This is a genomic window from Pseudomonas sp. AN3A02, from assembly GCF_011765255.1.
Classification (GTDB): Bacteria; Pseudomonadota; Gammaproteobacteria; order Pseudomonadales; family Pseudomonadaceae; genus Aquipseudomonas.
In genome coordinates this window covers 1-112370 of sequence record NZ_JAARNI010000002.1, presented here as the reverse complement: position 1 = coordinate 112370, position 112370 = coordinate 1, and the positions used below count along the sequence as shown (strand labels likewise).

Sequence of the window (112370 nt, the reverse complement as noted above, 5' to 3'; positions counted from 1 at the left end):
CTTCTGAAACATTTCCTGATGTTTCCTCATGGCCCGGCCTGATGCCGTTGGATTCACGCGACGAACGTTGCTGGCGCTGCTGCCGGCGGCGGGCCATAGTTTTCGTCCGAAGCGCTCAGCCCACAATAAAGAGACTGGCCATGACCAAGACTCTCCACCACCGTGCCTGCCATCTGTGCGAAGCCATCTGCGGCCTGACACTGGAAACCACCCAGGGTGAAGACGGGAGCCTGGCGATCACCTCAATCAAGGGTGACCCCCTGGACACGTTCAGCCGTGGCCATATCTGCCCCAAGGCCGTGGCCCTGCAGGACATCCAGAACGACCCGGACCGTCTGCACCAGCCCATGTTGCGGGTGGGCAGCGAATGGCAGCCTATCCCGTGGGACGACGCCTTTGCGCTTGTAGCCGAGCGCCTCGCGGGCATCCAGGCGCGTCACGGGCAGAATGCGGTGGCGGTGTATCAGGGCAACCCGAGCGTGCACAATTATGGCCTGATGACCCACAGCAATTACTTCCTGGGCCAGCTCAAGACCCGCAACCGCTTTTCCGCCACGTCGGTGGATCAGTTGCCCCACCACCTCACCAGTCACCTGATGTACGGCCACGGTCTGCTGCTGCCGATCCCGGACATCGACCATACCGATTTCATGCTGATCCTCGGCGGCAACCCGCTGGCATCCAACGGCAGCATCATGACCGTGCCGGATGTGGAAAAGCGCCTGAAGGCCATCCAGGCCCGGGGCGGCAAAGTCGTGGTGGTTGACCCGCGGCGCAGCGAGACGGCAGCCATAGCCGATCAGCACTTGTTTGTACGCCCGGGCGGCGATGCCGCGTTGTTGTTCGGTTTGCTTAATACGCTGTTCGCCGAGAACCTGACCCGTGACAGTCACCTTCCGGTCGACGGCCTGGATGAAGTGCGCCACGCCGTGGCCGGATTCACCGCCGAGGCCATGAGCCGTCAATGCGCGGTACCCGCCGAGCAGATCCGCCAGTTGGCGCGGGACTTCGCAGCGGCTGATACCGCTGTGTGTTATGGCCGCATGGGCGTGTCGACCCAAGCGTTCGGCACGCTGTGTCATTGGCTGGTGCAGCTGATCAACCTGGTCACTGGCAATCTGGATCGAGTGGGGGGTGCCTTGTGCACCACACCGGCAGTCGACCTGGTGGCTTCCACCTCCGGCGGGCACTTCAATCGCTGGCAGAGCCGGGTTTCCGGGCGACCGGAGTACGGTGGCGAGCTGCCGGTGTCGGCACTGGCTGAAGAAATGCTCACCGAGGGCGAAGGACAAATCCGCGCGCTGGTGACGGTGGCGGGCAATCCGGTGCTGTCCACGCCTAACGGCCGGCAGTTGGAGCAGGCGCTGGATGGCCTGGAGTTCATGGTCAGCGTGGACCTGTATATCAACGAAACCACGCGTTATGCCGACTTGATCCTGCCGTCCACCTCGGCGCTGGAAAACGATCACTACGACACCACGTTCAACATGTTCGCGGTGCGCAATGTCACCCGCTTCAATCGCGCCATCCTGCCAAAGCCCGAAGGCGCATTGCATGACTGGGAAATCTTCGTCGGCCTGGCCCAGGCGTTTGCCGCGAAGACGGGGAATACACTCAAACCGACCATGCCGCCGGCGCAGATGATCGACTTCGGGCTGCGGGCCGGGCCTTATGGCGATACCTTGTCCATTGCCGCGCTGGCTGATCACCCCCACGGCCTGGACCTCGGGCCACTGAAGCCTAACCTGGCGGGCCGTATGAAAACCGCCAATGGTCATTTGCAGGCCGCACCGCCCGTGATCCTCGCCGACCTGGTGCGCTTTGCCGCGCAGCCAGTGCCTGAGGTGAATGAGTTGCTGCTGATCGGCCGCCGCCATGTGCGCAGCAACAACTCCTGGATGCATAACTACCACCGGCTGGTGAAGGGCAAACCCCGTCACCAGTTGTTGATGCACCCGGACGACCTGGCCTATCGCCAGTTGAGTGACGGGCAACGGGTGCGGGTCAGTTCGCGGATCGGCATGATCGAAGTAGAAGTGATGGCCAGCCTCGACATGATGCCCGGCGTGGTCAGCCTGCCCCACGGTTGGGGCCACGGCCGCCCCGGCGTGCAGATGACCATCGCCAGCGGGCAGCCGGGGGCGAGCGCGAACGACCTGACGGATGAGCGGCAATTGGATGAGCTGTCGGGCAACGCGGCGTTGAACGGCGTGCCGGTGCAGGTGGCGGCGGCGTAAGGATTGTCTGTCGGGGAGTCCGAGCGTCACGCTAGGCTTTGCGTTACAATGCGCCACCGTGCCGACCCATGAGTCGGAAAGTTCCAGCCGAGGTGTTCCATGGATATCATCGAAACGATCAAAGAGCAGATTGCCAACAACACTATTCTGCTTTACATGAAGGGCGCACCTAACGCGCCTCAGTGTGGCTTCTCCGCAAAGGCTTCCCAGGCAATCATGCAATGTGGCGAGAAGTTCGCCTACGTGGATATCCTGCAGAACCCGGAAATCCGCGCCAACCTGCCGAAGTACGCCAACTGGCCAACTTTCCCGCAGCTGTGGGTTGCCGGTGAGCTGGTCGGCGGTAGCGACATCATCACCGAAATGGCGGCTGATGGTTCGTTGCAGGCACTGATCAAAGACGCAGCAGAAAAAGCCGCTGCGAAGACCGAAGCCTGATTTGTTTTAGGCTGCGGCAATAAGAAGCCCCGCTTCTCGAAAGAGAGCGGGGCTTTTTAGTGGCCGGGAATTAAGGGTTATTCACCCATCTGCGATTGCAGATAATTCTCGATAGTCACTTTGTCGATCAGGCCGATCTGGGTTTCCAGCCAGTCGATGTGCTCTTCCTGGTCTTCAAGGATATCTTCCAGCAGTTCACGGCTGCCGAAGTCGCCCTTGGTTTCGCAATGAGCGATGGCGGCCTTGAGGTCGGTGTGGCTTTTGCGCTCGAAGTTCAGGTCGCAGTTGATCATTTCCTGGGAATGCTCGCCGATGCTCAGCTTGCCCAGGTCCTGCACGTTCGGCAGGCCTTCCAGGAACAGGATGCGCTTGATCAGCGCGTCGGCGTCCTTCATGGCCTTGATGGATTCTTTGTATTCACGCTTGCCGAGCTTTTCCAGGCCCCAATCGTCATACATGCGTGCATGCAGGAAGTACTGATTGATCGCGACCAGTTCATTGGCAAGGATTTTGTTGAGTTGCTGGATGACTGTGATGTCGCCTTTCATGATTGGGGTCCTGCCCTGTATTCGCTGTATATAAGGCGGAGTTTGAGCTGCACATTTACTACTGTCAAACCTAAGTTATTGAATAATAAATGAAAATTAATCGGAATAAGAATGTTTGTGTTCTGCGTCTTGGCGCTAACTGTTTGAATTTCGGGCATAAAAAAACCGGACACTAAGTCCGGTTCTTTAAAACACATCAATTAAGCGTGTGTAAATTCTGCTGAGTAGGGGATCGCAGCCTGGGCAGTTTGCAGCTGCGTCAGGGTTTCCCGTACCACTTGCTTGGCGAGGCAGGCGCATTTGCCGCATTGGCTGGCAACGCCGGTGGTTTCACGTACTTCCTTGTAGCTGCAGCAACCTTCGTAGATTGCTTCGCGGATTTGTCCGTCGGTGACGCCAGTGCAGAGGCAGACATACATAAGGGAGAACCATCGCGGGTAAGGCTTAAGTGCGATGGATCTTAATGTTAACGAGAATGATTGTCAAAGTAGTTTCATGGGTGTTTGAAACAGATTGGTTACCCACTGACGAACGGTTTTTCCCCGAGCCGTGTATGATGGTCGGTCTTCACGAAGCGTGATCCCGTCACAGGGCTGTCGTTTACCTGCGGCACACTGGAAGGGATCCTTTTACTTCAAGTCACCACCATCAGGAGATACCCTATGAGCGTACTCGTCGGCAAACAAGCCCCGGATTTCGACGTACCAGCCGTCCTCGGCAATGGCGAAATCGTAGACAGCTTCAAACTGTCTGAAGCCATCAAAGGCAAATACGGCCTGGTGTTCTTCTACCCGCTGGACTTCACCTTCGTCTGCCCATCGGAGCTGATCGCTCTGGATCACCGCATGGACGATTTCAAGGCCCGTAACGTTGAAGTGGTAGCCGTTTCCATCGACTCCCATTTCACCCACAACGCCTGGCGCAACACCGCCATCAATGATGGCGGCATCGGCAAAGTCAAATACACCATGGCTGCCGACATGAAGCACGACATCGCCAAGGCCTACGACGTTGAGTCCGAAGGCGGCGTTGCTTTCCGTGGCGCGTTCCTGATCGACGACAAGGGCGTTGTGCGCTCGCAGATCATCAACGACCTGCCGTTGGGTCGTAACATGGAAGAGCTGATCCGCCTGGTCGACGCTCTGCAATTCCACGAAGAGCACGGCGAAGTTTGCCCTGCCAACTGGAAAAAAGGCGACAAAGGCATGAACGCTTCGCCAGAAGGCGTTGCGGCTTACCTGACCGAGAACGCTGGCAAGCTGTAAGCCAGATTCGCGGGACAAAAAAACCGGCCTGAGAAGGCCGGTTTTTTTATGCGCGGGATTTGGCTTCAGTCGCCGAAGTCTTCCCAGCCGCCCATCTGTTTCCAGCGGTTGACGATGCCGCAGAACAGTTCGGCCGTCTTCTCGGTGTCGTAGCGGGCCGAGTGGGCCTCACGACCGTCGAAGTCGATACCGGCCGCCTGGCAGGCTTTCGCCAGTACGGTCTGGCCATAGGCCAAGCCGGCAAGGGTCGCGGTGTCGAAGCTGGAGAACGGGTGAAACGGGTTACGCTTCATGTCCAGGCGCGTCACGGCGGCGTTGAGGAAGCCCAGGTCGAAGCTGCTGTTGTGACCCACCAGGATCGCGCGCTTGCAGCCATTGGCCTTCAAGGCCTTGCGCACGCCACGGAAGATGTCGGTCAGCGCCGCTTCTTCACTGACTGCCATGCGCAGCGGGTGATCGAGCTTGATCCCGGTGAACTCCAGGGCCGCGGCTTCGATGTTGGCGCCTTCGAACGGCTCGACGCGGAAGAAGTGGGTGTGTTCCGGGAACACAAAACCCTGTTCGTCCATGCCGATAGTCGTAGCGGCGATTTCCAGCAATGCGTCAGTGGCGCAATTGAAACCACCGGTTTCTACGTCGATAACGACCGGCAGGTAGCCGCGAAAACGCTCGGCCATCGGGTGACGGGAACCGCCACCACCGCCGCCGTGTTCCTGATCGTCGTCGTAATGGTCTTCACTCACGGGTGTTCCTCCAGCAGGCGCCAGCGCAGTGTTTCACCGGCGCGCAGCGGGATAACGGTCAGCTCGCCAAACGGCAGGCTGGTGGGGGCGGTCCAGTCTTCACGGACCAGGGTAATGCGGTCGGTATTCGCCGGCAGGCCGTAGAAACGCGGGCCGTTGAGGCTGGCGAACCCTTCAAGCTTGTCCAGGGCGTTGCGTTGTTCGAACGCTTCGGCATACAACTCGATCGCCGCGTACGCGGTGTAGCAACCGGCACAACCACACGCGGCTTCCTTGGCGTGTTGGGCGTGGGGCGCAGAGTCGGTACCGAGGAAAAATTTCTCGCTGCCACTGGTGGCGGCATCAAGCAGCGCCACCTGATGCGTGTTGCGCTTGAGAATCGGCAGGCAATAGAAGTGCGGCCGAATCCCGCCCACCAGCATGTGGTTGCGGTTGTACAACAGGTGATGGGCGGTGATGGTCGCGCCGACGTTGGCCGAAGCCTCGGTGACGAACTGCACGGCCTCAGCGGTGGTGATGTGTTCGAACACGACCTTGAGGGTCGGGAACCGCTCGACCACGCGGCGCATGTGCTCGTCGATGAAGATCTTTTCACGATCGAATACATCGACATCGCCACGGGTGACTTCACCGTGGATCAACAGCGGCATGCCCACTTCGGCCATGGCTTCGATGGCCGGCAGGATCTTGTCGATACTGGTGACGCCGGAATCGGAGTTGGTGGTCGCACCGGCCGGGTACAGCTTGGCGGCGTACACGAAACCGCTGGCTTTGGCCTGGCGAATTTCTTCGGGCTGAGTGCGGTCGGTCAGGTACAGCACCATCAGGGGTTCGAAGCGGCTGCCGGCCGGTCGTGCAGCGAGAATGCGCTGGCGATAGGCATCGGCTTCCGCGGCGTTACGCACCGGAGGTACCAGGTTAGGCATGATGATGGCGCGGCCAAACGTGCGCGCTACATCGGCCACGGTTTGGGGCAACGCAGCACCATCGCGAAGATGAATATGCCAGTCGTCGGGACGCAGCAGGGTCAGGCGGTCGGACATTGAGGATTCCAGGCGGGTCAATCTGGTGGGAATGCTACCGGAAAAGACTCTTGCAGGCACTCGCTATCAAGTTTTGCAGGATGCGACCGATATCCCTGGGTATGCCTTAACGATGTATGACGCCTTGATGTGTTGTAGAAACCTGTGGAGCCTCCCGTGCGCCAGCATTATCTAGCCCTGCTCAGTGTGTTCGCCAGCCTGCCCGCGATGGCCCTCACGTTCCAGACACGTCTGGAGAATATTGAGTGGAAGGTGGAGGGCGATAAATTCGAGTGCCGCTTGACCCAGCCGATCACTGATTTCGGCTCGGGGGAGTTCGTGCGCCGGGCCGGCGAGCAGGCGACGTTTCGTCTGAAAGCCTTCAGCGGCTCGTTGGGTGCCGGTTCCGCAACCCTGTTGGCGGCTGCTGCGCCGTGGCAGCCCGGGCGTGGTGATATCAACCTCGGCGCGGTGCGCGTCGGCAGTGGTGATGTGCTGTTTAATAGCTCCCAGGCCCAGGCCGGGCGCTTGTTCACCGGCTTGCTCGAAGGTCGTAGCCCGACTGTGCGGCACTATGGGCGCGATGGCGGGTACTCTGAGATTCGCCTGTTGCCGGTGAAATTCAACAAGGCGTACAACGACTATCAGTTGTGCACCACCAAGCTGCTGCCGATGAATTTCGAGCAGGTCAAACAGACTGAAGTGGGTTTCCCGGGTGGTGGCATCGAACTGGATGCGGCGGCCAAGAAAAAGCTCTCGGTGATCCTCGAGTTCATGAAAGCCGACCCGACGGTCAACCACATCGAGTTGAACGGCCACTCCGACAACAGCGGCAATCGCCTGACCAATCGTGATGTTTCGCGGCGTCGAGCATTGGCGGTGATGGACTACTTCAAGGCCAATGGCATCGATGAATCGCAGATTGCCCTGCGTTTCCATGGTGAAAGCTACCCGTTGGCGCCGAACACCAATCCGGCCAACCGGGCGAAAAACCGTCGGGTGAATATTCAACTCGAACGGGTGGTAGCCCCCGAAAAACCGGCGCCCCAAGCCAAAGCGCCAAGCAACGCCGCCGCCACCTCATAAGGTGCGGCGTTTCGTCGCCCGCTCGACATAATCTGTCGCTTTATCTTCATTTGCTGTCGCGCCCCTGTAATTTCACGGTTTTGGTCGGTAGAATCGACGCCTTTCCGTACAACCCCGTGGAGTGATGGCATGGCCGACGTAAACAAGGTCGTTCTCGCGTATTCCGGCGGCCTGGACACTTCGGTGATCCTCAAGTGGCTGCAGGATACTTATAACTGTGAAGTGGTGACCTTCACCGCTGACCTGGGTCAGGGCGAAGAGGTCGAACCTGCACGTGCCAAGGCGCAAGCCATGGGCGTGAAAGAGATCTACATTGACGACCTGCGCGAAGAGTTCGTCCGCGATTTCGTTTTCCCGATGTTTCGCGCCAACACTGTCTACGAAGGCGAGTACCTGCTGGGTACTTCCATCGCACGTCCGCTGATCGCCAAGCGCTTGATCGAAATCGCCAACGAAACCGGCGCTGACGCCATTTCCCATGGCGCCACCGGCAAGGGCAACGACCAGGTGCGTTTCGAGCTGGGCGCCTATGCCTTGAAGCCAGGCGTAAAAGTCATTGCTCCGTGGCGTGAATGGGACCTCCTGTCCCGTGAAAAGCTGATGGACTACGCTGAAAAGCACGCCATCCCGATCGAGCGTCACGGCAAGAAGAAGTCCCCGTACTCGATGGACGCCAACTTGCTGCACATCTCCTATGAAGGCGGCGTGCTGGAAGACACCTGGACCGAGCACGAAGAAGACATGTGGAAGTGGACCGTCTCCCCGGAGAACGCTCCTGACAAGGCCCAGTACCTGGAACTGACCTACCGCAACGGCGACATCGTCGCGCTGGACGGCGTCGAAATGACCCCGGCCACCGTGTTGGCGACCCTGAACCGTATCGGTGGCGAACACGGTATCGGCCGCCTCGACATCGTCGAGAACCGTTATGTGGGCATGAAGTCCCGTGGCTGCTACGAGACCCCGGGCGGCACCATCATGCTGCGCGCTCACCGCGCCATCGAGTCCATCACCCTGGACCGTGAAGTGGCTCACCTCAAAGACGAGTTGATGCCCAAGTACGCCAGCCTGATCTACACCGGCTACTGGTGGAGCCCGGAGCGTCTGATGTTGCAACAGATGATCGACGCTTCCCAGGCCCACGTGAACGGCGTTGTGCGCCTGAAGCTGTACAAGGGCAACGTGATCGTGACCGGTCGCAAGTCCGACGAGTCGCTGTTCGATGCCAATATCGCCACCTTCGAAGAAGATGGCGGCGCGTACAACCAGGCAGACGCGGCAGGCTTCATCAAACTGAACGCTTTGCGCATGCGTATTGCGGCCAACAAAGGTCGCAAGTTGTTCTGAGTGCTTTAAGTTGCAATGAAAAATGGCCCTTCGAGGGCCATTTTTTTTTGGCTGAAAATCCGGCTTAAGTCTTTGCGCAGGATGCTGCGTTTATAGTTCAGCTCAAGACCACCCTGTGCTCAAGGGCGTAATGTTTATATTTTAAGGGTGCAATGTTTATTATTTTCGTCCGATAAGAGATGCATTGTTGAAAGTGGTTTTTTTCTCGTGTGTAGGAACTATGTACTACAGAAATTTCACTCAGAAATGTACGACGAATATGTCAGCTACTGACATGCCTGTAGGATTTCTGGAGCGTAATCAAGAATGTCGCATGGAACTTTTAAAACGTGGGTTTCAGCCCGGAACCACGGGCTTTCTGACAACGTACAAGGGGCGTTTCCTGAAACTTGTGTGCGTTACGTTTACTCCGCACCCCGTAACCTTGGGAATTTTCACTCAAAATATGTTTGCGCTAGGAAAGGTCTGAAAGCCTCAACAAAACTGGACACCTCCACCTGGGCGTTTTTTTGTAGGTTAAATCCTATGTCGTTGTGGGTTGGGTCTCTGCTTGCTGTTGCTTGGGGGGGAGCACTATGCCAAGCGGGAAACGACTAGGCTATTGTGCTTGCTCTTAATAATTCGAACAGCGAAATTGGACTTGCCCATGAATAAAGTGCTGATCGTGGATGATCATCCCGTCATTCGTCTTGCTGTGCGTATGCTAATGGAACGTCATAGTTATGAGGTCGTTGCCGAGACCGATAACGGTGTCGATGCCTTGCAACTTGCACGGGAGCATATGCCGGACATTGTCATACTGGATATTGGAATACCTAAACTCGATGGCCTGGAAGTTATATGCCGGCTGTCCTCTACCAAACAGGCCCATCCCTTCAAGGTGCTGGTGCTGACTTCCCAGGCGCCAGGACACTTTTCCATGCGCTGCATGCAGGCGGGTGCCGCCGGCTATGTGTGCAAGCAGCAGGATCTCACCGAGCTGTTGAGCGCGGTCAAGGCGGTGCTGTGCGGGTACAGCTATTTCCCCAACCAGGCGCTGAACTCGGTGCGCTCCACAATGGGTAACGCCAGCGAAGCGGACATGGTCGAGCGCCTTTCCGGCCGGGAGATGATGGTGTTGCAGCAACTGGCCCGCGGCAAAACCAACAAGGAGATCGCCGATGGCATGTTCCTGAGCAACAAAACCGTGAGTACCTACAAGACCCGCTTGCTGCTCAAGCTCAATGCACGTTCTCTGGTGGACTTGATCGAACTGGCCCAGCGCAACGGGTTGGTATAGGTCGGCCGCGCACTTACATGCCGTCAGAAAAAAGCCTCCGTAGGGGAGGCTTCTGTTTGTCGTTGGGTCGATTAGAGATCGAAGTCGTAATCGGCCAACTGTTTCTGCAAGCGCCGCTCTTCCAGAAGGTTGTCGATGGTGCGGCGTTTGCTCAAATTGGTCTTGGCCACCTCTACCGGCGCTTCCGCTGCATCATCGTCGGATTCAGCGCCAACAACGTCGTCTTCTACATCCAGTTGTTCTTTGCCAGTGCTCATAAGGTTAACTCCAGGCTAAGACTGCCGTTGGCGCTCCTTATAGCGATAATCTTGAGCCTGGTAAAAAAGATTTTTTCAATCGACTCATCAATAAAAGCAATGATGGCTCAATCGTCGGAAGTCTTTTCCTTGTATTCACACAGGTCTTCGATGCGGCAACTGCCACAGCGCGGCTTGCGGGCCTGGCAGACATAGCGTCCGTGAAGGATCAGCCAGTGATGTGAATCCAGCAGATAGGGCTTGGGCACAAATTTCATCAATTGTTTTTCCACCTCCACCACATTCTTTCCGCGGGCAATCCCGGTGCGGTTGCTGACCCGAAAGATGTGCGTGTCCACCGCCATGGTCAGTTGGCGAAACGCCGTATTCAGCACCACGTTGGCGGTTTTGCGGCCTACGCCTGGAAGTGCTTCCAGGGCTTCACGTGTCTGCGGCACTTCGCTGCCGTGCAACTCCACCAGCAGCCGACAGGTCTCGATGACATTCTTCGCCTTGCTGTTGTACAGGCCAATGGTCTTGATGTACTCGGATAACCCTTCAACCCCAAGCGCGTAGATCGCCTCCGGAGTATTGGCTACGGGATACAACTTGGCCGTGGCCTTGTTGACGCCGACGTCTGTGGACTGGGCCGAAAGAATCACGGCGATCAGCAGCTCGAACGGCGAGGAATAGGCCAGTTCGGTTTTTGGTTCCGGGTTGTCTTCGTGAAGCCGACGGAAAATTTCCAGGCGTTTTGCGGCGTTCATGGGGCGAGCGGTTCCTTGCAGACAGTCAGTGTGGTTACGAAAAACGGGCCCAATAACCCGAGCAGGATAAACGCGGCGGTCATCCGCAGTACACGCTTCATAACGTGCGGCTGATGATCAAGGGCTTCAAGTGCGAGCATCGGCCGCCACCAGTGCCGCAAGCGCCTGCTCTGCTGTTTCGAAGTGTTGTTGCAGGATGATCAACTGCGACTGCTGTTCAAAGGTCGGCGGGTGACCAAAGGCTTTCAACGATTTGTGCAATTGGGCACGGCTCATGGCCAGGTTGATCTTGGCCTTCTTCAAGGCGGCGTCCATCGCGGCGGCTTTTTGTGCACGAACCCGCTCAATGGCGGCCTGGACCGGGTTCGCCGTCGCCGCAGCCACCGGAGCAGCGCGCTTGGTGCGTGCCAGGCGTTCGGCGAGTTTCTGCTCCTCCTCGCGTTGCAGCCGCGCGTTGCGCTGTTCAAACCGCCGCCTTGCCCGATCGCGCTTGAGGCTGCGTGCCTGGCGCTCATGATCATTGGTGGCCAGCCCGCCGACAATCGGCAACACCGTGGTCAACGGGCGCATTTCGATGCAGTCAACCGGGCAGGGCGCCACACACAGGTCACAGCCGGTGCACTCGTCGATAATCACCGTGTGCATCAATTTGGCAGCACCGACGATGGCGTCCACCGGGCAGGCCTGGATGCATTTGGTACAGCCGATGCACTCCGCCTCACGGATAAACGCGATCTGTGCGGGCGCTTCGCCTCGGGATGTGTCCAGCTCCAGCACCGGGAGCTTCAGCAGCTGCGCCAGGCCGGCAATGGTTTCCTGGCCGCCCGGTGGGCACTTGTTGATCGCCTCGCCTCGGGCAATGCCTTCTGCATAGGGCTTGCAGCCAGGATGCCCACATTTACCACATTGGGTTTGCGGCAGCAGGGCGTCGATACGTTGAATCAGGCTCATGGTTTGATCATTGCGTTGGAACCCGGAAAAGCCACGGCCAGCAAAGGGCCAACAGCAAACAGAATCCGATTATCCGGCAAGCGAGGAGGGGGTACTAGCTGAAACCGTCCCATGGCCGAGACCATGGGGCGGTTCGCAGTTTTTACTTGATGCGCTGACCCGGCTTGGCGCCGCTGTCCGGGCTCAACAGGTAGATCTCTTCACCGCCAGGGCCCGCCGCCATCACCATGCCTTCGGAGATGCCGAATTTCATTTTCCGTGGCTTGAGGTTGGCAATCATCATGGTCAGGCGACCATCGAGCTTGGACGGATCCGGATAGGCGCTCTTGATCCCGGAGAACACGTTGCGTTGCTCGTCACCGATGTCCAGGGTGAGGCGCAGCAGCTTGTCGGCGCCTTCCACAGCTTCGGCCTTGATGATCAGCGCGACCCGCAGGTCCACTGCGGCAAATGCGTCGAAGTCGATTTCTGGCGACAGCGGATCTTTCGCCAGTTCGCCATTGCCGGCAGGCGCCGTTTCTCCGGTATCGGTCTTGCTGGCCTCGAGGTCTTCTTTGGACGCGTCGCTCATGGCCTGGACTTTTACCGGGTCGATACGGGTCATCAGCGGCTTGAACTCATTCAACTGATGGTTGCTGAGCAAGGTCGCGTGGTCGTTCCAGGTCAGCGGCGGCACGTTGAGGAACGCCTCGGCGTCGGCCGCCAGCAGTGGCAGTACCGGCTTGAGGAAGATCACCAACTGGCGGAACAGGTTGACGCCCGTGGCGCAGATGGCCTGGACTTCAGCCTGCTTGCCTTCCTGCTTGTTCAGCGACCACGGCGCCTTGTCGGCGATCCAGGCGTTGGCACGGTCGGCGAGGCCCATGATCTCGCGCATGGCGCGGGCAAAGTCGCGGGCTTCATAGGCGTCGGCGATGCTTGGTGCTGCAGCCAGGAACGCGTCGGTCAGTTCTGGCGCGGCGTTTTCAGCCACCAGCACACCGGCGTTGCCCTTGTGGATAAACCCGGCGCAACGGCTGGCGATGTTGACGACTTTGCCCACCAGGTCCGAGTTGACCTTTTGTACGAAGTCTTCCAGGTTCAGGTCCAGGTCGTCGACGCCACGTCCCAGTTTGGATGCGTAGTAGTAGCGCAGGTATTCCGGCGACAGGTGGTCCAGGTAGGTGCGCGCCTTGATAAAGGTGCCACGGGACTTGGACATCTTCTGGCCATTCACCGTCAGATAGCCGTGTACCGCGATGCCGGTCGGCTTGCGGTAGCCCGAACCTTCGAGCATCGCCGGCCAGAACAGCGCGTGGAAGTTGACGATGTCCTTGCCGATGAAGTGATACAGCTCGGCAGTGGAGTCCTTGGCCCAGAACGCGTCGAAGTCCAGCTCCGGCGTACGGTCGCACAGGTTCTTGAAGCTGGCCATGTAGCCAATCGGCGCGTCCAGCCACACATAGAAGTACTTGCCTGGCTCGCCCGGGATCTCAAAACCGAAGTACGGCGCATCGCGGGAGATGTCCCACTGCTGCAGGCCGGCGTCCAGCCATTCGGCGATCTTGTTCGCCACGGCGTCCTGCAGGGTGCCGCTGCGGGTCCAGGTTTGCAGCATTTGCTGGAAATCCGGGAGCTTGAAGAAGAAGTGCTGGGAATCCTTGAGCACCGGGGTGGCGCCAGAGATGGCCGACTTCGGATCCTTCAGGTCGGTAGGCGCGTAAGTGGCGCCGCATTTTTCGCAGTTGTCGCCGTACTGGTCCTCAGTGCCGCATTTAGGGCAAGTGCCCTTGATGAAACGGTCGGCCAGGAACATTTTCTTTTCCGGGTCGAAATACTGGGTGATCGAACGCGTGGCAATGTGCCCGGCGTCCTTCAGACGCAGGTAGATCTGGCTCGACAGCTCGCGGTTTTCTTCGGAGTGGGTCGAGTGGAAGTTGTCGAAATCTACCAGGAACTCGGCAAAGTCGGCGCTGTGTTCAGCCTGGACATTGGCGATCAGTTGTTCCGGGGTGATGCCTTCCTTCTCGGCGCGCAACATGATGGCCGAACCGTGGGCGTCGTCCGCGCAGACATAAATGCATTGATTGCCGCGATGCTTCTGGAAGCGCACCCACATATCGGTCTGGATGTACTCAAGCATATGGCCAAGGTGGATAGAACCATTGGCATAGGGCAGGGCGCTGGTGACGAGGATCTTGCGTGGCTCGGACATGGGGCTCGGCTACTTGATGAAACGGAGGTCGGCCACTATAAAGCGCCGGGAAATTTATTTCACCCCGTGCGGCTGTTTCAGGATTTTCCCGACGGCCGAAAGCGTGCCGCTAAGACGCTGGAACGGTTAGGATAGCCGCCTGTTTTAGTCAGTCTTTTTCGGGAGTAGCCCATGAGCGCCGTCAATCGCGCAGCGGTGGAAGCCGTTCTTCGCCAATACACCGACCCCTACCTGAACCAGGACCCGGTCAGCGCCGGGTGCGTACGCGCCATCGACGTGCAGGGTGACAAGGTTTCGGTCCAGCTTGAGTTGGGTTATGCCGCCGGGCTGTTCAAGAGCGGCTGGGCGCAGATGCTGCAAATGGCCATTGAAGGCCTGGACGGCGTCAGCTCGGCCAAGGTCGACATCCAGTGCGTGATCGCCCCGCACAAGGCCCAGGCGCAGATCCCGGGCCTGGCCAACGTCAAGAACGTGGTGGCCGTGGCCTCCGGCAAGGGCGGCGTGGGCAAGTCCACCACCGCCGCCAACCTGGCCCTGGCCCTGGCACGTGAAGGCGCGCGCGTCGGCATTCTCGACGCCGACATCTATGGCCCGAGCCAAGGCGTGATGTTCGGCATTGCCGAAGGTACCCGGCCTAAGATCAAAGACCAGAAATGGTTTGTGCCGATCGAGTCCCATGGCGTGGAAGTGATGTCCATGGCCTTCCTGACCGATGACAATACGCCGATGGTCTGGCGCGGCCCGATGGTTTCCGGTGCATTGCTGCAACTGGTCACCCAGACCGATTGGGGCAATCTGGACTATCTGGTGATCGATATGCCACCAGGCACCGGCGATATCCAGTTGACCCTGGCGCAGAAAGTCCCGGTGGCCGGCGCGGTGATCGTCACTACGCCGCAGGACCTGGCGCTGCTGGATGCTCGCAAGGGCGTGGAGATGTTCCGCAAGGTCAACATTCCGGTACTGGGCGTTGTGGAAAACATGGCGGTGCACATCTGCTCCAACTGCGGCCATGCCGAGCATCTGTTCGGTGAAGGCGGCGGCGAGAAGCTGGCGACCCAGTACGGGGTTGAACTGCTGGCGTCGTTGCCGCTGTCCATGGGGATTCGTGAGCAGGCTGATGGTGGCAAGCCGACCGTGGCTGCTGAACCGGATGGCCAGATTGCCATGGTCTACCAGGAACTGGCCCGCCACGTAGGGGCGCGGATCGTACTCCAGGAAGCTGAGGGCCAGGCGATGCCGACGATCACTGTCAGCGACGACTGATCCACCTGATGGGAAAGAAGCCTCGACGGTGTCGGGGCTTTTTCTTGCCTGGCGAACTTTCAGGGCCCGCTCGTTACCCTTTTACGTAATTGCTGGTGTAAGCATTCACTTACTTTCTCGTAAGTGTTTGGGTTTTTTCGCCGGTGCGGACGTCTTGAATTGATTGCCTGTATTTATATCTTGTTGAAATATAACAATTATTTATTATTGATCGAACGCGCAAATATATAGTTCCGCGATTTGGATCCCGTTGAACTTCCCCGGGAACTCTCTAAGATCAGCCCTGTGTCCACGGATTGACACAGTCATCACGGAATGATGACTCAGGGAACCTCGCAGGATGCGATTCATCAGGATGATGAAAAGGAACACAGGGACTAGGGAAAAAATGTGGGCGGGTCATACCGCCCCTTTTTTTTGCCTGTAGAAAAGTGAAACCCGCCCCGCAGAAATGCAAAAAGGCCCGCAAGGGGCCTTTTAGAGGGCTTCGACGCTATCAGCGCTCGAGGTCTGCAATCTTGCCTTTCTTGCCATCCCATTCCGCCGCATCCGGCATCGGGTCTTTGCGCTCAGTGATATTCGGCCAGATTTCCGCCAGCTCAACGTTCAACTGAATAAATTCCTGCATTTCTGCCGGGACTTCGTCCTCGGAGAAAATCGCGACGGCCGGGCATTCTGGCTCACACAGGGCGCAGTCAATGCACTCGTCCGGGTGGATGACCAGGAAGTTCGGGCCTTCGTAGAAGCAGTCCACCGGACACACTTCTACGCAGTCGGTGTACTTGCACTTGATGCAGTTGTCGGTGACGACGAAGGTCATTTCTAATTCTCTCCTCAGGCGGCGGCAGCGAAACCCCTTGTGGCAGGGCTCGCGAGGTTCGGGAGCGATAGTCTGCAGGCCAGGCTAAAAGCCCGCAGCATCCCAAACCGCGCGAGAGTCTACCAGCTTGCACGCGTCTGCGTTATATCCGAGTCTTCAGTGCATATAACATTTCGAGCGCTTTTCGCGGGGTCAAGTCGTCCAAGTCAAGCTTAGCCAACTCATCCAGTACCGGATGAGGCAGGCTGGCGAACATGTCGCTCTGGTGTGGCGCACTGGGTTTGTTGCTGGCTTTGGCCGGGCTGGCCACGGGAACTTCGTGGGGCAGGGCGGTTTCTTCCAGGCGGCTCAGGTGTTCGCGGGCGCGAGTGATCACCTCACTTGGCACGCCCGCCAGTTGCGCCACGGCCAGGCCGTAACTCTGGCTCGCCGGCCCTGGCAGCACATGGTGCAGGAACACGATGCGCTCATTGTGCTCGGTGGCATTGAGGTGCACGTTGGCCACCAGCGGCTCGTTTTCCGGCAGCACGGTCAGCTCGAAGTAGTGCGTCGCGAACAGCGTATACGCCCGCAGGTGTGCCAATCGCTCGGCCGCCGCCCAGGCCAGGGACAGGCCGTCAAAGGTGCTGGTGCCGCGGCCCACTTCGTCCATCAGCACCAGGCTGCGTTCGGTAGCGTTGTGCAGGATGTTGGCGGTTTCGCTCATTTCCACCATAAAGGTCGAACGGCCGCCGGCCAGGTCATCGCTGGAGCCGATCCGGGTGAAGATGCGGTCCACCAGGGACAACTCGCAACTGGCCGCCGGCACGAAACTGCCGATATGCGCCAGCAGCACAATCAATGCGGTCTGACGCATGTAGGTGGATTTACCGCCCATGTTCGGACCGGTGATCACCAGCATGCGAGTATCGTCGTCCAGCGACAGATCGTTGGCGACGAACGGTGTGGTCAGAACCTGCTCCACCACCGGGTGGCGGCCTTGCACGATGCGCATGCACGGCTCGCTGACAAATCGCGGGCAGTTCAGGTCAAGGTTCAGGGCACGCTCGGCCAGGTTGCTCAGTACATCCAGCTCGGCCAGGGCGGCGGCGGTGTCCTGCAACGGCGCCAGCTTGTCGATCAAGCTTTCGAGCAAGGCTTCGTAGAGCATCTTCTCCCGAGCCAGGGCGCGGCTTTTGGCCGACAGTGCCTTGTCTTCGAACTCTTTAAGCTCCGGGGTGATAAAGCGCTCGGCACCCTTGAGGGTCTGGCGACGCTGGTAATCGATCGGCGCCTGCTCGGCCTGCTTGCTTGGCAACTCGATAAAGTAGCCATGCACGCGGTTGTAGCCGACTTTCAGGTTGGCCAGGCCCGTACGGGCTTTTTCGCGGGCTTCCAGGTCGATCAGGAACTGCCCGGCGTTCTCGCTCAGGGATTGCAGTTCGTCCAGCTCGGTGTCGTAACCGGTCTTCAACACGCCACCGTCACGGATGATCGCGGGCGGGTTGTCGATGATGGCTTTTTCCAGCAGCGCCGCCAGTTCCGGGTAGGTGCTGGTGGTGACGGCAAGCTGCTGCAGGTGCGGTGCTTCCAGTTCGGTCATCGCTGCCTGCAGTTGCGGCAGGGCGCCGAGGGCGTCCCGCAGGCGCGCCAGGTCGCGGGGCCGTGCATTACGCAGACCGATCCGGGCCAGGATCCGCTCGATATCCCCGATTTCCTTGAGCTGCGGTTGCAGCTTTTCAAACCGGTATTGATCCAGCAGGCACGTAATAGAGGTTTGACGGGCTTGCAGCACGGTCAAATCCCGCAGCGGACGGTTCAGCCAGCGGGTCAGCAAGCGGCTGCCCATGGCGGTCTGGCAACGGTCGACCACCGATTGCAAGGTGTTGTCGCGCCCGCCAGCCAGGTTGGTGTCCAGTTCCAGGTTGCGACGGCTGGCGCCATCCAGCACCACGGTGTCGTCGAGGCGCTCATGACGCAGGCTGCGTAAATGCGGCAGGGCCGTGCGCTGGGTTTCCTTGGCATAGCTGAGCAGGCAACCGGCGGCGCCGATAGCGAGGGTCAGGGTTTCGCAGCCAAAACCCTTGAGGTCTTGCACGGAGAATTGCTGGCATAGGCTTTTCAGCGCCGAATCACGCTCGAAATCCCACGGCGCGCGACGCTTGGTCCCACGACGACGTTCCGCAGGCAGATCCTTTGGCCAGTCATCCGGAATCATCAGCTCCACCGGGTTGACGCGCTCCAGTTCCGCCAGCAGGTTCTCCCAGCCCTTGATCTCCAGCACCGTAAAGTTGCCGCTGGTGATATCCAGCACCGCCAGGCCGAACAGCCGCTCATCCCCCAGCACCGCCGCGATCAGGTTGTCGCGACGCTCATCCAGCAGCGCCTCATCACTCACTGTACCCGGCGTAATAATGCGCACTACCTGACGTTCCACCGGGCCCTTGCTGGTGGCCGGGTCGCCGATCTGCTCACAGATCACCACCGACTCGCCCAGCTTCACCAGCTTGACCAGGTAACCTTCCAACGAATGATAAGGAATCCCGCACATCGGAATCGCCTGCCCGGCCGACTGCCCGCGCGCGGTCAGGGTGATGTCCAGCAACTTGGCGGCCTTCTTCGCGTCTTCATAGAAGATCTCGTAGAAGTCGCCCATGCGGTAGAACATCAACTGATCAGGGTGCTGGTTTTTCAGGCGCCAGTACTGCTGCATCATCGGGGTGTGGGAGGACAGATCGGAAGTGTTTTTACTCATTGGATAGTTAGCAAATTCGTTGAAAGTGATGGGGCAAAGGGGGCGCTTGGCCCAGCATTTTTTGCAATGGGCGCAAGGTTAACACGCGAGGTCGGGGCTTCGCAGTGCACAAACGGTCAGGTAAAAATCTGCAATCAATGCATTAAATATGCAAATTAGCATTTGCCAAGCATCAAAACTGCCTGCACTATCCGCGTTATGCAAAAACGCAACGTTTCTATCGTCTTAAGAGAACTGCTGGACCGCGACCGGATCTCCCCCACGGAGCTTCACCGGCGTACCGGCGTGCCTCAATCCACGCTCTCCCGGATCCTCAGCGGCAAGATCGTTGATCCGTCGGACAAGCACATCTCACGCATTGCCGATTACTTTCAGGTCAGCACCGATCAGCTGCGCGGGCGCGTGGCGCTGGTGTCGGCGCGGTCTGAGGAACGTGACCCGATGCATTCGGAACTCAAGGACATAAGCCTGTGGGACGACGACACGCCCGTTAATGATGACGAGGTGTCGATCCCCTTTCTGCGCGAGGTTGAATTGGCTGCTGGATCAGGAAGATTCGTCATCGAGGAAAGCGAGAAGGCCAGCCTGCGATTCGGCAAGCGCAGCCTGCGGCATAACGGTGTGCAGTTCGACCAGGCCAAGTGCGTCACGGTGCGTGGCAACAGTATGTTGCCGGTGCTGCGTGACGGCGCGACCGTCGGCGTCAACGCCGGCAAGTGCGGGATTGGTGACATCGTCGACGGCGACCTGTATGCCATCAATCACAACGGCCAACTGCGGGTGAAACAGCTCTACCGCCTGCCTTCGGGGATTCGCCTGCGCAGTTTCAACCGCGATGAACACCCGGATGAGGACTACAGCTTCCAGGACATCCAGGAAGAGCAGATCAGCATCCTCGGTCACGTCTTCTGGTGGGGCATGTACGCCCGCTAACCCTTCTGCGTAAGAAAAACCCGCCAATGAGCGGGTTTTTTTTCGCCCGTGCAAAACCACCAAACCCTTTGCCCATAAGGCCGTGAATGCATCTATGCATATGTTGCGCAAAAATAAATGCATTTGTGCATTGACTGTATATGCATACATGCATATTCTTCATCTCAAGCCAGCCAAGAAGGCCTGGTGGAGGCGGCAAGGATGCTGCCAAGGAAGACAAGGATGTTACGCAACACCGGCAAGGACGCCATCGAAGCGATGGCACGGATGCCAGGCAACACCGGCAAGGATGCCGACGCTCTTTAGTTTCAAACCGCTTCAAGAACAGGCAGCGATGAACCGGCCTTAACGGTTCAGAGGGTTGGCAACTGACCCGGGTGTGCAGCGTAAAGCACCAGAAGCAGTTATCCGGCAGACAGGGATCGTGGTCGGAAAAACATTGAGGAAAGAACCGTACCGCGCCAGTAGCGCCGAAAGTTCGAGGACAGCATTACTGAAAAGCCCGGGCAACCGGGCTTTTTGGAATGCCTACCTATAAATGGAATTACCCAACACCCGGCACTGCGCCGGTAATGCTCAGCCAGGAGGCGTGACATGACAAACGAGCAGCAAGCGTTAGCGGAAATGCCTATCTGGCTAGTGATCGCACTGGCCCTGATCGGCGGTGTATCCGGAGAAATGTGGCGTGCCGACAAGGAGGGCGCCCGCGGTTGGTCGCTGGTGCGACGCCTGGCCCTGCGTTCCGGGGCGTGCATGGTGTGCGGGGTGTCAGCCCTGATGCTGTGCTACGCCGCCGGCATGTCGATCTGGACAGCCGGCGCCATTGGTTGCCTGACCGCCATGGCCGGTGCCGACGTGGCCATCGGCCTTTATGAACGCTGGGCGGCCAAGCGCATCGGCGTCAACGAAGGCCCAGGCCGGGACCCGCAGTAACCGTTGCAAGGACGCGACTTAAATGACACTCATCGAAAAACCCTCCCAACTGCCCCAGGCCATCAACGAGGCGCTGCGCGTTGCCTTTCCGGATCTGAAGGTCGGCAATCATCAGGACTTCCAGGGCGCCGCGAATAACACCGGTGTGTTGATCACCGTCGAAGGCAATGGCCCGGGCATTCGCTCCCGCGAAGGGCGCAAAGCCCACTCCCTGGGGATTTCACTCAAGGCCATGGTTGCCCCGGGTGCCTTGCCCTTTGATGCCTGCGACTTGGCCAGCCAACTGATGGACCTGGTGTTGGATAACCGCTGGAACCTGCCGCAGGAGCAGTGCGACCTGCCGACCAACATTGTCGCTGCGCCATCCATACGCACCGCCGCAGAAACGGACTACGACACCTGGACCGTCACCTTCACCCAAACCCTCTATATCGGACCGCCGCTGCTCAACGATCCCACAGGCAAACCGCTGTTCGCCTGCACCTGGGAAGTCTCGAACATCGACGACCCCGACCAATACAAGCCGCTGGCGGAGGCATTGGCCGCAACTGGGGCCTGTGGCGGATCAATTCAGTCGTGGAAACCCAGAGCAATGTGATCGACGACGGCACCGCCATGCTCATGACCTGGACCCTGGAATTAGAGGAGTTCGTCAATGCGTAGAGTGCGAAGTATTGCCGGTGATTCGGTCAACCTGTTGCTCTACCGCGAGTTGGGGCGTTGCGATGACGCGGCGGAAGAAACCCTCTGGCGCCGCAATCCGTTACTGACCGAATACGGCCCGGTACTGCCGGCTGGCGTGTGGGTCATCGTGCCTGAAATGCAAGCGCGGCCCGCTGCCGTGCGACCTGTTCTGGCCTGGGATTAAGGAGGCTGCATGGCACAGGGATTCACACCGATTGTGGAGTTCTATGGCGCCAACGCGGCGCTGCTCAACCAGCGGCCGATGCGCTGGAGTCACACCGACACTGCAGGCATTGAGAATGATCGGCTCGAGTTGACCGTTAATATCGAGGGGCTGCAAGGGTTGCCCACCCTCGACGGCAAGATCGGCTTGCGTGCTGGTTATCTGGAATCGGGATTGGTGGAGAAGGGGAGGGTTTGTCGTCACCCAGCGCACCCCGGTGCTGTTTCCCATGAGTTTGATGATCGTGGCCACGGCTGCGCCGTTCAGCATGGCCGACAAAAGCGGCTATCGCCAACGTCGGTCCGCCAGTTATGGGCCCACGACGTTGGGGGCATTGTTCCGCCAACTGGTCAGTCGTCATGGCTTTTCACCGCGTGTGGCACCGTCGCTGGAAGAGTTGGAAATCGCCCACATCGACCAGTCCAACGAAAGCGACATGGCGTTCATCACACGCCTTGCCAAACGCTATTGCGCGGTCACCAAACCCTTCAATGAACTGTATGTGCTGGCCGAAGCCGGGCGGGTCGCGTCGCTTTCCGGTCAACTGCTGCCGGAGGTGAAGTTGTCGATGACCGAAGACAACCGCGCTGGTGAACAGGCGTTCATCACTGCCAAGCTCGACGAAAAGTCCCGGGCAAAATATGACGGCTGCCGTGTCACCTGGTGGGATGCCGCCGTTGGCAAGCAGCGCGTGGTTCATGTGGGAAATGCCCCGTTCAAAACCTTGCGCCAACGCTACCAGAACGAAGCGGAAGCCCGTGCCATGGCCGAAGGCGAACTGCGTCGTGTGGGGCGTGAAGATTTGAAATTGCTGATCGATTGCCCAGGCAATCCACTGCTGGCGGCCGAGGGCTTGCTGGTGCTGGATGAGACCTGGCCTTCGTATATGCAGGGGCGTTGGTCGATTACTACCGTGACCCATGTCGGCGACATGGCGACGGGCTATTGCAGTTCGATCACAGCCAGCGGGTTGTCGTCTTGATGGCCGCCGTCACGCGCTATTGAAGTTTGAACCCCTCTCACTGCCTACCTGAAGTACGACAGGAACCAAGATGCCTATGAACGACGAAGATTTGGCCGCAATCAACCGTTTGATCGCCGCCCTGCAAACCCAAACAGACGGCCAGGTGGCGCTGAATGCCGCCCTGCGCATGTTGGCCCAGAGCAACCAGGCATTGGTCGACGTGATCAAGAGCCGTGAACCGGACCCGAATGCTCCGCCTTATCTGGATGGCAAACCGGCGCCCTGATTCACCTCGACCAAAGCCCTGCATCCGTTGCACCCCACAGCCCGCCTTTGCGGGTTTTTTAATGTTCATGGAGAACACTCGATGTCGATTCTTACCCAAGGTACCCAGATTTTTGCCCTCGTCCCGCCGGTCTCCGGCACCGGGCCTTACACCGTGCTGGAGATCGAGCACGCCACCTCGTTCGAACCGGGCGGTGCGCCGGCCGAACAGATCGAAGACACCAGCCTGAATGCCGAAGAGCGCAGCTACAAAAAGGGTCTGCGCACCCCAGGCACCGCGAGCCTGGGCCTGAACGCCGACCCTACCAACGCCAGCCACATCCGCCTGCACCAACTGTCCGAAGCCAAGGGTGACACCGGCGTGAAGTGGGCCGTGGGCTGGTCCGACGGCAAGGACGTACTGCCTACCGTCAACACCAAAGGTGATGGCTTTGAACTGCCGGCGACCCGCACCTGGTTCACGTTCGACGGCTACGTCTCGGACTTCCCGTTCAACTTCGCACTGAACGCGGTCGTGACCACCACCGTGACCATCCAACGCACCGGCGGCAGCGCCTGGATCAAGAAAGCCTGAGAGAAGCCATGAACCTCAAACAACTGAAAGCCAAGGGCGGCATCGTTGATGGCCAGCCGGTGAAGAAAGACATCAGCTGGACGCACCTGGACAGCAAAACCGGCAAGGAAGTGACTGACACCTTCACGCTGCACATCCGCCGCCAGTCGTTCGGTGTGATCGAGCGCCTCTTTACCCAGGGCGAATCTGCCCAGAGCCGCAATGCCAGTTACCTCGCCGCTTCGGTGTCGTTGGGTAACGACGGCACTGAAGCGCTGAGTTACGACGATGCCTTCGGCCTTGAGCCGTCATTGGGGTTTGTGATCCTCAATGCAGTCAATGAGGTGAATGGCACCAGCGGTGGCGGCGTAAAGAGCTGACGGTCGCCGATGAGTTCTGGCACGAACTGGTGCTGAACGGAGTGGGCGGCCGCACGATTGCGCAAGCCAAGGAACGCATGACCTACCACGAAGCCCTGGCCTGGGGCCGCTATATCGATCGATATGGCTCCCTGCACGCCGGTAGGCGGCTGGAGGCGGGCAGCGCGTTGGTGGCGCTGCAGACCCACCGGCTGGGCGGTGGCACGGCCGAGTTGATTGATTTCATGCCCCATGAGCTGCGTCGGGGCGTATCACTCGAACGTGCGATGAACGAGTGGCGTTAAGGACGACGCCACTTTCCTTGAAACCCGCCTCAAGCGGGTTTTATCCATGACCCGGAGAAACCTATGGCAACTGCTTCCCAGGGTAATCTGACGCTCAACCTCGGCAGCCTGGAGCAGGCCCTGGCGAAGGCGTCACGGATTACCGAAAACAGCATGCGCGAGATGCAGCAGAAGATCGAGGACGCCGGTAAAAAGGTCAGCGCGTCTGCTGCAGCGGCGCTACAGGTCACGTCCGGCCAGTTCAAGGACTTTCAAAAATCCTATGACCCGGCCACGGATGCGGCGGAAAAATTTATCCAGAAAAATGCGCAGCTGGTGGAGGTGCTCAAGCAGAGCCAGGGTGCGCAGCGTGATTTTGTCGGCGCCTTGGATGGGCCGTCGAGTTATACCGAGCGGGCGGGTTTGACGTTTCCAACGGGTGGGCCGTATGGGGATGCTGCCGACGCCGATCAAGCGGGAGCAGCACTGCTCAGTGAAGACAAAACGCAGCAGGTCAAGACCACCTTCGCCGACATGACCCAGTTAGTCGACGACTGGCGCAAGGGCGCCAACGATGCGTTTGAGGAGTACTCAAACAAGGCGGGCACCGCGGCCGAGCAATCGAAGGCGGTGTTCACCAGTGCGTTCGGGAAGATGGATGACGCAGTACTGGCGTTTGCAACCACGGGCAAGTTCAACTTCTCCGACTTTGCCACCTCGGTACTCAAAGACATGGCGGCAATGGCCGCCAAAACGGCGGCGTCCAGCGCGCTGAAGTCGTTGTTCGGTATGGCCGGCGCGGCGATCACCAGTTGGTTTACCCCTTCTGTTCCAGCAGGTTCGGTACTGGGCTCCAGCGGCTATCAAAATGAACTGAATGTCTCTGGCCTGAAATTCGCCGATGGCGGCGTTTTCACTAACTCGGTCACCACCGGCCCCACCCTCGCCCCCATGGCCCTGTTCGGCGAAGCCGGCCCCGAAGCCATCATGCCGCTGAGCCGCGGTTCCGACGGCTCCCTCGGCGTGCGCGCCTTGGGCGCTGGCCAGTCGGGCAGTACCAGCAGCAACCAGGTCGTCATCCAGCAAACCATCAACGTTGCCGACGGCCAGGGCGCCGGCACCGATGGCAATGCCCAGAACGTCGCCCGTGCTTATGCCGGCTCCGCCCGCCAAGGCGCCGCCGAGCAAATTGCACGCGACCTCAAACCGGGCGGGCAAATCTGGTCGGCCATTAACGGCCGCTGACAACCAACGGCTTGCGCCGGGAGAAAACATGAGCACAGAAACCTTCACCTGGGAGCCCAAAGTGGAGCCGGTCGGCAGCGTCGAGTTTCGCCTGAAAACGGCCAAATTCGGCGACGGCTACCAGCAAACAGCCGCTGACGGCATCAATAGCAAAACCCAATCGTGGCCACTGACGTTCGTCGGTGACGAGGCGCGAATCAAGGCAATTGTCGCGTTCCTCGACCGTCACGCCGGCGCCAAAGCGTTCAGTTGGACCGCGCCGTTGGCCACGCCTGCGCTGTTTCGCTGCAAGGGGTACCAACCGACGCCGATGGGCGCGGGGCTCTACTCCCTCACGGCGACGTTCGAGCAGGCCTTTCATCCCTAGTGCCAACAGCGGCGCCCACACCCCGCCCAGTGCGGGGTTTTCTTTGCGCGGAGAATCACATGTCCATTACCGCAGATATCCAGACCCTGGAACCCGGGGCCTGGGTAGAGCTTTTTGAACTCGACGCCACCGCCCTGGGCGCCGAGATGTACCGTTTTCACGGTTATGCACAGGCGTCGTCGATCGTCTGGCAGGGCCAGGAATATTCACCCTGGCCGATCCAGGCCGAAGGGTTTGAAATGTCGGGGCAGGGCACGCAGCCCACACCGACCCTGGCTGTAGGCAACGTCGGCGGTTTCATCACGGCGCTGGTGCTGTATTTCGAAGATTTGGTAGGCGCGCGGCTGATCCGCCACCGCACCCTGGGCAAGTACCTCGATGGCCAACCCGAGGCGGACCCGGAAGAGGAACTGCCGCCGGACATCTGGTACATCGAACGCAAGGTCGCCGAAAGCAGCGAGACGGTGAAGTTCGAACTGGCCAGCGCACTGGACTTTAACGGCGTGCAACTGCCGCGCCGGCAGATCGTCGCCAACGTGTGCTGGTGGCTCAGCTGCGGCGGTTATCGCGGCCCTTATTGCGGCTACAACGGTGGCCCGGTGGCGGATGCCAACGACGTGATTGTCACGGACGCGGCCAAGGACAAATGCGGCGGGCGGCTGACCAGTTGCAAGCTGCGTTTCGGCGAGAACAACCCACTGCCCTACGGCTCCTTCCCGGCCGCGGGCCTGTTGCGGAGCTGAGCATGAACAAGACCAACCTGGCGGCGATTGCCCGCCACGCCGTGGCCGACTACCCGCACGAATGCTGCGGCCTGCTGATTCGCGAAGGGCGCAAGCGCGTGTACGTGCCGTGTCGCAACACCGCGAGTACGCCCAGCGAGCACTTTCGCCTGGAGCCCGAAGACTATGCAGCCGCCGAAGAGCGCGGCGAAATCCTCGCGGTGGTGCACAGCCATCCCGATTGCCCGGCAACGCCGAGCGAAGCGGATCGCGTGGCGTGTGAAGCCTCCGGGTTGCCTTGGCATATTGTCGACGTGCGCCGTGGCGACGACGGAATTGTCCGCACAGGTGAATGGGCCAGCTGCACACCGACCTGCTACCAGGCGCCCTTGATCGGTCGCGCCTTTGCCCATGGCGTGCATGACTGCTTGAGCATCGTGCTGGACTACTACCGCAGAGAGTTGGGTATCGAGCTGGGTGATTATCAGCGCGAAGACGGTTGGTGGGACAAGGGCGGCAATCTCTACCTGGACAACCTGCCGGCCGCCGGCTTTGTGCAGGTCAGCCAACTGCAACAGGGCGACATCGTGCTGATGCAGATTCGCTCGCCGGTGCCCAACCATGCCGCGATCTACCTGGCCGATGGCGTGCTGCAAAGTGAACCCGAACATTACCCGGCCCCCGGCTCGATCCTGCACCACCTCTATGGTCGCGACAGCAAGCGCGACACCTATGGCGGCTATTGGGGCGAGGTGACGGTGAGTTTTTGGCGACATCGCCTGCGGGTCAAACACTAATCACATAGGCGGTTCATTCGCCTGGAGGATGCCATGCATCACGAAAAAGTCAGGACGGTGCGCCTCTACGGCAGCCTGGGCGCCAGCTTCGGGCGCGTGCATCGGTTGGCGGTCAGGAATGCCTCGGAAGCGATACACGCGTTGTGCATTCTGGTGCCCGGGTTTGAGCGTTTCCTGATGGAGTCCAAGGACCGTGGGGTGAGCTATTCGATTTTCCTGGGCCAGGAGAATATTGGCCACGATCGCCTCAAGGCGCCCGCCGGTGCGTCGGATATCCGTATTGCCCCGGTGCTGATGGGCAGCAAGCGCGCAGGGTCGATGCAAACCATTATTGGTGTGGCGCTGATCGTGGCCGCGTCGTACTTCTCCGGTGGCCTGGCTGCCGGTGGTTCAAGCCTGATCGGCGGCACGTCCACAGCCGGGTGGTCCTTTGCCGCGAGCATGGGGATGTCCATGGCCATGGGCGGTGTCATGCAACTGATATCACCCATGCCCAAGGGGCTGGGCACCATGGACCGCCCGGAAAACCGGTCCAGCTACAGTTTCAACGGGCCAGTGAATACCAGCATCCAAGGCAGCCCGGTGGGCTTGCTGTATGGCGAGCTGACGGTGGGCAGTGCCGTGGTCAGCGCCGGGATCTACGCGCAGGACCAGCTCTAACCATCGTTTTGAAAGGACCAGGAGAGCACTCATGGGATTGGCAGTTGAACACCACACAATGCGAACGGTCCTGCTATCAGGCTCGCTCGCCAGACTTTTCGGTCGAGAGCATCGCGTGACCACCTCGGGTGGTTTCAGGGATGTGATGGGCTATTTCAAACAGTTTCCCGGGTTTGAACGCTACATGCTGCAAAGCGCGGATAAAGGTCTGCGCTTCGCCGTCTTCAACGGCAAACGCAACATAGCCGAAGACGATATCCAAAAGCCTCTCGGCAAAGATGTGATCCGGATTGCGCCGGTATTGACCGGCTCCAAGCGTGCCGGTGGGCTGCAGACGATTATTGGCGCGGTGCTGATCGCCGTGGCGTATTTCAACCCGTTTGGTTACCTCACCGGCCCCGCCGCCAGCATGATGATGATGGCAGGCGCCTCGATGGTGATGGGGGGCGTCATGCAGATGCTGTCGCCGCCGCCCAAGGGGCTTGGCGCGCAGGACAGCCCCAATAACCGCGCCAGCTACAGCTTCAACGGGCCGGTCAATACCAGCGCCCAGGGCAACCCGGTGGGCCTGCTCTACGGCCAGTTGATCGTCGGCAGTTCCGTGATCAGCGCCGGCATCTACGCTCAAGATCAACTCTAACCGTCCTCCTCTTCACTCAGCCCGCCCTGCGCGGGCTTTATTTCGCCTGAAGGAAAGCCATGACTGACCTCACTCTCGCTGGCAGCAAAGGCGGTGGCTCCAAGCCCCGTCCCTCCGTGGAGGCGCCAGACAGCCTGCAAAGTACGGCCTATGCCCGTATCCTCGATCTCGTCAGCGAAGGCGAGATTGTCGGTTTGAAAAACGATAAGCGCTCGGTATTCCTCGACGAGACGCCCCTGGCCAACGCCGATGGCAGCCTCAACTTCAGCGGCGTGACACTCGACACGCGCAACGGCAGCCAGGACCAGACGCACATCCCGGGCTTCCCCGCGGTTGAAAACGAAAGCCCCGTGTCCGTCGAGCTGCGCAGCGATCAGCCGTGGACCAAGTCTTACTCCAACCTGCAACTGTCTGCGGTGCGGGTACGTCTGGCGGTCACGCGACTGTCGCAGACCAACACCAGCAACGGCGACACCAACGGCTACACCGTGCAATACGCGATCGATCTGTCCACCGACGGCGGCGCCTTCGTGCAAGTGCTGGCGGCCGCGTTCAGCGGCAAAACCACCACCAAATACGAGCGCTCGCACCGTGTGGACCTGCCGCCGGCAAAAAGCGGCTGGACCCTGCGCGTGCGCCGGATCACGCCGAACTCCACCAGTGGTGCGATTGCCGATACCACCACCGTAGAATCCTCTACCGAAGTGATTGACGCCAAACTGCGCTACCCAGGTTCGGCGTTGATCGGCCTGCAATTCGATGCGGCGCAATTTCAATCAATCCCGTCGCGCTCCTTCGAACTGCGCGGCCGCATCATCAAGGTGCCGAGCAACTACGACCCGCAAACCCGCGTGTACAGCGGTGTGTGGGATGGCACCTTCAAGTCCGCCTGGACCGACAACCCGGCCTGGATCTACTACGACCTGCTGCTGCACCAGCGCTATGGCCTCGGCCACTTGCTCAACGCCGGCCAAGTGGACAAGTGGGAGCTGTACCGCATCGGCCAGTACTGCGACCAGCCGGTGTCGGATGGCAAGGGCGGCACCGAACCACGCTTCACCTGCAACCTGTACCTGTCGGTGCGTGCCGATGCATTGAAAGTGCTGCAAGACCTGGCGACCACTTTCCGTGGCATGTCCTACTGGGGCGCAGGTTCGGTGATGGCCGTGGCGGACATGCCGGAAGACCCGGTCTACACCTACTCCAACGCCAACGTGATCGGCGGCCAGTTTATCTACGGCGGCTCGGCGAAAAAGACCCGCTACACCGTCGCCCTGGTCAGTTGGAATGACCCGACCGATTTCTACCGCCAGAAGGTGCAATACGTCGACGACGCCGAAGGCATCGCCCGCTACGGCATCCAGCAAACCGAGATCAGCGCCACCGGTTGCACCTCCCAGGCGCAAGCCCAGCGCATCGGCAAATGGGCGTTGCTGACCAACCGCCTGGAAACCGAAAGCGTGACCTTCTCGGTCGGCCTCGACGGCACGTTGGCGCGTCCCGGTCAGATTATCCGCGTGGCCGACAACGACCGCGCCGGTCGCCGCATTGGTGGGCGCCTGCGTGCCGCGACCCTCGACACCCTGACCCTGGATGCCGAAGTCAAAGCCGCTGCCGGCGACACCATCACCCTGGTGATGCCTAACGGCAAAGCGGTGTCGCGCGTGGTGAAATCCGTCAGCGCGGGGAACGCCGACGAGCAGCAGGTTGCGCTGCAGAGCAAACTCGACGAAGTGCCACCGGCGCAGTCGATCTGGGCCATCGACTCGGCCACCTTGGCCTTGCAACAGTTCCGCGTGCTGTCGATTTCCGAAGACTTCGCCGATAACGAAATCAAATACAGCCTCAGCGCGGTGAAGCACGTGCCGAGCAAATTCGCCGCGATCGACAACGGCGCAAAAATCGACAGCCCGCCGATCACCGTGATCCCGCCGAGTGTGCAAGCCGCGCCGACCGGCGTGACGGTCAGCAATGACCATTTTGTCGAGCAGGGCAGCGCGGTCAATGTCATGACCATCGAATGGCAGCGCCCGGCGAATGCAATTGCCTTCGAAGCTTACTGGCGCAAAAACGATGGCGAGTGGGTGTACGCGGGACGCACCGGCGGCACGTCCATGGAGGTTTCCGGGATCTACGCCGGGCGCTACGTGGCCAAGGTGCGCGCGATCAATGCGCTGGATATTGGTTCGCTGTACAGCGAATCCATCGAAACCGTGCTCAACGGTAAAACCACCTTGCCTCCGACGGTGGGGGCGCTGACGACCGAGTCGTTGGTGTTCGCAATCAAGGTCAAATGGCAGATTCCGCAGGGTGTGAGCACCGCGGATTTGCAGCGTACCGAGATCTGGTATGGCAAGACGGCCGAGCTGGCGCTGGCGACCAAGTTGGGGGATTACGCGTATCCGCAAAGCGAGTTGACGTTGATGGGCCTGGCTGCTGGGACATCACTGTTTTTCTGGGCAAGGTTGGTGGACCGTACTGGCAATATCGGGCCTTTCTACCCAGTAACAGGTGCCGTGAATGGCCATGCCAGTTCCGATCAAACGGATTATGAAAAGTACTTCGCCAATACCATTGGCAAGGGCGCGCTATACGAAAGCTTGCGCCAGGAGATTGATCTGATCGGCGGCACCGCGCCCGGTTCGGTCAATGATCGTCTGGCGCAGGCCAAGAAAGAACTACAGGACCTGATCGCTGAGGTCTCCGATACTCTGGAGTACGATCCCGCCAAGGCTTATGCCAAAGGTGACATGGTGCGCCAAGGCCAGCATCTGTTCCAAGCGGTCAACGCAGTTGCTATCAATACACCGCCACCGAACCCCGGCTTCTGGTTCGACATGGGGACAATTGCCGAAACCAACGCTGCCATGGCGTTGGAGATCAGCAAGAACACCACGGCGGTAGCGGAAGTAGATGGCAAAGTGAGAGCCACTGCCGAAAAGCTTGATGGCGTTTATGCGTTGGCAAAGTCGGATTCGGCAGGGGATGAGTCGGGTAGCGCCGGTGACGATACATCGTCGGTAGGCGTTTGGTCGCTGATGTCGGCGATTGCTGAACGGGACTTCGCTCAATCACAACGCTCAGATCAAATAGAGGCCAAGGTCGGGCAGAACGCGGCGAGCATTATTGATGTAGCTAGCGCCTCAGCATCGGCGACGCAAGCGTTGGCGTCGAGAGTCACGACGTTGGACGCCAAGGTTGCCAACAATGCGACCACCTTCAACTCCCAAATCTCCCTGCTTACTGACACCGACAAGGCGCAAGCTGAAAAGATAGAAAGTGTCCGGGCGGCTTCCGGCAAAAATACGGCGGACATACAGGAAACAAGCCGGGTATTGGCTGACACCAGCGGCAAGGTTTCGGCGATGAAGACCCTCAAGGTCGAGACAACGAATGGCGGCAAGAAGGTCATGGCAGGCCTTGCCTTGGGGGCTGATGGCGACACCTCTGAAATAATTGCCTATGCCCAGCGGTTCTCGATTGTCGACGAGGTTGGGGGAACATTGGCTGTGCCGTTTGTCGTGCAAGGCGGGCAGGTGTTTATCAACGAAGCAGTGATTAATACCGCGTTTATCCAAAATATTGTGTTGGGTATGACACTGACGTCTCAGGCCAAGGACGCTAACGGCAAGCCGCTTCTGGAAATCGATGTCAAATCCGGCACTTTCACGCTACGTAGTGCGGGGGCTGGCGGCTCAGCATTACTTAACAACGATGGGTTGGCTGTGTTTGATGCCGGGGGCGTGAAGCGAACGATGGTCGGGAGGTTATCGTAATGGCTGAGTACGGGTTGAATGTATTTGATGAGCACGGCGTCAAGACGCTGGGGATGGAAGATTTCACCATTAAGCGTCTAGCGTCTCAGGTTATTCCGGCCATCACTACGGGTGGGGGTGGGTTCAAATATAACTACGATACTACGATGGATGTGCCGGGCTATGATCCTGCCAACTGTTTTGTGATTATCACCCCCAGAAAATATGCAGGCTACGATCAAACGATCTCGGATAACTGGCCTGTTCTTCCTACTTATGTTGATTTGGGGGGGACCAAGATAGGCCTGCGGACGTGGTTGAACTACGGCGTGTATGACGGGCATCGCTTCAAGTATTACTGGTATGCCAAAACCGTCGAGTGCGTGGTAGAAGTCGTGAGGGTCGCATAAATGTCTTTCGGGCTTTCTGCAATAAATGGAGAGGGTGCTGTTGTTATCAGCAGTGATAGCAAGGTGTTGGTGTTCTCGGAAAGAGGCGAGTTTAGAATCCAATCCAGATACACGGACGCACCTGGCTACGGCGCGTTCGGCTTTTCCCGTCCTATTCTCACTCAGGAACCGCCTCAGGTCTTTTTAAGAATTGTGGCACCCAGCCACCCAAGTTTGAGCCTTTACACTACCTTATTGGGAGGGCCGGGGAATTGGACGGGGTTTAAGGTGACGTCCGGGGCGATGGGAGGGAAATCTCTTCAGAACCACCTGATGGAGTTTGTATCGTGCAAGTATTCCGACCAGAAAAGCAAAAGTGCTTATGGTCTGGAAATATATGAAGTCAACGCTAAGGTGTCTTTTTCCTCAAGTGATCGGGTCGTTCGGTACGGTCGGTTTACCAAAGGCTGGACTTACTCGCAGCCGTCCACATTTTTTAATAATTGGGACAGCGGGCTGGTCATGACCCCGGATGAATTTGTTAGCGTATCCAGCATGGACCGTGGCGTGAGTTGGTTTATCAATCATGCGCAGTATGCGTCGCTGCAGTTGTTGTCGGGTAATGTTCGCAAGATAGCAATTTCGGTTCAACGGTCTACGCTGGGAGATTCCATTAACGTGGATAATCTAGGTGTGACATTTTTCTCAATCCCGATCTGTACGTTTCCTATTGAGCGTTATTACAACTGATGTCCGATGTCATTCGCTCTCAGGAGCAATGGTTTGGCGCAATGCTTAAATTCTGAAGTTCGGCACCGCCACTTTATACCCGCTTATGAGCGGGTTTTTTATTGCCCAGACTATGGAGAGTCCAAATGGCACGACAAGAAATCGATGTAGGAACGCGCCCAACAGGGGTAGGCGGTGATACCCCGCGCAGTGCCATGATCAAAATCAACGCGATGACCGACGAGCTGTACAGAGGTGATGCATTGGCAAAGGCCAGCGGGTGGGGAGCAAGCCTGCCTATCCCGATGAAACCCACCGAAAGCGCCGATGGATTGCCGGTCGTGAATGGGCTGTTCATGTTCGGCGACGGCGGTGTGTCGCTGCCATTCCCTTACGTCTACATCATTCAGATGCTCTCGGGAGCAGGTGGGTATGTCAGGCAGATCGCCTACAGCCTCGTGGACAACATGACATGGGAACGGCAGTTCCGGCAGGGCGCGGCCGCGGGAATGGCATGGACTCAGGTGCTGAAGGCGGGCGATTTTGGCTACGGTGGCGCCGTCAAACTGCTGACCACCAGTGCGGACAATGTGCAAGCCACCGGCGAGTATTACGGCAATAACATCCCCGGCCCGAACGGGCCGAACAGTTATGGTTTTTTGTCGCATAAATACTTGTCAACCCAGTACGCCACCCAGGAGTGGGTCAATCCGGACACTACGAATACGCTGTTCAGAAGGGTCAATGCAAACGGCACGTGGACAGACTGGGCGCGAGTGTATACAGCGGCAAATACGCTGAATGATCCGTCCACCGGCACTGGCCTGATGAATAAAACGGTAGTGAGTGGCTGGACCGTCAGTAAATACGCGAATGGCCAAATCTGTATTCAAGGCGTGGGCCCGGTAACGGCGGTGCTACCACCGAGCCAGGCGACGTTGGTCACGGTTTCAATGCCGGTTGCGATCTTGGCGGGAACCGGCCGGGTGTTTGTTAACGCACAACCGCAAAATACCTACGACCACTACGGTGCGTTGAATTGCTACGTCAATGGCACCGCCGCTGTCGACATCATTATCAGGAATGGACCCGGCAGCCAGGCGTTCCAACCGGCGGTCACTGTGTGGGGGTACTGGAAATGATGAAAATAAAGCTGTTCCCTTTTCTGACAGATGAGCCATTGACGGTTTGCGTCGAAGAGGACGTGATGACCCTCTGTGGTCAAGTTGTCGATCTTTCCCTTATTCCCGAAGGCTATCGCCTGCCGGCGTCGGCGACAGGGTGTGATCACTTCGTCGAAACCATCGAGCGCGTGAATGGGACACTCTTCTTGACGCTGAAATTACCGGTCAGGTGGGACTCCCCGGAGTACCTGCGCAACCCCGCCAAACCGCTGGTTATCGACGTAACAACCAATGGTCCGGTTCAACTGCCGACATCCTCTTTACCCAAAGCACTGCCGGTCGCTCCGGCCGAGAGCCTAACCCATGATTGATATCAGTAAGCTGGAAAAAATTAAAAGCGCGCAGGATCAGGAGAATGATCTGGCCCTCGACCAGGCCCGTAGCTACCTGCGGGAAAGTGATTGGTACGCGCTTGCTCAACTGGAGGAAGGCACACCGGTTCCGGCTGATATCCAGGCCGCTCGCAATGCCGCGCGTGCCACGATTTATCGGCTGGGCGAAAAAACAAAGCCCTGAAGACGGGCCAGCATATTTTGCACCCGCTTATCAGCGGGTTTTTTATTGCCTCGACGATGGAGAGTCCTATGGCTCGACAGGAAATCAACTTGGGCGCGGCGCCCACAGGCACAGGTGGTGATACACCCCGCAGTGCCAATATCAAACTCAATGCGATGACCCAGGAGTTGTACGACACCAAAATCGCCAAGTCTGAACTACAGGCCATGGGCGTGGTGGGTGACTCGCGAAGCGTGGGGGCAGTCAACGCCAACGACCAGCCGACGGGAACCTGCTACGCCTACAACGGCAGTGACTCGCAGGCGGCCACTCTCAACTGGCCGGTTCTGTATCCCGGCAGTGACGGGCCTGTGTGGTGGAACATCGAGACGCGGGGTATCGCAGGGCGCAAGACGCAGATCGCCGTGCAGGCCTATCACCATGCCAGCAATCACGGTGTGATGTTCACTCGAAGTTGGCATGACGCCGGATGGAGCCCGTGGGGCAGGGTATTGAGGCAGGGAACATTCGGCCTCGCCGGCAGAAACTTTTTCGCCGGCAATATCGACCAGATTGGCAACCCCACTGACGGTGGATTCTCGACCTTCCAGCTTACCGGCGAAACAACCGGGACGCGTCCTGCAGGATGGGGGGGGCTGCATGGCGGACTGCTTGAAGCGCATTCATGGGATGCCAACACCGCCATGCAGAACCTGTTCCTCGGCGGCTCAAACTACACCCGTTTTTTTAACGGTGGTGGTTGGTCTGAGTGGTCGTTGATCTACACCAGGGCCATCGCGCTTACCCAGGTAGTGGGTGGCCCGGGCCTGATGGACAGCAACTACATCGGCACCTGGCGGGTTGCCAGGTTCCAGAACGGTTTCACCGTGCTCACCAATTCTGTCAATCCGGACGTTGAGCTTCCGGCTTCTGGGATTCTGCATACCAATATCCAATTGCCCGTCGCCTTTGACGATTACGGCAGGGTCAGTGTCGACGTCCAATGCCAACCCTCGTCGACTTGGGATCATTACGGCGTGATTGCGAAGTACGCCTCAACGCCTTCGGTTATCACCTACGCCATCCGTAATGGGCCGGTTGCTCAACGATTCGGCGCAATCCGCGTGTGTGTAACTGGGTACTGGAAGCCATGAACATTAAACTATTTCCCTTTCTGACCAATGAAACACTGGTTGCCAGTGTGTTCGGTGACTCGCTGTGGCTCAACGACGAGGAAATTGATTTTTCCGCCATTCCGGAGGGGTATCGCCTACCCGTTTCGGCTGTAGACAGCCCTTGGCTTTCGGCCTCTGATCCCATTGAACGGGTGGGAGGTGAAATCAGCTTGACGCTCAAGTTTCCCGTGACATGGGACAGCCCGGACGCTTTGCGCATTCCCCCTGAGCCTATCGTTCTGACACTCACGCGGGGCGACGTCAGGTTTCCCTCTGCTGAACCGCGCAAGCTTGAAAGAACGGTTACACCGCAGGTCTGACCGACTTCGGCAAGCACCCATTAATGCCCTGACTATGGAGAGTCCAAATGGCACGACAGGAAATCAACATTGGTACGGCACCCACCGGCGTGGGCGGCGACACCCCGCGCAGTGCAAGCATCAAAATCAACGCAATGACTCAAGAGCTGTTTGCCCGGCAGGCACAGTTGGGCACCGCAGCTACTCAGAATGTGGTGACGGGCACCGATGATTTCACACCAGGTCGGGTTTCAATGGTGGGCCACGCGGGATGGGGCAGCCAGCCGATTCACAAGGCGCCTACCGAGGACGCCAACGAGTTGCCACTGGTCAGCGGTCTGTTTCAATTTGGCAACGGTGGGCTCAACTTGCCCAACCCGTACGTGCAGATCCTGCAGATCGCTAACTCGGGTGGGTTTGTCTGGCAAACCGCGAAAGCCATGACCGATGAGTCGATCTTCACACGTGGTCGGCGAGCCAATGGTTCGTGGTCTCCGTGGCGCAGCGATATCAACGCGTCATTGTTCGCGATTGGCTACGGGCCAGGGCCTGCGGATGGGGAGGTGATGGGGTTGTCGTCAGCGCAGACCGCGTCACCGAACAAGGCCAATACGGGGCTCTACAGTTATTACGGCCACCCCGACGGCGTACCGGGCTTTGGCGCTATCAGCGTGTTGTCCCAGGCCTGGGGGCATGATCCGCAATGGCGCGCGCAGCTATCCATGGCGGTATCCGGGGACGGTATGCACTTTCGCCAGTTCAGCGTTAATCCGGGGGCCGCAGCGCCGAACTGGCGCAGCGTTCTGCACAACGGCAATGCGATTTCCGGCGTGCTCAATGCCGGCCCATCGGGCGCTTTGCCGATCAACTCCGGTCTCATAGAGCGTGGTGGTGCGCTCGATAATTGGTATTTCCGTTTTGCCGGCGGGCTGCAAATCTGCCAGCAACGGTTCACCGGCTACACCGCCGGCACCACGCGCAACGTCGCCTGGTTGGCGGCTTTCGCCGATACGCCGGTGGCGGTGTTTCACAACGTCTACCCGTCGGTTAACTGGGATATGACGGCCCGGTGCTACGGCAATGTCGGCTCCTATTTCTTTACCTCCGACCAGACGCTGAACAACATCGTGACCGTGACTGCAATCGGGAGGTGGCACGCATGATTATTCACCACGTACCTTTTCGGCCGTTGGGCGCTGCGACGCCGACGACGGCCTTCGTCGAAGGCGAAACGCTGATCCTGAATGAGCAAAGGATCGATCTTTCGCAGATCCCCGAGGGCATGACCTTGCCCATGTCCGCGATCGGGCATGAGTTGTTCGCAGGGCCTGTCAGCCGTCGCAACGGTGAAATTGAGTTGACCTTGAGACTCGCGGTCAACGCGGGCGCTCCGGACTATATGTGGCTGGGCGGAAGGCTTCAGGTATCGGCCGGGCCTGTGCCTTTTCCCGTTGAGCCCGCAGAGGCCTCACCCCATGCAGCCCAGCCTCAGGAGGGCAAGCAGGATGTTTGACTTGTCGAAGCTCGAAAAAACGCCAACGCCGCAAGAACTCCAGGCGCAAGCGGATTCCCGCGAGGCGCTCGCTTATCTGGCATCTACCGACTGGTACAGCTTGCGGTCCATCGAGGAACACACGCCGGTGCCCGAAGCGATACTGGCGGCGCGGGCGGCGGCTCGCAGCAAGGTCATCCCATGACGCTCGAGCAGCTCCAGCAAATCCTTCCGAACGCCCGCTCTCTAGCGGGCGTTTTCATCTGCGCGCTCAATGGGGCCATGCTGAATCGGAAAATCGATACGCCCAAACGTGCTGCCGCCTTCCTCGCGCAGGTCGGCCACGAATCCGCCCAATTGCGTTATGTTCGCGAGTTGGGCAGTGATCAATACCTCAGCAAATACGACACCGGCACCCTGGCCGCACGCCTGGGCAATACGCCCGAGGCCGATGGTGACGGCCAGAAGTACCGGGGCAGGGGGCTGATCCAGATCACCGGGCGGCGTAACTACCTGGCGTGCAGCCAGGCATTGTTCGGCGACGATCGCCTGCTGGGACAGCCGCAGCTGCTGGAACAGCCACCGTGGGCATGTGAGTCCGCTGCGTGGTTTTGGCAGAGCAACGGCTTGAATGAGCTGGCCGACAAAGACCAGTTCACCACCATTACCCGTCGCATCAATGGTGGCCTGAACGGACTGGAGGACCGTTTGCAAGTGTGGGCGCGGGCGAAGGCGGTGTTATGCGTTTCTTAGGCGCATTACGGCTGATCGGCATTTGCCTGCTGATGGTCGTGACGTGGCAAGTGCAGGCGTGGCGATATAGCTCGCAGCTCGAGCGCCAGGCGGATGTACAGGTACAGGCGGTTTTGCTTCAACACCAGGCTGAGCAGAAAAAACGGCTAGCGCTGGAGCAGCAGCTCAGCGCCAGCGACCAGCGACATTTACAGGAGTTGAGCGATGCCCAACATAACCAAGCTGCTCTGCGGGATCGCCTGGCCACTGCTGATGTGCGGTTGTCAGTCCTTCTCGACACCAGCGACCCAACCAACGGCTGCCCAATGCCAGCCACCGCCACCTCCGGCAGCCTGGTTCCTGCAGCCCCGCGAGCCCGACTTGACCCGGCGCATGCTCAACGAATTATCGGCATCACCGACGACGGCGATAACGCGTTGATCGCCTTGCGTGCTTGCCAGGCGTATGTCCAGGCCGTCACGCGTTAGTCTCTTGTAACTTGCATGGCCCATGGGCTCCTGTAGGGTAGGCAAACGCCCGCCCACCTCAGGAGACGACCGTGAAGGAAATTACTCAACTCGCCGCTGAACTTGGCAGACGCTTGCAGGTGCTCAATGCCCACGTCACCACTGCCGAGTCGTGCACCGGCGGCGGTATCGCCGAGGCCATCACGCGGATTCCCGGGAGTTCGGCCTGGTTTGAGGCAGGCTACGTCACGTATTCCAATCGCCAGAAGACTCGGCAACTGCATGTGCCGGAAGAATTGTTCCCCAAGGTGGGTGCCGTCAGTCGCGAAGTGGTGGAGGCGATGGTGCGGGGCGCCCAGGAGAAAAGCCTGTCCCGATTTGCCGTAGCGGTCAGCGGCGTCGCCGGGCCCGATGGCGGTTCTCCGGACAAGCCGGTGGGCACCGTATGGCTGGCCTGGGGGGTGGGCGATGAGATCACCGCCGAGCTCGAACACTTCCCCGGCAACCGCGACGAGGTCCGCCGACAAACGGTAAAGGCCGCGCTAGAGGGCTTGTTGCGACGAGCTGCAGCAGAAATAGAAAATCAGGGGTAGGCGATCACGGATCTTTGTGGAACAATACTGTCTACTTATACAGGTGTTGGCCGCCAGGCCTTATTGATTACGTGAGGACTTTAATGGACGACAACAAGAAGAAAGCCTTGGCTGCGGCCTTGGGTCAGATCGAACGTCAATTCGGCAAGGGTGCCGTAATGCGTATGGGCGATCACGACCGTCAGGCGATCCCGGCTATCTCCACTGGCTCTCTGGGTCTGGATATCGCGCTCGGCATTGGCGGCCTGCCAAAAGGCCGTATCGTTGAAATCTACGGTCCTGAATCTTCCGGTAAAACCACCCTGACCCTGTCGGTGATTGCCCAGGCACAAAAAATGGGCGCCACCTGCGCGTTCGTCGATGCCGAGCACGCCCTGGATCCAGAATACGCCGGCAAGCTGGGCGTCAACGTTGACGACCTGCTGGTTTCGCAACCGGACACCGGTGAGCAAGCGCTGGAAATCACCGACATGCTGGTGCGCTCCAATGCCATCGACGTGATCGTCATCGACTCCGTGGCAGCCTTGGTACCCAAAGCTGAAATCGAAGGCGAAATGGGCGACATGCACGTAGGCCTGCAAGCCCGTCTGATGTCTCAGGCCCTGCGTAAAATCACCGGTAACATCAAGAACGCCAACTGCCTGGTGATCTTCATCAACCAGATCCGTATGAAGATCGGTGTGATGTTCGGCAGCCCGGAAACCACCACCGGTGGTAACGCGCTGAAGTTCTACGCTTCGGTCCGTCTGGACATCCGTCGTACCGGCGCGGTGAAGGAAGGTGACGAGGTTGTTGGTAGCGAAACCCGCGTTAAAGTCGTGAAGAACAAGGTGGCTCCGCCGTTCCGTCAGGCTGAGTTCCAGATTCTCTACGGCAAGGGTATTTACCTGAACGGCGAGATGATCGACCTGGGCGTGCTGCACGGCTTCGTCGAGAAGTCCGGTGCCTGGTATGCCTACAACGGCAGCAAGATCGGTCAGGGCAAGGCCAACTCCGCCAAGTTCCTGCAGGACAACCCTGAGATTGCCACGGCGCTTGAAAAGCAGATCCGCGACAAGCTGCTGACCCCGACTGCCGACGTCAAGTCGACGTCCACCCGGGAAACGGCTGACGACATGGCCGACGCTGACATCTGAGCCAAACGATGAGCGTTGTACTGGATACACCCGTCGCCGTAAGGCGCACTGCAATGGACCTGCTCGCACGACGCGAGCATGGTCGAGTCGAGCTGACGCGTAAACTGCGTCAGCGCGGCGCAGATCCTGAGATGATCGACGCAGCCCTTGACCGCCTGACGGAAGAAGGGCTGTTGTCGGAATCCCGTTACCTCGAAAGTTTTGTCTCCTACCGAGCTCGATCCGGCTACGGCCCTGCGCGAATTCGTGAAGAGCTAAGCCAGCGTGGCCTGCAACGTGCTGACATCGAACTCGCTTTGCGTGAGTCCGGCATCAGTTGGCAGGCGCAATTGGAAGATACTTGGCGTCGCAAGTTTGCCGGTCATCTGCCTATTGATGCGCGGGAGCGGGCGAAGCAAGGTCGCTTTTTGAGCTATCGCGGATTCTCGATGGAGATGATCAGCCGCTTGTTGAGCGGTCGGGATATGGATGACTGAAGGCTGCGCCTGGTAAATGGTTGCTCTTATTATCGCGGGGCTTGGTGTGGCGAGGGAGCTTGCTCCCGCTGGGCTGCGCAGCGGCCCCAACCTGCGCATCGTTCTACCTGACACAACCCAAAAGGCCCGCTATGAAAATAGCGGCCCTTTTTTCGTTTCAATGTCAGGTCACGCCGTCTCTGTCACCCGCTGCAGCGTTTTCCCCTGAGCCTCTGCCCAGTTTTCCGGCAAGTTGATGTAATCCACCAGCTCCCGCAACCGCCCCTGATCACGCCCATTGAAGTTGAATACCAGCCGCGTCAAATGGCTGAAGCTTGGCTCGTCATGCTCCTCGCCGGTGTAGGCGATTTGTTGGAAGTCGCCACTGAGGCGAAGACTGGCAAATGCCTCCTGCAGGTGGGCCAGCGCCCGGTCACTCAACGGATGATGCATGCGAATCACAAACTGGCGCTTCAGCCAGCGAGTGGAGTGGAAGTTCGCATAGAACTGATTGATCTCTTCCACTGCCTCTTCAGCGTTGTATACCAGGCGGACCAGCTTGAGGTCGGTAGGCAGGATATAGCGATTGGCTTCAAGCTGGCCGCGGATAAAGTCCAGGGCGCCTTGCCAGAAGCTGCCGCCCGGTGCATCCAGCAGTACCACTGGCACCAGCGGGCTTTTGCCGGTCTGGATCAGGGTCAGCACTTCCAGCGCTTCATCCAGGGTACCGAAACCGCCCGGGCACAGGATCAAGGCGTCGGCTTCCTTGACGAAGAACAGCTTGCGGGTGAAGAAGAAGTGGAAGGACAGCAGGTTCTCGGTGCCATCGATGGTCGGGTTGGCGTGCTGTTCAAAGGGCAGGGTAATGTTGAACCCCAGGCTGTGCTCCAGGCCAGCCCCTTCGTGAGCCGCCGCCATGATGCCGCCCCCGCCGCCAGTAATCACCATCAGGTCCGAGCGCGCCAGAACTGCGCCAACTTCCCGGGCCAATGCATACAGCGGGCTTTCCACCGGTGTGCGCGCCGAGCCGAACACGGTGACTTTGCGTCGGCCCTTGAATTGTTCAAGCACACGGAAAGCGTGGTCGAGTTCGCGGATGGCCTGCAAGGTGATCTTGGCATTCCAGCGGCTGCGGTCGTCCTGGGCCATGCGCAACACGGTGAAGATCATGTCGCGATAAAGGGGGATATTCGGGCTGTTGGGCGCAATCAGGTGGAGTTGCGCTTCGACCTGCTGCGTGAGGTCGGTGCCGTTTTCTTCAAATTGACGGATCAGGAGTTCATTCGGTTCGTAAGGCATTCAACTTCTCCTTCTTCACAGAACCCTGGGTGCCGGCGAGAAATTCGTCGGGACCACGACACTGCATGTGTCGTTGCCTCTGATTAACGAGGTGGGCGAAACCGGTTCTGTATGTTCCTTATGTTTAAAAACCTTTGCACTGCACGCGCAGGAGGGCAACCCTCTTTTGCCCTGAAAATGTTACAGGACGGTGTGAAAACCCGATGTTCCAGGCTTTCAGGATGAATTGATCATGAGCCTATAAAGTCTTGGCTGGCAACCGCTTATTGATCACTTCTGAGGGAGTTTAGACGTTGCCGCGAACGGGCACTTACGGATAGTTCGGTGGGGCATATTGCGCGCCGCTGATCAGCGGCGCGCGACAGGGGGCATTACTTATTTTTTCTTCTTCGCAGCAGCCGGTGCGGGGCAGTCTGCTTCCTGGAACTTGACCGACGCCACCGGGCGGTTGGTTTTATTCTCGGTAATGTCGTAGCGCATGATCGCACCCTTGGCCATCAGCTCGCGATAACCCTTGTTCAGGCACACGCTTTGACCCAGCTGGAAGTACACAGCCTTGGGGTTAGCGCGCATTTGCTCGGCGCGGTCGGGCAGTACGCTGAGATGGTCAATCAGCTGCAAGCCTTCAACGGTGTAAGCCACTTCCAAGGTCTTTTCGTCGATTTCCCGTGGCAGGTCTTTGTTGGTTTCCTCTGCGACGCTTTGCAGCTTCCTGTTCATTTGGGCCTCCAGCAACGAGGCCGCTTGGGCACCCAAAGGCAAGGCCAACGCCAGGGCGACGGACGGAACAACAGTGCGCAGCATAAGACGCAGCATAAAACTCTCCTGATTCGGTTACTGGTGCATAGACCAGCCACTGCGCTGTGCGTTCAGTGGCGCGGGATTATAGGTGACCGCCTGCCATTACGGCCAGCCTATTGCCGGGAAGTGCAGGTAGGCGAGGGTGCCTCTGGTAAACTCCGGTAACTTTTACCTTCCTGAGTTCTATCCGTGTCGATTTCCACTTTCCTGCAGCGGCGCACCCGATGAGCCATGCCGTCTCCCGTTTGCGCACCCAGCGCCTGGCGCGCGCCCTCAAGCCGTTCGTGGCGCGAGGCTCGCGTGCCGAGCGCTGCCCCGGCTGCCGGGTAATTCCCGAGTATTGCCTGTGCGCGTGGCGGCCCAAGGTCCAGGCCAAATCCGGCATGTGCCTGCTGATGCATGACGTAGAGCCGATGAAACCCAGCAACACCGGCTGGCTGATTGCCGATGTGATCAACGACACGACGGCGTTCCCCTGGTCGCGGACTGAGGTAGAGCCCGAATTGCTGACCTTGCTGGCTGACCCGCAATGGCAGCCTTATATCGTCTTCCCCGGCGAATTCGTGGCCCCGGAGCGGGTGGTCAATCAGGTCAAGCTGGAAGAGGGCAAGCGCCCGCTGTTCATTCTGCTGGACGGTACCTGGAGCGAGGCGCGCAAGATGTTTCGCAAGAGCCCGTACCTGGAGCACTTGCCGGTGCTGAGCCTGGCGCCCGAGCAACTGTCGCGCTACAAGCTGCGCCGCTCCAAGCGTGATGACCACTTCTGTACCGCTGAAGTCGCCGCGCTGTGCCTGGAACTGGCTGAAGACCAGGCGGCCAGCGAAGTGCTGGATGCTTATCTGGATGTATTCAGCACCCACTACCTGGCCGCCAAATTTCAGCTGGCGCTGGACCCGGCCGATGTCGTCCATACTCGCCTTGCACCTTATCTATAGGTGTCATGGCCAGCCGACCTTTGCATGATGGCCGCGCAAATGCGCAGCCCGCTAGAATGGCCACGGGCGTAGCGCTTGACCACCCAGGCTACGCTGGGCATGCTTGGCGCCGATTGGGGCGCTGTCACCGATTGGATACGTCGTCTTTTGACGTTGAGCGCGCCCTTTGGTGACTGCTGGCCTGGCAGCCACCTTGCGTGTTGGCGAGCACTGAACCCATCAGTGTCCCCATAAAAACAGGATCATTTAATAAATGGCCACATACGAAATCCTGATTGCCGATGATCACCCGCTGTTTCGCAGCGCGCTGCACCAGGCGGTCACGCTGGGCCTGGGGCCGGATGTACGCCTCGTCGAAGTCGCCAGCATTGCCGAGCTGGAAACCCGCCTCACCGAAAAATCCGACTGGGACCTGGTTCTGCTGGACCTGAACATGCCCGGTGCCTATGGTTTTTCCGGGTTGGTGCTGTTGCGCGGGCAATACCCGCAGATTCCGGTGGTGATGGTCTCGGCCCAGGAAGAGGCTTCGGTGGTGGTGCGCTCCAAGGAGTTCGGTGCCAGCGGTTTCATTCCCAAGTCCAGTTCCATGGAAGACATCCAGAAAGCCGTGCGCACGGTGTTGGATGGCGATGTCTCCTGGCCGCCGCAGGCCTTTGAAGAGATCAATGTCTCCGACGAAGCCAAGGCCGCCCGTGATGGCCTGGCCAGCCTGACGCCCCAGCAGTTTCGCGTGCTGACCATGGTCTGCGAAGGCCTGCTGAACAAGCAGATTGCTTACGAGTTGAGCGTGTCGGAAGCGACCATCAAGGCCCACGTTACGGCGATTTTCCGCAAGCTGGGCGTGCGTACGCGGACCCAGGCGGCGCTGCTCTTGCAACAACTTGAGTCAATTTCGCAGCATTAAGACACTGTTCATTCACGTTTTTTTGACTTTGCGTGCTCTAGTTTCCCCACACCTTTTTGCTCAGTTGCCTACTCTATGTCGCCTTTCAAAGGTCAAACCGGTATCAAACGTATCTTCAACGCGGGGGGATATTCCCTGGATGGCCTGCGTGCGGCATTCACTGGCGAGGCGGCTTTTCGTCAGTTGGTGTTGCTCAATGTCATCCTGATCCCGCTGAGTTTCTTCCTGAATGTCAGCCGGGTAGAGCGGGCGCTGCTGATTGCGGTGTGCTTGCTGGCGTTGATCGTCGAGTTGCTCAACTCCGCAGTTGAAGCGGCGATCGACCGGATTTCCCTGGACCTGCACCCCTTGTCGAAAAACGCCAAGGACATGGGCAGCGCCGCGCAGTTCGTCGCGCTGACCATGATTACCCTGGTGTGGGCCGTGATCCTGATCTAGGCAATGGTCGGCAGTACAATCTCGTCGCTGCGCTGCACGCCGGCGGTAAAGGAACGGCACAGCTCGAGAAATTCGCGCATGGCCGAGGTCTGGTACTTCTGCTTGTGCCAGATGAAGTAGAACTGCCGGGCCAGGTCCAGGTCCGGGGTTTCCACCGGTACCAGGCTGCCGCGCCGGAAGGCGTCGCGCAGCGCCAGCCGGGAGATGCAGCCAATCCCCAATCCTGATTCCACCGCCCGTTTGATCGCCTCGGTGTGTTCCAGCTCCAGGCGGATATTCAGCGCGCTGCGGTGATGCCGCATGGCCTGGTCAAAGGTCAGGCGCGTACCGGAGCCTTGTTCCCGCAGGATCCACGCCTCATGGGTCAACTCTTCCATGGTTGCCTGGCCGCGCTTGGCCAGATGATGCTGGGGCGCACAGAACACCACCAACTCGTCTTCCACCCAGGTTTGCACCTCGATGTCCGGGTGGCTGCAGTCACCTTCGATTAGACCCAGATCAATTTCGTAGTGCGCCACCTGATGCACGATATGCGCAGTGTTCTGCACATGCAGCTTCACCTGGCTCTCGGGATGCTGCTGCATGAAGCTGCCGATCAGCAGCGTGGCCAGGTAATTGCCGATGGTCAGGGTCGCGCCGACCGCCAGGGAGCCGAAGCCCGACTTGCCGTTGAGCAGGTCCTCGATCTCCTTGGCCTGGTCCAGCAGCGCCACTGCCTGGGGCAATAGCTGATGCCCGAGGGCGTTGAGGCTCAGGCGTTTACCGGCGCGGTCGAATAATTGGCAGCTGGATTGACGCTCCAGCTCGGTAATCGAGGTGCTGGCGGCGGATTGAGATAAGGCCAGAAGGCCAGCAGCGCGCGAGACGCTTTCCTGCTGGGCGACGGCGACGAAGACTTGCAGTTGACGTAGAGTAAATCGCATATCGATATAACCGATAACCCTTATCTTAATAATCCAGTTAACAGATATTGTCGCCGCCATTAGAATGCTGTGCAATTGCGCATCCATCATTTGGCGCAGACCCATTTCCAGGAGTTCCCCGTACATGAGCAACATGAACCACGAGCGTGTCCTCAGTGTTCATCACTGGAACGACACTCTGTTCAGCTTCAAGTGCACCCGCGATCCGGGCCTGCGCTTCGAGAACGGTCAGTTCGTGATGATCGGCCTGCAACAGCCTAATGGCCGCCCGCTCATGCGCGCTTACTCCATTGCCAGCCCGAACTGGGAAGAGCATCTGGAGTTCTTCAGCATCAAGGTGCCCGATGGCCCGCTGACTTCCCAATTGCAGCACTTGAAGGAAGGCGACGAGATCATCATCAGCAAAAAACCGACGGGCACCCTGGTGCTTGACGATTTGAAGCCGGGCAAGCACCTGTACCTGCTCAGCACCGGTACTGGGCTGGCGCCATTCATGAGCGTGATCCAGGACCCGGAAACCTACGAGCGTTTCGAAAAAGTGATCCTGTGCCACGGCGTGCGTTACGTCAACGAAGTCGCCTACCGTGAATTCATCACCGAGCACCTGCCGCAGAACGAGTTCTTCGGCGAGGCCCTGCGTGACAAGTTGATCTACTACCCGACCGTGACCCGCGAGCCGTTCGAAAACGAAGGCCGCCTGACCGACCTGATGCGCAGCGGCAAGCTGTTCAGTGACATCGGCCTGCCGCCGATCAATCCTGAAGACGACCGCGCCATGTTGTGCGGCAGCCCGAGCATGCTGGATGAAACCAGCGAAGTGCTGAACAGCTTCGGTCTGAAGGTCTCCCCGCGTATGCGTGAGCCGGGTGACTACTTGATCGAGCGTGCGTTCGTCGAGAAGTGACCGTGGGTCACTTGTAGGAGCGAGCTTGCTCGCGAAAAACGTTAACGATAATGCGGGTATCCTGGATTAGCGCGGTACTTGCGTTCTTCGCGAGCAAGGTCGCTCCTACAGGTGACTGAGTCGCCAAAGAAAAGCCCGCGCTGCCTGTAAAGGCAGCGCGGGCTTTTTTGTTTTCGGGATTTACTTGGCAGCAATCACTTCCAGCACACAAATCATCCCGGCCTCGGGATAGTGCCACCGCACGTCCACATCCCAGAACTGCGCCCCGTATTCCCGCTCTGGCCCCGGCGTCTGGTACGCCGGCCGTGGATCCTGCGCCAGACACTGCTCGATCAACGCCACCAATGGCTCGTCAAGGCGCTGAGCGTGGCCTTGTGCCTGTTGCAGCGCAGTCTTCAGCCACTGCACGGGAATCAGCTGTGGCGCAGCGCTGGCGATGCTGTTGGTCGCGGTGTCAACGATGTCTGCGTACGGCACGTACGGCTTGATATCGAGAATCGGTGTGCCATCCAGCAGGTCGATGCCGGATATCCACAGGCGGCCGTCCTCCACCTTGTCCAGCTTGACCACCGATTGGCCAATGCCATTCGGCCGGTGGGTCGCGCGAGTAGCGAATACGCCCATGGACTTGTTGCCCCCCAGGCGCGGCGGGCGCACTTTCAGGCGGGGCTTGTCCTCCAGTGCCTGGTGGAACAGGAACAGCAGCCACACATGGCTGACCTGTTCCAAACCCTGCACCGCCTCACCCTGGTCGAACGGCGCCACCAGTTCCAGCACGCCTCGGGCGGCGGGCGCCAGTTGTGGCTGGCGCGGGATGGCGAACTTCTCCTTGAAACAGGAGCGGACAAAGCCGATGGGCGAGACGGTGTAGGTCACGGGCTTACGCGAACGCGCAGGGTCAGGCCCTTGAGGAAGTTGCGCAGCAACTGGTCACCGCAGGTGCGGTAGTTGGTGTGGCCGAACTTGCGGAACAGCGCGCTCAGCTCAGGCTTGGACACCGGAAACTCCGAAGCCTTGAGGATCGCGTGCATGTCGTCTTCCTTCAGTTCGAAGGCCACGCGCAGTTTCTTCAGGATGATGTTGTTGGTCACCGGCAGTTCGATTGGCTGCGGTGGACGGGTTTCGTCCTTGCCGCGCTTGAAGATCACCAGGCCATCGAGGAAATGCGCCATGACTTCGTCAGGGCAGAACACGAAGCCTTCTTCCTCGTCTTTCTTGAGGTAGGTCAGCAGGTCGTCCTTGGTGACTTCCATGCCGCCGAGCTTGATGATCTCGACCATCTTGTTGTCGCTGATGTCGAGCATGTAGCGCACGCTGCGTAGTACGTCGTTGTGAATCATGGTGGGCAATCCTGGTCATTCAACTGTGGACACCGCCCAGGCAGGCGGTATCGAGAGATTCGGCGGCGAAAAAAGTCTTAGAACTTTTCTTTGCCGGACAGATAACGCCATTGGCCTACCGGCACTTTGCCGATGGAGACTCCGCCAATGCGGATGCGTCGAATGGCGACGACTTTCAGGCCAACGGCTTCGCAGAACAAGGCAATCACACCCGGTTGCGGGTTTTTCAACGCAAAGCGCAGGCGGTTCTCGTTCTGCCAGCTGGCTTTCACCGCTGGCAATTCCTTACCTTTGTAGGTCAGGCCGTGGTTGAGGCGGTTCAGGCCGTGGGCGACCATGTCGCCGGACACTTCCACCACGTATTCCTGTTCGATCTTGTTCGCGTCAGCGGTCAGCTTGCGCAGGATCTTCCAGTCCTGGGTGAACACCAACAGGCCGCTGGCCTTGGCTTGCAGGTCGCTGCTGGCGGTCAGGCGCAGGAAGTGGCCTTTGAGCGGGCGCTTGCTGAAGCGGTGTTCTTCCGACAGGGTCTCGGCGTTGATCGACGCCATGGCCGTCTCGGCATCCACACCGGCAGGCGTGTGGAACAGGATGGTCACCGGCTCCGGCGCAGTGGCCTTGGCCTCAGGGTCAAGCTCGACCTTCTGGGTGGTGACCTTGAACTGCGGCTCGTCGATCACTTCGCCGTCCACCGTGACCCAGCCGCCTTCGATGAACAGCTCAGCCTCCCGACGGGAGCAACTGACCAGTTCGATGAGGCGTTTGGAGAGGCGTAGGGGTTCAGTCATGACAAGGGCCGAAACAAAAGGGGGCGGCTATTGTACCTGTGTGGCGCCGGTTAATCCCGGCTCCATTTCATTTAGCCGCGACGCGCCTGTTGCTGGGCCTGGCGCAAACGCATGTGCAGCAACGGATAAGGCTGGCCCATGCCGTCATGGTCCGTGCGTCCGATCACCTCAAAGCCTTGCTTGAAGTAAAAACCCAGGGCCTGCGGGTTCTGTTCGTTGACGTCGAGTTGGTCGGCGTTCATGGACTCGATGGCATAGCGCAGCAATTGCCGGCCCAGGCCCTGGCCACGGTGCTCGGGATCGATAAACAGCATCTCGACCTTGCCCGCTGCCACTCCGGCAAACCCGGTGATGCGCTGGCGCGAGTCCTTGGTGCAGATCAGCATTACCGCGTCGAGGTAGCGGGTCAGCACCAGGTTTTTCAGCAACTCGATGTAACTGTCCGGCAGGAAATCATGGGTGGCTCGCACCGATGCCTCCCAGATACGGGTCAGTTCCTGATAGTCGCTGGATTTGGGTGTATGGATAACCGAATGCTGACGCATGCCCGCTGCCCCTTGCTGATGTTTGGCGCTGATGGGCCAAACGATAGACCTAAAAAAGCCCCGCATCTTGTCCAGAGGCAGGGCTTTTTCAATTCTTTACATCTTATGCGCGCTTTTCAGCCCACAGGTCGTACTCGTCGGCGTCGGTCACGGTGCACCAGACCTTGTCACCCGGCTTCAAGTCGCTGGCATCGTCGATGAACACGTTGCCGTCGATTTCCGGCGCATCGAAGAAGCAACGGCCAACCGCGCCTTGCTCGTCGACTTCGTCGATCAGTACTTCGATCTCACGGCCGATGCGCAGTTGCAGGCGCGCCGAGCTGATGGCCTGCTGGTGCGCCATGAAGCGCTCCCAGCGGTCCTGCTTGACGTCGTCCGGCACGATGGCAGCGTCCAGCAGGTTGGCCGGAGCACCTTCCACCGGGGAGTACTGGAAGCAGCCGACGCGGTCCAGCTGGGCCTCGGTCAGCCAGTCCAGCAGGTACTGGAAGTCTTCTTCGGTTTCGCCGGGGAAGCCGACGATGAAGGTGGAGCGGATGATCAGTTCCGGGCAGATCTCGCGCCAGTTCTTGATGCGCGCCAGGGTCTTGTCTTCGAAAGCCGGGCGTTTCATGGCCTTGAGGATCTTCGGGCTGGCATGCTGGAACGGGATGTCCAGGTACGGCAGGATCTTGCCGGCGGCCATCAGCGGGATCAGCTCGTCAACGTGCGGGTACGGGTAAACGTAGTGCAGGCGCACCCATACACCGAGGCTGCTCAGGGCTTCGCAGAGTTCGGTCATGCGGGTTTTCACCGGCGCGCCGTTCCAGAAACCGGTGCGGTATTTGACGTCGACGCCGTAGGCGCTGGTGTCCTGGGAGATCACCAGCAGCTCTTTCACGCCGGATTTGACCAGGCGCTGGGCCTCGTCCAGCACGTCGCCCACCGGACGGCTGACCAGCTTGCCGCGCATCGACGGGATGATGCAGAAGCTGCAGCTGTGGTTGCAGCCTTCGGAAATCTTCAGGTAGGCATAGTGGCGCGGGGTCAGCTTGATGCCTTGCGGCGGCACCAGGTCGATCAGCGGGTTGTGGTCCTGGCGCGGCGGCACTACCTGGTGCACGGCGTTGACCACTTGCTCGTACTGCTGCGGACCGGTCACGGCCAGCACGCTCGGGTGCACGTTGCGGATGGCGCCTTCTTCCACGCCCATGCAGCCGGTGACGATCACCTTGCCGTTTTCCTTGATGGCTTCGCCAATCACTTCCAGGGACTCTGCCTTGGCCGAGTCGATGAAGCCGCAGGTGTTGACCACCACCACGTCCGCGTCCTGGTAGGTGGACACGACGTCATAACCTTCCATGCGCAGTTGGGTAAGGATGCGTTCGGAGTCGACCAGAGCCTTTGGGCAACCCAGGGATACAAAGCCGACCTTGGGGTTGGCTTTTGCGATGGTGGTGGACATGTCTAACCTCGGTATTGAATGACGCCGCCCGTCGTGCACGAAAGGTGGCGGATGGGCGTTTGGCACGCCTCTGATCAAAAAGTGCGCAATTCTATCGACGGGCAACGCACTTGACCAGCTTTATGCAGGGAAATACGACGAGTGCTGCGCTATGCTTCGCGCCGTTGCACCTGAGTGAATTTCCTCGGTCAATAAATCGTCTGTAACGAGAAGTAAAACAGCGCATGCTGTGGACAGCATAGGCGCCCGCAGCAGGCGCGCTGTTTATAAAAGACCGCAGGTCAAAGGGCAGGAGTGGTTGATGGGTCAGGCAAGTAGTCAGGCAGCAGGTGCCGAGCAGTCCAACGCAAAGCCGATCGGCATGCTGGTGGCGGCAGTGGGGGTGGTTTACGGCGATATCGGCACCAGCCCGCTCTACACCCTTAAAGAGGTGTTTACCGGCGGCTATGGGGTTCAAGTCAACCATGACGGTGTGCTGGGGATCCTGGCGCTGATCTTCTGGTCGCTGATCTGGGTGGTATCGATCAAATACATGCTGTTCGTGCTGCGTGCCGATAACCAGGGCGAAGGCGGCATCATGGCCTTGACCGCGTTGGCGCGACGGGCGGCAGGTGAGCGCAAGCGATTGCGCAGTTTCCTGGTCGTATGTGGCCTGTGCGGCGCGGCGCTGTTCTACGGCGACAGCATGATCACTCCGGCGATTTCCGTGTTATCGGCGGTGGAAGGTCTGGAGCTGGCGTTCGATGGCCTGGAAAAGTGGGTCGTGCCGATCGCCCTGGTGGTGCTGGTGGCCCTTTTCCTGATCCAGAAGCATGGCACCGATCGCATCGGCAAGTTGTTCGGGCCGGTGATGGTGACCTGGTTCCTGGTGCTGGGCGGCCTCGGCGCCTATGGCATCACCCAGCATCCGGAAGTACTCAACGCCATGAACCCGATGTGGGGCGTGCGTTTCTTTGAGGCTCACCCGGGTATTGGCGTGGCCATCCTTGGCGCGGTGGTGCTGGCGTTGACCGGTGCCGAGGCGCTGTACGCCGACATGGGCCACTTCGGCCGTAAGCCCATCGCCCGTGCCTGGTTCATTCTGGTGTTGCCGGCACTGGTGCTCAATTATTTCGGCCAGGGTGCCCTGCTGCTCGGCGATCCTGAAGCCGCGCGCAACCCGTTCTACCTGCTGGCGCCGAGTTGGGCGCTGATCCCGCTGGTGGTGTTGTCCACCCTGGCCACGGTGATCGCGTCCCAGGCGGTGATCTCCGGCGCGTTCTCCCTGACCCGCCAGGCTATCCAGCTGGGTTACATCCCGCGCATGCATATCCAGCACACCTCCAGTGCCGAACAGGGTCAGATCTACATCGGCGCGGTGAACTGGTCGCTGATGGTCGGCGTGATCCTGCTGGTGCTGGGTTTCGAGTCCTCCAACGCATTGGCGTCGGCCTACGGTGTAGCGGTGACCGGCACCATGCTGATGACCACCATCCTGGTGTCGGCAGTCATGCTGCTGCTGTGGAAATGGCCACCGATATTCGCAGTGCCGGTCCTGGTCTGCTGCCTGTTGGTGGACGGGCTGTACTTCGCGGCCAACGTGCCGAAGATCGTCCAGGGCGGCGCCTTCCCGGTACTCGCGGGGATTGTGCTGTTCGTGCTGATGACCACATGGAAGCGCGGCAAGCAGCTGCTGGTAGACCGCCTCGACGAAGGTGGCCTGCCGTTGCCGATCTTTATCAGCAGTATCCGCGTGCAGCCGCCTCACCGCGTGCAGGGCACTGCGGTATTCCTCACCGCGCGGCCCGACGCCGTGCCCCATGCGCTGTTGCACAACCTGCTGCATAACCAGGTATTGCACGAGCAAGTGGTGCTGTTGACGGTGGTCTACGAAGACATTCCGCGTGTGCCCGTCTCGCGCCGTTTTGAGGTGGATTCCTACGGCGAAGGCTTCTTCCGCGTGATCCTGCACTTCGGTTTTACCGACGAGCCGGACGTGCCCGAGGCGCTGAAGCTGTGCCATCTGGATGACCTGGACTTCAGCCCGATGCGCACCACCTACTTCCTCAGCCGCGAAACGGTGATCGCCTCCCGCATCAAGGGCATGGCGCGCTGGCGCGAAGGGTTGTTCGCCTTCATGCTCAAGAACGCCAACGGCAACCTGCGCTTCTTCAAGCTGCCGGTTAACCGGGTGATCGAGCTCGGTACCCAGGTAGAAATGTAAGCCCAACAAAAAGCCCCCGGTGCCTTGCGGCAGCGGGGGCTTTTTTGTGGGCGCTTATTCGGCCGGGGTCTTGCCCTGGCGCTTCTCGATGATATCTACCAAACGCTTGGCCAGCGCCGGGTAGTTCTCGTCGAAGTGATGGCCGCCAGGCAGCTTCATGGCCTCACCGACTGCCGTCTTGTCGGTGCAGCCACTCTCGTCGACTTCTTCGGCACCGTAGATGCACACCACCTTGTCGGCTGGCAGCTTGGCCATTTCCGGGCCGGTAGCGGCTTCTTTGCCGGCGTTGCCCAGCCAGCCTTCCACCTCGATCTCGAAGCTGCCGGTACGGGCGAAGGCCAGCAGGATGATTGCGTCTACACGCTGCTGCTCGTTTTCCGGCAGGCGGTTGTAGATGGCCGGCAACACGTCGGCGCCGAACGAGTAACCGGTCAGCACGAAGCGCTTGGTGCCCCATTTCTGCCGGTAGTGTTGCATCAGCTCGGCGAGGTCCTTGGCGCTTTGTTCCGCAGACTTGTGCTGCCAGTAGTAGCGCAGGGTATCGATGCCGACCACCGGGTAGCCGATCTTGGCCATTTCACCGGCCACGTCGCGGTCCAGGTCCCGCCAGCCGCCGTCACCGGAGAGGAACAGGGTGACGGTGTCCTTGGCCTGGCCAGCTGGCACTTCGACGACCGGGATTGCCAGGCCGCCGTTGTCCGAGCCCACCAGTTGCTTGCGCAGCTCGTTGTTCAGCACTTGCGGGTAGTGAACGTCATAGTCGCTGATGCTGGTGGTGGCGCGCGGTGTATCGCGTACGAAACTGGCGGCATCATCGTCAGGGTTATCGTTCCAGGCCACCAGCCAGTTGCCGTGGGCCGAGGTTTTCGGCAGCGGGTCGTTGCAGCCAGGTTGTGCCAGCGCGAAACCTACGGAAATGGCATTCGCCTTGTCGTCGTTCTGCGCGGCCAGCCAGCGCCAGGCCAGGGCTGCGCCAGGGCCGATGCCGCTGACCAGGGTCGCCGGGCCGGCAAGCTGGCCCAGGGCGGTTTGCAGGGCTTGTTCCTGCAACTTGCAGTCGTCCTTGGGCAGGATCACCTGGACGATCTGCGCTGCGCCGCCCTGGCTGAGGGCGATCAGTTGGCTGTCGGTCAGGGTTTCATCGGCCAGCACGGCCACGGCTACACGTGCCTTGGGCGCGGTGCCCGGGGTTACGCGGGTCAGGACCGTGCCGTCCGCCTGTGGCAGTTGTTCCAGAGTCGGTTGCGGTGCAGGGCGGTTCCAGTACCAGTAGCCGCCACCAACGATCAGTGCCAGTACCACCAAAAATGCCAATACATACCGCCAGGAGCGTCGAATCATCAGCGTTTCACCAATCCAGTCAAGCCGCCCGCAATCAGGGCGGCGGTGTCGGCCAGTGCCACCAGCGGATCAAGTCCTGCGGGCACGGCCATATAACGGGGTTCCCAGTCAGGCTGGAACTTGTCTTTGAAGCGGCGCAAGCCTTGGAAGTTATACAGTTGCTCGCCACGGCGGAACACCATCGAGCCCAGGCGTTGGGTCAGCGGGGCGCCACGTCGTGGTTGCAGGCCCGACAACGGCACCATGCCGAGGCTGAAGCGGGCGTAGCCATGGTTTTTATAATGTTGAATCAAGCCGACCATCATGAATTCCATGGTCAGTTTCGGCGCGTCCGGGTGCGCACGCATCAGGTCGAGACTGGCCAGGTCGTGGCTGTAGGTCTCAAGCAGGTTCGCAAACGCTACCGGGCGCCCTTCGAAGCGAATGATCGCAATACGAAAGTGCTTGAGGTAGTCGTCGCTGAATCGTCCAAGGGAAAAGCCTTTTTCCCGCACGTTCTTGCCGGTCAGCCACGCGTCGGAGATGACTTTCAGCTCCTCCATCGGTGCCTGGCCGGGTTCGTGGATCTCCAGGGACAGGCCATCTCGGGTCCCGCGGTTCCAGGTGTAGCGCAGGTCCTTCATCTCTTTGCCCTTGGCTTCCAGGTCAAAGCGTTTCAGGTCGACCCGGGCTTCTTCACCCAGCTTGATCGCGGTCAGGCCGATGTCCATGTAGTACGGCAGGTTCTCTGCCCGCACCTGGTAGAACACCGGGCGCGCATGGTGAATGTCGCACAAGTCACGGAACTGCCAGATCATCTCGGCCCGTTGCAGGGTCGGGCCGATCGGGTCATACAAAGCCACCAGGCTGCGGCCGCGACGAGCGTACATCAGGAACGCTTCGTCGTTGGGGTGAAACAGCAGGGCCTTGTCGCCGGTCAGCGCCAGGCCGCCGTCGGGTTGCGCCGAGTTCATCAGGATCTTGGTGGCGCGCTCCAGCTCTTCGGGGGTCGGCAGATGGATGATCGGGCGCGCGGTACGCAGCAGCCAGGTCAGCGAGACCACCACCAGCACCACGGCAGCGCCCAGCAGCGAGCGCAAGCCACGCGGGGCGTTGGCGTCGAGGGTGAACTGCCACCACAGTTGATGGCTGTAGGGCACGTCCTGGTAGGCGAACAACAGCAGCCAGATCGACGCACCGAGCACGCACACGCTGGCAACAAGATACAGCGGCGAGAAGGGCAGTTCGGTCAGGCGGCTGGCGCGATAGAACGAACGCCGAAAGATCGCCAGCAGCACCGCCGTCATGGTCATCAGGCTGGCTTCTTCCCAGTCGAAACCCTTGAGCAAGGAGAGCAGGGCGCCCGTCAGCAGCAGCACCATGGTCAGCATCCACGCGGCGGACAACCGGCGACGCAGGCCCTGGGCCAAGAGCAGGCAAAGCACGCCGATCAGGCTGGCACCAAAGTGCGAAGCGTCAATCAGGCGATGAGGAATCAGGAAGCCGATGTTTTCCAGGCGTGAGTCGATTTCCGGGGTTGCGCCGGAAAACAGCAGGACCACGCCTGACAAAAAAACCAGTACGGCCAGGATCGGTGCAGCGAGGCCCGATGCCGCCCGCAGGCTTTGCTGTGTATGGAACAGGCGCTGGGCTTCATTGACCAGCAGGAATACACAGGCGATCAACAGTGGCAGCACCACATAGATCATCCGGTACAGCAGCAATGCGGCGGCCAGTGGCGCGGCGCCGAGCTTGTCGGCAAAGGCGGCCAGCAGGATCGCTTCGAACACCCCGACGCCGCCCGGTACATGGCTGAGCACGCCGGCGGCCAGGGCCAGCAGGTACACCAGCAGGAACGGGCCAAAGGGTGGCGCTTCCGGCAGCAGCATATACAGCACGGTGGCGGCAGCGGCGACGTCGAGGGCGGTGATGATCAGTTGCAGAAAGGTCAGGCGACGGCCCGGCAGGCGCAAGGTGCGGCGTCCGGCCTTGACCAGCAGGTTGTCCGGGTAAGGTTGTTCCGGCAGCCGGCGGCGATAGATGCCGATGCACAGTGCCGCCGTCAACAACAGTACGGCGCCAGCGACACCACCCAGCAGGCTCGCGGGTAAATGCAGCGCGCTGGACGCGGCGGGCAGGTTGCTCAGGGTGGCCAGGGCAGCCAGTGGCGGCAGGGCGCAACCCAGGGCCAAGCTGGCAAACACGGTCATGCGGGCCACTTCGGAGGCGCCGATGCCATACCGTGCATATAAACGGTAGCGTACCGAACCGCCCGAGAGCATCGACAGGCCAATCGCATTGCCAATGGCGAAAGCGGTAAAGCCGCCGTAGGCCAAGGTCTTGGCAGGCAGCTTCACGCCGGCATAGCGGGCGCCGGAAAATTCATAGCCCAACAGAATGATAAAGCCGGCGACAGCGGCACCGAATGCGCCCAGCAGGGCGGGCTTCGGCACTTCCAGGATCGAATCGTGGAGCGCGTACAGGTCCAGCTCAAGCAGCAGGTGGCGACAGGCGATAAGGGCGATTGCGAACAGCAACAAAGTGACGGCCAGTCCGATGGGCTGGCGGTATTTGCTCAACAGATCCAGCCAGCGCAAACGGGTGGGAGTGATCGGTTGTGTCGCTGTGACAGTGTCTTGTGGTTCAGACGAGTTGGCGCGCATCAATCACCTCGTGGATTGTGCGCGACAGGATGGAGGTATCCAGCCAAGTTACCAATCCCTATGGACAAAATAATTACAAATATTAACGCGTATCGCGAAGTGCAGCGACAGCGCCCATTGGTCGTAGAAGGACAGTGCTTGAAGACTTAGCATAGCTTGCAATGAGATGGACTCTACAAACCGTGTACGGTTTCATGAAAGATGCCATGCCATTGTTTCAAAAGGACTTTTTCGTCAGATACAAAAAAGGCCACTCTTTCGAGCAGCCTTTTTTGATGTTTGGTTGCGGGAGCCGGATTTGAACCGACGACCTTCGGGTTATGAGCCCGACGAGCTACCAGACTGCTCCATCCCGCGTCTGTGTGGCGGCATTCTACAGAGCAACGGCAGGGTGTCAACCGTTAATCGAACGATGGGTCAAATAAGTGCAAATTAGCGTCGGATTGTCACGCACGCGCGGTAAGTGCGCGATTGGGAAAGGATTTTTGTCAGACAATCGAAAAGAGGGGCTAAAACAGACAGGCACAAAAAAGGCCACTCTTTCGAGTAGCCTTTTTTGATGTTTGGTTGCGGGAGCCGGATTTGAACCGACGACCTTCGGGTTATGAGCCCGACGAGCTACCAGACTGCTCCATCCCGCGTCTGTGTGTCGGCATTCTACAGAGGAACGCGAGTGTGTCAACCGCTGATTCAAAGAAAAGCGCTTGTGGTTCAATCGGTTAGCTCTCCAAGGTGGCCCCTTGATAGGCCGCGGGGCCAGTCTGGCCGAGGCTTTCAGCTCTATTGGGGGGTGTGTTTCGATTGAGAAAATGAATTCATCTACGAATTTTCCTACCGCTTAGGCGGAAGATTCAAACTACTGGTGCTATATACAGGTGTGAATGAGATACTGCCCGCCTGTTCGTTTTCTGCCCAGAACCACTGCCTTATATATGACGCAGCGCAAAATCATCCACGTCGACTGTGATTGCTTCTACGCCGCCATCGAGATGCGCGACGACCCGACTCTGGCGCAAAAGCCCCTGGCGGTTGGCGGCTCGGCAGACCGTCGCGGTGTGATCGCCACCTGCAACTATGAGGCGCGGGCTTATGGTGTGCGTTCGGCCATGTCGTCCCGGCACGCGTTGAAGCTGTGTCCGGACCTGACCATCGTCAAGCCGCGCATGGACGCCTATAAAGAAGCATCCAAGGAAATCCAGACGATCTTTCGCGACTACACCGACCTGATCGAACCGTTATCCCTGGACGAAGCCTACCTCGACGTCTCCGACAGCCCGCATTTCGGCGGCAGCGCCACGCGCATTGCCCAGGACATTCGCCGGCGGGTCTCCAATCAATTGCACATCACCGTTTCTGCAGGCGTGGCGCCGAACAAGTTTCTCGCCAAGATCGCCAGTGACTGGAAAAAACCCAACGGACTGTTTGTGATCACCCCCGATCAGGTGGAAGACTTTGTCTCGGCGCTGCCGGTGAAAAAGCTCCACGGCGTGGGCAAGGTAACGGCCGACAAGCTGACGCGGCTGGGGATCGAAGACTGCCTGCAACTGCGAGAGTGGAACAAGCTGGCGCTGGTGCGTGAATTTGGCAGCTTCGGCGAGCGGCTTTGGAGCTTGGCCCGTGGGATCGATGACCGTGTGGTGCAGAACGACAGCCGCCGGCAATCCATCAGTGTGGAAAACACCTACGATGTCGACCTGCCGGACTTGCCCAGTTGCCTGGAAAAGCTGCCGGAGCTGATGGACACCCTGGCCGGACGCATGGCGCGCATCGACAGCAGCTATCGGGCGGGCAAGCCGTTCGTCAAAGTGAAGTTTCACGACTTTACCCAAACCACCCTGGAGCAAGCCGGGGCAGGGCGGGATCTGGAGAGTTACCGGCAGTTGCTGACCCAGGCGTTCAATCGTGGCGGCAAGCCGGTGCGATTGTTGGGAATAGGTGTGCGTTTGCTGGACTTGAGCAGCGGCAACGAGCAGCTCCAATTCCCCTGGTAGAAACCGGAAACCAAATGTGGGAGCGGGCTTGCTCGCGAATACGGCGTGTCAGCCAGCATATGCATCAACTGACACACCGTATTCGCGAGCAAGCCCGCTCCCACATTTAATGGCTTCAGCGTGCGCCGGGATCCGCCACCAGCCGACCCGCATCCTTGGTCAATGCCTGCAAGAATTCCTGCTGCAACTCCGGATCATTGCGGGTCAGTTCGATCAGGCTTTGTTCCAGCTCGCTGGCTTCTTCTTCCAGGCCCAACTCCGACAGGCGCTTGACCCGGTGCACCCACTCGTTGACTTCATCGTCTTCGAGGTCGTCGTAGATCAACCCGTGAGCTTCGAGCAATTTGCTGCGCAAGGTGCTGCTGACGGCCAGGGATGAGTCCGAGTGCACGTCATCCTGGGCATCTTCAACGCTGATTTTCAGGATGCTGATGCGATTCAAATCCTGCTCGGCAAACGGGCTGTCCAGCAGGTTCAGGCGCAGCACGCCGTTACGGTCGGTGGTCAGTTCATGGGTTTGCTTGCCGGCCGTCACCTGTACCGGGCGCTCGCTCCAGGGCAGGCTCGAATACTCCACACGCTTGTCGCGCTGGACTTCATCGATGCCCGCCAGGTTCTGTTGCGCCCGACCATGGGATTGCACGTTCATGAACGGGTTGATCCCGTCCACGCCGTAGCTGAGCCAGTCACGGGTCACGCTGGCAGGCAAGTTGCCCAGGGCAAAGATATTCGCCACGTTGGCGCCGACGCCCGCCACGAGCGCGACCGCGCCGAGGGGCATCTCATAGAGTTTGCGCCAAGGCTGGTAGGGCGTGTAGCGGTCGTAACGACGGGTGACTTCGAATTCGGTGACCTCAAAGGTCTTTTGCTCGTGAATGCGCACCCGGCGTTGCGGCAGCTCCAGCACCTTGGGTTCGCCCACGTCGATCTGCAGGCTGTGATCGAGCAATTTGCGCTCGACACGTTCCTCGTGCTCGCTGCGTTGCGACATCTGGTTGGCGCAGCCGCTGACCAGCAGGGCGCCACATAACGTGGCGCCCCCCAGGGCTATGGTGTTTCGCTTGAACATGACGACTCTTGATATGGTTTTCAGCGACGAATACGCGCCTGAAGGAAAGACAGCACGTCAGCCACCGGCAACGGTTGGGCTTCGGCTTCGGTCCGGCTCTTGTATTCCAGATTGCCATCGGCCAGGCCGCGGTCACTGACCACGATCCGGTGCGGGATGCCAATCAGTTCCATGTCGGCGAACTTGATGCCCGGGCTGGTTTTCTTGTCCCGATCATCCAGCAGCACTTCAAAACCGGCCGCCGTCAGTTCGGCGTACAGCTTGTCGGTGGCCTCGCGTACTTGCTCGGTTTCGTAGCGCAGCGGTACCAAGGCTACCTGGAACGGCGCGAGGGCGTCACTCCAGATGATGCCTTTCTCGTCGTTGTTCTGCTCGATGGCAGCCGCAACCACGCGGGAAACACCAATGCCGTAGCAGCCCATTTCCAGGGTGATCGGCTTGCCGTTCTCGCCCAGCACTTCGCACTTCATCGCCTTGCTGTACTTGTTGCCCAGCTGGAAGATGTGCCCGACTTCGATGCCGCGCTTGATTTCCAAGGTGCCCTTGCCGTCCGGGCTCGGGTCGCCGGCAACCACGTTGCGCAGGTCGGCCACGGTCGGAACCGGCAGGTCACGTTCCCAGTTCACGCCGAAGTAGTGCTTGTCATCGATGTTCGCACCGATGCCGAAGTCGCTCATCAGCTCAACCGAACGGTCGATGATGATCGGCAGTGGCAGGTTCAGCGGGCCCAGGGAGCCAGCGCCGGCGCCAATCGCGTCACGCAGTTCTGAGTCGGTGGCCATGACCAGCGGGTTGGCAACGCCTGGCTGCTGGGCGGCCTTGATTTCGTTGAGCTCGTGGTCGCCGCGGATCACCAGGGCGATCAGCTTGCCTTCTTCCTCGGCGCGCACGATCAGGGTCTTGATGGTCTTTTCAATCGGCAGATTGAATTTCTCCACCAGGGCTGCGATGGTCTTGGTCTCAGGCGTGTCCACCAGGCGCAGCTCTTCGCTTGGCGCAGGGCGGGAGGTTTCCCGTGGCACGGCTTCGGCTTTCTCGATGTTCGCCGCGTAGTCGGAACCGTTGCTGAACACGATGTCGTCTTCACCGGACTCTGCCAGCACGTGGAATTCGTGGGAACCGGCACCGCCGATGGAGCCGTTGTCGGCTTCAACCGGGCGGAATTTCAGGCCCAGGCGGGTGAACACGTTGCAGTAAGCGGTGTGCATGCGGTCGTAGGTGACTTGCAGGGACGCCTGGTCCGGGTGGAACGAATAGGCGTCCTTCATGATGAATTCGCGGCCGCGCATCAAACCGAAGCGTGGGCGGATTTCGTCACGGAATTTGGTCTGAATCTGATACAGGTTGAGGGGCAGCTGTTTATAGCTGCTCAACTCGTTGCGCATCAGGTCGGTGATCACTTCTTCGTGGGTCGGGCCGGCGCAGAAGTCGCGGCCATGACGGTCCTTGAAGCGCAGCAATTCAGGGCCGTACTCTTCCCAGCGCCCGGATTCCTGCCACAGCTCAGCCGGTTGGGTGCTCGGCATCAACACTTCCAGAGAGCCGGCAGCGTTCATTTCTTCACGAACGATGGCTTCGACCTTGCGCATCACCTTCAAGCCCATGGGCAGCCAGGTGTACAGGCCCGAGGCCAGTTTGCGGATCATGCCGGCGCGCAGCATCAGCTGGTGGCTGATCACGACCGCGTCGGAAGGCGTTTCTTTCTGTGTGGCGAGCAAATATTGACTGGTGCGCATGGTAGGCCGTTGTCGGTTGCTTGGACTTGAAATGACGTTGGATTGTACGGGCGCTTGCCGCCGACGTACAGGCATCAGGATGCAGAGCTGTCTGTAGGAGCGAGCTTGCTCGCGAAGATCGTCAACGATTACACGGGAAACCGGGATAAACGCGGTGCCTGTGAGTGCTTCGCGAGCAAGCTTGCTCCTACAGCGGGGAGGTGTCCTCGGGAGGATTCAACCGAATCCGCCGGCTTTCCTGGAACCAGTGCAAGGCAATCAGAAGCAGCGTCGGCACACCCAGCAGGCAGGTGATCAAGAAGAAGTTGTGGTAACCGAACTTCTCGACCATCACCCCCGAATACCCGCCGATCAAACGTGGCAGCAGCAACATGATCGAGCTGAGCAACGCGTATTGGGTGGCGGAGAACTTCAGGTTGGTCAGGCTCGACAGGTACGCAACAAACGCCGAGGTTGCCATGCCGGAACTGAAGTTATCCAGGGAGATGGTGAAAATCAGCATCTGCAGGTCCGGGCCCATGTCGGCGAGCATCACGAACAGCAGGTTAGTGCCGGCCGATGCAATGCCACCGATAAACAGGATCGGCAGGATCCCGAAACGCACGATCAGCAGGCCGCCCATGCCGGCACCCAGCAGGGTCATGATCAGGCCGAAGACCTTACTGACGCCGGCGATCTGGTCCTTGGTGAAACCCTGGTCGATATAGAACACGTTGGCCATGACACCCATTACCGTGTCCGACATGCGATAGGTGGCAATCAGCCCCAATAGCAGCAGGGCCTGCCAGCGGTAGCGCAGGATAAAGTCGTTGACCGGTGTGAGCACCGGCGCCAGGCCCCGGCGGCCCATGGTCGACAGGCACAGGGTGGTGAGGATGATATAGAGGATGGCCCGCAGGAACGCGCGGTCTTCCAGCAGCAGATCCAGCAGGCTCACGCCCTGGAACAGCACGCTGGCGAAGTCTGTGTTGTACAGCTGGGTAAACATCGCCGGCACCGAGACCAGCAGCACAATCAACACGAACACCGAGACTAACTGGTGAGCAAAGCTGTAGCGCCCGGCCTGCAGTTGGGTGCGCAGTGGCACATTGGGCTCGCGCATCAGCAGCGTGGTCAGCAGCGCGGGCACCATCAGCACACCAAACAGCACGTAGGTGCCGGTCCATGCCGAGTGCTTGTAATTGAAGCCGGTGGAGCCAAAGCCTTCAGCGAAAAACAGTGCGCCGGCCGTCGCCAGCAGGGCCGCAATTCGATAGCCGGACATATAGCTGGCGGCCAGCGCAGCCTGGCGGCTGTCGTCGGCGATTTCCAGGCGGTAGGCGTCTACGGCGATGTCTTGAGTGGCGGAAGCGAAGGCGACGATTACCGCGATAGCGATCAGCCAGGACAGGTGCTTTTGCGGATCGCAAAAGCCCATGCCGATCAATCCAAGGATAACCAGCGTCTGGGACAAGACTAACCAGGATCGACGACGTCCGAGCTTGCCGAGCAGCGGCAGGCGCCATTGGTCAAGCAAGGGCGACCAGACCCACTTGAAGGCATAGGCCAGGCCGATCAGGCTCGCGTAACCGATGGTTTCGCGGGCCACACCGGCCTCACGCAACCACACCGAGAGCGTCGAGAACACCAACATGTAAGGCATGCCGGCAGCAAAGCCGAGCAACAGCAGCACTAACGTCGAGGGGCTGGCATAGGCGGCGAGCGCGGCGCGCCAGGTTTTACGGGGCATGGGCTGGAGTCTGCCTCAGAATTACGCAAATAAAGCGCGCACTCTAACCGCTGTGCTCTACCGGGCGCCAGCCATGACGCTGAATATCAACACGATTGTTCACGATGCTGACGCCTTCGCCGCGCAAACGCACACGTTGCTCGTCACCTGAGGCACTGCCCACCGGCAGACTTATCCGACCACCGGCACCCAACACCCGGTGCCAGGGCAATTTGGTGTCCTCGGGCAGTTGGCTCAGGGTGCGCCCTACCCAACGTGCGGCGCGACCCAAACCGGCGAGCTGCGCCAGCTCCCCGTAGCTGATTACGCAGCCTTCAGGCACCTGGGCGAGGGTCAGGTACAGCACGGTGCGACGCATTTCAGCGGGGCTTTGCGGAGCGTCGGTCGTTTCGTTCACGGTGGCATATCCGATGAAAATATCCGTCTATTTGTAAGAAATGTCTGCAAAATGGGCGGCTGAGAACGGAACTCGATACAAATACCCGAGTCAGTCCTTGCTAAGAAGTTATCCACCCCGATAATGCCCGTTTTTTCGTCAAACTCGAGCCCCATATCCGCTTATGTTGTCCAGAACCCTGCTGTGCCTCGCTGTATTCAGCGCCTCCACGCCTCTGCTCGCCGATACCGTCTGGTTAAAGAACGGTGACCGTCTGACCGGCAAGATCAAGGTTTTCGACGGCGGCAAGCTGCTGATCCAGACTGATTATGCCGGTGCCATCCCGGTGGACTGGAAGCAGGTCAAAACCCTTGAAAGTGATCAGGAGCTGCTGGTCAAGCAGGATGCCTACACCGGCGAGAAGGCCAAATCACTGCAGGCGGCCGATGACGGCAAAGTCATCCTGGCCAACGGTGAGGCGCCCAAGACCGTCGAACTGGCCAGCATCCAGCAGATCATCAAGCCCAAGCCCGTGATCGAAGACCTGGTGTGGAAGGGCAATGTCGACATGGCGCTGGACTACAAGCGCGCGGAAAAAGACACCAACGACTACGACATCGACTTCAAGACCACAGCTCGTCATGGCCAGTGGCGTCATACCGGCCAGGGCGAATACAACCGCGAATTCCAGGACGACGTGACCACCACCGACAACTGGGCGCTGGAATACGACCTGGACCGGTTTATCACCGAACACTGGTTCTGGCAGGGCCGTTTGACCTACAAGCGCGACAAGGTTGAAGACCTGTCACGCCAGCGCACCGTGGGTACTGGTCCGGGCTACCAATTCTGGGACGACGAACTGGGCGCGTTCTCCCTCGGTTCGCTGGTCAACCGCACCGACTATGAATACCAGGACGGCGGCAAAGACAACTTCTACTCGCTGGCGATGAAGTGGAACTACAACCGCTACTTGGTGGGCAAGACCGTCGAATTCTTCACCAATGGCGAGCTCGGCAAGCCGCTGGCCGGGCCGTCCGACTACTCCCTGGATGCGGAAATGGGCTTGCGCTACAAAGTCACCGAGTGGGCTTCCCTCAACCTCAAGGCCGAGCGCGACGTGATCAGTGGCGACTCGGAAAGCGCGTTGAGCAAGACCCGCTATACCGCAGGGTTCGGCGTCGCCTGGTAAGGAGCCGCCTGGTAAGGAGCTGCCTGGTAATTAAAGGCGTAACCCGCCGTCCATTTCCAGGATTCGCCCGGTGTAGTAGTCGTTTTCGAAGATATACGCCGCTGAATGGGCAATCTCCTCAGGCCGCCCCATGCGCTTGAGGGGAATGCCCGACGTCATCCTCTCCAGTGCCTCGGGCTTCATGCCCAGGGACATCTGCGTCTCGATAAACCCCGGCGCAATGCCCGCGACGCGGATGCCATAGCGCGCCAGCTCCTTGGCCCAGGTCACGGTGGCGGCTGCTACACCGGCCTTGGCGGCCGAGTAGTTGGTCTGGCCGACGTTGCCGGCGCGGGAGATCGACGAGATATTGATGATGGTGCCCTGGTTCTTCAACTCCACCATTTTTGCTGCCACTTCGCGGGTGCACAGGAACACGCCGGTCAGGTTCACGTCGATCACCGCCTGCCACTGGGCCAGGCTCATCTTGGTCATCTCGCCATCCTTGACCTTGAGCAGCAAGCCGTCGCGCAAAATCCCCGCGTTGTTGATCAAACCGTTGATCGCGCCGAAGTCTTCGGCGATCTGTGCCACCGTCTGGCACACCTGCTCTTCATTCGCCACGTTGCATAGATAGGCCCTGGCCGTTACGCCGTGTGCCTGGCAGGCTTCCACCGCCTGGTCGAGTTTTTCCTGATTGAGGTCCACCAGCGCCAGGTGCGCGCCCTTGGCTGCGAAATACTCCGCCATGGAACGGCCCAAACCCTGGCAACCGCCGGTGATAATGATTACTTTGTCGTTGAGATGCATTCGCAAGTCCTGTGGGCAGAATTAATCGGCTATCCAAGTTTGTTTTTTGACGGAATTTATCAAAGGAGTCATAAGTTGAGCGCGCACGTTGCCAAGAATGCCCGAGAACTACTGCTCAAGGAATACCGTGGGGCACTTGCCACCTTGTCCAAGGCCATGCCCGGCTTTCCGTTCGGCTCAGTGGTGCCGTACTGCCTGGATGCCGAGGGCCGGCCGCTGATCCTGATCAGCCGTATCGCCCAGCACACCCATAACCTGCAGAAAGACCCCAAGTGCTCGCTGCTGGTGGGTGAGCGTGAGGCGGACGACGTGCAAGCGGTAGGGCGCCTGACCTATCTGGCCGAGGCCGAAAAGCTCGAAGACAGCGCCGCGATTGAAGCCGCAGCCGAGCGTTATTACCGCTACTTCCCGGATTCGGCCAACTATCACAAGGCCCATGATTTTGACTTCTGGGTACTTAAGCCGGTGCGCCACCGTTATATCGGCGGGTTCGGCGCGATTCACTGGGTCGACCAACTGACCCTGGCCAACCCGTTCGCCGGCAAGGCCGAGCTGAGCATGATCGAGCACATGAACAGCGACCACACCAAGGCCATTGCCCACTACGTCGAACTGGCCGGCTTGCCGACCACCGAGCCTGCACAATTGGCCGGTATCGACAGCGAAGGCATGCACCTGCGCATTGGCCAGGCACTCTACTGGCTGCCCTTTGCCGAGCCTTGCAATACGCCGACACAAGTACGCGAAGCCTTGGTTTTCTTGGCTCACGCTGAGGTCTGGCCGAAAAAAGCAGCCGCCGAAGCTTGAATTCACGAAACGGCGACGTCATCTAAGGTGAAGTAGCAAGGCATTCTTGCGTTGAGGAACCATTTGATGCGCCCTTTTTTGTTGCTCTTTTTGTTGTTCCCCGTGTTGGAGCTGTTCGTATTCGTACAAGTCAGTGGGGCAATCGGGTTTTTCCCGGCGCTGCTGCTGATCATTCTCGGCTCGATGCTCGGCGTTCTGGTGCTGCGCGTCGCCGGCCTGGCCACGGCGCTGCGTGCCCGTGAAAGCCTGAATCGCGGCGAACTGCCGGCCCAGACCATGCTCGAAGGCTTGATGATGGCATTGGCCGGTGGCCTGTTGATCCTGCCGGGCTTCATCAGCGATGTGGTTGGCCTGGTGATGTTGCTGCCATTCACTCGCAAGCTGCTGGCGGGCAAGATGCGCCAGCGTGCCGAAGAGGCTGCGATCCGCCAGCGCGCCTTCGCCGACGACCTGCAACCCCGTGGTGGCCCGGCCCCGCGCCAGCCCCTGGGGCGTGAAGGTGACGTGATCGAAGGTGAGTTCGAACACCGCGACCCCAAGTAATCTCCTCACTGGCACGGCACCCGCGGGTGCCGCGCGGCTTTTGAACACGCCCCCGACACAAAAATTTTCATCTCTGCACCTTGTAATAAGCTTATGCGCCCTTATGTAACGGTCACCGCAAGGTTTCTGGTGGCGACACCAGACAGACTTCCGCGTTTCGCACCGCGAACCGCGACCGGCACCGCCGGAATTTAACTAGCCGGAATTGACACCGGCCGATGAAAAACACAATTAGGAGAGATCGACAATGAGCAAGCTTCGTCCTCTGCATGACCGCGTCGTCATCCGTCGCAGTGAAGAAGAAAAGAAAACCGCTGGCGGTATCGTGCTGCCAGGTTCGGCTGCTGAAAAAGCCAACCACGGTGTGATTCTCGCTGCTGGCCCAGGCAAGACCCTGGAAAACGGTGAAGTACGTGCGCTGGCTGTGAAAGTGGGTGACAAGGTTGTTTTCGGCCCTTACTCCGGCAGCAACACTGTGAAAATCGACGGCGAAGACCTGCTGGTAATGGCTGAGAACGAGATTCTCGCTGTTCTGGAAGGCTGATTTCCCCGTTCATCTTCCCGTTACTACAAAGTATTTAAGGAATATCGATCATGGCTGCTAAAGAAGTTAAATTCGGCGATTCCGCCCGTAAGAAAATGCTCGCCGGTGTGAACGTCCTGGCTGACGCAGTAAAAGCGACCCTGGGCCCTAAAGGCCGTAACGTGATCATCGAGAAGAGCTTCGGTGCTCCGACCATCACCAAGGACGGCGTTTCCGTCGCCAAAGAAATCGAGCTGAAAGATCGCTTCGAAAACATGGGCGCGCAGCTGGTCAAAGACGTTGCCTCCCGTGCCAACGATGACGCAGGCGACGGCACCACCACCGCTACCGTTCTGGCTCAGTCGATCGTCAACGAAGGCCTGAAAGCCGTCGCTGCCGGCATGAACCCGATGGACCTCAAACGCGGCATCGACAAGGCGACCATCGCCATTGTCAAAGAGCTGAAGTCCCTGTCCAAGCCATGCGCTGACACCAAGGCAATCGCTCAGGTCGGCACCATCTCGGCCAACTCCGACAGCTCCATCGGCGACATCATTGCCGAAGCCATGGAAAAAGTCGGTAAAGAAGGCGTGATCACCGTTGAAGAAGGCTCGGGCCTGGAAAACGAACTGTCGGTTGTTGAAGGCATGCAGTTCGACCGTGGCTACCTGTCTCCTTACTTCGTCAACAAGCCAGACACCATGACCGCCGAGCTCGACGGCCCGCTGATCCTGCTGGTTGACAAAAAGATCTCCAACATCCGTGAACTGCTGCCAGTTCTGGAAGCTGTTGCCAAGGCCGGCCGCCCACTGCTGATCGTTTCCGAAGACGTTGAAGGCGAAGCCCTGGCGACTCTGGTTGTGAACAACATGCGCGGTATCGTGAAAGTGGTTGCTGTAAAAGCACCTGGTTTCGGCGATCGTCGCAAGGCCATGCTGCAGGACATCGCTGTTCTGACCGGTGGTACCGTTATCTCCGAAGAGATCGGCCTGAGCCTGGAAAGCGCTACCCTGGAACACCTGGGTAATGCCAAGCGCGTCACCGTGACCAAGGAAAACACCACCGTGATCGACGGTGCTGGTGTTGAAGCTGACATCCAGGCACGTGTTACCCAGATCCGCGCTCAAGTGGCTGATACCACTTCCGACTACGACCGTGAAAAACTGCAAGAGCGTCTGGCCAAGCTGTCCGGCGGCGTTGCAGTGATCAAGGTTGGCGCTGGTTCCGAAGTTGAAATGAAAGAGAAGAAAGCCCGCGTTGAAGACGCACTGCACGCTACCCGTGCAGCCGTTGAAGAAGGCGTGGTACCTGGCGGTGGCGTGGCACTGGTTCGCGCTCTGCAGGCTATCTCGGAGCTGAAAGGCGACAACGCTGATCAAGACGTCGGTATCGCTCTGCTGCGTCGTGCTGTTGAAGCACCTCTGCGCCAGATCGTTGCCAACTCCGGCGACGAGCCAAGCGTAGTTGTCGACAAGGTCAAGCAGGGTTCGGGTAATTTCGGTTACAACGCTGCTACCGGCGAATACGGCGACATGATCGAAATGGGCATCCTGGACCCAGCTAAAGTGACTCGTTCGGCTCTGCAAGCGGCTTCGTCGATTGCCAGCCTGATGATCACCACTGAAGCAATGATCGCCGAGATCAAAGATGACGCTCCAGCTGGCGGCGGTATGCCAGACATGGGCGGTATGGGCGGCATGGGCGGCATGATGTAAGCCAGCCTTACCCCGATACTGAAAAACCCCGCCTGCAGCGATGCAGGCGGGGTTTTTTTTTGATCGTTCCCACGCTCCGCGTGGGAATGCCGCCAGGGCCGCTCCGCGTCTCGCGTTAGCTGACGCCACGACGCCCGAGGAGTTTCTTGAACATGAAGCCGCGAGCCAGCATCAACTGCGAGGCAGGCGGCAAAGATGCCACGGGTCCCGGTGCCGCAGCGCCGGATGACGGATGGACAGGCACGTGCGCGGTTTTGTTGACGGGCGCAGGTCGGGGCCGCTCCCAATGGCCGGACATGACGACCATGCCCAACAGTTTTAGGGTGTTGCCGTAGTAGTCATGATCCCGGATGGACTGGCGTTGCAGGTTGTCCCAAATGTTATTGAGCCACAGCTGATTGTCGGGGCTGATCATTGCGCTGACTCCGAGCGCCGCCACAAAGGCCGGCTCATTCTGCGCTTCCTCGATTGAACTGCCGTCGATCCGGTAACCACTGTTGAAGTTGCCTGACTCATCGCGGGTGGTGGCGCGTGCCCAGCGGTTGAAGGTAGTCAAGGTGTACAGCGCGCGAGGGTCACCGTACATCAGGTAATCCAGGCCGATGCGCCACGGGTAACGGGCGGCATTCCACGAGTAGCCGCCGTCGTATTGACCTTCCACCAATTCGGATCGCGCAGGGGTGATCGAGGTATCCAGGTGGCTGATGAAGTCTGGTACCAGGCCGCTGTTGGCGCTGTAGCGTTGGGTAAAGTCGCTGATGATCGAATAGGTTTTGTCGCGAACCGCCTGCCAGCGTTTATCCCCGGTCATGGCGAAAAAACTGTAGAGGTGCGACTGCATGAAATCCGAGGTGCGGGTGGTGTACTCAAGCTCCGGGTCGCCGTCGGTGCCGGCCCAGTCGCCGAGCATCAGATGCTGAGTCCTGGGGTGCACCTCGTGTTTCATGATCGCCGCCATCACCGTGTTGGCCTCGCTGCGATAGTCAATGGTGCCTTGGCTGCCCCATTTCTGGTCGGCCAACAGCAGGGCGTAGGCGATGTCCAGGTCGCCGTCGGTGGCACTGACGTCGCCACGGAAAGGGTCGGTGGAGTCGCCGCAACCCTCGATCTGGTTCCAGGCCATCAAGCCGGGATCGGACGCCGCCGGGTGATCCTGGAAGTAGCGCACCATGCCGTCGAAGATTTTTTGGGCGTCTTCATCGTAGTCCGCCATCATCACTGTGAGCAGCATGCCGTAGCCATGAGCCTCTGACACCGTGATGGTGTTGGGCGCGGCGCCACCGCCCACCGGTTTGTGGTCGGCGTTGACCTTGACGAAATACCGGCCGCTGCCGCATTCCCCCGACAGGTACACCGCCTTCCAGTCCTTGTAGAACGTGACCAACTGCCGATCCATGACCGCCTGGGGCTGGCGATTGGGCAGGATGGTGCCGGGGTAGTAGGGCGCGTGAGTACTCTGGGCTGCGCTGCTGACTGACCATGAACCGGCGGCCATGCACAGTGATAACAGCAGCGTGGGCAGATGCCGTCTAGGGTGACGCATGAACTGACTCTCCAACCTGATCCAAAGGACAAGGTCGCGAGGTTAGCGGCAGCGCGGATGTTTCACTGTCACAGGCTGTAACAGCCTAACCCGGGCGCAGCGCCAGGGTCAGGGTCAGGCGTGCGCCGCCCAACGGGCTGCGGGTGATCGACAGTTCCCCACGGTGCCAATGGGTGGCGCGCTTGGCCAGCGCCAGGCCCAGGCCAAACCCGCTGGGCTCGTCTCCGCCCATGGCCAGCCGTACGAAGGGTTCGAAGATTTTTTCGCGGTTTTCCGGCAATACGCCGGGGCCGTCATCGTCCACATGCAGCACCAGGTGCTGGTCCTGGCACGCAGCGCTGACGTTCACCCGTTCGCGGGCATAAGTGATGGCGTTGCTCAACAGGTTACGCACGATCAAGTGCAGCAGGGCGCGGTCGCCGATCAGCTCCAGTTCGGCCGGCTGGGTGTCCAGGGTCAGCAAGCGATGGTGCCCGTCGAGCAGGGCAAACTCCTGCTGCAGCCAGTCATGGATGTTGATCGGCTCATGCTGCAGGTCGCTGGGTGCATCGGCCAGCCGGGCAAAGGCGAGGCTGGCGCGAACCAGCGACTCCAGCTCTTCGATGTCGGTTTGCAGGCGCTCTTGCAGGCGGGTGCGGGTGTCGGGGTCGGCGCTTTTACTCAGCAGTGCCAGAGCAAACCGCATCCGGGCCAACGGCGTGCGCAGTTCGTGGGACACCGCCTGGGAAACCTCGCGGTGGCGTTCGCCCATCGAGGTGATGTCCTGGGCATGCTTGCGCAAGGTCTGCAGCAGCGGCGTCCATTCCTGGCTCATCGCCGGCAGCAGCGTGTTGGGCGTGCGGGCGAGGGCAGTGATACTCGCGTTGAGGGTGTTGAGGTCGTGGGTGTATTTGCGCCGGGCACGCAGGGCGATCCAGAGAAGCAGCAATACCGGCAGGCCAGCGACACAGGCGGTCACCCCGTACACCGGGTATTGCAGCAGGTCCTTCACTTCGGCGGTTCCCCACATGGGGCCGAATTGAATCACCGTGTCATCGTCCAGCGGGAAGTAGGTGACGTCCTCATCGCTGTTCTGCGCCGGTTGATGATGGTCGAGCATCACAATGGCTTCGGGTGGCAGCTCGATATCGTCCTTTTTCACCACGCTCACCGGGTACTGAAAGCGTGCTTGCAGCGACTCGACACGCGCCTCCCATTGTTCGGGGGGCAGGGTCTTGAGTTGCTCGGCAACCAGATAACCCGGCCCGGCCATCAGGCGCAGAAAGCTGTAGTCGCCGATAAACACCGCAGCGTTGGTGCACAGCCACAACAGGTAAAGGGTGAGGGCGGCCCAACTGGTGCCGGTCGCGATTGCCATCCAGGGGCGCACTTTAGACAGCATGTTGACTCCCGCTCGGGATTTCGACGAACAGGTATCCCTGCGCCGTGATGGTCTGGATGGTCACGGGGCACTCAAGGCTCATGAGTTTCTTGCGCAAGCGCGACACCCGCATATCAATCGAACGGTTCAGGCCGTCGTACTCCAGGCCGCGCAGGCGCTGGAGCAGTTTTTCCCGGGTGAGTAATACGCCGCAGTGACGGGCGAAGATGGCAAGCAGCTCGAACTCGGCCACCGAAAACTGCAAGGGCGCCTCGCCAAGCCAGGCGAAGTGGTTGTTCAGGTCCAGTCGAAAAGCGCCCCACTGATAGTAGCTGCGAGGTGCCTGAGGATGGCGGCGCAGCAGCGAGCGGATCCTTGCCAGCAACAGTTGCGGGTCGATCGGCTTGACCACATAGTCGTCGGCCCCGGCGGCAAACCCCACTAATTGTTCGGCGTTCTCGTCCAGCGCCGTCATCATCAGGATAAACCCCGTGTAGTGGTCGCGAATCTGTCGGCACAGGGTGAAACCGTCGATGCCCGGCAGCATCACATCGAGGATCAACAGCGCGGGCTGCTCATCGCGGATACGTTGGGCGGCGCGGTCGCCACGGTGTTCCACGGCCACGGTGAACCCTTCGGCACGCAGGAACTCGGCGGTGAGTGCCGCCAGGGGCAGGTCGTCTTCGATCAGCAGCAGGGTATCGGACATGGCTCAGCGGGATCGTTGCCAAAAAAGTGCGCAGAGTGTTGCGCCCTTGGCCCCGGCGAGGCAAGGGCTGTTCATTAAGGCGTTACGGGCTGCTTATGGAGGGCGGGTTGTGGTGCTTTCACCGGTCGATACAGCAAGAAGTAATAGGCCCCCAAACAAATCAACCAGCTGAAAATCGCCGTCCACACGTTATGGGAAAGAAAGTGCGCGCCCTGCATCGTGCGGCTCACCGAAAGCACCGTGCCGAGGCCCAGTGCAAACATAAACGCCGGGCGTGCCATCCGGGGCCGGCGATCCCTCAGGGCAAAAAACAACGCAAACAGGGCAAACCCGGTCGCTGCATGCCCGCCCGGCCAGCAGCGTCCGGGCTTGTCGGTCGGTGGCCTCGGGCTCAGCAACTCGCTGTAAGTCTCCTGCCCACCAAATTCCTTGACGCTCCACGGGCATTGCACCGCGGTCACCGTCTTCAACGGCGAAACAAACGAGGTGGCCAGCGCCAGCGAGAGCACCAGGCAGCCCAGTTCCCGGCGATAGGGTTTAAGCCGCTCAAAAATAAAGGCACCGGCAAACCCGGCGATCGCCAGCACCGAAAACACGATCACCATCTGCTTGGCGCGGTCGTGAAGAATGTCTTCCAGAAAAAAACTGTGCCGGCCCACAAAGCCGCCTTCGGAAGCGTTGTAGAACAGCTTGGCGATGTCCATGTCCAGCGACGTCAGCTCCAGCAGCAGCATGGCCACCGCCAGCACGGCAGGCACACCGAGACACAGCCAGAAGTTGAGGGGTTGGGATACCGGACGAACAGCGATTGCTTGCATGGCGAACTCAGACTCTAAAAAAAGCCCCGGTCAGACCTGGCCGGGGCATTTTGGTTAGCGTGTACTCACCTGGGGAACCTCGTCCTTGGGCACCCTCCAGCTCAGCAACTGTTGTTTGTAGCCATAACTGGCGCCCTGGTAGTAGGTGATGGCCCGCTGGATCAATGGGTCATCGCTACCTACGCGGGTTTCATGGCTGTCCCCCAGTGCCTGGTCATGGCGACGCAGGCCTTGGCGTGGGCTGAGAATCGCCAGGTCATTGCCGTCGAACAACCCCAGGTACTGGTAATTGCCCACCACTACCCGTGGCGGCAGTGGGTTGTCTTGCAGCAGGTTGCGGCCAAAAAACGTCGACTCGTAGCTCAGGTTCAGCAAGCCCAGCAGGGTGGGCGCCAGGTCGATCTGGCTGGCCAGCTTCGCGTTCTCGCCGGCGTCCACCAGCTTGGGGGCGTAGATGAACAACGGAATCTGGTAATTCACCATCGGCAGGTCTTCCTTGCCCGCGCTGCCCGCCGTGTGGTCGGCGACGAAGATAAAGATCGTGTTGTCGAACCATGGCTTCTGGCGCGCTGCCTCCAGGAACTGGCCGATGGCATGGTCGGTGTACTTCACCGCGCCGTCGCGGCCGTCACCGGATTTGATATCAATGCGGCCTGCCGGGTAGGTGTACGGGCGGTGGTTGGAGGTGGTCATCAGTTGCAGCAGGAACGGTTGCTGCTTGGCGTAGTCGGCATCCGCCAGTTTCAGCGTCTGTTTATAGAGGTCTTCGTCCGCCATGCCCCAGGCGTTTTTGAAGCTGATTTCTGCTTCGGGCACGCTGCTTTGGTCGACTACGCGGTAGCCGTTGCCGCTGAAGAACGCGTTCATGTTGTCGAAGTAGCCGCGTCCGCCGTAGACAAACACGCTGTCATAGCCGATGGCATTGAGCTGTTGGCCCAGGCTGCCGAACCCGCTTTCGCGGCCGATGCGCTTAACGATGGAGCGCCCCGGCGTTGGTGGAATGGCCAGGGTGATAGCTTCCAGGCCACGGTCGGTGCGGGTGCCGGTGGCGTAGAAGTTATTGAAGTACAGGCTCTGTTTGCGCAGCGCGTCGAGGTTGGGCGTGAGGTTATTCGAGTCGCCGTTGCTGCCCATGTACTTGGCACTGAAGCTCTCGATGGTCACCAGTACGATATTGGGTTTGCGCAGCGTGCCCGGGTTGGTAATGGCGCGACGGATATCCAGCGGGTCCGTGCCGATAAACCGTGCATTGGGCTCGCTGAGTTCGGCGCGCAACTGCTTGGCGACCACATCGGCCGGCAGGCTCTTGTAGAACTGGTTGTAGTCCAGCTCGTTATTACGGAAGGCGGCGAAGAACTGATACGGGCCGTTGCTCGCCAGTTCGTTGTTGTAGGCATTACCGCCCTGGCTGCGCGGGCTGTCCTGGTTGATCAGTTGCAGGCTCAGGCCGGCCACCACCAACAAACCGAGGGCGTTGAGCAGGCGTTTGCGCATCGCAGGCAACGGCGAGTTCATCGCCGCGTTGAACGGTTTACGCAAGGCCAGGCTCAAGACAATTGCCAGCACCGCCAGCAGGCTCAGCAACTTGCCGATCGGATAAGACTCCAGCAGGTTGTTCAGCACCTCTTTGGAGTACACCAGGTAGTCCACGGCAATAAAGTTGAAGCGCACGCCGAACTCGTCCCAGAACAACCACTCGGCCACGCTGGTGAAGAGCATGGCGAACAGGCTGACGGTCAGTACCGCTTGCAGGAACCAACGATGACCCCGACGCCGCCACAAGCCTGGTGGGCACAGCAGCAAGTACAGGCCCAAGGGCAGGGCGGCATAGGCGAGGAAGCCGAGGTCATACAGCAGGCCCACGCCGAATACCGGCAGCAGGTTACCGCTGACTTCATCCAGGTGAGTCACCAGCAGCAGGACGCGCGTTAGTAGAAAAACAACCAGCCAGGCACCGGTCACCAGCAGCAAATAGCGCATTGGTGCCGTTTTTGGAAAACCCATGTCAATGTTCCTTATTTACGATGGGCGCGATCTTCGCGCTGACACTGTAGTCAGCTTGTGAACCTATAGTGAAAAACTCGTTAAGTTCCCCAATCGGTTGAAAACAGTAATCGGTGCGGCCTTCAGGCCTAGCCGTGAGCCATACTTGGCCTTAAGCTGCGCGAGCCAACACGGCCGTTACCGCGTACGGAGACACTGCCCATGCGAATTTTATTGGTTGAAGACAACCGCGATATTCTGGCCAACCTGGCGGATTACCTGGGGCTGAAGGGCTACACCGTAGACTGTGCGCAGGACGGTTTGTCGGGCCTGCACCTGGCTGCCACCGAACATTACGACCTGATTGTGCTCGACATCATGCTGCCCGGCATTGACGGCTACACCCTGTGCAAACGCCTACGGGAAGACGCGCGCCGCGACACGCCGGTGATCATGCTCACTGCGCGCGACCAACTGGATGACCGGCTGCAGGGCTTCAAGTCCGGCGCCGATGACTACCTGCTCAAGCCATTCGCCCTGTCGGAATTGGCCGCGCGCATCGAAGCGGTGCTGCGTCGTGCCCAGGGCGGCGGTCGCCGTGCGCTGCAAGTCGGTGACCTGAATTACGACCTCGACACCCTGGAAGTCACCCGCGAAGGGCGCCTGCTCAAGCTCAACCCGGTCGGCCTGAAGCTGCTGGCGGTGCTGATGCAAAAAAGCCCCCATGTGCTGCGCCGCGAGATTCTCGAAGAAGCCCTGTGGGGCGATGACTGCCCGGACAGCGACAGCTTGCGCAGCCACGTCCATCAACTGCGTCAGGTGATCGATAAACCCTTCGCCAAACCGTTGCTGCAAACGGTGCACGGTGTGGGTTATCGCCTGGCCGAGGGTCGTGATGGAGTTTAAGCAAAGCCTTGCCCAGCGGATCATCATCGCCTTCGCCTTGATGAGTGCGTTGGTGGCGGGGGCCTTCGCCATGGGCATCGTCGCCACGGTGCACCTGGTGGAAGAAAAACTCATTTCGGCAGGCCTGGGCGGTGACTTGCAACGCCTGCTGCTGATGGACAGCGTCGAGGACTGGAGCCACCGTCCCGAGCCCGACCAATTGTTCTACTTCAGCGGCGGCCCCGGCGATTTCGAGCTGCCCAAGGATCTGCGCCATCTGGAGCCTGGTTTTCACGAGGTGTTTCGGGAGGCGCTGTCCTACCATGCCATGGTCGAGGTGGTCGACGGTCGCCGTTATGTCCTGTTGCAAGACCAGAGCGATTTCGAAGAGCGCGAGCGGGTGCTGTTTGCCGTGGTGCTGGTGGGGTTTGTGCTCAGCCTGGCGTTGGCGGTATTCCTCGGCTGGGTGCTGGCGCGCAAGGTAATGGCACCGGTGGTACGCCTGGCCCGCCAGGTGCGGCACCGCGACCAATTACTCGGCCTGGCGCCACCGCTGGCGCCGGATTACGCCGCGGATGAAGTCGGCGAGCTGGCCGTGGCCTTTGACGCCACCCTGGGCCGTTTACGCCAGGCGTTGTCCCGGGAGCAGCTGTTTACCAGTGACGTCAGCCACGAGTTGCGCACCCCGCTGATGGTTCTCGCCAGTTCCTGCGAGCTGTTGCTGGAGAACCCGGCGATTGACCAGCGCGGCCGCAAGCAGGTCGAGCGCATTGCGCGGGCCTGTGAAGAAATGCGCGAACTGGTACAGACCTTCCTGATGCTGGCCCGTGCCCAGCGCGAGGAGGCAGGCATGTCGCCCCAGGCCAGCCTGGCGCAGGTGGCCGAGGACTTGCTAGGGATCTGGCGTGAGCCGATCGAGCGCAAAGGCCTTGAGCTGATCTATCAACCGGGCAATCCACTGGATACCCGCTACAACGCGACCTTCCTGCACGCGGTCATGGGCAACCTTTTGCGTAATGCCCTGCACTACACCGAGCACGGCTTGATCCGCCTTACCCTGGAACCGAGCGGTTTTGTGGTGGAAGACACTGGCGTGGGCATTCCCGAGGACAAGCGCGAAGCGATGTTCGAACCGTTTGTGCGCGGCAGTGAAAAGCGCGGAGAAGGCCTGGGCCTGGGTTTGTCCCTGGTTCAGCGCATCTGTGAGAACCAGGGTTGGAGCGTCAGCCTCAGCACCATGGAGCCCAATGGCTGCCGCTTTCACGTCGAGTTGAGTCAGGTCAAAGACTGATGGCTGCCCTGCCGCTAAGCTGCCGCAGACTCCCTCATTTTCGCCGAAGATGGCATCATGCCACGACTTGTGTCTGCAAAGTTTTGTAATGTATACGATTCGACAGGACAAGTTTTTCACAACGTGTTGACCTGTTGATCACAGGATTCTCCTTAAGGTTGTAGGCATTAGTAACTGGAGACCCGGTGATGCCTACCCCAATCAAGCTCGAATTTTCCGATAAGTACGACGATCAGCACGCGCAGAATTATTTGCTCAAACATCAGGACAATCTGGCTCGCCGGTTGTCCCACAAACGCGACGAGCAATTGGCGCGTGGTGCGTTGGCCATGGCCGGTGAGCCTGGCCTGGTGCTGGACCTGCCATGTGGTGCCGGGCGTTTCTGGCCGCTGCTGGCAGAAAAGCCCAACCGTGTGATCATCGGCGCCGACAACTCAGCGTCGATGTTGAAGATCGCCACGGTCGCCCAACCGGCGGATGTGGTGAAACGGGTACGCCCCTTGCAGACGTCTGCCTTTGATATCGATTTGCCAGATAACGCGGTCGACAGTATTTTCTGCATGCGCTTGATGCACCACATTGGTGACCCCGAGCACAGGCTGGCAATACTGCGCGAATTTCAGCGTGTTACCCGCGACAGCGTGATTATCTCGTTGTGGGTAGACGGCAATTTCAAGGCCTGGAAACGCAAGCGTGCCGAAGTGCGCCGTCGCAAAAAAGGTGAGCAGGAAGGTTACCAAAATCGGTTCGTGTTACCGGCTGCTACTGTTGAGGCAGAGTTTGAGCAAGCCGGTTTCCGTGTTCAGGAATCCCTGGACTTCATACCGCTCTACGCCATGTGGCGAGTGTATGTATTGCGCAAGAGGTAACAGGATGGCTGTCGAGTGTTTACCAGGTAGTGAAGTAGCTCCCGAGGAGCGATTTGATTATTTCTGGCGCCAGCAGGGCGAGTGGGTCGAAGAGCCCAATCGTCGTCGTGGCGGTGAAAGTGGTGTGCAACGGGTGACGGGCACCAATGGTCGTTTGCTCTATAGCAAGCGCCAGACGGGCCATATCTACCGCAGTTGGCTCCATCCGTTTGGGCGCCCCACGGTGTTGCGTGAGCGTGACGCCCTGAAGGGCCTGCGTTTGCTGGATGTACGCGTGCCGGAGTTGGTGTTCTGCGAGGCCCGTCGCGACCCTGAGCACCAATGGAAGGCGTTGTTGGTGACGGCGTCGCTGGACGGTTTCGACGAGATCGAAAACTGGTACGCCGCGGGTGGTCGTGAGCAGTATGGCGAGTTGGTGCATGAGCGTTTGCTCAAGGAACTCGCGGGTACGTTGGCGCGGATGCACAAAGGTCGTTGGCAGCATGGTTGCCTGTATATCAAGCATATCTTTGTGCGGGTGACGGGTGAGGGTGACGCGGCCAAGGTTGAAGTGGCGCTGCTGGACTTCGAGAAGTGCCGCCAGCGGTTGACGGCTTTGCGGGCGGCCCGGCATGACATGTTGCAGTTACGCCGCCATTCGTCGTGGAACTCTACGGACTGGCAGAAACTCAGCTACTTTTACGAGACGGCGTTTGGCAGCGCTATCAAAGGTTTAACGTAATGAAGCTAGAAATTGCACGAGGTTTGTTTCTGTTGGGGGCTTTGGGCATAGCTGCCCTGGCCCTGGCTGCCTGGGAGCAGCCCCGGACACAAGTTCTCAGTGCGGTGCAGGGTGTCGGGCAGCAATGCCCGATGCCGCGGATCGCCAAGGTCGGTGTCGCGGCCAAGCCTGATCATGAGTTGTTGTTGTTCATGTTTGGGATGTCCCAAGGGATGAGGCCACAGAGTTGAAGAGATTGAAGCCCAAATAAAAGGCCTCGTGTTTACGAGGCCTTTTATTTGGGCTTGATCCTTCCCACGCAGAGCGTGGAAACGCTCCAGGCAGCGGATATGTCCCACTCCAAACCTACTTCTTTTTCTTCGGAATCCGCACCAACCGCGTATCCGAATAAATGTCGTGCCAGCCGCGTTTCTGCTTGTCGAACAACGACCAGATAAACCCAAGCCCCAGGCACAACCACGAAGCAATCGACACCACAAACCGCAACAACGCCTGCCACAGACTGATCCGCGACCCATCAGCGTTCTGCACCCGCACCCCCCAAACCTGCATCCCCAGGGTCTGCCCCGAATGCGTCCAGAACTTGGCAAAAAACCCAAACAACACAAAAAACAAAATCGTCGACAACAACGGGTCACCATCCAGCGCGCCAGACTCGGAAAGCGCCCGCAACTTGGCCTCCCCGACAAACCCCATCCACACCAGCTTGTAGATAAAGGCCGTGACGATCAGCAAGGCAGTGCACAACAAGAAGTCATAGAACATCGCTGCCAGACGACGGCCCAGGCCTACGGCGGGAAACTCGCCTTGGGGGCTCAGCAGGTGTTTCGACATGACATGGCTCTCAGCAGGAAAAAAGCCATTTTACGGAAGAACGCCAATAAAAAAGCCCCTGATGTCATATCAGAGGCTTTTTGTCGCAGAAAGGATCAGCCTTCTGCTTGTACTTCGTCGGCTTGCATGCCTTTTTGGCCTTGCACCGCGATGAAGGTCACTTTCTGGCCTTCCTTCAGGCTTTTGAAGCCGTTGCCCTGAATAGCGCGGAAGTGGACGAACAGATCCGGACCGCTTTCTGGAGTGATAAAACCAAACCCTTTCTCGTCGTTAAACCACTTGACGGTACCGCTCTGACGTTCAGCCATTTTCTTATTTCCTTGACGCTAAAAATTAATGACAGCCCCTTTCACATGAAAGAGTACTGGGCTGAGTTGCAGGAAAGTAAGAGACGTCGAACGGGTTGTAGCAAACTTTGGCTACTGCCCAGGTCCAGGTTCAAAGCGACCCATGCAAACACAGTGGGCAAACTCTACGCCAACTAAGACAGAAAAAACAAGCCCCGGAAAATGCCCAGGTTTTGCTCGGCTTCATTACAGTTCTGTTCACAATGTGGAACGTCTTTATTCGATAGAATTCGTCACTTGTTATAGGTGACGGAACATAACATTGACTATCGACAGTGCACTTTAATGTGGCGGTTGCGTTACAGATTAGTGCACGTTAACGCAACCGCGTTACTTATAGGAACAGTCAATCAGCCACGGTAGTAACGTTGTGGCACGAATGGCATTTTACTTACACGTAGTGGCACCTTTTTCCCGCGCACCAATGCAGATACTTCGGTATCCAGTGCGATGAATGCGCTGTCCAGGTAACCCATGGCCAGCGGGCCACCCAGGCTCGGGCCAAAACCGCCGCTGCAGACGCTGCCGATTACGGTGCCGTGTTCGTCGACGATCTCTGCACCTTCACGCACCGGGGTCCGCTCCTGTGGCAACAGGCCCACGCGTTTGCGGCTTACACCGGTTTGTTGCTGGGTGAAGATTGCGTCGGCACCCGGGAAGCCGCCGGCACGCACGCCATCAGCGCGACGGGCCTTGGAGATCGCCCACAACAGGCTGGCTTCAATCGGTGTGGTCTCGGTGTTCATGTCATGGCCGTAGAGGCACAGGCCGGCTTCCAGGCGCAGGGAGTCGCGGGCGCCGAGGCCGATGGCCTGCACTTCGGTTTCGGCCAGCAGGCTGCGGGCCAGGGCTTCGGCACTGGCGGCCGGCACCGAGATTTCGAAGCCGTCTTCGCCGGTGTAGCCCGAGCGGCTGACGTAGCAGTCCACGCCCAGCAGGCGGGTCGGTGCGAATTGCATGAAGGTCATGTGCTTGACCTCTGGCGCCAGGCGCGCGAGTACGCCGACAGCGGCCGGGCCTTGCAGGGCCAGCAGGGCGCGTTCCTCGAACAGTGGTTCGATGGTGCACTGGTCACCGATGTGCTGGCGCAGGTGGGCCAGGTCCTGGTCCTTGCAGGCAGCGTTCACCACCAGGAACAGTTCGTCGTTACCGAGGTTGGCGACCATCAGGTCATCCAGGATGCCGCCTTGCTCGTTGGTGAACATCGCGTAGCGCTGCATGCCCACCGGCAGGTCGATGATGTCCACCGGTACCAGGGTTTCCAGGGCCTTGGCGGCACCGGCGCCGGTCAGGCGGATCTGGCCCATGTGCGACACGTCGAACAACCCGGCCTGTTCACGGGTGTGCAGGTGTTCTTTCATCACGCCCAGCGGGTATTGCACCGGCATGTCGTAGCCGGCGAAGGGCACCATGCGTGCGCCCAGTTCGAGGTGCAGGGCGTGCAACGGGGTTTTCAACAGGGTTTCGGTGGACATATTCAGCTCCTGAAAAACGTGCGGACGCGCTGGTGGGCGTCAGCACTCGATAATGTTGACCGCCAAACCGCCACGGGCGGTTTCCTTGTATTTGCTTTTCATGTCGGCGCCGGTCTGGCGCATGGTGCGGATGACCTTGTCGAGGGAGACGAAGTGTTGCCCGTCGCCGCGCAGGGCCATGCGCACCGCATTGATGGCCTTGACCGAACCCATGGCGTTGCGCTCGATGCAGGGCACCTGTACCAAGCCGCCGATGGGGTCGCAGGTCAGGCCGAGGTTGTGTTCCATGCCGATCTCGGCGGCGTTTTCTACCTGGGAAACCGTACCGCCCAACACTTCGCACAGGGCGCCGGCGGCCATGGAACAGGCCACGCCGACTTCCCCCTGGCAGCCGACTTCGGCGCCGGAGATCGAGGCGTTTTCCTTGTACAGAATGCCGATGGCCGCGGCGGTGAGCAGGAAACGCACCACGCCGTCCTCACTGGCCCCCGGGATAAAGCGCATGTAGTAGTGCAACACCGCCGGCACAATCCCGGCCGCACCATTGGTGGGCGCAGTCACCACGCGCCCGCCGTTGGCGTTTTCTTCGTTGACCGCCAAGGCGTACAGGTTGACCCAGTCCAGCACCGACAACGGGTCACGCAGTGCCGATTCCGGGTGCTTGCACAGTTGGCGATGCAATGCGGCGGCGCGTCGCTTGACCTTCAGGCCGCCCGGCAAAATCCCTTCGTTGCGACAGCCCGCGTCTACGCAATCCTGCATTACCTGCCAGATTTTCAGCAGGCCGGCGCGGGTTTCCGCTTCCGGTCGCCAGGCGCTTTCATTGGTCAGCATCACCTGGCTGATGGACAGCCCATAGGTGGCGCAATGGCCGAGCAAGTCCTTGGCACTTTTGAACGGGAAGGTCAGGGGCGTGGCGTCTTCGACGATGCGGTCGTGGCCGGCGGCGTCTTCATCCACCACAAACCCGCCGCCCACCGAGTAGTACTCGCGGCTGCGAATCTGCAGGCCGGCTGCGTCGAAAGCGCGGAAGATCATGCCGTTGGGATGATAGGGCAGGGGTTTGCGAATCATCGCCAGGTGTTCTTTCTCGTTGAACGCAATGCTGTGTTCGCCGAGCAGGTTCAAGCGTGCGTTGCCGCGAATTTCCGACAAGCGTGCGGCGACGGTTTCAGTGTTCACGGTGTCCGGGTGTTCGCCTTCCAGGCCCAGCAATACGGCCTTGTCACTGCCGTGGCCTTTGCCAGTGGCGCCGAGGGAGCCGTAGAGTTCCACCTTGACGCAGGTGGTGGTGGCTAACAGGTTATCGCGCTTCAGGCCTTCGACGAATCGAGCGGCAGCGCGCATCGGGCCGACGGTGTGGGAGCTGGAGGGGCCGATGCCAATCTTGAACAGGTCGAACACGCTTAAAGACATGGTTGTTCTCCGGTTTCTTATTATTTATCGGATGTACTCGGTCCAATTGTGGGAGCGGGCTTGCTCGCGAAAGCGGTGGGTCAGTCACCAGATGTATCAACTGACACTCCGCATTCGCGAGCAAGCCCGCTCCCACATTAGGTTACGCGTAGCTCTCGATCGACGGGCACGCACACACCAAATTGCGATCACCAAACACGTTGTCGACCCGGCCAACCGGCGGCCAGTACTTGGCTTCGATCAACGATGCCACCGGGTACACCGCTTGCTCGCGGCTATATGGGTGGCTCCATTCGCCAACCAGTTCCGCGGCAGTGTGCGGCGCGTTCTTCAGCGGGTTGTCATCCTTGTCCAGCGAGCCATTTTCCACCGCGCGGATTTCTTCGCGGATAGCGATCATCGCGTCGCAGAAGCGGTCCAGTTCTTCCCTGGATTCGCTTTCGGTCGGCTCGATCATCAGGGTGCCGGCTACCGGGAACGACATGGTCGGCGCATGGAAACCAAAGTCGATCAGGCGCTTGGCCACGTCATCCACGCTGATGCCGCTGCTGTCTTTCAACGGGCGCAGGTCGAGGATGCATTCGTGGGCCACCAGGCCATTGCTGCCGGTGTACAGCACGGGGTAGTGCTCTTCCAGGCGACGGGAAATGTAGTTGGCATTCAGGATCGCCAACTGCGAAGCGCGCTTGAGGCCCGCGCCGCCCATCATGCTGATGTACATCCAGGTGATCGGCAGGATGCTCGCGCTGCCGAACGGTGCGGCGCAGACCGCGCCTTCCTTGCGTTCCATCGCGGCATGGCCGGGCAGGAACGGCGTCAGGTGGGATTTGACGCCAATCGGGCCAACGCCCGGGCCGCCACCACCGTGGGGAATGCAGAAGGTCTTGTGCAGGTTCAGGTGGGACACGTCGCCGCCGAACTTGCCCGGGGCGCAGAGGCCGACCATCGCGTTCATGTTGGCGCCGTCGATGTACACCTGGCCGCCGTTGTCGTGAATGATCCCGCAGATTTCGCGGATGCCTTCTTCGAACACACCGTGAGTGGACGGGTAGGTGATCATCAGCGCAGCGAGGTGTTCGCGGTGCTCGATAGCCTTGGCGCGCAGGTCTTCGATGTCGACGTTACCGCGTGCATCGCAAGCGGTGACCACTACGCGCATGCCGGCCATGTTGGCGGTGGCAGGGTTGGTGCCGTGGGCCGACGACGGGATCAGGCAGATGTCGCGGCGCTCTTCGCCACGGCTCTGGTGATAGGCACGAATCGCCAGCAGGCCAGCGTACTCGCCCTGGGAACCGGCGTTCGGTTGCAGGGAGATCGCGTCGTAACCGGTGGCCGCGCAGAGCATGGCTTCCAGTTCGGTGGTCAGTTGCTGGTAGCCGGCGCTTTGCGAAGCTGGGGCGAACGGGTGCAGGGCACCGAACTCGGCCCAGGTCACCGGGATCATTTCGCTGGCGGCGTTGAGCTTCATGGTGCACGAGCCCAGCGGGATCATGGTGCGATCCAGGGCCAGGTCCTTGTCGGCCAGCTTGCGCAGGTAGCGCATCAGCTCGGTTTCGGAGTGATAACGGTTGAACACCGGGTGGCTGAGGATCGGCGACTGGCGCAGCAGCGCGGCCGGCAAGGTGCTTTCAACGCTGGCAGCCAATGCGGCGAAGTCTGGCAGGGCTTTGCCGCTGGCGAACACGCTCCACAGGGTTTCGATATCGGCCTGGGAGGTGGTTTCGTCCACCGACAGGCCAAGGCGCTCGCCATCAACCACACGCAGGTTGATGCGCTGGGCGCGGGCCTTGTCGTGCAGGGCGGCGGTTTGCGCGCCGGTCTTGATGGTCAGGGTGTCGAAGAAGTGGGCTTGTTCAACCGCCAGGCCCAATGCGCTCAAGCCTTTGGCGAAGATCGCGGTCAGGTGATGGATGCGGTTGGCAATCTGGGTCAGGCCTTTCGGGCCGTGGTACACGGCATACATGCTGGCGATGTTGGCCAACAGCACTTGGGCGGTGCAGATGTTGCTGGTGGCCTTCTCGCGGCGGATATGTTGCTCGCGGGTCTGCATGGCCAGGCGCAGGGCCGGCTTGCCGAAACGGTCCACGGAGACGCCTACCAGACGGCCCGGCATGTCACGCTTGAACGCATCCTTGGTGGAAAAGTACGCCGCGTGCGGGCCACCGAAGCCCAGCGGCACGCCGAAGCGTTGTGCACTGCCGATGGCCACGTCGGCGCCGAATTCGCCCGGCGGGGTCAGCAGCGTCAGGGCCAGCAGGTCAGCGGCCACGGCCACCAGCGCATTGGCGGCGTGGAAGCGCTCGGTCAGTTCGCGGTAGTCGAACACGTCACCGTTGCTGGCCGGGTATTGCAGCAATGCGCCGAAGAAGGCGCTGACGTCGGTCAGTTCACGCTCGTCGCCCACGACTACGTCGATGCCCAGCGGCTCGGCACGGGTGCGCAGTACGTCGAGGGTTTGCGGGTGGCTGTGCACGGAGGCGAAGAACGCGTTGCTGCCTTTGTTCTTGCTCAGGCGTTTGCAGAAGGTCATGGCTTCGGCAGCGGCGGTGGCTTCATCCAGCAGCGAGGCGTTAGCGATCGGCAGGCCGGTGAGGTCGCTGATCAGCGTCTGGAAGTTCAGCAGCGATTCCAGGCGGCCCTGGGAAATCTCAGGCTGATAAGGCGTGTAGGCGGTGTACCAAGCCGGGTTTTCCAGCAGGTTGCGCAGGATCGGCGACGGTGTGTGGCAATTGTAGTAGCCCTGGCCGATGTAGGTCTTGAACAGCTCGTTCTTGGCGGCAATCGCCTTGATCGAAGCCAGTGCGTCGGCCTCGCTCAGGCCGTCGCTCAGGCCCAGTACGGCGGTGCCCTTGATGCTCTCCGGGATCACGCTGGCGCTCAGGGCTTCCAGGGAATCAAAGCCCAGGGTGGCGAGCATGTGTTGCTCGTCGTCCTGGCGCGGGCCGATGTGACGGGCGATGAATTCGTTGGCGGTGGTCAGATTAGTCATGGCGCGCTCCTCAGGCTTCAGCGTTGGCTTTGATCAGGCGGTCGTACGCATCCTGATCCAACAGCTTAGCTACTGCATCGGCATCAGCCGGTTTAAAGCGGAAGAACCAGCCTTCGCCCATCGGGTCTTCGTTGACCAGTTCGGGGCTGCCGTCCAGTTGGTCGTTCACTTCGAGGACTTCGCCGTCCAGCGGCATGTACACGCCGCTGGCTGCCTTGACCGATTCAACGGTGGAGGCTTCTGCGCCCTTGTCGTAGGACTGCAGTTCAGGCAGTTGCACGAAAACCACATCACCCAGCGCGTTCTGCGCAAAAGCGGTAATGCCCACGGTAACGCTGCCGTCGGCTTCGGCGCGCAGCCATTCGTGATCTTCAGTAAAGCGCAACTCGCTCATGGAAACTCCTCAGGGCCAGATTCGTCTGGTGGACGGGATTGGAATAATGGGGAATTGCGTAGCAAAATCGCGGCCAATGTTTTTTTATCGTTATAAAACAATTGGTTACTGATTATGGCGCGTGATGTTCGAACGTTGACTGTAGCGATATCGCTACAGCTGGGCCGTTGAAAAAAAGCCTATGAGGATCAAAGCCTTGCATGGCGACGGCTGACATGGAGTGTATCGATATCGTTCCGCTGTAGCGCTTTCAGTACAGGCAGGTGTCGCTTTTAGCTGCAACACCCTTGTAGGAGCGAGCTTGCTCGCGAAGGTCGGCTAACGATGACGCGGGAAGCCTGAATGAGCGCGGTGTGCTTGAGTTTTTCGCGAGCAAGCTCGCTCCTACAGCAGTCAGGGCTTGTTGGGAATGCCGTACTTGCGCAAGCGGTGGGCAATGGCGGTGTGGGAAGTTTGCAGGCGGCTGGCCAGTTGGCGAGTGGACGGATAGCTGACATACAGCTTCTCCAGCAACCCGCGCTCGAAGTCTTCCACCGCCTGCTCCAGGCTGTCGACTTCACCGTCGTTCTGGCGCGCGACCGAGGTGCCGGCAATGTCCAGGTCGCCAATGTCCACCAGGCTGCTTTCGCAAATGGCGGCGGCGCGGAAGATCACGTTCTGCAACTGCCGCACATTGCCCGGCCAACGGTTGCCCAGCAGCGCCGGATAGGTGCCCGGCGCCAGGCGGCACACCGGGCGCTGGATCTGCGCGCAGGCCTGCTGCATGAAGTAGCGGGCCAGCAGCAGGATGTCCTGGCCGCGCTCGCGCAGGGGCGGCACTTCGACGTTGAGCACATTGAGGCGGTAGAACAGGTCTTCGCGGAAGGTGCCTTCGCTGACCATTTTTTCCAGGTCGCGGTGGGTGGCGCTGAGGATCCGCACATTGACCTTTACCTCACGGTCGCCACCTACCCGCCGGAAGCTGCCGTCGTTGAGAAACCGCAGCAGCTTGGCTTGCAAGTACGGTGACATTTCACCGATCTCGTCGAGGAACACCGTGCCCTGGTTCGCCAGTTCCATCAGCCCCGGCTTGCCGCCACGCTGGGCGCCGGTGAACGCGCCGGGGGCGTAGCCGAACAGCTCGCTCTCGGCCAGGTTTTCCGGCAGCGCCGCGCAGTTCAGGGCCAGGAACGGCGCACTGTGCCGCGCGCTGATGGCGTGGCAGGCGCGGGCGACCAGTTCCTTGCCGGTACCGGTCTCGCCCTGGATCAACAACGGTGCATCCAGCGCCGCCACCCGTTGCGCCCGCGCCTTGAGGGTGCGGATCGCCGGGGACTCGCCCAACAACGCGTCGAAACCTTCGGCGTGATCATGGTGCAGCGCCGACAGTTGTTCGCCGATGCGGTTGGGTTGGTACAGGGTCAGCAGGGCGCCGGCGTCGGTGATCGGCGTGGCGTCCAGCAGCAGGGTCTGGCCGTTCACGTTGATTTCCCGCAGGGCCAGGCGAAAGCCGTGTTCGAGCAAGGTGGCCAGCAGCTTTGGGTCGTCGAACAGTTCGTTGATGCTTTCGCCGGCGGGCTCGCGACCGTACAAAGCGATCAAGGCCGGGTTGGCCAGGAGGATCTTGCCGGCGCTGTCCAGGGCCAGTACCGGGTCGGTCATGGCGGCGAGCAGGGCGTCGAGTTGCAGGTGCTGGCGCTGGCCTGGGAGGATGTCGACCACGGTCACGGCTTGCACGCCGCGCACGCTGAACAGTGCGTCGCGCAGTTCTTCCAGCACCTCGGCGCTCAGGGTCGGGGCGTCGATGTAGACGTTGGGCGGAACCATTTCCACCGCATCCAGGTTGAGATTGCGCCCACCGAGCAAGGCCAGGACTTCCTGGGTGATGCCGACGCGGTCGATGAAGCTGACGTGGATACGCATGGGGCGGTTAGCGGTTCTGGCGAGCGATAGGCGGCAAGTATGCCTTGGAGGAGGGGTCAGGTGAAATCTGTAGGAGCGAGCTTGCTCGCGAAAAACGCACAAGCACCGCGTTCATTCAGGATGCCAGCGTTATCGTTGGCGACCTTCGCGAGCAAGCTCGCTCCTACAGTGGGTTGTGGCCGCGGTTATTCGAGGTGTTCGGGTTTGACCGGATCCCCCGGCTTCACATCCAATTGATGCCGCACATCTTCAAACATCAAATCGTACTGCTTGTGCATTTGCCCATTGAGCACGGCAATCTTCGGCATGCCGTACTTCTGCGCGATATTCATCGCGTGCCGGGCGAAGTCGAACGACTGGTCCTTGGGCAGGAAAAACTCTTCCTTGAGCTCCTTGTCCTGCACCGAGCCGTGCATTTTGAAGAGCATTCCTTTGCCTTCCTTTGGGTCCTGGCTGACTTCGTAGTCGATGCACAGGTTATAGCTGTAGTCATCCTTGTTCAGCGCGTGGCGTTCGATGTGCAGGTGACCAGGTTCAAAGGTAGCCATAGGCATTTCTCCTCTACTTCACAGGTAGGTGATTCCGGGTTTCGCCGTGCTGATTCGCGTGCCGGCACTGCCCTGGACGATCGCTTCGATGTCCGAGAGTGAACCGATCACTGCAGTTTTGCCAGTCTGGCGGGCGAACTCGCAGGCGGCCTGGACCTTGGGCCCCATGGAGCCGGCGGCGAAGCCGAGCTTTTCGATTTCGTCCGGGTGCGCCTGGCCGATGGCTTTCTGGGTGGGTTTGCCGAAGTCGATAAATGCCGCATTGACGTCGGTGGCGATCACCAGCAAATCGGCGTTCAGTTGCCCGGCCAGCAACGAGGAACACAGGTCTTTGTCGATCACGGCTTCAATGCCCTTGAGCTTGCCGTCTTCGCCGTACATGGTCGGAATCCCGCCGCCACCGGCGCAGATCACGATGCTGCCTTTTTCCAGCAGCCACTGGATCGGGCGGATTTCAAAGATCCGCTTGGGCCGTGGGCTGGCGACCACGCGGCGATATTTGTCGCCATCGGGGGCAATCGCCCAGCCTTTTTCGGCGGCGAGCTTTTCCGCTTCGGCCTTGGAGTAGACCGGGCCGATCGGCTTGGTCGGGTTCTGGAAGGCCGGGTCCTTTGCGTCGACTTCAACCTGGGTCAAGAGCGTGGCGAACGGCACTTCGAAGTCCAGCAGGTTGCCCAGTTCCTGTTCGATGATGTAGCCGATCATGCCTTCGGTTTCGGCGCCCAGCACATCCAGCGGGTATGGCGACACCTGGGTGTAAGCCGCCGCTTGCAGCGACAGCAGGCCCACCTGCGGGCCATTGCCGTGGGCAATCACCAGCTCGTTGCCGCTGTGGATCTTGGCGATCTGTTCGGTGGCGATGCGGATATTGGCCCGTTGATTGTCTGCGGTCATGGGTTCACCACGGCGCAGAAGGGCGTTGCCGCCCAGTGCAACGACGATACGCATAATTCAATCCTTCTAAAATTCGGCCTTGTGAACACAGGACAAAATGTGGGAGCGGGCTTGCTCGCGAAAGCGGTGTATCGGCGAAAGATGCAGCGACTGACACGCCGCCTTCGCGAGCAAGCCCGCTCCCACATTGACTGTGTTTCGGCAGTGGGAGCGGTGTGAGGTTTAGATATCCGCCAACGCCGACACCAGGATCGCCTTGATGGTATGCATGCGGTTTTCCGCCTGCTCAAAGGCGATGTTGGCCGGGGACTCAAACACTTCTTCGGTCACTTCCACACCGTTGGCCAGGTTCGGATAACGCGCGGCGATGTCCTTGCCGACCTTGGTTTCGCTGTTGTGGAACGCCGGCAGGCAGTGCATGAATTTCACGCGTGGATTGCCCGAGGCCTTCATCATCTTGGCGTTGACCTGGTACGGCAGCAGTTGCTCGATGCGCTCGTCCCAGGCTTCCACCGGTTCGCCCATGGACACCCAGATATCGGTGTGGATGAAGTCGACGCCTTTCACCGCTTCCTTCGGGTCTTCGGTGATGGTGATGCGCGCGCCACTTTCCTCGGCGAATTCCTGGCACTGCTTGATGAAGTCAGCATGCGGCCACAGGGCTTTCGGCGCGCCGATGCGCACGTCCATGCCCAGCTTGGCGCCGATCATCAGCAGCGAGTTGCCCATGTTGTAGCGGGCGTCGCCCAGGTAGGCGTAGCTGATGTCATGCAGCGGCTTGTCGCTGTGCTCGCGCATGGTCAGGGTGTCGGCGATCATTTGGGTCGGGTGGAATTCGGCGGTCAGGCCGTTGAACACCGGCACCCCGGCGAACTTGGCCAGTTCTTCGACGATTTCCTGTTCAAAGCCACGGTACTCGATGGCATCGAACATCCGGCCCAGGACGCGGGCGGTGTCTTTCATGCTTTCTTTGTGGCCGATCTGCGACGACACCGGGTCGATGTAGGTGACGTGGGCGCCCTGGTCGTGGGCCGCGACTTCGAACGCGCAACGGGTGCGGGTCGAGGTTTTTTCGAAGATCAGCGCGATGTTTTTGCCCTTCAGGTGCGGACGCTCGGTGCCGGTGTATTTGGCGCGCTTGAGGTCGCGGGACAGGTCCAGCAGGTAGTGCAGTTCGCGGGTGGTGTGATGCATCAGCGACAGCAGGCTGCGGTTGCGCATGTTGAAAGCCATGATGGATCTCCTTAGTAGTCGATTGGGTCGCGAATGATCGGGCAGGTCATGCAGTGGCCGCCGCCACGGCCGCGGCCGAGTTCGCCGGCGCTGATGGTGATGACTTCCACACCGGCCTTGCGCAGCAGGGTGTTGGTGTAGGTGTTGCGGTCATAGCCGATCACCACGCCAGGCTCCACGGCCACCACGTTGTTGCCGTCATCCCACTGCTCGCGCTCGGCGGCGAAGCTGTTGCCGCCGGTTTCCACTACACGCAGGGCCTTGAGGTTCAGGGCGGCGGCGACGGTGTCGAGGAAGTTGGTTTTTTCGCGTTGGATGTCGATGCCGCCGGGCTTGGTCTCGTCCGGGCGCAGGGTGAAAGCGACGATCTGGTTGACCACTTCCGGGAAGATCGTGACCAGGTCGCGGTCGCAGAAGCTGAACACCGTGTCGAGGTGCATCGCCGCGCGGGATTTCGGCAGGCCGGCGACGATTACGCGCTCTACGGCTTTGTGCTTGAACAGGTTCAGGGCGAGTTGGCCGATGGCCTGGCGCGAGGAACGCTCGCCCATGCCGATCAACACCACGCCGTTACCGATCGGCATCACGTCGCCGCCTTCCAGGGTGGCGTTGCCGTGTTCCTGGTCCGGGTCGCCGTACCACACCTGAAAGTCGGCGTTGGTGAACTCGGGGTGGAATTTGTAGATGGCGCTCGCCAGCAGGGTTTCCTGGCGTCGTGCCGGCCAGTACATCGGGTTCAGCGTCACGCCGCCGTAGATCCAGCAGGTGGTGTCGCGGGTGAACTGGGTGTTCGGCAGCGGCGGCAGAATGAAGCTGGAGTGGCCGAGAAAGTCGCGGAACATCTCGATGGTCTTGCCGCCGAAGCTGCTCGGCAGGTCATCGGCCGACACGCCACCGATCAGGAACTCGGCGACCTTGCGCGGCTCCAGGCTGCGCAGCCACGAACTGACTTCATTGACCAGCCCCAGGCCGACCTGGTTGGCGGTGATCTTGCGCGCCAGGATCCAGTCCAGCGCTTCGGGGATGGCGACGATGTCGGTCAGCAGGTTGTGCATTTCCAGCACATCGATGTCGCGTTCGCGCATCTTGGTCACGAAGTCGAAGTGGTCACGCTTGGCCTGGGCCACCCACAACACGTCATCGAACAGCAGTTCATCGCAGTTGTTGGGGGTCAGCCGCTGATGGGCCAAACCTGGGGAGCACACCATGACTTTGCGCAGTTTGCCGGCTTCGGAATGTACGCCGTACTTCACTTTTTCCGTGGTCATTACAGATCCTCCAGTGAACAATAATTACAGGGTCAGGAAACCGTCGTAGAGCCCATAGGCCGCCACCAGGGCGCCAATGACTACTGCGGCGAAAATCAGCTTCTCGACATTGGTGAAAATCGGTTTGCCCAGTTCGTGCTTGGCCTTGGCGAACAGGATCGCGCCAGGTGCATAGAGCAGGGCGGAGAGCAGCAGGTATTTGGTGCCGCCGGCGTAGAGCAGCCACACCGCGTAGATCAGTGCGACCGCGCCGATGAACAGGTCTTTCTTGCGTTCGGCCAGCGCGTTTTCGTAGGTCTCGCCGCGCACCGCCAGCAGCAGCGCATAGGCCGCTGACCACAGGTAAGGCACCAGAATCATCGAGGTGGCGAGATAGATCAGCGACAGGTAAGTACTGGCGGAAAACAGCGTGATCACCAGGAAGATCTGCACCATGGCGTTGGTCAGCCACAGGGCGTTGACCGGCACATGGTTGGCGTTTTCCTTACGCAGGAATTCCGGCATGGTGTGGTCCTTGGCCGCGGCGAACATGATCTCCGCACACAGCAGCACCCACGACAGCAGCGCCCCGAGCAAGGAAATGATCAAGCCGACGCTGATCAGCACCGCGCCCCAGTGACCCACCACATGCTCCAGCACCGCGGCCATTGACGGGTTCTGCAGCTTGGCCAGGTCCGGTTGGGTCATGATGCCCAGGGACAGCACGTTCACCAGCATCAGGAACAGCAGCACGGTGATAAAACCAATCACGGTGGCCTTGCCGACGTCGGAGCGTTTTTCGGCACGGGACGAGAAGATGCTCGCGCCTTCGATGCCGATGAACACCCAGACGGTGACCAGCATCATGTTGCGCACCTGGTTCATCACGCTGCCCAGGTCCGGGTTTTTCACGCCCCAGATGTCAGCGGTGAAGATGTCCAGCTTGAACGCGAACACCGCGATCAATACGAACAGCACCAGCGGCACCACCTTGGCGACGGTGGTCACCAGGTTGATGAACGCGGCTTCCTTGATCCCGCGCAGTACCAGGAAATGCACGGCCCACAGCAGCACCGACGCGCCGATCACCGCCGCCGGGGTGTTGCCTTCGCCGAAGATCGGAAAGAAGTAACCGAGGGTGCTGAACAGCAGCACGAAGTAACCGACGTTGCCCAGCCAGGCACTGATCCAGTAGCCCCAGGCAGACGAGAAACCCATGTAGTCGCCAAACCCGGCCTTGGCGTAGGCGTAGACCCCGCCGTCGAGGTTAGGCTTGCGGTTGGCCAGGGTCTGGAACACGAACGCCAGGGTCAACATGCCCACGGCGGTGATCACCCAACCAATCAGTACCGCGCCGACATCGGCGCTGGCCGCCATGTTTTGCGGCAGTGAGAAGATCCCGCCACCAATCATTGAACCCACGACAAGTGCAACCAGTGCGCCTAATCGAAGTTTTCCGGGAGATTCAGACATCGCATGACTCCAATGCAGGAGAAGAGAGACCACAGAATAAATCCGTGGGCTAATCAAACAGCTGACTCAGATCACTTCATTGGCACATTCCATTGTGAATTAATGACTTATGATGAAAGGTTCGGGCGCTCTAGCGCCACGCAGAGGCTCGTTGTAGAGCGTTTCTACGTTTCAATCAGCAGGTTTTCTCATTAGCATGGACGTTTGAAGCTAGTTCGATTTTTCAGATATGCAAACTTTTTGGAAAGGGATTGCGCATCGCTTCACTGTCTGGAAAGTTCAATCATTATTTAAATTATAAATTTGCCCGAAGGTTGTTTACTGTCATGCCTTTAAGTTATGAGGCGTTAGGGTTTATTAGCTATATCTAATAAACGCTGCTGGCGTTAGATAAATTAGTTGAGTGCACGCTTGTTGCCTCAACAGATATTTCTTTATTCAGGAATACCCATGTCCCAAGCGTCAGAAAAGCTTCGCCTCAACGCCTTGATCGCCTTGGTCGTGGGCTCGATGATCGGCGGCGGGATCTTCTCGTTGCCGCAGAACATGGCGGCGCGGGCTGAAGTGGGCGCGGTGTTGATTGGCTGGGGAATTACCGCGGTGGGTATGCTGACCCTGGCCTTCGTGTTCCAGACCTTGGCCAATCGCAAGCCAGAACTGGATTCCGGGGTGTATGCCTACGCCAAGGCCGGGTTCGGCGACTACATGGGCTTTTCTTCGGCCTGGGGCTACTGGATCAGCGCCTGGATGGGCAACGTCGGTTACTTCGTGTTGCTGTTCAGCACCCTTGGCTACTTCTTCCCGGTGTTCGGCCAGGGCAATACCCCGGTGGCCATCGGCTGTGCGTCAGTATTGCTGTGGGCTGTGCATTTTCTGGTGATGCGCGGGATCAAGGAGGCGGCGTTCATCAACCAGATCACCACCGTGGCCAAGATCGTGCCGTTGGTGATGTTTATCGTGATCGCCGCCGTGGCATTCAAGGCCGACATCTTTACCCGGGATATCTGGGGCCTGAGCAACCCGAAGTTCGGCGGCGTGGTGGACCAGGTGCGTAACATGATGCTGGTCACGGTGTTTGTGTTTATCGGCATCGAGGGCGCCAGTGTCTACTCGGCGCGGGCCGAGAAGCGCTCGGACGTGGGGCGGGCCACGGTGATTGGCTTTCTTGGCGTGTTGGCGCTGCTGGTGTTGGTCAACCTGCTGTCGCTTGGGATCATGAGCCAGCCGGAACTGGCCAACCTGCAAAACCCGTCCCTGGCCGGGGTGCTGGAACATATCGTCGGCCCGTGGGGTGCGCTGTTGATCAGCATCGGGCTGGCGGTTTCGTTGCTGGGTGCGCTGCTGTCGTGGGCGTTGCTCTGCGCCGAAATTCTCTACGCCACCGCCCATGACAAAACCATGCCCGCATTCCTGAAAAAGGAAAACGTCAACCAGGTGCCGGTCAACGCGTTGTGGCTAACCAATGTGATGATCCAGCTGTTCCTGGTGATCACGCTGTTTTCGGAAAGCACCTACACCACCCTGATCTACCTGGCGTCGTCGATGATTTTGGTGCCCTACCTGTGGTCGGCGGCTTATGCGGTGCTGTTGAGCGGGCGCGGTGAAACCTACGAAGGCGCTCATGGCGAACGCATGAAGGACTTGCTGGTGAGCCTGATCGCCCTGGCTTACGCGGTGTGGCTGCTTTACGCCGGAGGTTTGAAATACCTGCTGCTGTCGGCGCTGCTGTATGCGCCGGGGGTGATCCTGTTTGCCCTGGCCAAGCGCGAGCAGGGCCGGCCCTTGTTTACCCACCTGGAAAAAGGCATCTTCGCCTGCGTGTTCGCCGGGGCGAGCCTGGCGGCGTATGGGTTGTACAGCGGGGTGTTGTCGTTGTGAGGATGCAACTGGCGTATCAGGCGCCGTATGACTGGGCGGCGATGTTGGGCTTCTTGTCGGCGCGGGCGATCAGCGGGCTGGAGACGGTGGACGGCGGCGTGTACTCGCGCAGTATCAGTGTCGACGGTCAGCAGGGTTGGCTCAGTGTGTCGCCCGGGGCCGGTGATTGGCTTGAAGTAACGGTGGACTTCCCCGACCCGGCAGCGTTGCCGGAAATTGAGCGACGGTTACGTGACATGTTTGACCTGTCGGCTGACCCGACGCTGATCAACCGGCAACTGGCGAATGATCCCTTGATGGCGAGATTGATTGCGGCGCGTCCTGGCTTGCGGGTGCCTGGAACCTGGGATGGATTGGAGTTGGCGATCCGCGCGGTGTTGGGCCAGCAGATTACCGTGGTGGCGGCGATCAAGCTGGCGGGCAAGCTGGTGGCGCAGTACGGCACGCCGCTGGTGACGCCCCATGCCGGGGTGAGCCATGTATTTCCTTCAGGCGAGGTGCTGGCAGCAGCAGATTTGGCGACCCTCGGCATGCCGAAAAGTCGCGGGCGCACCTTGTCGGGTGTGGCCCAGGCCTTACTGGATGACCCGCAGATTTTCCAGCCGAAGGCGAGCCTGAAGGAAGGCGTGGCGCGGTTGGTCGCATTGCCCGGGATTGGAGACTGGACGGCGCAGTACATCGCCATGCGCCAGACGCGCGAGCAGGATGCGTTTGCCTCGGGGGATATCGGTTTGATCAATGCGCTGGTGGCGCTGGAAGGCGGGCCGGTAAGCCCACGCCAGTTGCTGGCGCGGGCCGAGGCCTGGCGACCGCTTAGAGCTTATGCGGCGCAGCATTTGTGGACATCACTGAGCCGGGTGGATTGATTCTGCATACCTGTGGCGAGGGAGCTTGCTCCCGCGGGGGCGCGAAGCGGCCCCAATAGCAGGGCCTGCTGCGCAGTCCAGCGGGAGCAAGCTCCCTCGCCACAGGATCTTCGCTCACCACTGAGGGCGGTGTGAGCCCAATTCCCCAGCGGGCAAATCCCATTGCAACGGTGTCCCGCTGATGGTCACCGGGGGCAGCAACCGGTGGGCCGGGCCCCAGGCTGTTTGCTCCACCACCAAGCCTTGATCGCCCGGTTCTTCGGCCCGCAGCGGTAGTTGTTCCGGGACTTGCCCTGCGTCCACCAACAGTTTTGCCGTGCGCGCGAGGGACAGCAGCGCCGAACCGCCGCGCCCGGATTTCAATCGTTCACTCAATGCCTGGATTGCACTGGCCGCCATCAAATACCCGGTGGCGTGATCCAGTGCCTGCAATGGCAGCGGCACCGGCTTGTCCGAGTTTTTCCACTGCTGGCCGGCCTCGGCAATCCCGGTACTCATTTGCACCAGGCTGTCGAACCCTCGCCGATTGCGCCACGGGCCGCTCCAGCCGTAAGCGTTCAGGCTGGCGTCGATCAGGCCGGGGGCGAGGGCTTGTAACGCGGCCTCACCGTAGCCCAACTGCTCCAATGCATCGGCGCGGTAGCCGTGCAGCAGAATATCGGCGTCCTTGAGCAGGTTTTCGAAGATTTGCCGGTCGTCGGCATTTTTCAGGTCCAGGCGGGCGCAGCGTTTGCCCAGGGTCATTTCCGGTACCACGCCGGGTTCGTTCCAGTCAGGGGAATCGATGCGCAGTACATCGGCGCCAAGGCCTGCCAGGAAACGACTGGCAGTGGGGCCGGCCAATACACGCGTCAGGTCCAGCACCTTGATGCCCGCCAGCGGCCTTGCCACCGAGCCCAGCCAGGTTTTGTCGCTGAGGGCTGCAAAGGTCTGGCGATGGACCAGCGGTTCCTGATTGACCGCCAAACCTTGTGGATGCACCTGCCAGTCTTGCCACGAGCGCATCTGCGCCGCACAGCCGTTGGCTTCGACGATCGCCTGTTCCAGCTCGGCAGCGTTCCAAGGCGCAACCTTCGCGGCCATCGCGTTACGGTCAGCGACCTGACCGAGTACGCGCTCGGCGGCGGCGCGGTGATGCGGTGCATTGGTGTGCAGGCGAATCCAGCCGTCGGCGCAGGCGTAGTCGCCGGCAATCGGGTCCCACAGCGGCGGTGTGGTCCAGCCATCGGGACGCAGGGACGAGGAGAACCAGAATGAGGCGAGGCGCCGGTCTACGGTCACCGAGGGCAGGCGCCCGGTTTGCTGCAGCAGCAACAGGGCAACTGCCTGGCCCGCCGCACCGATGCTGGCGCTGGCCAGCTCGGTGACGGCAAAGGTCGAGGGCAGCGCGCCGGCCTCGGTAAAGGCCAGCGGGGTGACGGGTAAATCGAGTGCTTCCTGGATGGGGGTGAGCAGATCAGTCATCAAAGGCCCTCCTAATGAGAAGGACCATCATAGAAGATCATCAGGGTTGAATGACAACCCCTGGCTCCAGCGGCAAATCCACGCTGGCGATAAAACCGCCGTCGGGATGATTCGCCAGGATCAGGCTGCCGCCATGCCGTTCTGCGGCGCGCCGCGCGATGGCCAGGCCCAGGCCGTGACCTTGGGCGGTTTGCCCCGGGGCGCGGTAAAACGGCTCGCCCAGTTGGCTCAGGTGTTCGGCGTCCACACCCGGGCCGTGGTCGCGCACGCTGATCACAATGCGTTCGCCCTGGTGTCTGGCGTCCAGTTCAATCGGTTGGCCCGGCGGGTTGAAGCGTTGGGCGTTGCGCAGCAGGTTGTCCACCGCGCGTTCGATCATGGTCGGCCAGCCCTTGAGGTGCAGCCCGGCCTCGGCATTGAGCTGTACGGGTTGGTCCGGCGCGCCGAGCAAGGCATCTTTTTGCAGGGTTTTGAGCAGTGGGTTGAGGTCGATGTCTTCGGCGCTGGCGTTGTCGGCATCCACCCGGGCGAGTACCAGGATCTCGCTGATCAGTGCTTCCAGGCGGTCGCATTCGCGGGTCAGGCGCGGCCAGAGTTTCTCCCGTGCCTCGGGTGTGGCGCGTTCTGCCAGGGCCAGGGCAATCCGCAGGCGGGCCAGGGGCGAGCGCAGTTCGTGGGACACGTCCCGCAGCAATTGGCGCTGGCTGCCGATCAGGCTTTGCAGGCGGGCGCCCATGCGGTTGAAGTCGGTAGCGAGCACGCCGAATTCATCGCGGCGGTTGGCCAGCCGCGCCAGGCTGTTTTGCTGGTAGGTAGTCTGGCCCAGGTCATGCACTGCGCTGCGCAGGCGGCTGAGGGGGCGGGTGATGGACAGCGTCACCAGCAGGCTGAACAGGGTCAGCACCACCAGCGCGATTGCCAGCGCACTCAACGGCCACAGCAGACTGCTGCGGTGCCAGGCGTCCAGCTCCGGGTGGGGAATGCGGTAGATCAGCAGGTAGGTATCGCCGGTTTTTTCGCTGGTGTACTCGGCGGTCAGGCGTCGCCAGGGCAGGTGGCGGTCCTGGCTGTCGTTTTGCCGGGCTTCGAGGGCGGCGGCGCGGCGCGGGAAAGTGCCGCGTACCACGGGCTCGCCACTTTCATTAAGCACTTGCACGTCGATGTGGTACTGACGCTTGCGCTGCTGCAGCAACTCCTGGGCGGCGTCCTCGCCTTGGGCCTCATAGAGCTGCGTCCATTCCTGCGCGAGGTTATTGAGCCCGGGGTGGCGGCTGAGAATCCAGGCGTCCTGGTTGAGCATATGCCCAAGCAGGATCGACAACCCGGCAACCAGGGCGATGGCCAGCCAGAAGCTGGCTAGGACGCGCCAGAACAATGAACGCACAAGAAACCCTCAAACAGGAAAAGCCCAGCGGCGTTGGCCACTGGGCTGGGAGTGAAGCTAGATCATTATTGCGCTTTTTGCGGCTGCTGGGCTTTCCAGGCCTGGAATTCCTTCCACTCGGCGCGGCGCTCGGCTTGTTTCTTGGCGATCTCGTCGAATTTCTTCTGTTGATCGGGTTTCAGCACGGCACGGATGTCGGCCTGGGTTTTCTGTTTGCCGGCAGCCATTTCGTCTTGCATGGCTTTCTGGTCAGCGGCCGGGAGTTTATCCAGGTACTTCTTGACCAGCTCTTTGCGAGCGTGCCACTGCTGGCCCATCAATTTGCCGATCTGCTGGCGCTGTTCAGGGCTCAGGTCCAGCTGGCTGAAAGGGCCACCTTTGCCCCGCATGCCGTGTTCACCGCCGTGGCCTGGGCCGCCCATCATGTGGCCTTCAGGGCCGCCCATCGGGCCTGGGCCTGGGCCTTCTGGCATGGCCGCCATGGCAACGGTGGGAAGGGCAGCAGCGAACATCAAAGCGATAAGGGTCTTGCGCATGGTGATTCTCCTGTCTCTATTCCGGTGAGTCCGGATGTGAGTAGATTACGGAGAACAAGGTCAGCGGCAGTCAGGGGACGGTAAAGCTTGGGTAAAGAGGATTTTGGGCAGGGCTGACAAAACTATTGGCGACCGTAGCAGCTGTGAAGCCTTGGCGAGGCTGCGATGCAGGCACCGCGGTCTATCCGTTGCACCGGGGTGATGCCATCGCAGCCTCGCCAAGGCTCGACAGCTCCCACAGGGGACAGGTGTTGTGCTTAGAGGCTGTAGTAGTAGCCGCGGCTACGCAGCGCCACGATCCGTGGCCGGCCATCCGGGTGCGGGCCGATCTTCTTGCGCAGGTTGCTGACGTGCATGTCCAGGCTGCGGTCATACAGGGTCAGCTTGCGGCCCAGGGCGATTTGCGCCAGGTCCTGCTTGTCCAGCGGCTCGCCCGGCTGGCGCAACAAAGCTTCCAGCAGACGGCTTTCGGAAACGGTCAGGGCAAATTCCTGTTCATCGATAGTGACCACGCCACGCACCGGGCTGAAGCACAGGTCACCCAGCTCCAGCTGTGTAGACACAGCGGCCGGGTGACTGCGGCGCAGCACGGCACGCAGGCGGGCGGTCAGTTCGCGAGGGTCGCAGGGCTTGGCCAGGTAGTCGTCGGCGCCCAGCTCCAGGCCGAGGATCCGGTCCAGCGGTTCGCCGCGAGCCGAGAGCATCAGCACTGGCAGCTCCGGGTGGTCGTTGCGCAATTGCTTGAGCAGCTCCAGGCCGCTGCCGTCGGGCAGCATCACGTCGAGCACTACGGCCGCCGGGGCGGCTTCGGCCAAAGCCTTGCGGGCGCTCAAGCCGTCATGGCAGGCGCGCACCTGGAAACCTTCCTGGCTCAACCAACTGGTCAGCAGCTCACAGAGCTCCTGGTCATCATCTATCAGTAACAGCTCGCTCATGACTCACTCAATTTAGCCATTGTCGACGGCGCCGGTGCCCGCCACTGGCGAAGATCCCGCACAGCAGGGCGATCAGCGCGACTGCTCCACCGGTCACGAACCATTGCTGTTGCTCGGTAAGCCAGCGTGGCAAGGCACTGCCCTGTGCTTCTTTGAGTTGCTGGACCAGGCGTTGGTTCTCCTGGCGCAGTTTACTCAGTTGGGTACTTTCCCGGGTGGCGTCAGCACTTTGCAATTGCTTGCTCAGTTCATCCCGCTGCCGTTCGCTTTCTTTCAAACGTTGCTGCAAATCGGTGATCTGGCTGCCGGCACTCAAGGACAGGGGCGTGGAACTGCCGGTGTTCGAGGTTTCTTCAGCGTGGGCCGTAGCCCCGATCATTAACACTGCCAACAGACACAACTGACGTAAGCGCATCGGAACTCCTGATTCCACACGAATATTCAGAACGTTGTCGGCAGGTTACCGGGAATAATGAGCGTTTAGGAGTGCGCTGAAGCCATTTGGTTCAGCGCGCAACGAATCAAGGCAGGACTTGCTTGAACGGCTTGACCAGAACATGGGCATACACGCCGGCCGCGACATATGGATCAGCGTCGGCCCAGGCCTGCGCCGCCGCCAGGGAGGCGAACTCGGCGACGATCAGGCTACCGGTGAAACCGGCGTCTCCCGGGTCATTGCTGTCGACTGCCGGGTGCGGGCCGGCGAGCACGATACGGCCTTCGGCTTGCAGTTGCTTCAGGCGCTCAACGTGGGCCGGGCGCACGCCCAGGCGTTTTTCCAGGGAGTTGGCGACGTCGGTGGCAATGATGGCGTAGAGCATGTCAGTCCTCGGTTTTCGGCGTGGTAGGGTCGGTGTCATGCAGGTGGCGCGACAGGTAGATACCCTGGCCGACCAGGAACAGCACGGTCATGCCCAGGCTGCCGAACACCTTGAAGTCCACCCAGTAGCTCTGGAAGGTGAAGGCGACGAACAGGTTGGCGGCGCCGCAGAACAGGAAAAACACGATCCAGGCGATGTTCAGGCGCACCCAGATCGGGTCCGGCAAGCTCAGCGCGTGGCCCATGATCCGCTTGATCAGCAAGCGGTCACCGATAAAGTGGCTGCCGATAAAGGCCAGGGCGAACAGCCAGTTGACCACCGGGGCTTTCCATTTAAGGAAGGTTTCGCTGTGGAAGGCCAGTGTCAGGCTGCCGAAGACGAGGCAGGCGATCAGGGTCAGCCATTGGCTTTTTTCCAGCTTGCGCTGGGAGATGAAGAGCGCGCCGTAGACCACCACGGAGCTGATGATCAGCACCGCCGTGGCACTGTAGATGCCACCGACTGTCAGCTCGTGGCCGGCAATATCGATAACGCGAGGGTCGATTTTGTAAACGATGAAAAACAGCAACAGCGGGATGAAGTCGATGAATTGTTTCACAGTAAGAGCCAGAAGCTGGATGTGGCGGCATAATAACAAACATCCTTGGTAGCGAAAGCGCCAGCTGACTTGAGGTTACACACTCCCGTGAATGTTGATTTGCACTGCCATAGCACAGCCTCCGACGGCGCCCTGGCGCCCGCGGTCCTGGTTGCGCGTGCGTTTGAAAAAGGCGTGCGAGTCCTGTCGTTGACCGACCACGACACCCTCGAAGGCCTGGCAGAGGCCCGTGAAGCGGCGGATGCGTTGGGCATGCAACTGGTCAACGGGGTTGAATTGTCCTGCACCTGGGGCGGCGCAACCATCCACGTATTGGGCTACGGTTTCGACGTCAACGCGCCGCCGCTGGTGGAGGCCATCGCCAAATTGCACGATGGCCGCTGGCTGCGGTCCGAAGAAATAAGCCGCAAGCTGGCCCTCAAGGGCATGCCCAACGGTCTGGAAGGCGCCCGCGCGATCCAGCAGGAGCTGGGCGACAGCGGCAACGCCCCGGCCCGTCCGCACTTTGCCGACTGGATGGTGCGTGAAGGTTTTGTAAAGGATCGCGCCGAAGCGTTCCGCAAATGGCTGGGTGCCGGCAAGCTGGGGGACGTCAAGCAACACTGGCCAACCCTGGAAGACACCGTCGGCACATTGCGGGCAGCAGGTGCCTGGGTCAGCCTGGCGCACCCGTGGCATTACGATTTCACCCGCAGCAAGCGCCGCAAGTTGATTGGCGACTATATTGGAGCGGGCGGCCACGCAATTGAAGTGGTCAACGGGCATCAACCCGCCGAACAGGTGGGTAGTTTGGCGATTCTTGCCCGCGAATTTGGTCTGCTGGTCAGCGCCGGCAGTGATTTTCATGGCCCTGGCGGCTGGTCCGAGATTGGCGAGTACCGCGCCGTCCCGGAAGATTTGCCGCCCCTTTGGTGTCGCTTCAAACATGACCCCATTATTGCCACCGTCTGAACAGGTAGAACACGTGAGTCAATTCTTCCAGATTCATCCGGAAAACCCGCAGGCGCGCCTGATCAAACAGGCCGTGGAGATTATCCGTGCCGGTGGCGTGGTGATCTACCCCACGGATTCCTCCTACGCAATCGGTTGCCAGATCGGCGACAAGAATGCGGTCGAGCGCGTAAGACGCTTGCGTGACCTGGACAAGAACCACAACTTCGCACTGATTTGCAGCGACCTGTCCCAACTAGGACTGTTCGCCAAGGTAGACACCGGCACCTTCCGCCTGCTCAAGGCCCACACGCCTGGCCCCTACACCTTCATCCTCAACGCCACCCGCGAAGTGCCGCGCCTGCTGCTGCACCCGAAGAAGCGCACCATCGGCCTGCGGGTGCCGGAACACCCGATCGCCCTGGCGCTGCTGGCCGAACTCGGTGAGCCGCTGATGAGCGTGTCGCTGATCCTGCCGGGTGAAACCGAGCCGTTGTACGACCCTTACGAAATGCGCCGCCTCCTGGAAAAACACGTCGACCTGATCATCGACGGCGGCTACGGCGGCAACAAGGCCTCCACCGTGATCAACCTGGCCGACGGCGAGCCGGAAGTGGTGCGCGTGGGTTGTGGCGACCCGGCACCGTTCATGGTCGAGGCCTGAATGTCGGCCGTGGAATCCGTCGACAGCCAGGCGGGCGCCCAGCAGGAACTGCCATTTGCCATGGTCTACGGTCAAGCCGTCATGGAAATGCCGCTGGACCTGTACATTCCGCCGGACGCCCTGGAAGTCTTCCTCGAAGCCTTCGAAGGCCCGCTGGACTTGCTGCTGTACCTGATCCGCAAACAGAACATCAACATCCTCGACATCCCGGTGGCGGAAATCACCCGCCAATACATGGGCTATGTCGAGTTGATGCAGACCGTGCGCCTGGAACTGGCTGCCGAGTACCTGGTGATGGCCGCGATGCTCGCGGAGATCAAGTCGCGCATGCTGCTGCCGCGCTCGGAAAGCATCGAGGCGGAAGAGGATGACCCGCGCGCCGAACTGATCCGCCGCCTGCAGGAGTACGAACGCTTCAAGGCCGCTGCCGAAGGCATCGACGGCCTGAGCCGGGTTGGTCGCGATGTGGTGGTGCCCAAGCTCGACGCCCCGGAAGCCCGGGCGCGCAAACTGCTGCCAGACGTAAGCCTGGAAGAATTGCTGATGTCCATGGCCGAAGTACTGCGCCGTGGCGATATGTTTGAAAGCCACCAGGTCAGCCGTGAGGCGCTGTCCACCCGCGAGCGCATGAGCGATGTGCTGGACCGCCTCAAGGGCGGCGGGTTTGTGCCTTTCGTCGAACTGTTTACCAAGGAAGAAGGGCGCCTGGGGGTGGTGGTGACCTTTATGGCGGTCCTCGAACTGGTCAAGGAATCCTTGGTCGAGCTGGTCCAGAATGAGCCTTTTGCGGCTATCCACGTGCGGGCGCGAGCCGAATAAAGAGCTGAATCGATGAATCTGACTGAACCCCGCGAACTGGCCCCGCTGCTGGAGGCCTTTCTCCTGGCCTCGGGCAAGCCGCAATCCCTGGAACGCCTGTTCGAACTGTTTGAAGAAGCCGAGCGCCCTGAGCCGCCGGTGTTCAAGAAGGCGTTGGAGATTCTGCGCAAGTCCTGCGACGGCCGTGCTTTTGAGCTGCGGGAAGTGGCTTCCGGGTATCGCCTGCAAATCCGCGAGAAGTTTTCGCCGTGGGTTGGCCGCCTCTGGGAAGAGCGCCCGCAACGTTATTCCCGGGCGATGCTGGAAACCATGGCGCTGATCGCCTATCGCCAGCCGATCACCCGGGGCGAGATCGAAGACGTACGGGGCGTGGCGGTCAACAGCCATATCGTCAAGACGTTGCTGGAGCGTGAGTGGATTCGGATCGTTGGCTATCGGGATGTGCCCGGCAAGCCGGCGATGTTTGCTACCACCAAGGTGTTCCTCGACCACTTCAACCTGAAAAACCTCGACGATTTGCCGCCGTTGGCCGAACTGCGGGAGATGGAACCGGACCCGGTGCTGGACTTCGACGACGCCCCGGTGCCGGCAAGTTTGCAGGAACTGGCGGACGCCAGCGCCGAGCCGGAAGAGCCGAAGGACGAAACCAGCTTCCATACGCTGTTGCTGGAACTGGACGACATGGAGCAAGGCATCAAGACCGACTTCGACGATTTGCTGCGTGATGGCGCGGTGGGTGAGGGTGAGCCGGAGCCTGCGCTGCAACTGAACGTTGAGGTTGAGCCGCCAGTCGAAGTTGAAGATGAGCCCGAGCCTGAACCCGAGGAGGACATCCTCGGCGTCGCCGAAGCCCGTGCCAAACTCCTGGCCGCCGTAGCGGCGCTTGAACAACCGCCGCTAAGCGACGAAGAAGACGAAGCCCGCGCCCTGGCCGAAGCCATCGAAAACGAGCGCCGCCAATTCGAAGACTGACACGCTGCCCTGTAGGAGCGAGCTTGCTCGCGAAGGTCGTGAACGATAACGCGGGGAATCAGATGCCCAACGGCGCCCTCAGGTTTTTCGCGAGCAAGCTCGCTCCTACATATGGGCACCACTGGTCGGCGCAATGCCACGTGAGCCACTACTTATCGACTAGTCTTTGATGCGCAATGCGCGGCTTACGCGTATGATTCGCGACCCTTTGGCGATGCGTTCGCCAAAAGCCCAGCTTTTACTATCTTCAGGCCAAGCCTGAATCGACACACCGGGAGGTGCTTAAGATGAGTGACCAAGACCAGAAAGACAGCCAGGAAATCGGCCCCGCAGGTGAAAAACTGCAGAAAGTCCTCGCCCGTATCGGCGTAGGTTCGCGCCGCGACGTAGAAGCCTGGATCACCCAGAAGCGCATCAAGGTCAACGGCGTTGAAGCCACCCTTGGCCAGCGCGTCGACCTGCATGACGCCATCACCATTGATGGCAAGGTCATCAAGCGTGAAGAGGCCGCCGAATCGGTGCGCCGCGTCATCATGTACAACAAGCCTGATGGCGAAATCTGCACCCGTGACGACCCGGAAGGCCGTCCAACCGTATTCGACAAGATGCCGCGCCCTAAAGAAGGCCGCTGGATCAACATCGGTCGTCTCGACATCAACACCACCGGTTTGCTGATGTTCACCACCGACGGTGAACTGGCCAACCGCCTGATGCACCCTTCCTACGAGATGGACCGTGAATACGCCGTCCGTGTGCGTGGCGAAGTCGATGACGAAATGATCGAGCGCCTGAAAGCCGGCGTCGTGCTGGAAGACGGCCCGGCCAAGTTCACCGACATCAAGCAGGCTCCAGGCGGCGAAGGCTTCAACCATTGGTACCACTGCGTAGTGATGGAAGGCCGTAACCGTGAAGTACGTCGCTTGTGGGAATCCCAGGGCCTGGTGGTCAGCCGCCTGAAGCGCGTGCGTTTCGGCCCGGTGTTCCTCAACTCCGACCTGCCGATGGGCCGCTGGCGCGAAATGAGCCAGTTCGAAGTCGACATCCTGAGTGCCGAAGTTGGCCTGACGCCGGTGGCCATGCCGCAGATGAACGCCAAGAGCAAAGACAAGCTCGAGCGTATGCAGCGTAAATCGTCGCGTCCTGTGGCACGTACCGACCGTGTTGCCCGCACCCTGCGCCCTGCGCTGGATGCACCGGCCACTGGCGGTCGTATCTCCCGCGAGCCGCACATCGAAGGCGAGCGTCGTCCTTCGGCCCCGGCTCGTCAGGATGGCGAACGTGCTCCGCGCGCACCGCGTCCAGCGGGTCGTGGTGGTGATGCCCCAACGGGCGGTCGCGGTAACCGTGGCGAGTCTGGCCGTGGTGCTCCGGCTGCGGGCCGTCCCGACGACAGCGCCAGCACCAAACGCCCAGCCAAGCCATCGCCGAAAAAGCGCCCGGGCTTGAAACTGGTCGATGACGCGCCATCGGGCAAGCGTCGTGGTGCACCGGCCGGTTCCGGCCAGCGTCCAGGTTTTGGTCGCAAGAAGCCGCAGTGATTCGTTAAGCGCTGCATAAAAACGCCAACCCTCGGGTTGGCGTTTTTTTTGGTCTGGATTTGGAACCTGCTCTATAAAGCAAAGCAGGTCCATTGTGGGAGCGGGCTTGCTCGCGAATGCGGTGTGTCAGTTGATACATCTGATGACTGACCCACCGCATTCGCGAGCAAGCCAGCTCCCACATTTGATCTTCATTGTTTTGGCGGACGTGTCAGAACATGAAAGCCCCATCGAACACGGGTTTATCGTCGAGGGCTAGCACGCCACTGGCGAAGATCAGGTCCAGATGATGGCTGCCTTTCTGCCCGCCACCCAAGCCCAGGTGCAGCCCGCAATGGCGCTCTTCAAAGCCGGCATTGCGCGCATACAAATCCTTCACGCCTTCATTGGTGCCAATGCCCAGTTCCTCCACCCGACGGTTGGACGGGTTGGCATTCAGGTATTTGTTGAAGTCATCCGCCAGCCCCGGCACTTCACTGGCCACGGTGCAGATGGTCGAGTTCTCGATCCACAGTTCCAGCGGTGATTGCAGCACGCCGTATTTGCGCGCAAAGGGAATGGTGCTGAGGAAGGTGCCTACAAACCGCACCTGGCCATTGATGGCTTCGCTATGGGTCGCGATCTCGCCGGGCGCCAGGTCGTGGTTGCCGACGCCGTTGATATTGGTCCACTTCTTGATGCTGCTCATGGGCGCTTCAAGGCGCGAGCCATGCTGGTCGGTGAAACTCAACATGCTGGCCTGGGACATGCGCCGGATCAACGTGGCGTTAAGGTCGGCAATCCGCTGTGGGGCGACGCTGAAGGTGTCGTAGAAATAGTCGCCATAGTCCTTGAGCAGCAGGGATTTTTTCCAGTGCTCGGCCATCACGCCTTGCAGCGCGCGGATAAAGTCCGGGCCCTCGGCACGTGGGTTGGGCAAGGTCGAGGAATCGTAGAGAAACATGTACAGGTCGCAGTCTTCGATGGCCTTGGCCAGCGCTTCGCTGGGGGCCTGGTCCAGGCGTTGTACCTGGAAGTCGAAACGGGCGGCGCTGCCTTGGGTGATCGATTGCGCGATGGCGTCGTAGCGTTCGGTATGGCCGAGCAGAATGGTGGGGCGGTGCAGGCCGGTGAGGGCCGGGTGATGGGCGAGGTAATAGAGAAAATGTTCGACGGCGCGGGCCTTGTCCATGACGTCCTTCCTTCAAAGCCTTCGGTAGGAGCAGTGGCAGGTGCGGCGTCCCGCACCTGCCGGGGTGCCTGATCAGATTAGAAAGGCCACATCGCGGTGCCGAACGGCACAACGGCATCGGCTTGCATCATTTCAACGGCGGCCTCGTGGGTCGGCGCTTCAAACCAATCGTCGAGTTGCAGTTCGGTTTCCAGGTCGTTTTCCAGTGCTTGCATGGTGAATCTCCTAGATGACTGTGTTTGAGAACGAGCTTGCCAGCGGGCTGCGCTGGGCAAGTGGATGAACCTAGAAGAGAGTGTTGGGGAATGCAAAATTTTTATTGACACGGTTTCATTTGGATTTTTTATTCTGTTTTGATGGCGATTTGGTTTATGTCGACGAAACAGTCAGTTGGTTCCGTCTTCCTGTCGGAAAGGTCTCACCGTCAATTTCTCGATATCTGAAAGAATTTTCCCAATGTCCCTGCTCTCCGCCGCATCGCATCCTGTCGGCCCAGACAGGTTTGGCGGTGTACAATGCGCCGCGTTTTACTGTGATCCCACTATTCAGGGCTATCCGCCCCGTGCACTCCGGCTGGCCACAAGCCAGCCGGCTTCGATTTCGTCACAGATCAAACCTTGCGTGAGACCCTTTCCATGAGTGAAGCCAACTCGCATTCAGGCGAGCTGAAGCGCGGCCTGAAAAATCGTCATATTCAACTTATCGCCCTCGGTGGCGCGATTGGCACCGGGTTGTTCCTGGGTTCGGCTGGCGTGCTGAAATCCGCCGGGCCGTCGATGATCCTCGGTTATGCCATCTGCGGTTTTATCGCCTTCATGATCATGCGCCAGCTGGGCGAGATGATCGTCGAAGAGCCGGTAGCCGGTTCCTTCAGCCACTTTGCCCACAAATACTGGGGCGGTTTCGCCGGTTTTCTGTCGGGCTGGAACTGCTGGATCCTGTACATCCTGGTGGGCATGTCGGAGCTGACGGCCGTCGGCAAGTACGTGCATTACTGGTGGCCCGAGATCCCGACCTGGGTGTCGGCGGCGGCGTTTTTTGTGCTGATCAATGTGATCAATCTGTCCAACGTCAAAGTCTTCGGCGAGGCCGAGTTCTGGTTTGCGATCATCAAGGTGGTTGCCATTGTTGGCATGATCGCCCTGGGCAGTTATCTGCTGGTGAGCGGCACCGGCGGGCCGCAGGCTTCGGTGACCAACCTGTGGGAGCACGGTGGGTTCTTTCCCCATGGTGTGGGTGGTTTGGTGATGGCCATGGCGATCATCATGTTCTCGTTTGGTGGTCTGGAGATGCTCGGGTTTACCGCGGCTGAGGCGGACCAGCCGCGCACGGTGATTCCGAAGGCGATCAATCAGGTGATCTACCGGATTCTGATTTTCTACATCGGTGCGTTGGTGGTGCTGTTGTCGTTGACGCCTTGGGACAGTTTGCTGGAGACCCTGAACGCTTCGGGTGACGCTTATAGCGGCAGTCCGTTTGTGCAGGTGTTTTCGATGTTGGGCAGTAATACGGCGGCGCACATTCTCAACTTTGTGGTGTTGACGGCGGCGTTGTCGGTTTACAACAGCGGCACTTACTGCAATAGCCGGATGTTGTTGGGGATGGCCGAGCAGGGTGACGCGCCTCGCGCATTGGCGAAGATCGACAAGCGTGGGGTGCCGGTGCGGTCGATCCTCGCTTCGGCGGCGATTACGTTGGTGGCGGTGTTGATGAATTATCTGATTCCGCAGCATGCGCTGGAGTTGCTGATGTCGCTGGTGGTGGCGACCCTGGTGATTAACTGGGCGATGATCAGCTTTTCGCACTTCAAGTTCCGCCAGCACATGGACCGTACCGGGCAGGTGCCGTTGTTCAAGGCGCTTTGGTATCCGTATGGCAATTATGTTTGCCTGGCGTTTGTGGTGTTTATTCTTGGCGTGATGCTGCTGATTCCGGGGATTCAGGTGTCGGTGTATGCGATTCCGGTTTGGGTGGTGTTTATGTGGGTTTGCTACGGGATCAAGAACAGGCGTAAGGCTCGGGATGGGGTGGCCTTGGACCGGGGGTGATCTTGAGTACATATCCGTTGCTGCGGTAACGGCTACTTATGGTTCCGCTCTTACAGCGGGTCACTTTTGGCAAACGCCCCAAAAGTAACCAAAAGGTCTTTGCCCCACCACTCGGTGCCTCGCCTAGGCTCGGCATGCCCGCACTCCGGCTCGGCTCCGCGGGCCGCCGCGACGGGCCATCCATGGCCCGGCGCGGCTAAATCGGCTTCCCTGCCGATTTACCCGCTCCACCGTGCCTACTTGCGGCCATCGTGGTTGACGGGGCCCGCAGATCAAGATCACAAGCAGATCAAAAGCAAGAGCACAGCGGCCTCCCGGCCGGCTTGAGTGTTAGAAGCAGAGGCAAGATCCAGAG

General features: G+C 59.9%; 110 protein-coding genes, 2 tRNA genes and 4 pseudogenes. 63 read left to right on the top strand and 53 right to left on the bottom strand.

Annotation, left to right across the window (positions count from 1 at the left end):
• Positions 1-140 precede the first annotated feature (140 nt).
• A complete protein-coding gene (locus HBJ59_RS10390; RefSeq protein ID WP_167663499.1) occupies positions 141-2237 on the top strand; it encodes a molybdopterin oxidoreductase family protein in 2097 nt (698 codons plus the stop codon).
• A gap of 99 nt (positions 2238-2336) precedes the next feature.
• On the top strand, positions 2337-2675 hold the full coding sequence (gene grxD, locus HBJ59_RS10385) for a Grx4 family monothiol glutaredoxin (protein ID WP_034118308.1): 339 nt from the start codon (positions 2337-2339) through the stop codon (positions 2673-2675).
• Between the two features lie 77 nt (positions 2676-2752).
• Here the strand turns inward: grxD and bfr are convergent, their stop codons facing one another.
• On the bottom strand, positions 2753-3223 hold the full coding sequence (bfr, locus tag HBJ59_RS10380) for a bacterioferritin (RefSeq protein WP_076015418.1): 471 nt from the start codon (positions 3221-3223) through the stop codon (positions 2753-2755).
• A 200-nt stretch (positions 3224-3423) separates the two neighbouring features.
• Positions 3424-3642, bottom strand: a complete 219-nt coding sequence (locus tag HBJ59_RS10375) for a bacterioferritin-associated ferredoxin (RefSeq protein WP_003208706.1) — start codon at positions 3640-3642, stop codon at positions 3424-3426.
• Between the two features lie 243 nt (positions 3643-3885).
• On the opposite strand from HBJ59_RS10375, the gene HBJ59_RS10370 reads away from it, so the two are divergent.
• The gene (locus HBJ59_RS10370; RefSeq protein ID WP_003172097.1) at positions 3886-4488 is read left to right on the top strand and encodes a peroxiredoxin; all 603 of its coding nucleotides are present in this window, start codon (positions 3886-3888) and stop codon (positions 4486-4488) included.
• 65 nt (positions 4489-4553) lie between these two features.
• Here HBJ59_RS10370 and rnt read toward each other — a convergent pair whose 3' ends face one another.
• On the bottom strand, positions 4554-5231 hold the full coding sequence (gene rnt / locus HBJ59_RS10365) for a ribonuclease T (RefSeq protein WP_076015417.1): 678 nt from the start codon (positions 5229-5231) through the stop codon (positions 4554-4556).
• Positions 5228-6274 (bottom strand): dihydroorotase, encoded by a 1047-nt coding sequence (gene pyrC / locus HBJ59_RS10360; protein ID WP_076015416.1) that lies wholly within the window; start codon positions 6272-6274, stop codon positions 5228-5230. The genes rnt and pyrC overlap by 4 nt, the downstream gene beginning before the upstream one ends.
• A gap of 156 nt (positions 6275-6430) precedes the next feature.
• Between pyrC and HBJ59_RS10355 the strand changes: the two genes are divergently transcribed.
• From HBJ59_RS10355 to HBJ59_RS10345, 3 genes are all read left to right on the top strand, one after another.
• Positions 6431-7339, top strand: coding sequence for an OmpA family protein (locus HBJ59_RS10355; RefSeq protein ID WP_167663498.1), 909 nt, complete (start codon positions 6431-6433; stop codon positions 7337-7339).
• A 129-nt stretch (positions 7340-7468) separates the two neighbouring features.
• Positions 7469-8686, top strand: a complete 1218-nt coding sequence (locus tag HBJ59_RS10350; RefSeq protein ID WP_048720141.1) for an argininosuccinate synthase — start codon at positions 7469-7471, stop codon at positions 8684-8686.
• Between the two features lie 646 nt (positions 8687-9332).
• Positions 9333-9965, top strand: a complete 633-nt coding sequence (locus tag HBJ59_RS10345; RefSeq protein ID WP_003208698.1) for a response regulator transcription factor — start codon at positions 9333-9335, stop codon at positions 9963-9965.
• A 71-nt stretch (positions 9966-10036) separates the two neighbouring features.
• Here HBJ59_RS10345 and HBJ59_RS10340 read toward each other — a convergent pair whose 3' ends face one another.
• The 4 genes and pseudogenes from HBJ59_RS10340 to metG all read right to left on the bottom strand — a co-directional run bounded on the left by HBJ59_RS10340 (position 10037) and on the right by metG (position 14113).
• On the bottom strand, positions 10037-10222 hold the full coding sequence (locus HBJ59_RS10340; protein ID WP_003208696.1) for a PA3496 family putative envelope integrity protein: 186 nt from the start codon (positions 10220-10222) through the stop codon (positions 10037-10039).
• A gap of 107 nt (positions 10223-10329) precedes the next feature.
• Positions 10330-10968: an endonuclease III gene (gene nth / locus HBJ59_RS10335; protein ID WP_010170146.1), complete on the bottom strand. Its 639-nt coding sequence runs from the start codon at positions 10966-10968 to the stop codon at positions 10330-10332.
• Positions 10969-11109: 141 nt separating this feature from the next.
• Positions 11110-11937 (bottom strand): annotated as a pseudogene (gene rsxB / locus HBJ59_RS10330) (electron transport complex subunit RsxB); the annotation flags it as partial.
• Between the two features lie 124 nt (positions 11938-12061).
• A complete protein-coding gene (gene metG / locus HBJ59_RS10325; RefSeq protein WP_076015413.1) occupies positions 12062-14113 on the bottom strand; it encodes a methionine--tRNA ligase in 2052 nt (683 codons plus the stop codon).
• Between the two features lie 171 nt (positions 14114-14284).
• Here metG and apbC point away from each other — a divergent pair, with 171 nt between their 5' ends.
• Positions 14285-15379 carry an iron-sulfur cluster carrier protein ApbC gene (gene apbC, locus HBJ59_RS10320; RefSeq protein ID WP_076015412.1) on the top strand — a complete coding sequence of 365 codons (1095 nt, stop codon included), beginning with the start codon at positions 14285-14287 and terminating at the stop codon, positions 15377-15379.
• A gap of 496 nt (positions 15380-15875) precedes the next feature.
• Here the strand turns inward: apbC and fdxA are convergent, their stop codons facing one another.
• Both fdxA and mutS read right to left on the bottom strand, forming a co-directional pair.
• Positions 15876-16199 carry a ferredoxin FdxA gene (fdxA, locus tag HBJ59_RS10315; protein WP_003208688.1) on the bottom strand — a complete coding sequence of 108 codons (324 nt, stop codon included), beginning with the start codon at positions 16197-16199 and terminating at the stop codon, positions 15876-15878.
• A gap of 142 nt (positions 16200-16341) precedes the next feature.
• Positions 16342-18933 (bottom strand): DNA mismatch repair protein MutS, encoded by a 2592-nt coding sequence (gene mutS / locus HBJ59_RS10310; RefSeq protein WP_167663496.1) that lies wholly within the window; start codon positions 18931-18933, stop codon positions 16342-16344.
• A gap of 198 nt (positions 18934-19131) precedes the next feature.
• Here mutS and HBJ59_RS10305 point away from each other — a divergent pair, with 198 nt between their 5' ends.
• From HBJ59_RS10305 to recX, 31 genes and pseudogenes are all read left to right on the top strand, one after another.
• The gene (locus HBJ59_RS10305; RefSeq protein ID WP_076015410.1) at positions 19132-19866 is read left to right on the top strand and encodes an XRE family transcriptional regulator; all 735 of its coding nucleotides are present in this window, start codon (positions 19132-19134) and stop codon (positions 19864-19866) included.
• Between the two features lie 594 nt (positions 19867-20460).
• Positions 20461-20799 (top strand): phage holin family protein, encoded by a 339-nt coding sequence (locus HBJ59_RS10300; protein ID WP_017480135.1) that lies wholly within the window; start codon positions 20461-20463, stop codon positions 20797-20799.
• Between the two features lie 22 nt (positions 20800-20821).
• Positions 20822-21334: pseudogene (locus HBJ59_RS10295) on the top strand (hypothetical protein); the annotation flags it as partial.
• 120 nt (positions 21335-21454) lie between these two features.
• Complete coding sequence (locus tag HBJ59_RS10285; protein WP_167663495.1) at positions 21455-21667, top strand: tail protein X; 213 nt, start codon at positions 21455-21457, stop codon at positions 21665-21667.
• Positions 21668-21676: 9 nt separating this feature from the next.
• Positions 21677-22688 (top strand): annotated as a pseudogene (locus HBJ59_RS10280) (phage late control D family protein).
• A gap of 76 nt (positions 22689-22764) precedes the next feature.
• Complete coding sequence (locus HBJ59_RS10275) at positions 22765-22956, top strand: hypothetical protein (RefSeq protein WP_167663494.1); 192 nt, start codon at positions 22765-22767, stop codon at positions 22954-22956.
• Positions 22957-23037: 81 nt separating this feature from the next.
• Positions 23038-23529: a phage tail tube protein gene (locus HBJ59_RS10270; protein WP_104995658.1), complete on the top strand. Its 492-nt coding sequence runs from the start codon at positions 23038-23040 to the stop codon at positions 23527-23529.
• Positions 23530-23537: 8 nt separating this feature from the next.
• Entirely contained in the window at positions 23538-23888 is a 351-nt protein-coding gene (locus HBJ59_RS10265) for a phage tail assembly chaperone family protein, TAC (RefSeq protein ID WP_124416562.1), read from the top strand.
• A 29-nt stretch (positions 23889-23917) separates the two neighbouring features.
• Complete coding sequence (locus HBJ59_RS10260) at positions 23918-24172, top strand: hypothetical protein (protein WP_094949899.1); 255 nt, start codon at positions 23918-23920, stop codon at positions 24170-24172.
• Positions 24173-24235: 63 nt separating this feature from the next.
• Positions 24236-25396 (top strand): phage tail tape measure protein, encoded by a 1161-nt coding sequence (locus tag HBJ59_RS10255; RefSeq protein WP_167663493.1) that lies wholly within the window; start codon positions 24236-24238, stop codon positions 25394-25396.
• 28 nt (positions 25397-25424) lie between these two features.
• Positions 25425-25763, top strand: coding sequence for a phage tail protein (locus HBJ59_RS10250; protein WP_124416564.1), 339 nt, complete (start codon positions 25425-25427; stop codon positions 25761-25763).
• Between the two features lie 59 nt (positions 25764-25822).
• Positions 25823-26506 (top strand): phage minor tail protein L, encoded by a 684-nt coding sequence (locus HBJ59_RS10245; RefSeq protein WP_124416565.1) that lies wholly within the window; start codon positions 25823-25825, stop codon positions 26504-26506.
• A gap of 2 nt (positions 26507-26508) precedes the next feature.
• Positions 26509-27282 (top strand): C40 family peptidase, encoded by a 774-nt coding sequence (locus HBJ59_RS10240; protein WP_167663492.1) that lies wholly within the window; start codon positions 26509-26511, stop codon positions 27280-27282.
• A gap of 33 nt (positions 27283-27315) precedes the next feature.
• Complete coding sequence (locus tag HBJ59_RS10235) at positions 27316-27942, top strand: tail assembly protein (RefSeq protein ID WP_124416567.1); 627 nt, start codon at positions 27316-27318, stop codon at positions 27940-27942.
• 31 nt (positions 27943-27973) lie between these two features.
• The gene (locus HBJ59_RS10230; RefSeq protein WP_124416568.1) at positions 27974-28582 is read left to right on the top strand and encodes a tail assembly protein; all 609 of its coding nucleotides are present in this window, start codon (positions 27974-27976) and stop codon (positions 28580-28582) included.
• 59 nt (positions 28583-28641) lie between these two features.
• Positions 28642-32358 (top strand): phage tail protein, encoded by a 3717-nt coding sequence (locus HBJ59_RS10225; RefSeq protein ID WP_167663491.1) that lies wholly within the window; start codon positions 28642-28644, stop codon positions 32356-32358.
• Positions 32358-32747 (top strand): hypothetical protein, encoded by a 390-nt coding sequence (locus HBJ59_RS10220; RefSeq protein WP_167663490.1) that lies wholly within the window; start codon positions 32358-32360, stop codon positions 32745-32747. The genes HBJ59_RS10225 and HBJ59_RS10220 overlap by 1 nt, the downstream gene beginning before the upstream one ends.
• Positions 32748-33476 (top strand): hypothetical protein, encoded by a 729-nt coding sequence (locus HBJ59_RS10215; protein ID WP_167663489.1) that lies wholly within the window; start codon positions 32748-32750, stop codon positions 33474-33476. It begins immediately after the preceding gene.
• Between the two features lie 125 nt (positions 33477-33601).
• Complete coding sequence (locus HBJ59_RS10210; RefSeq protein WP_167663488.1) at positions 33602-34597, top strand: pyocin knob domain-containing protein; 996 nt, start codon at positions 33602-33604, stop codon at positions 34595-34597.
• A complete protein-coding gene (locus tag HBJ59_RS10205) occupies positions 34594-34950 on the top strand; it encodes a hypothetical protein (RefSeq protein ID WP_167663487.1) in 357 nt (118 codons plus the stop codon). Before HBJ59_RS10210 ends, HBJ59_RS10205 begins: the two co-directional genes overlap by 4 nt.
• On the top strand, positions 34943-35155 hold the full coding sequence (locus tag HBJ59_RS10200; RefSeq protein WP_167663486.1) for a hypothetical protein: 213 nt from the start codon (positions 34943-34945) through the stop codon (positions 35153-35155). The genes HBJ59_RS10205 and HBJ59_RS10200 overlap by 8 nt, the downstream gene beginning before the upstream one ends.
• A gap of 68 nt (positions 35156-35223) precedes the next feature.
• On the top strand, positions 35224-36288 hold the full coding sequence (locus tag HBJ59_RS10195; protein WP_167663485.1) for a hypothetical protein: 1065 nt from the start codon (positions 35224-35226) through the stop codon (positions 36286-36288).
• Entirely contained in the window at positions 36285-36629 is a 345-nt protein-coding gene (locus HBJ59_RS10190; protein WP_167663484.1) for a hypothetical protein, read from the top strand. Before HBJ59_RS10195 ends, HBJ59_RS10190 begins: the two co-directional genes overlap by 4 nt.
• Before the next feature lie 47 nt (positions 36630-36676).
• The gene (locus tag HBJ59_RS10185; protein WP_167663483.1) at positions 36677-37771 is read left to right on the top strand and encodes a pyocin knob domain-containing protein; all 1095 of its coding nucleotides are present in this window, start codon (positions 36677-36679) and stop codon (positions 37769-37771) included.
• Entirely contained in the window at positions 37768-38121 is a 354-nt protein-coding gene (locus HBJ59_RS10180; protein ID WP_167663482.1) for a hypothetical protein, read from the top strand. Before HBJ59_RS10185 ends, HBJ59_RS10180 begins: the two co-directional genes overlap by 4 nt.
• Complete coding sequence (locus tag HBJ59_RS10175) at positions 38114-38305, top strand: hypothetical protein (RefSeq protein WP_167663481.1); 192 nt, start codon at positions 38114-38116, stop codon at positions 38303-38305. Before HBJ59_RS10180 ends, HBJ59_RS10175 begins: the two co-directional genes overlap by 8 nt.
• The gene (locus HBJ59_RS10170) at positions 38302-38853 is read left to right on the top strand and encodes a glycoside hydrolase family 19 protein (RefSeq protein ID WP_167663480.1); all 552 of its coding nucleotides are present in this window, start codon (positions 38302-38304) and stop codon (positions 38851-38853) included. The genes HBJ59_RS10175 and HBJ59_RS10170 overlap by 4 nt, the downstream gene beginning before the upstream one ends.
• Positions 38841-39320 carry a lysis system i-spanin subunit Rz gene (locus HBJ59_RS10165; RefSeq protein WP_167663479.1) on the top strand — a complete coding sequence of 160 codons (480 nt, stop codon included), beginning with the start codon at positions 38841-38843 and terminating at the stop codon, positions 39318-39320. The genes HBJ59_RS10170 and HBJ59_RS10165 overlap by 13 nt, the downstream gene beginning before the upstream one ends.
• A 71-nt stretch (positions 39321-39391) precedes the next feature.
• Positions 39392-39892, top strand: coding sequence for a CinA family protein (locus tag HBJ59_RS10160; protein ID WP_167663478.1), 501 nt, complete (start codon positions 39392-39394; stop codon positions 39890-39892).
• A gap of 83 nt (positions 39893-39975) precedes the next feature.
• Complete coding sequence (gene recA, locus HBJ59_RS10155) at positions 39976-41028, top strand: recombinase RecA (RefSeq protein ID WP_076015387.1); 1053 nt, start codon at positions 39976-39978, stop codon at positions 41026-41028.
• Positions 41029-41036: 8 nt separating this feature from the next.
• Positions 41037-41504 (top strand): recombination regulator RecX, encoded by a 468-nt coding sequence (recX, locus tag HBJ59_RS10150; RefSeq protein WP_076015386.1) that lies wholly within the window; start codon positions 41037-41039, stop codon positions 41502-41504.
• 168 nt (positions 41505-41672) lie between these two features.
• On the opposite strand, the gene HBJ59_RS10145 is transcribed toward recX, so the two are convergent.
• The gene (locus HBJ59_RS10145; protein WP_167663477.1) at positions 41673-42782 is read right to left on the bottom strand and encodes a TIGR00730 family Rossman fold protein; all 1110 of its coding nucleotides are present in this window, start codon (positions 42780-42782) and stop codon (positions 41673-41675) included.
• Between the two features lie 375 nt (positions 42783-43157).
• Complete coding sequence (locus HBJ59_RS10140) at positions 43158-43598, bottom strand: PA3611 family quorum-sensing-regulated virulence factor (protein WP_076015384.1); 441 nt, start codon at positions 43596-43598, stop codon at positions 43158-43160.
• Positions 43599-43807: 209 nt separating this feature from the next.
• On the opposite strand from HBJ59_RS10140, the gene HBJ59_RS10135 reads away from it, so the two are divergent.
• The 3 genes from HBJ59_RS10135 to HBJ59_RS10125 all read left to right on the top strand — a co-directional run bounded on the left by HBJ59_RS10135 (position 43808) and on the right by HBJ59_RS10125 (position 45860).
• Positions 43808-44518, top strand: coding sequence for a tRNA-uridine aminocarboxypropyltransferase (locus tag HBJ59_RS10135; protein WP_076015383.1), 711 nt, complete (start codon positions 43808-43810; stop codon positions 44516-44518).
• Positions 44519-44771: 253 nt separating this feature from the next.
• Positions 44772-45422 (top strand): response regulator transcription factor ErdR, encoded by a 651-nt coding sequence (gene erdR / locus HBJ59_RS10130; RefSeq protein WP_003208636.1) that lies wholly within the window; start codon positions 44772-44774, stop codon positions 45420-45422.
• Positions 45423-45497: 75 nt separating this feature from the next.
• Entirely contained in the window at positions 45498-45860 is a 363-nt protein-coding gene (locus tag HBJ59_RS10125; RefSeq protein ID WP_003208635.1) for a diacylglycerol kinase, read from the top strand.
• On the opposite strand, the gene HBJ59_RS10120 is transcribed toward HBJ59_RS10125, so the two are convergent.
• Positions 45857-46783, bottom strand: coding sequence for a LysR family transcriptional regulator (locus HBJ59_RS10120; protein ID WP_003208633.1), 927 nt, complete (start codon positions 46781-46783; stop codon positions 45857-45859). The genes HBJ59_RS10125 and HBJ59_RS10120 overlap by 4 nt on opposite strands.
• A 124-nt stretch (positions 46784-46907) precedes the next feature.
• On the opposite strand from HBJ59_RS10120, the gene fpr reads away from it, so the two are divergent.
• On the top strand, positions 46908-47687 hold the full coding sequence (fpr, locus tag HBJ59_RS10115; RefSeq protein ID WP_003189055.1) for a ferredoxin-NADP reductase: 780 nt from the start codon (positions 46908-46910) through the stop codon (positions 47685-47687).
• A 180-nt stretch (positions 47688-47867) separates the two neighbouring features.
• On the opposite strand, the gene tsaA is transcribed toward fpr, so the two are convergent.
• From tsaA to rimO, 5 genes are all read right to left on the bottom strand, one after another.
• A complete protein-coding gene (gene tsaA / locus HBJ59_RS10110; RefSeq protein ID WP_167663476.1) occupies positions 47868-48563 on the bottom strand; it encodes a tRNA (N6-threonylcarbamoyladenosine(37)-N6)-methyltransferase TrmO in 696 nt (231 codons plus the stop codon).
• A complete protein-coding gene (locus HBJ59_RS10105) occupies positions 48560-49027 on the bottom strand; it encodes a DUF1456 family protein (RefSeq protein WP_076015381.1) in 468 nt (155 codons plus the stop codon). The genes tsaA and HBJ59_RS10105 overlap by 4 nt, the downstream gene beginning before the upstream one ends.
• 77 nt (positions 49028-49104) lie before the next feature.
• Positions 49105-49815 (bottom strand): rRNA pseudouridine synthase, encoded by a 711-nt coding sequence (locus HBJ59_RS10100; RefSeq protein ID WP_167663475.1) that lies wholly within the window; start codon positions 49813-49815, stop codon positions 49105-49107.
• A gap of 71 nt (positions 49816-49886) precedes the next feature.
• The gene (locus tag HBJ59_RS10095; protein WP_076015379.1) at positions 49887-50360 is read right to left on the bottom strand and encodes a GNAT family N-acetyltransferase; all 474 of its coding nucleotides are present in this window, start codon (positions 50358-50360) and stop codon (positions 49887-49889) included.
• Between the two features lie 103 nt (positions 50361-50463).
• Entirely contained in the window at positions 50464-51804 is a 1341-nt protein-coding gene (rimO, locus tag HBJ59_RS10090; protein ID WP_076015378.1) for a 30S ribosomal protein S12 methylthiotransferase RimO, read from the bottom strand.
• Between the two features lie 301 nt (positions 51805-52105).
• Here rimO and HBJ59_RS10085 point away from each other — a divergent pair, with 301 nt between their 5' ends.
• Positions 52106-54007 (top strand): potassium transporter Kup, encoded by a 1902-nt coding sequence (locus HBJ59_RS10085; protein ID WP_076015377.1) that lies wholly within the window; start codon positions 52106-52108, stop codon positions 54005-54007.
• A 54-nt stretch (positions 54008-54061) separates the two neighbouring features.
• On the opposite strand, the gene HBJ59_RS10080 is transcribed toward HBJ59_RS10085, so the two are convergent.
• The 4 genes from HBJ59_RS10080 to HBJ59_RS10065 all read right to left on the bottom strand — a co-directional run bounded on the left by HBJ59_RS10080 (position 54062) and on the right by HBJ59_RS10065 (position 58631).
• Entirely contained in the window at positions 54062-55348 is a 1287-nt protein-coding gene (locus tag HBJ59_RS10080; RefSeq protein ID WP_076015376.1) for a virulence factor family protein, read from the bottom strand.
• Entirely contained in the window at positions 55348-57990 is a 2643-nt protein-coding gene (gene mprF / locus HBJ59_RS10075; RefSeq protein WP_076015375.1) for a bifunctional lysylphosphatidylglycerol flippase/synthetase MprF, read from the bottom strand. Before mprF ends, HBJ59_RS10080 begins: the two co-directional genes overlap by 1 nt.
• 280 nt (positions 57991-58270) lie before the next feature.
• Positions 58271-58347: transfer RNA gene (locus tag HBJ59_RS10070), tRNA-Met, on the bottom strand.
• Positions 58348-58554: 207 nt separating this feature from the next.
• Positions 58555-58631, bottom strand: a tRNA-Met gene (locus tag HBJ59_RS10065).
• A 291-nt stretch (positions 58632-58922) separates the two neighbouring features.
• Between HBJ59_RS10065 and dinB the strand changes: the two genes are divergently transcribed.
• Positions 58923-59981: a DNA polymerase IV gene (gene dinB, locus HBJ59_RS10060; RefSeq protein WP_076015374.1), complete on the top strand. Its 1059-nt coding sequence runs from the start codon at positions 58923-58925 to the stop codon at positions 59979-59981.
• A 115-nt stretch (positions 59982-60096) separates the two neighbouring features.
• Here dinB and HBJ59_RS10055 read toward each other — a convergent pair whose 3' ends face one another.
• From HBJ59_RS10055 to HBJ59_RS10040, 4 genes are all read right to left on the bottom strand, one after another.
• Complete coding sequence (locus HBJ59_RS10055; protein WP_076015373.1) at positions 60097-61050, bottom strand: hypothetical protein; 954 nt, start codon at positions 61048-61050, stop codon at positions 60097-60099.
• A gap of 20 nt (positions 61051-61070) precedes the next feature.
• Positions 61071-62786, bottom strand: a complete 1716-nt coding sequence (locus HBJ59_RS10050) for a proline--tRNA ligase (RefSeq protein WP_076015372.1) — start codon at positions 62784-62786, stop codon at positions 61071-61073.
• 187 nt (positions 62787-62973) lie between these two features.
• Positions 62974-64515, bottom strand: coding sequence for an AmpG family muropeptide MFS transporter (locus HBJ59_RS10045; RefSeq protein ID WP_076015371.1), 1542 nt, complete (start codon positions 64513-64515; stop codon positions 62974-62976).
• Between the two features lie 43 nt (positions 64516-64558).
• Positions 64559-64873, bottom strand: coding sequence for an MGMT family protein (locus HBJ59_RS10040; RefSeq protein WP_218585816.1), 315 nt, complete (start codon positions 64871-64873; stop codon positions 64559-64561).
• A gap of 202 nt (positions 64874-65075) precedes the next feature.
• Between HBJ59_RS10040 and HBJ59_RS10035 the strand changes: the two genes are divergently transcribed.
• Complete coding sequence (locus HBJ59_RS10035; protein ID WP_076015369.1) at positions 65076-66083, top strand: DUF481 domain-containing protein; 1008 nt, start codon at positions 65076-65078, stop codon at positions 66081-66083.
• Between the two features lie 30 nt (positions 66084-66113).
• Here the strand turns inward: HBJ59_RS10035 and HBJ59_RS10030 are convergent, their stop codons facing one another.
• Positions 66114-66872, bottom strand: a complete 759-nt coding sequence (locus HBJ59_RS10030; protein WP_167663473.1) for an SDR family oxidoreductase — start codon at positions 66870-66872, stop codon at positions 66114-66116.
• Positions 66873-66947: 75 nt separating this feature from the next.
• Here HBJ59_RS10030 and HBJ59_RS10025 point away from each other — a divergent pair, with 75 nt between their 5' ends.
• The 4 genes from HBJ59_RS10025 (at position 66948) to groL (ending at position 70460) form a co-directional block, all read left to right on the top strand.
• Positions 66948-67679 (top strand): HugZ family protein, encoded by a 732-nt coding sequence (locus tag HBJ59_RS10025; protein WP_076015367.1) that lies wholly within the window; start codon positions 66948-66950, stop codon positions 67677-67679.
• Between the two features lie 66 nt (positions 67680-67745).
• Complete coding sequence (locus HBJ59_RS10020) at positions 67746-68222, top strand: FxsA family protein (protein ID WP_008433587.1); 477 nt, start codon at positions 67746-67748, stop codon at positions 68220-68222.
• 247 nt (positions 68223-68469) lie between these two features.
• Positions 68470-68766 carry a co-chaperone GroES gene (gene groES, locus HBJ59_RS10015; protein ID WP_003208599.1) on the top strand — a complete coding sequence of 99 codons (297 nt, stop codon included), beginning with the start codon at positions 68470-68472 and terminating at the stop codon, positions 68764-68766.
• 50 nt (positions 68767-68816) lie between these two features.
• Entirely contained in the window at positions 68817-70460 is a 1644-nt protein-coding gene (gene groL / locus HBJ59_RS10010) for a chaperonin GroEL (RefSeq protein ID WP_076015366.1), read from the top strand.
• A gap of 115 nt (positions 70461-70575) precedes the next feature.
• Here the strand turns inward: groL and HBJ59_RS10005 are convergent, their stop codons facing one another.
• The 5 genes from HBJ59_RS10005 to HBJ59_RS09985 all read right to left on the bottom strand — a co-directional run bounded on the left by HBJ59_RS10005 (position 70576) and on the right by HBJ59_RS09985 (position 76894).
• Positions 70576-72003 (bottom strand): glycosyl hydrolase family 8, encoded by a 1428-nt coding sequence (locus tag HBJ59_RS10005; protein WP_167663472.1) that lies wholly within the window; start codon positions 72001-72003, stop codon positions 70576-70578.
• A gap of 85 nt (positions 72004-72088) precedes the next feature.
• Positions 72089-73384: a HAMP domain-containing sensor histidine kinase gene (locus HBJ59_RS10000; RefSeq protein WP_167663471.1), complete on the bottom strand. Its 1296-nt coding sequence runs from the start codon at positions 73382-73384 to the stop codon at positions 72089-72091.
• Positions 73374-74072 carry a response regulator transcription factor gene (locus HBJ59_RS09995; protein ID WP_167663470.1) on the bottom strand — a complete coding sequence of 233 codons (699 nt, stop codon included), beginning with the start codon at positions 74070-74072 and terminating at the stop codon, positions 73374-73376. Before HBJ59_RS09995 ends, HBJ59_RS10000 begins: the two co-directional genes overlap by 11 nt.
• 74 nt (positions 74073-74146) lie before the next feature.
• Positions 74147-74890 (bottom strand): phosphatase PAP2 family protein, encoded by a 744-nt coding sequence (locus HBJ59_RS09990; RefSeq protein WP_167663469.1) that lies wholly within the window; start codon positions 74888-74890, stop codon positions 74147-74149.
• 54 nt (positions 74891-74944) lie between these two features.
• Entirely contained in the window at positions 74945-76894 is a 1950-nt protein-coding gene (locus HBJ59_RS09985) for an LTA synthase family protein (RefSeq protein ID WP_167663468.1), read from the bottom strand.
• Positions 76895-77095: 201 nt separating this feature from the next.
• On the opposite strand from HBJ59_RS09985, the gene colR reads away from it, so the two are divergent.
• The 5 genes from colR to HBJ59_RS09960 all read left to right on the top strand — a co-directional run bounded on the left by colR (position 77096) and on the right by HBJ59_RS09960 (position 80869).
• Positions 77096-77779: a two-component system response regulator ColR gene (colR, locus tag HBJ59_RS09980; RefSeq protein WP_003208587.1), complete on the top strand. Its 684-nt coding sequence runs from the start codon at positions 77096-77098 to the stop codon at positions 77777-77779.
• Complete coding sequence (locus tag HBJ59_RS09975) at positions 77769-79049, top strand: HAMP domain-containing sensor histidine kinase (RefSeq protein WP_076015360.1); 1281 nt, start codon at positions 77769-77771, stop codon at positions 79047-79049. Before colR ends, HBJ59_RS09975 begins: the two co-directional genes overlap by 11 nt.
• A 188-nt stretch (positions 79050-79237) precedes the next feature.
• On the top strand, positions 79238-79918 hold the full coding sequence (locus HBJ59_RS09970) for a class I SAM-dependent methyltransferase (RefSeq protein WP_076015359.1): 681 nt from the start codon (positions 79238-79240) through the stop codon (positions 79916-79918).
• Between the two features lie 4 nt (positions 79919-79922).
• Positions 79923-80639: a lipopolysaccharide kinase InaA family protein gene (locus tag HBJ59_RS09965; RefSeq protein WP_076015358.1), complete on the top strand. Its 717-nt coding sequence runs from the start codon at positions 79923-79925 to the stop codon at positions 80637-80639.
• Positions 80639-80869 (top strand): hypothetical protein, encoded by a 231-nt coding sequence (locus HBJ59_RS09960; RefSeq protein ID WP_008433604.1) that lies wholly within the window; start codon positions 80639-80641, stop codon positions 80867-80869. The genes HBJ59_RS09965 and HBJ59_RS09960 overlap by 1 nt, the downstream gene beginning before the upstream one ends.
• Positions 80870-80984: 115 nt before the next feature.
• Here HBJ59_RS09960 and HBJ59_RS09955 read toward each other — a convergent pair whose 3' ends face one another.
• The 12 genes from HBJ59_RS09955 to arcD (HBJ59_RS09900) form a co-directional block, all read right to left on the bottom strand.
• A complete protein-coding gene (locus tag HBJ59_RS09955) occupies positions 80985-81473 on the bottom strand; it encodes an RDD family protein (RefSeq protein WP_167663467.1) in 489 nt (162 codons plus the stop codon).
• Between the two features lie 95 nt (positions 81474-81568).
• Positions 81569-81781 carry a cold-shock protein gene (locus tag HBJ59_RS09950; protein WP_003316897.1) on the bottom strand — a complete coding sequence of 71 codons (213 nt, stop codon included), beginning with the start codon at positions 81779-81781 and terminating at the stop codon, positions 81569-81571.
• Between the two features lie 389 nt (positions 81782-82170).
• Positions 82171-83295, bottom strand: a complete 1125-nt coding sequence (gene gcvT, locus HBJ59_RS09945; RefSeq protein ID WP_167663466.1) for a glycine cleavage system aminomethyltransferase GcvT — start codon at positions 83293-83295, stop codon at positions 82171-82173.
• 39 nt (positions 83296-83334) lie between these two features.
• Positions 83335-84711 (bottom strand): L-serine ammonia-lyase, encoded by a 1377-nt coding sequence (locus HBJ59_RS09940; protein ID WP_076015355.1) that lies wholly within the window; start codon positions 84709-84711, stop codon positions 83335-83337.
• Between the two features lie 142 nt (positions 84712-84853).
• A complete protein-coding gene (gcvP, locus tag HBJ59_RS09935) occupies positions 84854-87700 on the bottom strand; it encodes an aminomethyl-transferring glycine dehydrogenase (protein WP_076015354.1) in 2847 nt (948 codons plus the stop codon).
• Positions 87701-87710: 10 nt separating this feature from the next.
• Positions 87711-88094 (bottom strand): glycine cleavage system protein GcvH, encoded by a 384-nt coding sequence (gene gcvH, locus HBJ59_RS09930; RefSeq protein ID WP_076015353.1) that lies wholly within the window; start codon positions 88092-88094, stop codon positions 87711-87713.
• A gap of 393 nt (positions 88095-88487) precedes the next feature.
• Positions 88488-89996 carry a sigma-54-dependent transcriptional regulator gene (locus tag HBJ59_RS09925; protein WP_076015351.1) on the bottom strand — a complete coding sequence of 503 codons (1509 nt, stop codon included), beginning with the start codon at positions 89994-89996 and terminating at the stop codon, positions 88488-88490.
• Positions 89997-90181: 185 nt separating this feature from the next.
• Positions 90182-90544, bottom strand: a complete 363-nt coding sequence (locus tag HBJ59_RS09920) for a DUF5064 family protein (protein WP_063027653.1) — start codon at positions 90542-90544, stop codon at positions 90182-90184.
• 18 nt (positions 90545-90562) lie between these two features.
• A complete protein-coding gene (gene arcC / locus HBJ59_RS09915) occupies positions 90563-91492 on the bottom strand; it encodes a carbamate kinase (protein WP_167663465.1) in 930 nt (309 codons plus the stop codon).
• A 168-nt stretch (positions 91493-91660) separates the two neighbouring features.
• Positions 91661-92671, bottom strand: coding sequence for an ornithine carbamoyltransferase (locus HBJ59_RS09910; RefSeq protein WP_010169901.1), 1011 nt, complete (start codon positions 92669-92671; stop codon positions 91661-91663).
• A gap of 11 nt (positions 92672-92682) precedes the next feature.
• Entirely contained in the window at positions 92683-93939 is a 1257-nt protein-coding gene (gene arcA, locus HBJ59_RS09905) for an arginine deiminase (protein ID WP_017475703.1), read from the bottom strand.
• A gap of 24 nt (positions 93940-93963) precedes the next feature.
• On the bottom strand, positions 93964-95391 hold the full coding sequence (arcD, locus tag HBJ59_RS09900; protein ID WP_167663464.1) for an arginine-ornithine antiporter: 1428 nt from the start codon (positions 95389-95391) through the stop codon (positions 93964-93966).
• A 450-nt stretch (positions 95392-95841) separates the two neighbouring features.
• Here arcD (HBJ59_RS09900) and arcD (HBJ59_RS09895) point away from each other — a divergent pair, with 450 nt between their 5' ends.
• Both arcD (HBJ59_RS09895) and HBJ59_RS09890 read left to right on the top strand, forming a co-directional pair.
• Positions 95842-97269, top strand: coding sequence for an arginine-ornithine antiporter (arcD, locus tag HBJ59_RS09895; protein ID WP_167663463.1), 1428 nt, complete (start codon positions 95842-95844; stop codon positions 97267-97269).
• A gap of 2 nt (positions 97270-97271) precedes the next feature.
• A complete protein-coding gene (locus tag HBJ59_RS09890; protein WP_167663941.1) occupies positions 97272-98135 on the top strand; it encodes a DNA-3-methyladenine glycosylase in 864 nt (287 codons plus the stop codon).
• 114 nt (positions 98136-98249) lie between these two features.
• Here the strand turns inward: HBJ59_RS09890 and HBJ59_RS09885 are convergent, their stop codons facing one another.
• The 7 genes from HBJ59_RS09885 to HBJ59_RS09855 all read right to left on the bottom strand — a co-directional run bounded on the left by HBJ59_RS09885 (position 98250) and on the right by HBJ59_RS09855 (position 103873).
• Entirely contained in the window at positions 98250-99599 is a 1350-nt protein-coding gene (locus tag HBJ59_RS09885) for a CoA transferase (RefSeq protein WP_167663462.1), read from the bottom strand.
• A 40-nt stretch (positions 99600-99639) separates the two neighbouring features.
• Entirely contained in the window at positions 99640-100983 is a 1344-nt protein-coding gene (locus tag HBJ59_RS09880) for a HAMP domain-containing sensor histidine kinase (RefSeq protein ID WP_167663461.1), read from the bottom strand.
• 65 nt (positions 100984-101048) lie between these two features.
• Positions 101049-101519 (bottom strand): LTXXQ domain protein, encoded by a 471-nt coding sequence (locus tag HBJ59_RS09875; RefSeq protein WP_167663460.1) that lies wholly within the window; start codon positions 101517-101519, stop codon positions 101049-101051.
• Positions 101520-101776: 257 nt separating this feature from the next.
• Positions 101777-102454, bottom strand: a complete 678-nt coding sequence (locus HBJ59_RS09870; protein WP_076015883.1) for a response regulator transcription factor — start codon at positions 102452-102454, stop codon at positions 101777-101779.
• A gap of 7 nt (positions 102455-102461) precedes the next feature.
• Positions 102462-102869: a hypothetical protein gene (locus HBJ59_RS09865; RefSeq protein WP_003220067.1), complete on the bottom strand. Its 408-nt coding sequence runs from the start codon at positions 102867-102869 to the stop codon at positions 102462-102464.
• 106 nt (positions 102870-102975) lie between these two features.
• Positions 102976-103275 (bottom strand): YciI family protein, encoded by a 300-nt coding sequence (locus HBJ59_RS09860; protein ID WP_076015882.1) that lies wholly within the window; start codon positions 103273-103275, stop codon positions 102976-102978.
• A 1-nt stretch (position 103276) separates the two neighbouring features.
• Positions 103277-103873 (bottom strand): septation protein A, encoded by a 597-nt coding sequence (locus HBJ59_RS09855; protein ID WP_076015881.1) that lies wholly within the window; start codon positions 103871-103873, stop codon positions 103277-103279.
• Positions 103874-103960: 87 nt separating this feature from the next.
• Here HBJ59_RS09855 and HBJ59_RS09850 point away from each other — a divergent pair, with 87 nt between their 5' ends.
• The 6 genes and pseudogenes from HBJ59_RS09850 (at position 103961) to rluB (ending at position 108796) form a co-directional block, all read left to right on the top strand.
• Entirely contained in the window at positions 103961-104824 is an 864-nt protein-coding gene (locus HBJ59_RS09850; protein ID WP_076015880.1) for a PHP domain-containing protein, read from the top strand.
• Positions 104825-104837: 13 nt separating this feature from the next.
• On the top strand, positions 104838-105467 hold the full coding sequence (locus HBJ59_RS09845) for an L-threonylcarbamoyladenylate synthase (protein ID WP_143503604.1): 630 nt from the start codon (positions 104838-104840) through the stop codon (positions 105465-105467).
• A 120-nt stretch (positions 105468-105587) separates the two neighbouring features.
• On the top strand, positions 105588-106286 hold the full coding sequence (locus tag HBJ59_RS09840) for a ScpA family protein (protein WP_173860391.1): 699 nt from the start codon (positions 105588-105590) through the stop codon (positions 106284-106286).
• A gap of 12 nt (positions 106287-106298) precedes the next feature.
• Positions 106299-107258 (top strand): SMC-Scp complex subunit ScpB, encoded by a 960-nt coding sequence (gene scpB, locus HBJ59_RS09835; RefSeq protein ID WP_167663458.1) that lies wholly within the window; start codon positions 106299-106301, stop codon positions 107256-107258.
• Positions 107246-107368 (top strand): annotated as a pseudogene (locus tag HBJ59_RS31465) (outer membrane lipoprotein carrier protein LolA); the annotation flags it as partial. The gene scpB and the pseudogene HBJ59_RS31465, both read left to right, overlap by 13 nt.
• Positions 107369-107545: 177 nt before the next feature.
• Positions 107546-108796: a 23S rRNA pseudouridine(2605) synthase RluB gene (rluB, locus tag HBJ59_RS09830; protein ID WP_076015876.1), complete on the top strand. Its 1251-nt coding sequence runs from the start codon at positions 107546-107548 to the stop codon at positions 108794-108796.
• Between the two features lie 211 nt (positions 108797-109007).
• Here the strand turns inward: rluB and HBJ59_RS09825 are convergent, their stop codons facing one another.
• Together HBJ59_RS09825 and HBJ59_RS09820 are read right to left on the bottom strand one after the other, a co-directional pair.
• Complete coding sequence (locus tag HBJ59_RS09825; protein ID WP_167663457.1) at positions 109008-109967, bottom strand: leucyl aminopeptidase; 960 nt, start codon at positions 109965-109967, stop codon at positions 109008-109010.
• 77 nt (positions 109968-110044) lie between these two features.
• Positions 110045-110182 (bottom strand): hypothetical protein, encoded by a 138-nt coding sequence (locus HBJ59_RS09820; protein ID WP_003175756.1) that lies wholly within the window; start codon positions 110180-110182, stop codon positions 110045-110047.
• A gap of 420 nt (positions 110183-110602) precedes the next feature.
• Between HBJ59_RS09820 and HBJ59_RS09815 the strand changes: the two genes are divergently transcribed.
• Entirely contained in the window at positions 110603-112015 is a 1413-nt protein-coding gene (locus tag HBJ59_RS09815; protein WP_076015874.1) for an amino acid permease, read from the top strand.
• The last annotated feature ends 355 nt before the right edge of the window (positions 112016-112370 follow it).

Excerpts from the sequence above, each read along its gene's own strand:
- HBJ59_RS10390 (WP_167663499.1), top strand. The coding sequence starts at position 141 with ATGACCAAGACTCTCCACCACCGTGCCTGCCATCTGTGCGAAGCCATC.
- grxD (WP_034118308.1), top strand. The coding sequence starts at position 2,337 with ATGGATATCATCGAAACGATCAAAGAGCAGATTGCCAACAACACTATT.
- bfr (WP_076015418.1), bottom strand. The coding sequence starts at position 3,223 with ATGAAAGGCGACATCACAGTCATCCAGCAACTCAACAAAATCCTTGCC.
- HBJ59_RS10375 (WP_003208706.1), bottom strand. The coding sequence starts at position 3,642 with ATGTATGTCTGCCTCTGCACTGGCGTCACCGACGGACAAATCCGCGAA.
- HBJ59_RS10370 (WP_003172097.1), top strand. The coding sequence starts at position 3,886 with ATGAGCGTACTCGTCGGCAAACAAGCCCCGGATTTCGACGTACCAGCC.
- pyrC (WP_076015416.1), bottom strand. The coding sequence starts at position 6,274 with ATGTCCGACCGCCTGACCCTGCTGCGTCCCGACGACTGGCATATTCAT.
- HBJ59_RS10350 (WP_048720141.1), top strand. The coding sequence starts at position 7,469 with ATGGCCGACGTAAACAAGGTCGTTCTCGCGTATTCCGGCGGCCTGGAC.
- HBJ59_RS10345 (WP_003208698.1), top strand. The coding sequence starts at position 9,333 with ATGAATAAAGTGCTGATCGTGGATGATCATCCCGTCATTCGTCTTGCT.
- HBJ59_RS10340 (WP_003208696.1), bottom strand. The coding sequence starts at position 10,222 with ATGAGCACTGGCAAAGAACAACTGGATGTAGAAGACGACGTTGTTGGC.
- nth (WP_010170146.1), bottom strand. The coding sequence starts at position 10,968 with ATGAACGCCGCAAAACGCCTGGAAATTTTCCGTCGGCTTCACGAAGAC.
- metG (WP_076015413.1), bottom strand. The coding sequence starts at position 14,113 with ATGTCCGAGCCACGCAAGATCCTCGTCACCAGCGCCCTGCCCTATGCC.
- apbC (WP_076015412.1), top strand. The coding sequence starts at position 14,285 with ATGAGCGCCGTCAATCGCGCAGCGGTGGAAGCCGTTCTTCGCCAATAC.
- fdxA (WP_003208688.1), bottom strand. The coding sequence starts at position 16,199 with ATGACCTTCGTCGTCACCGACAACTGCATCAAGTGCAAGTACACCGAC.
- mutS (WP_167663496.1), bottom strand. The coding sequence starts at position 18,933 with ATGAGTAAAAACACTTCCGATCTGTCCTCCCACACCCCGATGATGCAG.
- HBJ59_RS10305 (WP_076015410.1), top strand. The coding sequence starts at position 19,132 with ATGCAAAAACGCAACGTTTCTATCGTCTTAAGAGAACTGCTGGACCGC.
- HBJ59_RS10300 (WP_017480135.1), top strand. The coding sequence starts at position 20,461 with ATGACAAACGAGCAGCAAGCGTTAGCGGAAATGCCTATCTGGCTAGTG.
- HBJ59_RS10285 (WP_167663495.1), top strand. The coding sequence starts at position 21,455 with ATGCGTAGAGTGCGAAGTATTGCCGGTGATTCGGTCAACCTGTTGCTC.
- HBJ59_RS10275 (WP_167663494.1), top strand. The coding sequence starts at position 22,765 with ATGAACGACGAAGATTTGGCCGCAATCAACCGTTTGATCGCCGCCCTG.
- HBJ59_RS10270 (WP_104995658.1), top strand. The coding sequence starts at position 23,038 with ATGTCGATTCTTACCCAAGGTACCCAGATTTTTGCCCTCGTCCCGCCG.
- HBJ59_RS10265 (WP_124416562.1), top strand. The coding sequence starts at position 23,538 with ATGAACCTCAAACAACTGAAAGCCAAGGGCGGCATCGTTGATGGCCAG.
- HBJ59_RS10255 (WP_167663493.1), top strand. The coding sequence starts at position 24,236 with ATGGCAACTGCTTCCCAGGGTAATCTGACGCTCAACCTCGGCAGCCTG.
- HBJ59_RS10250 (WP_124416564.1), top strand. The coding sequence starts at position 25,425 with ATGAGCACAGAAACCTTCACCTGGGAGCCCAAAGTGGAGCCGGTCGGC.
- HBJ59_RS10245 (WP_124416565.1), top strand. The coding sequence starts at position 25,823 with ATGTCCATTACCGCAGATATCCAGACCCTGGAACCCGGGGCCTGGGTA.
- HBJ59_RS10240 (WP_167663492.1), top strand. The coding sequence starts at position 26,509 with ATGAACAAGACCAACCTGGCGGCGATTGCCCGCCACGCCGTGGCCGAC.
- HBJ59_RS10235 (WP_124416567.1), top strand. The coding sequence starts at position 27,316 with ATGCATCACGAAAAAGTCAGGACGGTGCGCCTCTACGGCAGCCTGGGC.
- HBJ59_RS10230 (WP_124416568.1), top strand. The coding sequence starts at position 27,974 with ATGGGATTGGCAGTTGAACACCACACAATGCGAACGGTCCTGCTATCA.
- HBJ59_RS10225 (WP_167663491.1), top strand. The coding sequence starts at position 28,642 with ATGACTGACCTCACTCTCGCTGGCAGCAAAGGCGGTGGCTCCAAGCCC.
- HBJ59_RS10220 (WP_167663490.1), top strand. The coding sequence starts at position 32,358 with ATGGCTGAGTACGGGTTGAATGTATTTGATGAGCACGGCGTCAAGACG.
- HBJ59_RS10215 (WP_167663489.1), top strand. The coding sequence starts at position 32,748 with ATGTCTTTCGGGCTTTCTGCAATAAATGGAGAGGGTGCTGTTGTTATC.
- HBJ59_RS10210 (WP_167663488.1), top strand. The coding sequence starts at position 33,602 with ATGGCACGACAAGAAATCGATGTAGGAACGCGCCCAACAGGGGTAGGC.
- HBJ59_RS10205 (WP_167663487.1), top strand. The coding sequence starts at position 34,594 with ATGATGAAAATAAAGCTGTTCCCTTTTCTGACAGATGAGCCATTGACG.
- HBJ59_RS10200 (WP_167663486.1), top strand. The coding sequence starts at position 34,943 with ATGATTGATATCAGTAAGCTGGAAAAAATTAAAAGCGCGCAGGATCAG.
- HBJ59_RS10195 (WP_167663485.1), top strand. The coding sequence starts at position 35,224 with ATGGCTCGACAGGAAATCAACTTGGGCGCGGCGCCCACAGGCACAGGT.
- HBJ59_RS10190 (WP_167663484.1), top strand. The coding sequence starts at position 36,285 with ATGAACATTAAACTATTTCCCTTTCTGACCAATGAAACACTGGTTGCC.
- HBJ59_RS10185 (WP_167663483.1), top strand. The coding sequence starts at position 36,677 with ATGGCACGACAGGAAATCAACATTGGTACGGCACCCACCGGCGTGGGC.
- HBJ59_RS10180 (WP_167663482.1), top strand. The coding sequence starts at position 37,768 with ATGATTATTCACCACGTACCTTTTCGGCCGTTGGGCGCTGCGACGCCG.
- HBJ59_RS10175 (WP_167663481.1), top strand. The coding sequence starts at position 38,114 with ATGTTTGACTTGTCGAAGCTCGAAAAAACGCCAACGCCGCAAGAACTC.
- HBJ59_RS10170 (WP_167663480.1), top strand. The coding sequence starts at position 38,302 with ATGACGCTCGAGCAGCTCCAGCAAATCCTTCCGAACGCCCGCTCTCTA.
- HBJ59_RS10165 (WP_167663479.1), top strand. The coding sequence starts at position 38,841 with ATGCGTTTCTTAGGCGCATTACGGCTGATCGGCATTTGCCTGCTGATG.
- recA (WP_076015387.1), top strand. The coding sequence starts at position 39,976 with ATGGACGACAACAAGAAGAAAGCCTTGGCTGCGGCCTTGGGTCAGATC.
- recX (WP_076015386.1), top strand. The coding sequence starts at position 41,037 with ATGAGCGTTGTACTGGATACACCCGTCGCCGTAAGGCGCACTGCAATG.
- HBJ59_RS10145 (WP_167663477.1), bottom strand. The coding sequence starts at position 42,782 with ATGCCTTACGAACCGAATGAACTCCTGATCCGTCAATTTGAAGAAAAC.
- HBJ59_RS10140 (WP_076015384.1), bottom strand. The coding sequence starts at position 43,598 with ATGCTGCGTCTTATGCTGCGCACTGTTGTTCCGTCCGTCGCCCTGGCG.
- HBJ59_RS10135 (WP_076015383.1), top strand. The coding sequence starts at position 43,808 with ATGAGCCATGCCGTCTCCCGTTTGCGCACCCAGCGCCTGGCGCGCGCC.
- erdR (WP_003208636.1), top strand. The coding sequence starts at position 44,772 with ATGGCCACATACGAAATCCTGATTGCCGATGATCACCCGCTGTTTCGC.
- HBJ59_RS10125 (WP_003208635.1), top strand. The coding sequence starts at position 45,498 with ATGTCGCCTTTCAAAGGTCAAACCGGTATCAAACGTATCTTCAACGCG.
- HBJ59_RS10120 (WP_003208633.1), bottom strand. The coding sequence starts at position 46,783 with ATGCGATTTACTCTACGTCAACTGCAAGTCTTCGTCGCCGTCGCCCAG.
- fpr (WP_003189055.1), top strand. The coding sequence starts at position 46,908 with ATGAGCAACATGAACCACGAGCGTGTCCTCAGTGTTCATCACTGGAAC.
- HBJ59_RS10105 (WP_076015381.1), bottom strand. The coding sequence starts at position 49,027 with ATGATTCACAACGACGTACTACGCAGCGTGCGCTACATGCTCGACATC.
- HBJ59_RS10100 (WP_167663475.1), bottom strand. The coding sequence starts at position 49,815 with ATGACTGAACCCCTACGCCTCTCCAAACGCCTCATCGAACTGGTCAGT.
- HBJ59_RS10095 (WP_076015379.1), bottom strand. The coding sequence starts at position 50,360 with ATGCGTCAGCATTCGGTTATCCATACACCCAAATCCAGCGACTATCAG.
- rimO (WP_076015378.1), bottom strand. The coding sequence starts at position 51,804 with ATGTCCACCACCATCGCAAAAGCCAACCCCAAGGTCGGCTTTGTATCC.
- HBJ59_RS10085 (WP_076015377.1), top strand. The coding sequence starts at position 52,106 with ATGGGTCAGGCAAGTAGTCAGGCAGCAGGTGCCGAGCAGTCCAACGCA.
- HBJ59_RS10080 (WP_076015376.1), bottom strand. The coding sequence starts at position 55,348 with ATGATTCGACGCTCCTGGCGGTATGTATTGGCATTTTTGGTGGTACTG.
- mprF (WP_076015375.1), bottom strand. The coding sequence starts at position 57,990 with ATGCGCGCCAACTCGTCTGAACCACAAGACACTGTCACAGCGACACAA.
- dinB (WP_076015374.1), top strand. The coding sequence starts at position 58,923 with ATGACGCAGCGCAAAATCATCCACGTCGACTGTGATTGCTTCTACGCC.
- HBJ59_RS10055 (WP_076015373.1), bottom strand. The coding sequence starts at position 61,050 with ATGTTCAAGCGAAACACCATAGCCCTGGGGGGCGCCACGTTATGTGGC.
- HBJ59_RS10050 (WP_076015372.1), bottom strand. The coding sequence starts at position 62,786 with ATGCGCACCAGTCAATATTTGCTCGCCACACAGAAAGAAACGCCTTCC.
- HBJ59_RS10045 (WP_076015371.1), bottom strand. The coding sequence starts at position 64,515 with ATGCCCCGTAAAACCTGGCGCGCCGCGCTCGCCGCCTATGCCAGCCCC.
- HBJ59_RS10040 (WP_218585816.1), bottom strand. The coding sequence starts at position 64,873 with ATGCGTCGCACCGTGCTGTACCTGACCCTCGCCCAGGTGCCTGAAGGC.
- HBJ59_RS10035 (WP_076015369.1), top strand. The coding sequence starts at position 65,076 with ATGTTGTCCAGAACCCTGCTGTGCCTCGCTGTATTCAGCGCCTCCACG.
- HBJ59_RS10030 (WP_167663473.1), bottom strand. The coding sequence starts at position 66,872 with ATGCATCTCAACGACAAAGTAATCATTATCACCGGCGGTTGCCAGGGT.
- HBJ59_RS10020 (WP_008433587.1), top strand. The coding sequence starts at position 67,746 with ATGCGCCCTTTTTTGTTGCTCTTTTTGTTGTTCCCCGTGTTGGAGCTG.
- groES (WP_003208599.1), top strand. The coding sequence starts at position 68,470 with ATGAGCAAGCTTCGTCCTCTGCATGACCGCGTCGTCATCCGTCGCAGT.
- groL (WP_076015366.1), top strand. The coding sequence starts at position 68,817 with ATGGCTGCTAAAGAAGTTAAATTCGGCGATTCCGCCCGTAAGAAAATG.
- HBJ59_RS10005 (WP_167663472.1), bottom strand. The coding sequence starts at position 72,003 with ATGCGTCACCCTAGACGGCATCTGCCCACGCTGCTGTTATCACTGTGC.
- HBJ59_RS10000 (WP_167663471.1), bottom strand. The coding sequence starts at position 73,384 with ATGCTGTCTAAAGTGCGCCCCTGGATGGCAATCGCGACCGGCACCAGT.
- HBJ59_RS09995 (WP_167663470.1), bottom strand. The coding sequence starts at position 74,072 with ATGTCCGATACCCTGCTGCTGATCGAAGACGACCTGCCCCTGGCGGCA.
- HBJ59_RS09990 (WP_167663469.1), bottom strand. The coding sequence starts at position 74,890 with ATGCAAGCAATCGCTGTTCGTCCGGTATCCCAACCCCTCAACTTCTGG.
- HBJ59_RS09985 (WP_167663468.1), bottom strand. The coding sequence starts at position 76,894 with ATGGGTTTTCCAAAAACGGCACCAATGCGCTATTTGCTGCTGGTGACC.
- colR (WP_003208587.1), top strand. The coding sequence starts at position 77,096 with ATGCGAATTTTATTGGTTGAAGACAACCGCGATATTCTGGCCAACCTG.
- HBJ59_RS09975 (WP_076015360.1), top strand. The coding sequence starts at position 77,769 with ATGGAGTTTAAGCAAAGCCTTGCCCAGCGGATCATCATCGCCTTCGCC.
- HBJ59_RS09970 (WP_076015359.1), top strand. The coding sequence starts at position 79,238 with ATGCCTACCCCAATCAAGCTCGAATTTTCCGATAAGTACGACGATCAG.
- HBJ59_RS09965 (WP_076015358.1), top strand. The coding sequence starts at position 79,923 with ATGGCTGTCGAGTGTTTACCAGGTAGTGAAGTAGCTCCCGAGGAGCGA.
- HBJ59_RS09960 (WP_008433604.1), top strand. The coding sequence starts at position 80,639 with ATGAAGCTAGAAATTGCACGAGGTTTGTTTCTGTTGGGGGCTTTGGGC.
- HBJ59_RS09955 (WP_167663467.1), bottom strand. The coding sequence starts at position 81,473 with ATGTCGAAACACCTGCTGAGCCCCCAAGGCGAGTTTCCCGCCGTAGGC.
- HBJ59_RS09950 (WP_003316897.1), bottom strand. The coding sequence starts at position 81,781 with ATGGCTGAACGTCAGAGCGGTACCGTCAAGTGGTTTAACGACGAGAAA.
- gcvT (WP_167663466.1), bottom strand. The coding sequence starts at position 83,295 with ATGTCCACCGAAACCCTGTTGAAAACCCCGTTGCACGCCCTGCACCTC.
- HBJ59_RS09940 (WP_076015355.1), bottom strand. The coding sequence starts at position 84,711 with ATGTCTTTAAGCGTGTTCGACCTGTTCAAGATTGGCATCGGCCCCTCC.
- gcvP (WP_076015354.1), bottom strand. The coding sequence starts at position 87,700 with ATGACTAATCTGACCACCGCCAACGAATTCATCGCCCGTCACATCGGC.
- gcvH (WP_076015353.1), bottom strand. The coding sequence starts at position 88,094 with ATGAGCGAGTTGCGCTTTACTGAAGATCACGAATGGCTGCGCGCCGAA.
- HBJ59_RS09925 (WP_076015351.1), bottom strand. The coding sequence starts at position 89,996 with ATGCGTATCCACGTCAGCTTCATCGACCGCGTCGGCATCACCCAGGAA.
- HBJ59_RS09920 (WP_063027653.1), bottom strand. The coding sequence starts at position 90,544 with ATGGCTACCTTTGAACCTGGTCACCTGCACATCGAACGCCACGCGCTG.
- arcC (WP_167663465.1), bottom strand. The coding sequence starts at position 91,492 with ATGCGTATCGTCGTTGCACTGGGCGGCAACGCCCTTCTGCGCCGTGGT.
- HBJ59_RS09910 (WP_010169901.1), bottom strand. The coding sequence starts at position 92,671 with ATGGCTTTCAACATGCGCAACCGCAGCCTGCTGTCGCTGATGCATCAC.
- arcA (WP_017475703.1), bottom strand. The coding sequence starts at position 93,939 with ATGACCACGGAAAAAGTGAAGTACGGCGTACATTCCGAAGCCGGCAAA.
- arcD (WP_167663464.1), bottom strand. The coding sequence starts at position 95,391 with ATGTCTGAATCTCCCGGAAAACTTCGATTAGGCGCACTGGTTGCACTT.
- arcD (WP_167663463.1), top strand. The coding sequence starts at position 95,842 with ATGTCCCAAGCGTCAGAAAAGCTTCGCCTCAACGCCTTGATCGCCTTG.
- HBJ59_RS09890 (WP_167663941.1), top strand. The coding sequence starts at position 97,272 with ATGCAACTGGCGTATCAGGCGCCGTATGACTGGGCGGCGATGTTGGGC.
- HBJ59_RS09885 (WP_167663462.1), bottom strand. The coding sequence starts at position 99,599 with ATGACTGATCTGCTCACCCCCATCCAGGAAGCACTCGATTTACCCGTC.
- HBJ59_RS09875 (WP_167663460.1), bottom strand. The coding sequence starts at position 101,519 with ATGCGCAAGACCCTTATCGCTTTGATGTTCGCTGCTGCCCTTCCCACC.
- HBJ59_RS09870 (WP_076015883.1), bottom strand. The coding sequence starts at position 102,454 with ATGAGCGAGCTGTTACTGATAGATGATGACCAGGAGCTCTGTGAGCTG.
- HBJ59_RS09865 (WP_003220067.1), bottom strand. The coding sequence starts at position 102,869 with ATGCGCTTACGTCAGTTGTGTCTGTTGGCAGTGTTAATGATCGGGGCT.
- HBJ59_RS09860 (WP_076015882.1), bottom strand. The coding sequence starts at position 103,275 with ATGCTCTACGCCATCATTGCCACCGACGTCGCCAACTCCCTGGAAAAA.
- scpB (WP_167663458.1), top strand. The coding sequence starts at position 106,299 with ATGAATCTGACTGAACCCCGCGAACTGGCCCCGCTGCTGGAGGCCTTT.
- rluB (WP_076015876.1), top strand. The coding sequence starts at position 107,546 with ATGAGTGACCAAGACCAGAAAGACAGCCAGGAAATCGGCCCCGCAGGT.
- HBJ59_RS09825 (WP_167663457.1), bottom strand. The coding sequence starts at position 109,967 with ATGGACAAGGCCCGCGCCGTCGAACATTTTCTCTATTACCTCGCCCAT.
- HBJ59_RS09820 (WP_003175756.1), bottom strand. The coding sequence starts at position 110,182 with ATGCAAGCACTGGAAAACGACCTGGAAACCGAACTGCAACTCGACGAT.
- HBJ59_RS09815 (WP_076015874.1), top strand. The coding sequence starts at position 110,603 with ATGAGTGAAGCCAACTCGCATTCAGGCGAGCTGAAGCGCGGCCTGAAA.